This window comes from Kitasatospora sp. NPDC086801 (genome assembly GCF_044745805.1).
GTDB lineage: Bacteria > Actinomycetota > Actinomycetes > Streptomycetales > Streptomycetaceae > Kitasatospora.
The window spans coordinates 56,243-167,721 of record NZ_JBIVAX010000009.1 but is presented as its reverse complement, the minus strand read 5'-3'; the positions used below and the strand labels follow the sequence as shown (position 1 = coordinate 167,721).

Annotated in this window: 103 protein-coding genes, 4 tRNA genes and 2 pseudogenes (1 of these 109 cut by a window edge); 63 read left to right on the top strand and 46 right to left on the bottom strand. The window is 72.5% G+C overall.

All coding sequences use genetic code 11. The annotated features are described in order from the left end of the window. The 3 genes from ACIPLC_RS13885 to ACIPLC_RS13875 all read left to right on the top strand — a co-directional run. Positions 1–587 carry the 3' portion of a helix-turn-helix domain-containing protein gene (locus tag ACIPLC_RS13885; protein WP_400473180.1) on the top strand. It extends 247 nt beyond the left edge of the window, so the window shows 587 of its 834 coding nt (coding positions 248–834); its start codon lies beyond the left edge, outside the window; its stop codon occupies positions 585–587. A 272-nt stretch (positions 588–859) separates the two neighbouring features. After that, positions 860–1,312: an NUDIX domain-containing protein gene (locus ACIPLC_RS13880; protein WP_400473179.1), complete on the top strand. Its 453-nt coding sequence runs from the start codon at positions 860–862 to the stop codon at positions 1,310–1,312. 796 nt (positions 1,313–2,108) lie between these two features. Continuing rightward, positions 2,109–2,561 carry a DUF6879 family protein gene (locus ACIPLC_RS13875; protein WP_400473221.1) on the top strand — a complete coding sequence of 151 codons (453 nt, stop codon included), beginning with the start codon at positions 2,109–2,111 and terminating at the stop codon, positions 2,559–2,561. 35 nt (positions 2,562–2,596) lie between these two features. On the opposite strand, the gene ACIPLC_RS13870 is transcribed toward ACIPLC_RS13875, so the two are convergent. After that, positions 2,597–3,520 (bottom strand): RNA polymerase sigma-70 factor, encoded by a 924-nt coding sequence (locus tag ACIPLC_RS13870; RefSeq protein ID WP_400473178.1) that lies wholly within the window; start codon positions 3,518–3,520, stop codon positions 2,597–2,599. A 143-nt stretch (positions 3,521–3,663) separates the two neighbouring features. On the opposite strand from ACIPLC_RS13870, the gene ACIPLC_RS13865 reads away from it, so the two are divergent. The 20 genes from ACIPLC_RS13865 (at position 3,664) to ACIPLC_RS13770 (ending at position 31,319) form a co-directional block, all read left to right on the top strand. Beyond that, a complete protein-coding gene (locus ACIPLC_RS13865; protein ID WP_400473177.1) occupies positions 3,664–4,137 on the top strand; it encodes a carboxymuconolactone decarboxylase family protein in 474 nt (157 codons plus the stop codon). Positions 4,138–4,372: 235 nt separating this feature from the next. Beyond that, entirely contained in the window at positions 4,373–5,161 is a 789-nt protein-coding gene (locus ACIPLC_RS13860; RefSeq protein WP_400473176.1) for a response regulator transcription factor, read from the top strand. A gap of 12 nt (positions 5,162–5,173) precedes the next feature. Continuing rightward, positions 5,174–6,754, top strand: a complete 1,581-nt coding sequence (locus ACIPLC_RS13855; RefSeq protein ID WP_400473175.1) for a sensor histidine kinase — start codon at positions 5,174–5,176, stop codon at positions 6,752–6,754. 174 nt (positions 6,755–6,928) lie between these two features. Continuing rightward, the gene (locus ACIPLC_RS13850; RefSeq protein WP_400473174.1) at positions 6,929–7,909 is read left to right on the top strand and encodes an LAETG motif-containing sortase-dependent surface protein; all 981 of its coding nucleotides are present in this window, start codon (positions 6,929–6,931) and stop codon (positions 7,907–7,909) included. 205 nt (positions 7,910–8,114) lie between these two features. Next, positions 8,115–8,693 (top strand): Uma2 family endonuclease, encoded by a 579-nt coding sequence (locus ACIPLC_RS13845; protein ID WP_400473173.1) that lies wholly within the window; start codon positions 8,115–8,117, stop codon positions 8,691–8,693. A 16-nt stretch (positions 8,694–8,709) separates the two neighbouring features. Continuing rightward, positions 8,710–10,074 carry an oxygenase MpaB family protein gene (locus ACIPLC_RS13840; protein WP_400473172.1) on the top strand — a complete coding sequence of 455 codons (1,365 nt, stop codon included), beginning with the start codon at positions 8,710–8,712 and terminating at the stop codon, positions 10,072–10,074. A gap of 480 nt (positions 10,075–10,554) precedes the next feature. After that, complete coding sequence (locus ACIPLC_RS13835; protein WP_400473171.1) at positions 10,555–12,099, top strand: cytochrome ubiquinol oxidase subunit I; 1,545 nt, start codon at positions 10,555–10,557, stop codon at positions 12,097–12,099. A 19-nt stretch (positions 12,100–12,118) separates the two neighbouring features. Next, positions 12,119–13,144 carry a cytochrome d ubiquinol oxidase subunit II gene (gene cydB, locus ACIPLC_RS13830; protein WP_400473170.1) on the top strand — a complete coding sequence of 342 codons (1,026 nt, stop codon included), beginning with the start codon at positions 12,119–12,121 and terminating at the stop codon, positions 13,142–13,144. Between the two features lie 4 nt (positions 13,145–13,148). Next, positions 13,149–16,712 carry a thiol reductant ABC exporter subunit CydD gene (gene cydD / locus ACIPLC_RS13825; protein ID WP_400473169.1) on the top strand — a complete coding sequence of 1,188 codons (3,564 nt, stop codon included), beginning with the start codon at positions 13,149–13,151 and terminating at the stop codon, positions 16,710–16,712. 25 nt (positions 16,713–16,737) lie between these two features. Then, positions 16,738–18,543 carry a GAF domain-containing protein gene (locus ACIPLC_RS13820; RefSeq protein WP_400473168.1) on the top strand — a complete coding sequence of 602 codons (1,806 nt, stop codon included), beginning with the start codon at positions 16,738–16,740 and terminating at the stop codon, positions 18,541–18,543. Positions 18,544–18,825: 282 nt separating this feature from the next. Then, positions 18,826–19,230 carry a hypothetical protein gene (locus ACIPLC_RS13815; RefSeq protein WP_400473167.1) on the top strand — a complete coding sequence of 135 codons (405 nt, stop codon included), beginning with the start codon at positions 18,826–18,828 and terminating at the stop codon, positions 19,228–19,230. Beyond that, entirely contained in the window at positions 19,220–19,624 is a 405-nt protein-coding gene (locus ACIPLC_RS13810; RefSeq protein WP_400473166.1) for a hypothetical protein, read from the top strand. Before ACIPLC_RS13815 ends, ACIPLC_RS13810 begins: the two co-directional genes overlap by 11 nt. Positions 19,625–19,945: 321 nt before the next feature. Continuing rightward, on the top strand, positions 19,946–20,986 hold the full coding sequence (locus ACIPLC_RS13805; protein WP_400473165.1) for a PstS family phosphate ABC transporter substrate-binding protein: 1,041 nt from the start codon (positions 19,946–19,948) through the stop codon (positions 20,984–20,986). A gap of 394 nt (positions 20,987–21,380) precedes the next feature. After that, a complete protein-coding gene (locus ACIPLC_RS13800) occupies positions 21,381–21,965 on the top strand; it encodes a hypothetical protein (RefSeq protein ID WP_400473164.1) in 585 nt (194 codons plus the stop codon). Between the two features lie 231 nt (positions 21,966–22,196). Beyond that, a complete protein-coding gene (locus ACIPLC_RS13795; RefSeq protein ID WP_400473163.1) occupies positions 22,197–24,842 on the top strand; it encodes a hypothetical protein in 2,646 nt (881 codons plus the stop codon). A gap of 374 nt (positions 24,843–25,216) precedes the next feature. After that, complete coding sequence (gene pstC, locus ACIPLC_RS13790) at positions 25,217–26,248, top strand: phosphate ABC transporter permease subunit PstC (protein WP_400473162.1); 1,032 nt, start codon at positions 25,217–25,219, stop codon at positions 26,246–26,248. A gap of 43 nt (positions 26,249–26,291) precedes the next feature. Further along, on the top strand, positions 26,292–27,587 hold the full coding sequence (pstA, locus tag ACIPLC_RS13785) for a phosphate ABC transporter permease PstA (RefSeq protein ID WP_400473161.1): 1,296 nt from the start codon (positions 26,292–26,294) through the stop codon (positions 27,585–27,587). 38 nt (positions 27,588–27,625) lie between these two features. Then, positions 27,626–29,482 (top strand): substrate-binding domain-containing protein, encoded by a 1,857-nt coding sequence (locus ACIPLC_RS13780; RefSeq protein WP_400473160.1) that lies wholly within the window; start codon positions 27,626–27,628, stop codon positions 29,480–29,482. Continuing rightward, positions 29,479–30,390: a class E sortase gene (locus ACIPLC_RS13775; RefSeq protein ID WP_400473159.1), complete on the top strand. Its 912-nt coding sequence runs from the start codon at positions 29,479–29,481 to the stop codon at positions 30,388–30,390. Before ACIPLC_RS13780 ends, ACIPLC_RS13775 begins: the two co-directional genes overlap by 4 nt. A gap of 38 nt (positions 30,391–30,428) precedes the next feature. Further along, positions 30,429–31,319 carry a phosphate ABC transporter ATP-binding protein gene (locus tag ACIPLC_RS13770; protein ID WP_400473158.1) on the top strand — a complete coding sequence of 297 codons (891 nt, stop codon included), beginning with the start codon at positions 30,429–30,431 and terminating at the stop codon, positions 31,317–31,319. A 15-nt stretch (positions 31,320–31,334) separates the two neighbouring features. On the opposite strand, the gene ACIPLC_RS13765 is transcribed toward ACIPLC_RS13770, so the two are convergent. Then, entirely contained in the window at positions 31,335–32,216 is an 882-nt protein-coding gene (locus tag ACIPLC_RS13765; protein WP_400473157.1) for an HAD family hydrolase, read from the bottom strand. A gap of 210 nt (positions 32,217–32,426) precedes the next feature. Between ACIPLC_RS13765 and ACIPLC_RS13760 the strand changes: the two genes are divergently transcribed. The 3 genes from ACIPLC_RS13760 (at position 32,427) to ACIPLC_RS13750 (ending at position 35,410) form a co-directional block, all read left to right on the top strand. After that, positions 32,427–32,627 carry a hypothetical protein gene (locus ACIPLC_RS13760; RefSeq protein WP_400473156.1) on the top strand — a complete coding sequence of 67 codons (201 nt, stop codon included), beginning with the start codon at positions 32,427–32,429 and terminating at the stop codon, positions 32,625–32,627. 291 nt (positions 32,628–32,918) lie between these two features. Next, on the top strand, positions 32,919–34,388 hold the full coding sequence (locus ACIPLC_RS13755; protein ID WP_400473155.1) for a phenylacetate--CoA ligase family protein: 1,470 nt from the start codon (positions 32,919–32,921) through the stop codon (positions 34,386–34,388). Continuing rightward, complete coding sequence (locus ACIPLC_RS13750; protein WP_400473154.1) at positions 34,385–35,410, top strand: hypothetical protein; 1,026 nt, start codon at positions 34,385–34,387, stop codon at positions 35,408–35,410. The genes ACIPLC_RS13755 and ACIPLC_RS13750 overlap by 4 nt, the downstream gene beginning before the upstream one ends. Positions 35,411–35,480: 70 nt before the next feature. Here ACIPLC_RS13750 and ACIPLC_RS13745 read toward each other — a convergent pair whose 3' ends face one another. Beyond that, on the bottom strand, positions 35,481–36,695 hold the full coding sequence (locus ACIPLC_RS13745; protein ID WP_400473153.1) for a hypothetical protein: 1,215 nt from the start codon (positions 36,693–36,695) through the stop codon (positions 35,481–35,483). Positions 36,696–37,088: 393 nt separating this feature from the next. Between ACIPLC_RS13745 and ACIPLC_RS13740 the strand changes: the two genes are divergently transcribed. The 5 genes from ACIPLC_RS13740 (at position 37,089) to ACIPLC_RS13720 (ending at position 42,365) form a co-directional block, all read left to right on the top strand. Next, entirely contained in the window at positions 37,089–37,421 is a 333-nt protein-coding gene (locus ACIPLC_RS13740; protein WP_400473152.1) for a transposase, read from the top strand. Between the two features lie 84 nt (positions 37,422–37,505). Continuing rightward, positions 37,506–38,417 carry a hypothetical protein gene (locus ACIPLC_RS13735; protein WP_400473151.1) on the top strand — a complete coding sequence of 304 codons (912 nt, stop codon included), beginning with the start codon at positions 37,506–37,508 and terminating at the stop codon, positions 38,415–38,417. A gap of 470 nt (positions 38,418–38,887) precedes the next feature. Beyond that, positions 38,888–40,393: a peptidoglycan-binding protein gene (locus ACIPLC_RS13730; RefSeq protein ID WP_400473150.1), complete on the top strand. Its 1,506-nt coding sequence runs from the start codon at positions 38,888–38,890 to the stop codon at positions 40,391–40,393. Next, a complete protein-coding gene (locus tag ACIPLC_RS13725) occupies positions 40,390–41,103 on the top strand; it encodes an ABC transporter ATP-binding protein (protein ID WP_400473149.1) in 714 nt (237 codons plus the stop codon). Before ACIPLC_RS13730 ends, ACIPLC_RS13725 begins: the two co-directional genes overlap by 4 nt. Further along, the gene (locus ACIPLC_RS13720) at positions 41,100–42,365 is read left to right on the top strand and encodes an ABC transporter permease (RefSeq protein WP_400473148.1); all 1,266 of its coding nucleotides are present in this window, start codon (positions 41,100–41,102) and stop codon (positions 42,363–42,365) included. Before ACIPLC_RS13725 ends, ACIPLC_RS13720 begins: the two co-directional genes overlap by 4 nt. A 148-nt stretch (positions 42,366–42,513) precedes the next feature. Here ACIPLC_RS13720 and ACIPLC_RS13715 read toward each other — a convergent pair whose 3' ends face one another. Continuing rightward, on the bottom strand, positions 42,514–42,768 hold the full coding sequence (locus ACIPLC_RS13715) for a hypothetical protein (protein ID WP_400473147.1): 255 nt from the start codon (positions 42,766–42,768) through the stop codon (positions 42,514–42,516). Between the two features lie 95 nt (positions 42,769–42,863). Between ACIPLC_RS13715 and ACIPLC_RS13710 the strand changes: the two are divergent. Beyond that, positions 42,864–43,085: pseudogene (locus tag ACIPLC_RS13710) on the top strand (LLM class flavin-dependent oxidoreductase); the annotation flags it as partial. A gap of 59 nt (positions 43,086–43,144) precedes the next feature. Here ACIPLC_RS13710 and ACIPLC_RS13705 read toward each other — a convergent pair. Genes ACIPLC_RS13705 through ACIPLC_RS13690 form a run of 4 tightly spaced genes read right to left on the bottom strand, consistent with a single transcriptional unit; the run spans position 43,145 to position 44,802 of the window. After that, entirely contained in the window at positions 43,145–43,606 is a 462-nt protein-coding gene (locus ACIPLC_RS13705; protein WP_363581496.1) for a DUF5615 family PIN-like protein, read from the bottom strand. After that, the gene (locus tag ACIPLC_RS13700) at positions 43,603–44,250 is read right to left on the bottom strand and encodes a DUF433 domain-containing protein (protein WP_363581498.1); all 648 of its coding nucleotides are present in this window, start codon (positions 44,248–44,250) and stop codon (positions 43,603–43,605) included. The genes ACIPLC_RS13705 and ACIPLC_RS13700 overlap by 4 nt, the downstream gene beginning before the upstream one ends. 59 nt (positions 44,251–44,309) lie before the next feature. Continuing rightward, the gene (locus tag ACIPLC_RS13695) at positions 44,310–44,534 is read right to left on the bottom strand and encodes a hypothetical protein (RefSeq protein WP_363621119.1); all 225 of its coding nucleotides are present in this window, start codon (positions 44,532–44,534) and stop codon (positions 44,310–44,312) included. A 52-nt stretch (positions 44,535–44,586) separates the two neighbouring features. Further along, the gene (locus tag ACIPLC_RS13690; RefSeq protein ID WP_400473146.1) at positions 44,587–44,802 is read right to left on the bottom strand and encodes a hypothetical protein; all 216 of its coding nucleotides are present in this window, start codon (positions 44,800–44,802) and stop codon (positions 44,587–44,589) included. A 184-nt stretch (positions 44,803–44,986) separates the two neighbouring features. Between ACIPLC_RS13690 and ACIPLC_RS13685 the strand changes: the two genes are divergently transcribed. Then, the gene (locus ACIPLC_RS13685) at positions 44,987–45,874 is read left to right on the top strand and encodes an LLM class flavin-dependent oxidoreductase (protein ID WP_400473145.1); all 888 of its coding nucleotides are present in this window, start codon (positions 44,987–44,989) and stop codon (positions 45,872–45,874) included. Between the two features lie 53 nt (positions 45,875–45,927). Here the strand turns inward: ACIPLC_RS13685 and ACIPLC_RS13680 are convergent, their stop codons facing one another. From ACIPLC_RS13680 to ACIPLC_RS13665, 4 genes are read right to left on the bottom strand one after another with little or no spacing between them, the layout of a single operon-like run. Then, positions 45,928–46,446, bottom strand: a complete 519-nt coding sequence (locus ACIPLC_RS13680; protein ID WP_400473144.1) for a hypothetical protein — start codon at positions 46,444–46,446, stop codon at positions 45,928–45,930. Continuing rightward, positions 46,443–46,991, bottom strand: coding sequence for a hypothetical protein (locus ACIPLC_RS13675; RefSeq protein ID WP_400473143.1), 549 nt, complete (start codon positions 46,989–46,991; stop codon positions 46,443–46,445). Before ACIPLC_RS13675 ends, ACIPLC_RS13680 begins: the two co-directional genes overlap by 4 nt. Then, positions 46,988–49,279: a hypothetical protein gene (locus tag ACIPLC_RS13670; RefSeq protein WP_400473142.1), complete on the bottom strand. Its 2,292-nt coding sequence runs from the start codon at positions 49,277–49,279 to the stop codon at positions 46,988–46,990. Before ACIPLC_RS13670 ends, ACIPLC_RS13675 begins: the two co-directional genes overlap by 4 nt. Positions 49,280–49,292: 13 nt before the next feature. After that, complete coding sequence (locus tag ACIPLC_RS13665; protein WP_400473141.1) at positions 49,293–49,727, bottom strand: hypothetical protein; 435 nt, start codon at positions 49,725–49,727, stop codon at positions 49,293–49,295. A 213-nt stretch (positions 49,728–49,940) separates the two neighbouring features. On the opposite strand from ACIPLC_RS13665, the gene ACIPLC_RS13660 reads away from it, so the two are divergent. From ACIPLC_RS13660 to ACIPLC_RS13645, 4 genes are all read left to right on the top strand, one after another. Beyond that, positions 49,941–50,903 carry an ABC transporter ATP-binding protein gene (locus tag ACIPLC_RS13660; protein ID WP_400473140.1) on the top strand — a complete coding sequence of 321 codons (963 nt, stop codon included), beginning with the start codon at positions 49,941–49,943 and terminating at the stop codon, positions 50,901–50,903. Next, positions 50,887–51,789, top strand: coding sequence for an ABC transporter permease (locus ACIPLC_RS13655; protein ID WP_400473139.1), 903 nt, complete (start codon positions 50,887–50,889; stop codon positions 51,787–51,789). Before ACIPLC_RS13660 ends, ACIPLC_RS13655 begins: the two co-directional genes overlap by 17 nt. 26 nt (positions 51,790–51,815) lie before the next feature. Next, a complete protein-coding gene (locus ACIPLC_RS13650) occupies positions 51,816–52,733 on the top strand; it encodes an ABC transporter ATP-binding protein (RefSeq protein WP_400473138.1) in 918 nt (305 codons plus the stop codon). A gap of 112 nt (positions 52,734–52,845) precedes the next feature. Further along, positions 52,846–53,565: an ABC transporter permease gene (locus tag ACIPLC_RS13645; protein ID WP_400473137.1), complete on the top strand. Its 720-nt coding sequence runs from the start codon at positions 52,846–52,848 to the stop codon at positions 53,563–53,565. 29 nt (positions 53,566–53,594) lie between these two features. On the opposite strand, the gene ACIPLC_RS13640 is transcribed toward ACIPLC_RS13645, so the two are convergent. From ACIPLC_RS13640 to ACIPLC_RS13590, 11 genes are all read right to left on the bottom strand, one after another. Next, positions 53,595–54,914 (bottom strand): CynX/NimT family MFS transporter, encoded by a 1,320-nt coding sequence (locus ACIPLC_RS13640; protein ID WP_400473136.1) that lies wholly within the window; start codon positions 54,912–54,914, stop codon positions 53,595–53,597. Between the two features lie 66 nt (positions 54,915–54,980). Beyond that, entirely contained in the window at positions 54,981–55,712 is a 732-nt protein-coding gene (locus ACIPLC_RS13635) for a FadR/GntR family transcriptional regulator (protein ID WP_400473135.1), read from the bottom strand. Positions 55,713–55,852: 140 nt separating this feature from the next. Beyond that, positions 55,853–56,743 (bottom strand): HAD family hydrolase, encoded by an 891-nt coding sequence (locus tag ACIPLC_RS13630; protein ID WP_400473134.1) that lies wholly within the window; start codon positions 56,741–56,743, stop codon positions 55,853–55,855. A 47-nt stretch (positions 56,744–56,790) separates the two neighbouring features. Continuing rightward, positions 56,791–58,065: a serine--tRNA ligase gene (gene serS / locus ACIPLC_RS13625; protein WP_400473133.1), complete on the bottom strand. Its 1,275-nt coding sequence runs from the start codon at positions 58,063–58,065 to the stop codon at positions 56,791–56,793. Positions 58,066–58,623: 558 nt separating this feature from the next. Continuing rightward, positions 58,624–59,559, bottom strand: coding sequence for a prephenate dehydratase (gene pheA, locus ACIPLC_RS13620; RefSeq protein WP_400473132.1), 936 nt, complete (start codon positions 59,557–59,559; stop codon positions 58,624–58,626). 91 nt (positions 59,560–59,650) lie between these two features. Beyond that, the gene (gene efeB / locus ACIPLC_RS13615) at positions 59,651–61,033 is read right to left on the bottom strand and encodes an iron uptake transporter deferrochelatase/peroxidase subunit (protein ID WP_400473131.1); all 1,383 of its coding nucleotides are present in this window, start codon (positions 61,031–61,033) and stop codon (positions 59,651–59,653) included. Between the two features lie 5 nt (positions 61,034–61,038). After that, positions 61,039–63,051 carry a FixH family protein gene (locus ACIPLC_RS13610; RefSeq protein WP_400473130.1) on the bottom strand — a complete coding sequence of 671 codons (2,013 nt, stop codon included), beginning with the start codon at positions 63,049–63,051 and terminating at the stop codon, positions 61,039–61,041. Positions 63,052–63,064: 13 nt separating this feature from the next. Continuing rightward, positions 63,065–63,586: a copper chaperone PCu(A)C gene (locus ACIPLC_RS13605; RefSeq protein WP_400473129.1), complete on the bottom strand. Its 522-nt coding sequence runs from the start codon at positions 63,584–63,586 to the stop codon at positions 63,065–63,067. Beyond that, positions 63,583–64,251, bottom strand: a complete 669-nt coding sequence (locus ACIPLC_RS13600) for an SCO family protein (RefSeq protein WP_400473128.1) — start codon at positions 64,249–64,251, stop codon at positions 63,583–63,585. Before ACIPLC_RS13600 ends, ACIPLC_RS13605 begins: the two co-directional genes overlap by 4 nt. A gap of 78 nt (positions 64,252–64,329) precedes the next feature. Beyond that, entirely contained in the window at positions 64,330–65,079 is a 750-nt protein-coding gene (locus tag ACIPLC_RS13595; protein WP_400473127.1) for a YcnI family protein, read from the bottom strand. A 222-nt stretch (positions 65,080–65,301) separates the two neighbouring features. Continuing rightward, the gene (locus ACIPLC_RS13590) at positions 65,302–66,132 is read right to left on the bottom strand and encodes a hypothetical protein (protein ID WP_400473126.1); all 831 of its coding nucleotides are present in this window, start codon (positions 66,130–66,132) and stop codon (positions 65,302–65,304) included. Between the two features lie 229 nt (positions 66,133–66,361). Here ACIPLC_RS13590 and ACIPLC_RS13585 point away from each other — a divergent pair, with 229 nt between their 5' ends. After that, entirely contained in the window at positions 66,362–67,000 is a 639-nt protein-coding gene (locus tag ACIPLC_RS13585) for an ATP-binding protein (protein WP_400473125.1), read from the top strand. A 74-nt stretch (positions 67,001–67,074) separates the two neighbouring features. Here ACIPLC_RS13585 and ACIPLC_RS13580 read toward each other — a convergent pair whose 3' ends face one another. After that, a complete protein-coding gene (locus tag ACIPLC_RS13580; protein WP_400473124.1) occupies positions 67,075–68,085 on the bottom strand; it encodes an LAETG motif-containing sortase-dependent surface protein in 1,011 nt (336 codons plus the stop codon). Between the two features lie 207 nt (positions 68,086–68,292). Here ACIPLC_RS13580 and ACIPLC_RS13575 point away from each other — a divergent pair, with 207 nt between their 5' ends. Next, a complete protein-coding gene (locus ACIPLC_RS13575) occupies positions 68,293–68,523 on the top strand; it encodes a hypothetical protein (RefSeq protein WP_363368038.1) in 231 nt (76 codons plus the stop codon). A 30-nt stretch (positions 68,524–68,553) separates the two neighbouring features. Then, on the top strand, positions 68,554–69,894 hold the full coding sequence (locus ACIPLC_RS13570; RefSeq protein ID WP_400473123.1) for an amidase: 1,341 nt from the start codon (positions 68,554–68,556) through the stop codon (positions 69,892–69,894). Here ACIPLC_RS13570 and ACIPLC_RS13565 read toward each other — a convergent pair whose 3' ends face one another. Then, positions 69,895–70,548, bottom strand: a complete 654-nt coding sequence (locus tag ACIPLC_RS13565) for a TetR/AcrR family transcriptional regulator (protein ID WP_400473122.1) — start codon at positions 70,546–70,548, stop codon at positions 69,895–69,897. 185 nt (positions 70,549–70,733) lie between these two features. Here ACIPLC_RS13565 and ACIPLC_RS13560 point away from each other — a divergent pair, with 185 nt between their 5' ends. The 3 genes from ACIPLC_RS13560 to ACIPLC_RS13550 all read left to right on the top strand — a co-directional run bounded on the left by ACIPLC_RS13560 (position 70,734) and on the right by ACIPLC_RS13550 (position 73,477). Beyond that, the gene (locus ACIPLC_RS13560; RefSeq protein ID WP_400473121.1) at positions 70,734–71,600 is read left to right on the top strand and encodes an alpha/beta hydrolase; all 867 of its coding nucleotides are present in this window, start codon (positions 70,734–70,736) and stop codon (positions 71,598–71,600) included. Continuing rightward, a complete protein-coding gene (locus tag ACIPLC_RS13555) occupies positions 71,597–72,217 on the top strand; it encodes a TIGR03086 family metal-binding protein (RefSeq protein WP_400473120.1) in 621 nt (206 codons plus the stop codon). The genes ACIPLC_RS13560 and ACIPLC_RS13555 overlap by 4 nt, the downstream gene beginning before the upstream one ends. Before the next feature lie 438 nt (positions 72,218–72,655). Beyond that, a complete protein-coding gene (locus ACIPLC_RS13550) occupies positions 72,656–73,477 on the top strand; it encodes an integrase (RefSeq protein WP_400473119.1) in 822 nt (273 codons plus the stop codon). A 50-nt stretch (positions 73,478–73,527) separates the two neighbouring features. Here the strand turns inward: ACIPLC_RS13550 and ACIPLC_RS13545 are convergent, their stop codons facing one another. Together ACIPLC_RS13545 and ACIPLC_RS13540 are read right to left on the bottom strand one after the other, a co-directional pair. After that, positions 73,528–74,478 (bottom strand): pirin family protein, encoded by a 951-nt coding sequence (locus ACIPLC_RS13545; RefSeq protein WP_400473118.1) that lies wholly within the window; start codon positions 74,476–74,478, stop codon positions 73,528–73,530. 125 nt (positions 74,479–74,603) lie between these two features. After that, a complete protein-coding gene (locus ACIPLC_RS13540) occupies positions 74,604–75,107 on the bottom strand; it encodes an SseB family protein (protein WP_063348360.1) in 504 nt (167 codons plus the stop codon). A gap of 214 nt (positions 75,108–75,321) precedes the next feature. Here ACIPLC_RS13540 and ACIPLC_RS13535 point away from each other — a divergent pair, with 214 nt between their 5' ends. Beyond that, complete coding sequence (locus ACIPLC_RS13535) at positions 75,322–77,151, top strand: acyl-CoA dehydrogenase (RefSeq protein ID WP_400473117.1); 1,830 nt, start codon at positions 75,322–75,324, stop codon at positions 77,149–77,151. Positions 77,152–77,601: 450 nt separating this feature from the next. Further along, on the top strand, positions 77,602–78,912 hold the full coding sequence (locus tag ACIPLC_RS13530) for a M18 family aminopeptidase (protein WP_400473116.1): 1,311 nt from the start codon (positions 77,602–77,604) through the stop codon (positions 78,910–78,912). Positions 78,913–78,992: 80 nt separating this feature from the next. Here ACIPLC_RS13530 and ACIPLC_RS13525 read toward each other — a convergent pair whose 3' ends face one another. After that, complete coding sequence (locus tag ACIPLC_RS13525; RefSeq protein ID WP_400473115.1) at positions 78,993–80,822, bottom strand: NHL domain-containing thioredoxin family protein; 1,830 nt, start codon at positions 80,820–80,822, stop codon at positions 78,993–78,995. A gap of 146 nt (positions 80,823–80,968) precedes the next feature. Here ACIPLC_RS13525 and ACIPLC_RS13520 point away from each other — a divergent pair, with 146 nt between their 5' ends. Then, on the top strand, positions 80,969–81,223 hold the full coding sequence (locus tag ACIPLC_RS13520; RefSeq protein WP_400473114.1) for a hypothetical protein: 255 nt from the start codon (positions 80,969–80,971) through the stop codon (positions 81,221–81,223). A gap of 16 nt (positions 81,224–81,239) precedes the next feature. Here ACIPLC_RS13520 and ACIPLC_RS13515 read toward each other — a convergent pair whose 3' ends face one another. Further along, entirely contained in the window at positions 81,240–81,749 is a 510-nt protein-coding gene (locus tag ACIPLC_RS13515; protein WP_400473113.1) for a GNAT family N-acetyltransferase, read from the bottom strand. 91 nt (positions 81,750–81,840) lie between these two features. Between ACIPLC_RS13515 and ACIPLC_RS13510 the strand changes: the two genes are divergently transcribed. The 3 genes from ACIPLC_RS13510 (at position 81,841) to ACIPLC_RS13500 (ending at position 83,581) form a co-directional block, all read left to right on the top strand. Beyond that, entirely contained in the window at positions 81,841–82,329 is a 489-nt protein-coding gene (locus ACIPLC_RS13510) for an LURP-one-related/scramblase family protein (protein WP_063348353.1), read from the top strand. Between the two features lie 113 nt (positions 82,330–82,442). Further along, the gene (locus ACIPLC_RS13505; RefSeq protein WP_400473112.1) at positions 82,443–82,865 is read left to right on the top strand and encodes a DUF350 domain-containing protein; all 423 of its coding nucleotides are present in this window, start codon (positions 82,443–82,445) and stop codon (positions 82,863–82,865) included. 146 nt (positions 82,866–83,011) lie between these two features. Continuing rightward, entirely contained in the window at positions 83,012–83,581 is a 570-nt protein-coding gene (locus tag ACIPLC_RS13500) for a GNAT family N-acetyltransferase (RefSeq protein WP_400473111.1), read from the top strand. A gap of 44 nt (positions 83,582–83,625) precedes the next feature. Here ACIPLC_RS13500 and ACIPLC_RS13495 read toward each other — a convergent pair whose 3' ends face one another. Then, complete coding sequence (locus ACIPLC_RS13495; protein ID WP_400473110.1) at positions 83,626–84,681, bottom strand: aldo/keto reductase; 1,056 nt, start codon at positions 84,679–84,681, stop codon at positions 83,626–83,628. Between the two features lie 294 nt (positions 84,682–84,975). Here ACIPLC_RS13495 and ACIPLC_RS13490 point away from each other — a divergent pair. Both ACIPLC_RS13490 and ACIPLC_RS13485 read left to right on the top strand, forming a co-directional pair. Beyond that, positions 84,976–85,224 (top strand): annotated as a pseudogene (locus ACIPLC_RS13490) (FAD-binding protein); the annotation flags it as partial. 231 nt (positions 85,225–85,455) lie between these two features. Continuing rightward, entirely contained in the window at positions 85,456–86,358 is a 903-nt protein-coding gene (locus ACIPLC_RS13485) for a class I SAM-dependent methyltransferase (protein WP_400473109.1), read from the top strand. Positions 86,359–86,500: 142 nt separating this feature from the next. On the opposite strand, the gene ACIPLC_RS13480 is transcribed toward ACIPLC_RS13485, so the two are convergent. The 4 genes from ACIPLC_RS13480 to ACIPLC_RS13465 all read right to left on the bottom strand — a co-directional run bounded on the left by ACIPLC_RS13480 (position 86,501) and on the right by ACIPLC_RS13465 (position 90,073). Then, positions 86,501–86,812, bottom strand: a complete 312-nt coding sequence (locus ACIPLC_RS13480; protein WP_400473108.1) for an ArsR/SmtB family transcription factor — start codon at positions 86,810–86,812, stop codon at positions 86,501–86,503. 302 nt (positions 86,813–87,114) lie between these two features. Continuing rightward, positions 87,115–88,848, bottom strand: coding sequence for a methionine--tRNA ligase (metG, locus tag ACIPLC_RS13475; protein WP_400473107.1), 1,734 nt, complete (start codon positions 88,846–88,848; stop codon positions 87,115–87,117). Positions 88,849–89,024: 176 nt separating this feature from the next. After that, the gene (locus ACIPLC_RS13470; protein WP_400473106.1) at positions 89,025–89,225 is read right to left on the bottom strand and encodes a DUF397 domain-containing protein; all 201 of its coding nucleotides are present in this window, start codon (positions 89,223–89,225) and stop codon (positions 89,025–89,027) included. Further along, positions 89,222–90,073: a helix-turn-helix domain-containing protein gene (locus ACIPLC_RS13465; RefSeq protein WP_400473105.1), complete on the bottom strand. Its 852-nt coding sequence runs from the start codon at positions 90,071–90,073 to the stop codon at positions 89,222–89,224. The genes ACIPLC_RS13470 and ACIPLC_RS13465 overlap by 4 nt, the downstream gene beginning before the upstream one ends. A gap of 309 nt (positions 90,074–90,382) precedes the next feature. Between ACIPLC_RS13465 and ACIPLC_RS13460 the strand changes: the two genes are divergently transcribed. Next, positions 90,383–90,541 carry a hypothetical protein gene (locus ACIPLC_RS13460; RefSeq protein WP_400473104.1) on the top strand — a complete coding sequence of 53 codons (159 nt, stop codon included), beginning with the start codon at positions 90,383–90,385 and terminating at the stop codon, positions 90,539–90,541. A 51-nt stretch (positions 90,542–90,592) separates the two neighbouring features. Here the strand turns inward: ACIPLC_RS13460 and ACIPLC_RS13455 are convergent, their stop codons facing one another. The 3 genes from ACIPLC_RS13455 to ACIPLC_RS13445 all read right to left on the bottom strand — a co-directional run bounded on the left by ACIPLC_RS13455 (position 90,593) and on the right by ACIPLC_RS13445 (position 92,893). Beyond that, positions 90,593–90,793: a DUF397 domain-containing protein gene (locus ACIPLC_RS13455; protein ID WP_400473103.1), complete on the bottom strand. Its 201-nt coding sequence runs from the start codon at positions 90,791–90,793 to the stop codon at positions 90,593–90,595. Between the two features lie 60 nt (positions 90,794–90,853). Continuing rightward, positions 90,854–91,483 (bottom strand): GNAT family N-acetyltransferase, encoded by a 630-nt coding sequence (locus tag ACIPLC_RS13450; RefSeq protein ID WP_400473102.1) that lies wholly within the window; start codon positions 91,481–91,483, stop codon positions 90,854–90,856. Between the two features lie 126 nt (positions 91,484–91,609). After that, entirely contained in the window at positions 91,610–92,893 is a 1,284-nt protein-coding gene (locus ACIPLC_RS13445) for an adenylosuccinate synthase (protein WP_400473101.1), read from the bottom strand. Between the two features lie 126 nt (positions 92,894–93,019). Between ACIPLC_RS13445 and ACIPLC_RS13440 the strand changes: the two genes are divergently transcribed. The 3 genes from ACIPLC_RS13440 (at position 93,020) to purM (ending at position 96,865) form a co-directional block, all read left to right on the top strand. Continuing rightward, positions 93,020–93,874 (top strand): diacylglycerol kinase, encoded by an 855-nt coding sequence (locus ACIPLC_RS13440; RefSeq protein ID WP_400473100.1) that lies wholly within the window; start codon positions 93,020–93,022, stop codon positions 93,872–93,874. Between the two features lie 242 nt (positions 93,875–94,116). Then, the gene (gene purF, locus ACIPLC_RS13435) at positions 94,117–95,700 is read left to right on the top strand and encodes an amidophosphoribosyltransferase (RefSeq protein WP_400473099.1); all 1,584 of its coding nucleotides are present in this window, start codon (positions 94,117–94,119) and stop codon (positions 95,698–95,700) included. Positions 95,701–95,779: 79 nt separating this feature from the next. After that, the gene (gene purM / locus ACIPLC_RS13430; RefSeq protein WP_400473098.1) at positions 95,780–96,865 is read left to right on the top strand and encodes a phosphoribosylformylglycinamidine cyclo-ligase; all 1,086 of its coding nucleotides are present in this window, start codon (positions 95,780–95,782) and stop codon (positions 96,863–96,865) included. A gap of 150 nt (positions 96,866–97,015) precedes the next feature. Here the strand turns inward: purM and ACIPLC_RS13425 are convergent, their stop codons facing one another. Beyond that, positions 97,016–97,270 (bottom strand): DUF3073 domain-containing protein, encoded by a 255-nt coding sequence (locus ACIPLC_RS13425; RefSeq protein ID WP_400473097.1) that lies wholly within the window; start codon positions 97,268–97,270, stop codon positions 97,016–97,018. 415 nt (positions 97,271–97,685) lie between these two features. Continuing rightward, entirely contained in the window at positions 97,686–98,843 is a 1,158-nt protein-coding gene (locus ACIPLC_RS13420; protein ID WP_400473096.1) for a Glu/Leu/Phe/Val dehydrogenase dimerization domain-containing protein, read from the bottom strand. 196 nt (positions 98,844–99,039) lie between these two features. Here ACIPLC_RS13420 and ACIPLC_RS13415 point away from each other — a divergent pair, with 196 nt between their 5' ends. Both ACIPLC_RS13415 and bldC read left to right on the top strand, forming a co-directional pair. Further along, positions 99,040–99,936: a hypothetical protein gene (locus tag ACIPLC_RS13415; protein WP_400473095.1), complete on the top strand. Its 897-nt coding sequence runs from the start codon at positions 99,040–99,042 to the stop codon at positions 99,934–99,936. A gap of 486 nt (positions 99,937–100,422) precedes the next feature. Continuing rightward, the gene (gene bldC, locus ACIPLC_RS13410) at positions 100,423–100,629 is read left to right on the top strand and encodes a developmental transcriptional regulator BldC (RefSeq protein WP_014137253.1); all 207 of its coding nucleotides are present in this window, start codon (positions 100,423–100,425) and stop codon (positions 100,627–100,629) included. Positions 100,630–100,976: 347 nt separating this feature from the next. On the opposite strand, the gene ACIPLC_RS13405 is transcribed toward bldC, so the two are convergent. Both ACIPLC_RS13405 and hrpA read right to left on the bottom strand, forming a co-directional pair. Then, positions 100,977–101,050 (bottom strand) — tRNA-Asp (locus tag ACIPLC_RS13405). Between the two features lie 116 nt (positions 101,051–101,166). Continuing rightward, positions 101,167–105,153 (bottom strand): ATP-dependent RNA helicase HrpA, encoded by a 3,987-nt coding sequence (hrpA, locus tag ACIPLC_RS13400; RefSeq protein WP_400473094.1) that lies wholly within the window; start codon positions 105,151–105,153, stop codon positions 101,167–101,169. Between the two features lie 230 nt (positions 105,154–105,383). Here hrpA and ACIPLC_RS13395 point away from each other — a divergent pair, with 230 nt between their 5' ends. Together ACIPLC_RS13395 and ACIPLC_RS13390 are read left to right on the top strand one after the other, a co-directional pair. Further along, positions 105,384–105,914: a SigE family RNA polymerase sigma factor gene (locus ACIPLC_RS13395; RefSeq protein ID WP_400473093.1), complete on the top strand. Its 531-nt coding sequence runs from the start codon at positions 105,384–105,386 to the stop codon at positions 105,912–105,914. Continuing rightward, positions 105,911–106,897, top strand: a complete 987-nt coding sequence (locus ACIPLC_RS13390; protein ID WP_400473092.1) for a hypothetical protein — start codon at positions 105,911–105,913, stop codon at positions 106,895–106,897. Before ACIPLC_RS13395 ends, ACIPLC_RS13390 begins: the two co-directional genes overlap by 4 nt. Positions 106,898–107,044: 147 nt before the next feature. Here ACIPLC_RS13390 and ACIPLC_RS13385 read toward each other — a convergent pair whose 3' ends face one another. Then, complete coding sequence (locus ACIPLC_RS13385) at positions 107,045–108,049, bottom strand: LysR family transcriptional regulator (protein WP_400473091.1); 1,005 nt, start codon at positions 108,047–108,049, stop codon at positions 107,045–107,047. A gap of 176 nt (positions 108,050–108,225) precedes the next feature. Here ACIPLC_RS13385 and ACIPLC_RS13380 point away from each other — a divergent pair, with 176 nt between their 5' ends. Beyond that, a complete protein-coding gene (locus tag ACIPLC_RS13380; RefSeq protein ID WP_400473090.1) occupies positions 108,226–109,146 on the top strand; it encodes a zinc-binding dehydrogenase in 921 nt (306 codons plus the stop codon). 239 nt (positions 109,147–109,385) lie between these two features. On the opposite strand, the gene ACIPLC_RS13375 is transcribed toward ACIPLC_RS13380, so the two are convergent. The 4 genes from ACIPLC_RS13375 to ACIPLC_RS13360 all read right to left on the bottom strand — a co-directional run bounded on the left by ACIPLC_RS13375 (position 109,386) and on the right by ACIPLC_RS13360 (position 110,145). Continuing rightward, positions 109,386–109,459, bottom strand: a tRNA-Phe gene (locus tag ACIPLC_RS13375). 27 nt (positions 109,460–109,486) lie between these two features. Next, positions 109,487–109,560, bottom strand: a tRNA-Asp gene (locus ACIPLC_RS13370). Between the two features lie 55 nt (positions 109,561–109,615). After that, positions 109,616–109,688, bottom strand: a tRNA-Glu gene (locus ACIPLC_RS13365). A 115-nt stretch (positions 109,689–109,803) separates the two neighbouring features. After that, positions 109,804–110,145 carry a metallopeptidase family protein gene (locus ACIPLC_RS13360; RefSeq protein ID WP_400473220.1) on the bottom strand — a complete coding sequence of 114 codons (342 nt, stop codon included), beginning with the start codon at positions 110,143–110,145 and terminating at the stop codon, positions 109,804–109,806. A 70-nt stretch (positions 110,146–110,215) separates the two neighbouring features. Here ACIPLC_RS13360 and crcB (ACIPLC_RS13355) point away from each other — a divergent pair, with 70 nt between their 5' ends. From crcB (ACIPLC_RS13355) to crcB (ACIPLC_RS13345), 3 genes are read left to right on the top strand one after another with little or no spacing between them, the layout of a single operon-like run. Further along, on the top strand, positions 110,216–110,713 hold the full coding sequence (gene crcB / locus ACIPLC_RS13355; RefSeq protein WP_400473089.1) for a fluoride efflux transporter CrcB: 498 nt from the start codon (positions 110,216–110,218) through the stop codon (positions 110,711–110,713). After that, entirely contained in the window at positions 110,710–111,060 is a 351-nt protein-coding gene (locus tag ACIPLC_RS13350) for a DUF190 domain-containing protein (RefSeq protein ID WP_400473088.1), read from the top strand. The genes crcB (ACIPLC_RS13355) and ACIPLC_RS13350 overlap by 4 nt, the downstream gene beginning before the upstream one ends. Next, positions 111,057–111,431 carry a fluoride efflux transporter CrcB gene (crcB, locus tag ACIPLC_RS13345; protein ID WP_400473087.1) on the top strand — a complete coding sequence of 125 codons (375 nt, stop codon included), beginning with the start codon at positions 111,057–111,059 and terminating at the stop codon, positions 111,429–111,431. Before ACIPLC_RS13350 ends, crcB (ACIPLC_RS13345) begins: the two co-directional genes overlap by 4 nt. The last annotated feature ends 48 nt before the right edge of the window (positions 111,432–111,479 follow it).

The window sequence follows — 111,479 nt, the reverse complement described above, 5'->3', positions numbered from 1 at the left end:
TCTACCGTCGGGCCGGCCTGCACAAGCACCAGGAGGAGATCCGGGCGATAGAGGCGAGAACGCAGGTGCTTCGCGTCTTTCAGCACTCCTGCATCCCTGGGCTGCTGCAATCACCGGAGTATGTTCGGGCGGTTCAACAGCATTCTGAGCTCACCGATGATGCGCTGGAGAAGATGATCGGCGCCCGATTGCGCCGTCAGGAGATCCTCTTCGACCCGGCTCGGAAGTTCCACTTTTTGATCACCGAGCCCGTCCTGCGGTGGGAGATCATTTCACTCCCTATGATGGCTGCGCAGCTGGACAAGCTCGTGGCCATGTCGCGCCTGCCCAACATCGCCGTTGGCGTGGTACCCCAGTCGGCTCCGAAGCCTCAGCTTCCGACATGCTCGTTCGTCATGTTTGATGCGCGCTTGGTCATCGTGGAAATTCCGCACGCGGAAATCACTACGAGTGAGCCAAGGGATGTCGAGCAGTATGCATCCAAGTTCCAGGCATTCGAACAGGTGGCTGTAGTGGGGAACGAGATGCGTCGTATGGTCGAAGAAATCCGCGACGAGTTTTTGACGGAACAGGAAACCGTCTCCTAAAGCTCCTCTCCAGCCTATACATTGGCGCTCGCCCGCCGATGAAATCCCTGGGGAGAGCAGCATGACGACGAACGCGCCGTGTGTGGAATTCGTGTGGTTGAGGGAGTAGGAGTGGGCGGCCTACCTGGCTGGGGACTACAGCCGGCAGATGGATGTGCGCCCCGGATTTATCTGACAAATCACGGAGTTGGCGTCGGTGCCGTGCTGTGCGGGACCTTGGGCCGACCGTGCGAGCGGCGCGGGAGTGGCCCGACCGATGAAGGGGCGAACCCATGAAGAAGATCGCTGCGAGGCTCTGGCGGATCATTCGGGGGCCGATGCAGTGGCGGGTGTTGTGGCTGTGGCACTCGAAGTTCATGGTCGGAGTGACGGGCATCGTCCGTGACCAGGACGGTCGGGTGTTGCTGCTGAAGCACCGCATGTGGTCGGAGGGCCGGCAGTGGGGTCTGCCGACCGGCTACGCGAACGCGAAGGAGACCTTCGAGGACACCGTCGTGCGCGAGGTCCGGGAGGAGACCGGGCTGACGGTGAAGGTGGGCGAGCTGGCGCACCTGAAGAGCGGATACAAGCTGCGTGTCGAAGTCGCCTACGAGGCCCTGTACGTCAGCGGCCGGATCGAGGTGGCCTCGTTCGAGATTCTGGAGGCTCGATGGTTCTCACCGGACGACCTTCCCGAGGGACTGCAGGATTCGCACCGGCAACTGATCGGCCGTCAGCGCTTCTGACGCTCGGCCGCTCGCTCACGCCCTCGTGCCTGGGCCCGAACGAGCATCTGGCCGGCGGGGCGGCCGATCGCGCCGAACTGGCGCACCTATTGGCCGCACGGCGGTCGACGGCGGCGCTGGACCAGGCGCATCCGCACATGACGTTCTCGCTGCTGCACTGGGTGCTGGACACTTGGGCCGACGAGGCGGCTCGTGAGGTCTTCCGGCAGGGGGCCGCGCTTCTGGCGGACCGGTACTGGGAGTTGGGTCTGAGCCGGCTGCTGCCGGTCGACCGCGTGTGGGTCGGGGTGCGTTCGACCCGGCCTGCGGCCTTCGGCGGATTCCACCACCCGAACCAGGGCTACCGACATGTCCAGCTCGCGTCGGTGATCACACGCTACGGGCGGCTGAGTGATCTCCGGGTGGCGTTGCCCGAACTGGTTGCGCTCGACCTGCTGCGGTCCTATGCCCATGACTGCCTGCACTTCGGCTCGTTCCGGGAGTACCGGCTTAAGGCGGGGCAGGTGGTTCGCAGTCGGTACGGGATCAACCGGCGTGACACGCAAGGCCAGGCGTACTCGGGGGTGGACAAGGGCAGCGCCGTCTCGACGCGGAATCTCGGCGTCATCATGGAGGGGGCCACCGACCGCGAAGCCCGGGTGATCGCCGCGACGGTGGCCGACCGACTCGGCCTGGCCGAGCGCATCGCACCGCTGGACCATCTGGCGTTCCGCGACACCACAGGACGGTTGAAGCCGACCGACTTCGACCACACCGAGCCTGGTGCAGCCGCGCGCTTCCACCTGGCCATGGCCGGATACGAGCGTGGCGTCGGCGCGCGCTATCAGCGCTTCCTGGCCGAGATGGGCGGGGTCGGCGCTGGCGCGTTGCACGAGCTCATAGTCGCGCATACACGGACGACCTCAAGCGCGTGCGGCGAGAGAGGAAGGCCAAGGGGCGGGTTCACATCGTCACGCGGCCGCTATCGGACTATCTCCGCTACGAGTTCATGTACTACCTGCCGCACGTGCGGGCTGGTGAGGACGTGCGCATCATGGACGTCACGGATCGCCCGAACCCCCTGGCCGGTGTCACCGACTACTGGATGTTCGACCGGAAGGAGGTCGTACTCATGAACTACCTCCCCGACGGAACGCAGATCGACCGCACCGTGTTCGAGGGCGACAACAGCCCGTTCGTCGAGTACCAGCGAATCGCCATTGCTGAATCGGTGCCTTTCGAGGAGTACCTGAAGGGCATGGGCGCTTGATCCGAAACAACCGGACTTCTTGAGGTGGCGGTAGGTCAGCTCGGCTTCACCAGGCCGATGTCGGAGACCGGGCCGAGGTGGGTGAGCTTGTCGGGGTTGGAGACGGCGTGGACGGCCTGGATCGCGCCGTCGGCGATGTGGAGCTCCAGCACGCTGGCGACGCGGCCGGCGGCGTCGTGGAGGACGGCGCCCGGGCGGCCGTTGACGGTGGCGGGCGTCAGCGTGATGCCGAGTTTGCGGTTGCGGTGGAGGCCGCCGATGAGGAGCTGGGCGACGCGGCGCAGGCCGGTGAGGGCCTTGCCGAGGGCGCGGGCCTTGCCGCCGCCGTCGCCGTGGAAGACGACGTCGGGGGCGAGGAGCTGGAGCAGGGCGTCCAGGTCGCCGCCTTCGGTGGCTTCGAAGAACCTGCGGGCGAGTTCGTCGGCCTCCGCCTTGCGCGCCCGGGTGTCGACGGCCTGGGCGGAGGGGGCGAGGTGCTTGCGGGCGCGGGTGAGGATCTGGCGGCAGTTGGCCTCGGACTTGCCGACGGCGTCGGCGATCTCCGGGTAGCCGAAGCCGAAGGCCTCGCGGAGCATGAACACCGCCCGCTCGGTCGGGGAGAGGGCCTCCAGCAGGACGAGGAACGCCATGGACAACTCGTCGGCCAGTTCGGCGTGTTCGGCCGGCCCCGGGCGGTCGGCGGTCACCACGACGGGTTCGGGCAGCCACTCGCCGACGTACGTCTCCCGGCGGACCCGGGCCGACGTCAGGTGGTTGATACCCAGCCTGGTCACCGAGGTGGTCAGGTACGCCTTGAGGTTGGTGATCGTGGTCCCGGACTGGTCGGCCCGGGTCAGGCCGAGGAGGGCGTCCTGGACGATGTCCTCGGCGTCGCCCACGGAGCCCGTCATCCCGTAGGCGATGGAGAACAGCAGCGGCCGGTATCCGGTCGCGTCCGTGGCGATGGCTGATTCCGGCACTGGAACCCCTCCCTCAGTTCGCCGAGCAGGGTATCCAACGGCGCCCCGATGGCAGTGGTGCAGGTCACATCCGCACCTGTCACAGCCCGTGGGGGTGCCCTGTCTCAGAGGGCACCAGCGGACGACGACCAAGGGAGCGCACGATGGAAGCCCGCCTGAACCCCTTCGCCAGCCAGACCATGTCCAAGTTCCTCAAGCACCTCATCGCGGCCAACAAGGTGATCGTGGACTCGACTCTGCCGTTCGCGACGCAGGAGCTGGTGAAGCTGCGCGCCAGCCAGATCAACGGCTGCGGCTTCTGCGTCGACATGCACTTCAAGGACGCCGTGCACGCCGGGGAGGAGGCGACCCGCCTCAACCTGGTCGCGGCCTGGCGGGAGGCGACGGTGTTCACCGACGCCGAGCGCGCCGCCCTGGAGCTGGCGGAGCAGGGCACCCGCCTCGCGGACGCGGTCGGCGGGGTCACGGACGAGGCCTGGGCGAACGCCGCCAAGTACTACGACGAGGAGCAGCTCGCGGCCCTGGTGTCGCTCATCGCGGTCATCAACGCCTTCAACCGCGGCAACGTCATCGCGCGGATGCCCGCCGGCGGCTACCAGCCGGGCCAGCACGCCTGACCGGAGCCCCTTCCGCGGCCGGGGAGCGGTCTCCTCGGCCGCAGGCGTCGGCTGCTCGGCCGTCGGCGCTTCCGGGGCGTCACCGTCCGTGCGCATACCACCCAGCCTGCGCTGGGAGCCTTGTGCTCAAAAAACCGACCGATAAGGTGTTAATCCAACATTCATTGATGCCGCATAGCCTCCGGGGGCTAGCCTCATGCCGAATGCCATCGTCCGACCAGGAGGCGAAAGCCCCGTGCAAGGCACAGTCACCACACCAGGCGGGTCCGCGGTGGCCGGCGGCCCTGGCGAGGCCTTCCTCCTCGTCGTCGACGACGAACCCAACATCCGCGAGCTGCTCGCCGCCTCGCTGCGCTTCTCCGGTTTCCGGGTCGCCTCCGCCGCCAGCGGCACCGAGGCCCTCGACCTGATAGCCGTCGAACGCCCCGACCTCGTCGTCCTCGACGTGATGCTCCCGGACCTCGACGGCTTCACCGTCGTCGAGAAGCTGCGCGAGCGGACCAACCGCGGCCAGATCGCCGGGCCCGCGCACGGCCACCCCGGCGACCACCTCCCGGTGCTCTTCCTCACCGCCAAGGACGGCGTCGGCGACAAGGTCCAGGGCCTCGCCGCAGGCGCCGACGACTACGTCACCAAGCCGTTCAGCCTGGAGGAGCTGATCGCCCGGATCCGCGCCATCCTGCGCCGCTCCGGCGGGCCCGCCGAGGACGGCCGGCTCATCGTCGCCGACCTCAGCCTCGACCCGATCGCCCACGAGGTCACCCGGGCCGGCACCCCCGTCGCGCTCTCCCCGACCGAGTTCAAGCTGCTGCACTACCTGATGGCCAACGTCGGCCGGGTGGTCTCCAAGGCACAGATCCTCGACCACGTCTGGGCCTACGACTTCGGCGGCGACCTCTCCATCGTCGAGTCGTACATCTCCTACCTGCGCCGCAAGCTCGACTCCGGCCCGGCCCACGGCCCCAAGCTGATCCACACCGTGCGCGGCATCGGCTACGCGCTGCGCCGCCCCCCGCAGGGCTGACCGGTCCGTTCCGTGTTCGCTCGGCTCTCCTCCCGGCTGTCGGTGCTCCGGCGGTCGCTCTCCCGGCTGCCCCTGTTCCGGCTGCCGATGTCCGGGCTGTCCCGGCTGTCCCTGCGCGCCCGGCTGCTGGTGCTCGCGCTGGTGCTGGTCACCACCGGGCTGGCGGTCAGCGACACCGTCGTCCTCGGCACCGTCCGGGTACAGCTGGTCGATCAACTCGACGAGCAGCTCCAGCGGTACGGGCTGCCGCTGTCCCACAAGGGCCCGGTACGGGTCGGCACCCCGGAGGCCGGGCGCCCCGCCGTCACCGGCAAGCGCAGCACCCTGCCCAGCCAGTACCTGGTCCAGTACCTCTCCTCGGACGGCAAGGTGCAGGCCGTCATGCGCCAGCCCGTCTCCGACAGCGACCCGGCGCCCCAGCTGGCCGGCCTCGACCCGACCCGCACCGAGCCCGACGTCCCCTTCGACCTGCCCGACCAGCGCGGCCACTACAACTGGCGGGTGCTCGTGCTGCCGATCCAGACCCCCCGGGCCCCGGCCGCCGCCGGCCCCAGCGACTACGCCTCGCCCGCCGTCACCGCGACCTACGTCATGGTGGCCGTCTCCCGCGCGGACATCGACGCCACCGTCGGCAAGCTGCGCAGCTCCTTCTTCGCGATCGGCGGTGCCGTCCTGGTGCTGATCGCCGCGCTCGGCTTCTTCGCCGTCCGGGCCGGACTGCGGCCGCTGCGCCGGATCGAGGCGGGTGCCGCGCGGATCGCCGCAGGCGAACTCTCCCACCGGATGCCGGAACTCTCCCCCGGCAGCGAGGTCGGGCGGCTCTCCATCGCGCTCAACGGCATGCTCACCCAGATCGAGGCCGCCTTCGCCGCCCGCGCCGAATCCGAGGCCCGGATGCGGCGGTTCGTCGCCGACGCCTCGCACGAACTGCGCACCCCGCTCGCCGGGATCCGCGGCTTCACCGAGCTCTACCGGATGGGCGCGCTGCCCACCGACGGGGACGTCAAGCGGACCATGACCCGGATCGAGAGCGAGGCCGTCCGGATGGGCGCCCTGGTCGAGGACCTGCTGGTGCTGGCCCGGCTCGACGAGGAACGCCCGCTCGACCTCGCCCCGATGGACCTGCGCACCCTCGCCGCGGACGCGCTGCACGACCTCACCGCCCTCGACCCGACCCGGCCGGTCTCCCTCACCGGCCCGTCCGGCACCGGCGCCCCCGGCGCGGCCCCCGTCCTCGGCGATGAGGCCCGGCTCCGCCAGGTGGTCACCAACCTGGTCGGCAACGCGGTCAAGCACACCCCGCCCGGCACCCCGGTGCGGATCGGGGTCGGCGGCGCGGGCGGCGTCTGCCTGCTGGAGGTCGCCGACGCCGGGCCGGGGCTCACCGACGGCCAGGCCCAGCGGGTCTTCGACCGCTTCTACCGGGTCGACGCCTCCCGCAGCCGGCACGGCGGCGGCGGCGCCGGACTCGGCCTCGCCATCGCCACCGCGCTCACCCACGCGCACGGCGGCACCCTCACCCTGGACACCGCCCCCGGCGCCGGCGCCACGTTCCGGGTCGAATTGCCCACCAACGGTGACCGGACGTCCTGACGGCATTGTCGACACGTCAATTCTCCTGCTGACCAGGCAATGACGGGCCGTTTTCGCTGCCGGGATTCGGCATGGAGCGTAAAGAATCCGTGTGCCTATGATCAACGCCGTCGGGCCGTCAAGTACGGCCCGGCGAACGGCTTTTGCTTTCTTTCCGACCCGAAAGGGGTCATTGTGAAACTCCGCCGTACGCTGGTCTCGGCCGCCCTCGTCGCTGCCGTGATCTCGCCCGCAGCCATGCTCTCCGCGGCACCCGCCTTCGCGGAGTCGGCTTCGACGGCGCAGACCCGGAGCGACACCGGCTCGATCGCGGAGCTGGAGAAGGCCGCCGCCACCGCGGCCAAGGCCCACCAGGCCGCCGTCGCCGCCGAGGCCGCCGGGCAGGCCGAGACCACGGCCTTCATGAACAACCCGCAGCCCTACCTCGGCAAGCTCCAGGAGGCCCAGGCCGCCGCCAAGACGGCCGCCGCGGCCCACGAGAAGACCTACAACGAAGCAGTGGAGGCCTCGGCCGCGTACCGCTCCGCGAAGCCGGAGGAGCTGGAAGCGGCCAGGGTGCGGATGTTGGCGGCGTTCGACGCCGCCAACGCCGCCACCGACGCGGACACCAAGGCCAAGGCCGCCGTGACCGCCGCCGGTACGGCGCTGGACGACGCCAAGGTCGCGGCGCTGCGCAAGCTCAACGGGCTGCAGGAGGCCACCAAGACCGCGGCCGCCGCCAAGGCCACCGCGGACAAGGCCCTCGCCGACGCCAAGGCCGCCGCCGAGAAGCCGGCCGACAAGCCCGCCGACAAGCCGAGCGAGAAGCCGGTCGAGCAGCCCGCCCCGGCCCCGGCGGAGCAGCCGGCCCAGCAGCCCGCCGCCGTCACCCCGGTCTCGGACACCACCGCGACCACCGCCAACAACGGCACCGGCACCGGCACCGGCACCGGCACCGGCACCGGCACCGGCACCAAGGCGACCACCGCGAGCAGCCAGGCCAAGTCGACGACCGCCGCCCCGGCCAAGGCGACCACCGGTTCGACCACCGAGCTCGCCGAGACCGGTTCCACCCCGGCCACCCCGTACCTGGCGCTGGGTTCCGGCCTGGCCCTCAGCCTGGGTGCCGCCGCGCTCTACGTCTCCCGCCGCAAGCCGGCCCGCTCCTCCTCCTGATCCACCCGGTTCGCGCCCGCTCGGGAGGAGGGCGCGAACCCCACAGCACCCCGAACCGCAGGGCAGGCCCCCTCCCGGCCCGCCCTGCGGGTTCGCGTTTCCGGGCCCGAAACGCCCCGATCGGGTGAACCCCCGCCGTTCACCCGACCGGCCCCCCGGTCCTGTGCGATGGTCCAGGTGCTCACTCACGCACCGGGAGATCGCTGTGGACTCTGATCAGAGGTTATGGAAGGCCTGGAAGAGCATGGCCCTCCCGAAGCACGCACGCGCAGAGATCGACGAAGACAGCATCGCCATTTCGGTCATCGGTGACCTCCGTCATGCAGCGGTGGGAGGCGGCCTCGGGAAGGCACTGACGAAGCACCTGTGCGGGACGGGGTACGAGCCGACGCAAGGCCGGTATGTGGTCGCCGGTTTGAAGGCGATGAAACCTGACCTCGCCGTGGCGCCGGACGACACCAAGGCGATCGAACACCCGGAGGGCGTGGGGCTGTTGGCGTCCGGGGTCCCCCTTGTCGCCGAGGTCGTGTGGCCCGACTGCCACGACCGTCGTGACCAGGAGCTCAAGCCGCGTGCCTACGCGTCGGCAGGCATTCCGGTGTACGTGATCATTGATGACTACGACCACGGCGGTACCGTGACTGTCCTTTCCCGCCCTGACTCCGAACGCCGTGCGTACGCCTCCTCGACCCGGATCCCGTACGGCGAGGAGGCCGTGATCCCCGAGGGCCCCGCCAAGGGGTTCGTGATCGGGCCGGAGATCACCGGTGAGCGCCGTGGCTGATCCTGTGGTTGATCCCGTGGTTGATCCCGGAGTGTCGTTCAAGCGGGACCTGTCCGAGTGGCGGATCGCGCTGGTCGCGTGGCGGCTGCTGGTGCTGCAGGCGGCGGATCCGGTGGTGGGGGCCGGGATGGCGGAGCACTCGACGTACCAGGCGCATCCGTGGCGGCGGGTGGAGCACACGCTGGGGAGCGGGCGGCGGCTGTTCTACCAGGACGGGGAGGCGCTGCGGCGGGAGGTCGCGCGGCTGGACCGGGCGCACAAGCGGATCCGCGGGACGGCGCCGGACGGGCGGGCGTACGACGCCGAGGACGCGGCGACCCGGGCGTGGGTGCTGCTGACGCTGTTCGAGTGCGTGGTCACCATGCGGCGGCTGGGCGGGGATCCGTACGACGCCGGTCAACTGGAGTCGGCGTACCAGGAGTTCACCGAATCGGTGACGGCCTTCGGGCTCCCCGAGAGTGAACTTCCCTCCAGTGCGGCCGAGTTGCCCGCGTACTTCGCCCGGGCGGCGCGCGAGCGGCTGGAGCGCACCGAGGCGGCCCGCTACCTGCTGGAGGACATGCTGCGCGGGGCGCCGCGGCCGCGCCGGCTGTGGTTCCTCGGCGACGCCGGGTGGCGGGTGCTGCGGGTGGTGGTGGCGCGGGCGATCACGGCGCTGACGGTGGCGGATCTGCCGCCGGCGGTGCGGGAGCGGTTCGGGCTGGTGCGGACGCGGCGGGCGGCGCTGCTGTCCTGGCTGCTGCACCGGGGCGCCGGCGCGGTCGTCCCGCGGCTGCCGGACCGGCTGCGCTACCGCTCCCCGGAGCAGGGCGGTGCGCCGTCCCGGTGGCGTCCGCCGCGCCGGGACGCGCGCGGCTCCCGGGTGGACCGGTTCTTCCGCGAGGTGCTGGACCAGACCGGCGACGGCTACCTCACCGTCCACGACCTGCGGGCGATGGCGCACAACGTGTGCTGGCAGCTGGAGTTGGACGAGGCCGCCGAGGCGCGGGTGTACCAGGCCTTCGACGGCTGGTGGGAGCAGCTGCGCGCGGCGATGGACGCGAACGGCGACGGCAAGGTGAGCCGGGAGGAGTTCGTGGCGGCCACCGTCGCGGGCTGCGACCGGGATCCGGCCTATCTGGAGCAGGGGCTGCTGCCCGCGCTGCGGGCCGTGTTCACCGCCGCCGACACCGACGGCAGCGGCTTCCTGGAGGCGGACGAGTACCGGGCGGTGTTCGGTGGACCGCGCGTCCATCCGGCCGAACTCTCGCACGGGTTCCGCCAGTTGGACGTGGACGGGGACGGCCGGATCACCGTGGAGGAGTTCCTGCACGGCTTCACCGAGTTCTTCACCGCCCGCGCCGACTCCACCCCGGGCACTCAGCTCCTCGGCCGGGCTTAGCGGAAGAACTAAGGAAGCGGAAGAACTAAGGAAGCGGAAGAACTAAGGAAGCGGAAGAACAGGGAAAGGGCCAGGGCCCCCTGGCCCAGTCAGGTGCCCACGCCGTCCGCGACGGCGTGGGCGCTGTCGTGTCAAGCGACGGATCGGCCAAGACCGCTCCGCCGGCTGCCCGGCCGTTCGTTGTCAGGGCCGTGGACGGCTCCGCAGACTGTCCCCACCGCCACTGCGTTCACCACTGCACCGCCGCCGCACGGCCACCCACGGCCACGCCCCGCTACGTGCGGCTACACACCGTTCCGAAGGTGTCAACCACACCCCGCCTGCGATTCCTTCGTAAGGATGATGGATACTGCTCCTTGTGAACGTGTTCACGTTCACAAGCGGACAAGCTTGCGTGGTTGGGCAGCGGTCTACAGCTATAGATGAAGTTTGTCCGAAACATGCCCTTCAACAGGGCCGGTCGGTTGGAGAGAGGGCGACGTGGAGCTGGCAATCGCTCACGAGACCATCGCGCGATGGCAATTCGGCATCACCACCGTTTACCACTTCCTCTTCGTCCCGCTCACCATCAGCCTCGCCGCCATCGTGGCCGGGCTGGAGACCGCCTGGGTGAGGACGAACAAGGAGAAGTACTTCCACGCCACCAAGTTCTGGGGGAAGCTCTTCCTGATCAACATCGCGATGGGCGTGGTCACCGGCATCGTCCAGGAATTCCAGTTCGGCATGAACTGGTCCGACTACTCCCGTTTCGTCGGCGACGTCTTCGGCGCCCCGCTCGCGATGGAGGCGCTGATCGCCTTCTTCTTCGAGTCCACCTTCATCGGCCTGTGGATCTTCGGCTGGGACAAGCTGCCGAAGAAGATCCACTGCGCCTGCATGTGGATGGTCGCCCTGGGCACCGTGCTCTCCGCCTACTTCATCCTGGCGGCCAACTCCTGGATGCAGCACCCGGTCGGCTACTCGATCGACCCGGCCACCGGCAAGGCCCAGCTCACCGACATCGCCAAGGTGCTGTTCCAGAACACCACCCTCACCGTGGTGGCGCACACCCTGACCGCCGCCTTCCTCACCGGCGCGGCCTTCATGGTCGGCATCGCCTCCTTCCACCTCTGGAAGGCCAAGCGCCGCCCGGAGAGCGCCGACCCCAAGAAGACCGCCGTGATGCGCACCTCGCTGCGGCTCGGCCTGGTCCTCGCCGTGGTCTTCGGCGCCGGCACCGCGCTCAGCGGCGACTCGCTCGCCAAGGTCATGTTCGAGCAGCAGCCGATGAAGATGGCCGCCGCCGAGGCCCTGTGGGACACCCAGTCGCCAGCGCCGTTCTCGATCTTCGCGGTCGGCGACGTCAGCAAGGGCCACAACTCGGTCGAGCTGGAGATCCCGGGGATACTCTCCTTCCTCGCCCACAGCGACTTCAACTCCTCCGTCCCCGGCATCAACGACACCGCGGCCGCCGAGGCCGCCAAGTACGGCGGCGACCCCAAGGACTACATCCCGAGCATCTTCGTCACCTACTGGGGCTTCCGCCTCATGATCGGTTTCGGGATGACCTCCTTCGTGGCCGGCCTGATCGGACTCTGGACCACCCGGCGCAAGAGGTTCCTGCGCCCCGAGTTCCGCACCGGCGAGACCGAGGTGCCCCGGCTGATGCTCACCCCCGGGCGGGAGATGGGTCCGTTCCTCACCAAGTGGAGCTGGCGGATCGGCATCCTGACCATGGGATTCCCGCTGATCGCCAACAGCTTCGGCTGGATCTTCACCGAGATGGGCCGCCAGCCCTGGGCCGTCTTCGGCCTGATGACCACCGCGAGCGCGGTCTCCCCCAACGTGGGCGTCGGCACCCAGATCGGCGCCCTCACCACCTTCACCCTGCTGTACGCGATCCTCGCCGTCGTCGAGGTCCGGCTGCTGGTCAAGTACGCCAAGGCCGGCCCGGTGGTGACCGAGCAACCCCCCGCCAAGGACCCGACCCTGCGCGGACCGTCCTCGGACGACGACGCCGACAAGCCTCTCGCCTTCGCCTACTGAGGACCACAGGGGATCTGACATGCAACTCCACGACGTCTGGTTCGTACTGATCGCGGTCCTGTGGATCGGCTACTTCTTCCTGGAGGGCTTCGACTTCGGGATCGGCATCCTCACCAAGCCGCTCGCCCGCAACACCGCCGAGCGGCGGGTCCTGATCAACACCATCGGCCCGGTCTGGGACGGCAACGAGGTCTGGCTGCTGACCGCCGGCGGCGCCACCTTCGCGGCCTTCCCGGACTGGTACGCGACCCTGTTCAGCGGCTTCTACATCCCGCTGCTGATCATCCTGGTCTGCCTCATCGTGCGCGGCGTGGCCTTCGAGTACCGGGCCAAGCGCGACGGCGCGCGCTGGCAGCGCAACTGGGAGGAGGCCATCTTCTGGACCTCGCTGCTCCCGGCCTTCCTGTGGGGCGTGGCCTTCGCCAACATCGTGCGCGGCGTCGACATCGACGCGCAGAAGAACTACGTCGGCACCTTCTGGGACCTGCTCAACCCGTACGCGATCCTCGGCGGCCTGGTGACGCTCAGCCTGTTCACCTTCCACGGCGCGGTGTTCGCGGCGCTCAAGACGGTCGGCGGGATCCGTGACCGGGCGCGGGCCACCGCCCTGCGGGTGGGCGTGGTGGCGGCGGTGCTGGCGCTGGCCTTCCTGCTCTGGACGCAGGCCGACAACGGCAACGGCCGCAGCCTGGCCGCCCTGATCATCGCCGTGCTGGCCCTGGTCGGCGCGCTGGTGGCCAACCGGCTCGGCCGCGAGGGCTGGGCGTTCATCCTCTCCGGGGCGACCATCGTGGCCGCCGTCGCGATGCTCTTCCTGGCGCTCTTCCCGAACGTCATGCCCTCCACCCTCAACGACGGCTGGAGCCTGACGGTGACCAACGCGGCCTCCTCGCCGTACACGCTGAAGCTGATGACCATCGTGGCCGCCGTGTTCACCCCGCTCGTGCTGCTCTACCAGGGCTGGACGTACTGGGTGTTCCGCAAGCGCATCGGCGTCCAGCACATCCCCGGGCACGACCCGGCCGCCGCGCTCGACCAGGCCTGACGCCGTGAAGCCGGTCGACCCCCGACTCCTCGGGTACGCCCGCACCACCCGTGCCTTCCTCGCCGGATCCGTGCTCCTCGGCGGGGCGGGCGCGGCCCTGGTGGTCGCCCAGGCGAGTCTGATCGCCGAGATCGTCGTCCGCGCCTTCCAGCGCCATGCGACCCTCGGCGAACTGACCACGCCACTGCTGCTGCTCGCCCTGACGGCCGTCGGGCGCGGGCTGGTCGGCTGGCTCACCGAACTCACCGCGCACCGGTCCGTCGCCCGGGTGAAGTCCACCCTGCGACGCCGGCTGCTCGACCACGCCACCGCGCTCGGCCCGGCCTACCTGGCGGGCCGGCGCACCGGCGAACTCACCACCCTCGCCACCCGCGGCGTCGACGCGCTGGACGACTACTTCGCCCGCTACCTGCCGCAGCTGGCGCTCGCCGTCGTCGTCCCGGTGATCGTGCTGCTGCGGATCGTCGGCGCGGACTTCACCTCGGCCGCGATCATCGCCGGGACGCTGCCGCTGATCCCGCTGTTCATGGTGCTGATCGGGATGGCCACCCAGAGCCGGATGGACCGGCAGTGGAGCACCCTGGCCCGGCTCTCGCACCACTTCCTCGACGTGGTGGCCGGGCTGCCCACCCTCAAGGTGTTCAACCGGGCCCGCGCCCAGGCCGCCACCATCGCCCGGATCACCGCCGACTACCGCCGCGCCACCCTGCGCACCCTGCGGATCGCCTTCATCTCCTCCTTCGCGCTGGAACTGCTCTCCACCCTGTCGGTCGCGCTGGTCGCGGTCACCGTCGGCTTCCGGCTGGTGGACGGCACGCTCGACCTGGAGACCGGGCTGCTGATCCTGATCCTCGCCCCCGAGGTGTACTTCCCGATCCGCCAGGTCGGCGCGCTCTACCACTCCAGCGTGGAGGGCCTGACCGCCGCCGACGAGATCTTCCAGGTGCTGGAGACCCCGCTGCCCGCCGCCGGCACGGTGCCCGCACCCGCCCTCACCGGGGCCGTCGTCGCCGCCTCCGACCTGGTCGTGCGCCACCCCGGCCGGACCGAGCCCGCGCTGGACGGCGCCACGCTGACCCTGCGCCCGGGCGCCACCACCGCCCTCACCGGCCCGAGCGGGGCCGGCAAGTCCACCCTGCTCGCCGTCCTGCTCGGCCTCGTCGCCCCGGACGCCGGCGCCGTCCGGATCACCGCCGCCGACGGGCGGACCCACGACCTGGCCGCACTGGAACCGGCGAGCTGGCGGCGGCAGATCGCCTGGGTGCCGCAGCACCCGCACCTGTTCGCGGGGACGGTCGCCGAGAACCTGCGGCTCTACCGCCCGGAGGCCACCGACGAGCAGCTGTGGACGGCGCTGCGGGCCGCGCACGCACTCGACTTCGTCACTCGGCTGGACGCCCCGCTCGGCGAGGACGGCGCCGGGTTCTCCGCCGGGCAGCGGCAGCGGCTCGCGCTCGCCCGGGTGCTGCTCGCCGACGACCGGCCGCTGGTCCTCCTCGACGAGCCGACCGCCGGCCTGGACGGCGCCTCCGAGGCCGCCGTCGTGGACGCCGTCCGGACGCTCGCCGAGGACCCGGCGCGCACCGTGCTGATCGTCGCCCACCGGCCGGCGCTGCTGGCCGTCGCCGACCAGCGGGTCCGGCTGGCGGGTGCGGCTCCGGCTCCGGCTGCCGCTGCGGCCGAGCGGCCCGCGCACAGCGGGCGGCCGACGCCCGCCCCCGCCGTGGCGGAGGACGAGCCCGAGGCGGCCGCCGCCACCCCCCGGCTGGCGCTGTTCGTCCTGCTCGGCGCGCTCGCCCTCGGCTGCGCCGTCGCCCTGATGGCGACCTCCGGCTATCTGATCTCCCGGGCTTCCCAGATGCCGCCGGTGCTCTACCTGATGATGGCCGTCACCTCGGTACGGGCCTTCGGCATCGGCCGCAGCGTCTTCCGCTACGCCGAGCGGCTGGTCTCGCACGACGCCGTGCTGCGCACCCTCGGCACCCTGCGGGCCGCCGTCTACCGGCGGCTCGCCGCGCTCGCCCCGGCCGGGCTGCCCGCCTTCCGGCGCGGCGACCTGCTCTCCCGGCTGGTCGCCGACGTCGACGCGATCCAGGACCACCACCTGCGCTGGCGGCTGCCGGCCGCCGTGGCGGGCGTGGTCTCGCTGGCCGCTGCGGTCGCGATGGGTGCCTTCCTGCCCGCCGCCGGGGTCGTGCTCGGGCTCGGGCTGCTGCTCGCGGGCGCGGTGGTGCCCGCGCTGGCCGCCCGCTGGTCGGCCGGCGCCGAACGGCGGCAGGCCCCGGAGCGCGGGCGGCTCGCCACCACCGTCGTCGACGCCTTCACCGGCACCGCCGAACTCACCGTGGCCGGCGCGCTGCCCGGCCGACTCGCCGCCGTCCGCAGCGCCGACGCCGCGCTCACCCGGCTGGCCGCCCGCTCGGCGGCCACCACCGCGCTCGGCACCGGGCTGATCGCGCTGCTCACCGGGCTGACCGTGACCGCCGCGGCGGCCGTCGGTGTCCAGGGGGTGCACGGCGGCGCGCTGGCGCCGGTCTGCCTGGCCGTGGTCGTGCTCACACCGCTGGCGGTCTTCGAGGCCGTCACCGGGATGCCGCTGGCCGTCCAGGCGCGCCAGCGCAGCCGGGCCGCCCGGGCCCGGCTGGACGAGGTGCTGGAGGCGTCGGTGCCGGTGGCCGAGCCCGCGGAGCCGGTGGCGCTGCCCGAACAGCCGCTGCCGGTCGCGGTGCGCGGACTGACCGTCCGGCACCCCGGGCAGGCCGTGGACGCGCTCACCGGGGTCGACCTCGACCTCGCCGCCGGCCGCCGGATCGCCGTGGTCGGCCCGTCCGGCTCCGGCAAGACCACCCTGGCCCAGGCACTGCTGCGGTTCCTGGAGCCGAGCGCGGGCGCCGTCACCTTCGCCGGCGGCCGTCCACAGGCTGTGGACAGTCGCGCGCTCGCGGGCGAGGACGTCCGCCGGGTGATCGGACTGTGCGCCCAGGACGCCCACGTCTTCGACAGCTCGCTGCGGGAGAACCTGCGGCTGGCCCGGCCGGGCGCCACCGAGGACGACCTGCGCGCCGCGCTCGCCGCCGCCCGGCTGCTGGACTGGACGCTGACCCTGCCCGACGGCCTGGACACCATGGTCGGCGAGCACGGCGCCCGGCTCTCCGGCGGCCAGCGGCAGCGCCTCGCACTGGCCCGGGCCCTGCTCGCCGACTTCCCGGTGCTCGTCCTGGACGAGCCCGCCGAACACCTCGACCTGCCCACCGCCGACGCGCTCACCGCCGACCTGCTGGCCGCCACCGAGGGCCGCACCACCGTGCTGATCACCCACCGGCTGGCCGGACTGGACGACACCACGGTCGACGAGGTGCTGGTGCTGGACGGCGGCCGGGTCGCCGAGCGCGGCCGCTGGTCGGAGCTGGTCGCGGACCAGGACGGGCGGCTGCACGCGATGTGGCGGCGGGAGCGGGAGGCGGACGGGCTGCTGGAGCCGGTCGGGACGGCCTGCCGGGCGCTGCCGGGGCGTGCCGTCGGAGCGCCGGTCGGAGGCGCTGCTCCAGTCGCGCCGTCCTTCGGCTGAAAACCGTACAAACTAGGCTTTCTGCATGGACCCCACGCCAGACCTCCCCGCCGCCCCCGAGCCGACACCCCACCGGGTGCCGGAGATCGCCTCGCTCGGGCTGGACACCCTGGTCACCGAGGTCGCGGAGCGCCTGCAGTCGGCCGCCGCGGTCACCGACCGGATGCAGCGGCTGCTGGAGGCGGTGGTCTCGATCGGCGCCGGGCTCGACCTGCACGCCACCCTGCACCGGATCGCCACCGGCGCCGCCGAACTCGTCGACGCCCGGTACGCGGCCCTCGGGGTGATCGCCCCCGGCGGCACCGGCCTGGCCGACTTCATCCACGTCGGCATCGACGACGACACCGCCGCCGCGATCGGCGAACTGCCCGCCGGCCGCGGCATCCTCGGCGCGCTCATCGACCGCCCCGAACCGCTGCGGCTCGCCGACCTCGGCACCGACCCGCGCTCCTCCGGATTCCCGCCGCACCACCCGGAGATGAAGACCTTCCTCGGCGAGCCGATCCGGATCCGCGACGAGGTCTTCGGCAACCTCTACCTCACCGAGAAGAAGGGCGGCGGCGCCTTCACCCCCGAGGACGAGCAGGTGGTGCACGCGCTCGCCGCGGCGGCCGGCGTCGCCATCGAGAACTCCCGGCTGTACGAGGAGGGCCGCCGCCGGGAACGCTGGATCGCCGGCGCCTCCGCCGTCACCACGGCGCTGCTCTCCACCGACCAGGCCGAGACCGCGCTCACCGTCGCGGCCGAGCAGGTCCGGGAGCTGGCGGACGCCGCGCTCGGCATGATCCTGCTCCCGACGGAACCGACGGAGGACGGCGACGGGCAGATGCGGGTCGCCCACGCCTCCGGCGAGGCCGCCGAGTTCGTCCGGGGCGAGCTGCTGCCCAGGGAGAGCTTCGCGGCCCAGCTGCTCGCGGGGGAGAGCGTCTACCTGGACGACATGTCCAGCGACCCGACCGTGCTGATCCGGCTCGCCCGCGCCTTCGGCCCGTCCATGGCCGTCCCGATGGTCGCCGCCGGGCGGGTGCTCGGTGGGCTCTGCGTCTGGCGCCCGCGCGGCGCCCTGCCGTTCACCGACACCGAGAAGCAGCTCGCCGAGACCTTCGCCTCGCAGGCCGCGCTGGCCCTGCGGCTCGCCGAGGGCCAGCGCGACCAGCAGCGGCTGGCCGTCTTCCAGGACCGCGACCGGATCGCCCGCGACCTGCACGACCTGGTGATCCAGCGGCTGTTCGCCACCGGGATGATGCTGGAGAGCGCGGCCCGGCGCTCCGTGGTGCCCGAGGTGAAGGTCGGCATCGGCAAGGCGGTGGACGAACTGGACGCCACCATCCAGGAGGTCCGCACCACCATCTACGCCCTCCAGCACGACAACCACGGCGACGCGCCGGACACCCTGCGCACCCGGGTGCTGCGGGAGGCCAGCCAGGCCGCGGCCGCGCTCGGCTTCAAGCCGTCGGTGAGCTTCGTCGGCCCGGTCGAGAGCCTGGTCGAAGAGAAGAACGGCCGCCAACTGCTCGCCGCACTACGGGAGATGCTCTCCAACACGGCCCGGCACGCGCGGGCCTCCCGGGTCGGCGTCGAGATCGACGCGACCGCCCACCTGGACGACTCCGGTCGACCGGTGAGCGGGGACCCGGAGTCGCTGGACCGGGGCGGGCGGCCGGGCGTGCTGCTGACGGTGACCGACGACGGCGTCGGCATCCCGGCGGGCGGCCGGCGCAGCGGCCTGCTCAACCTGACCCGGCGGGCCGAGGCGCTCGGCGGCGCCGCCTGGCACGAGGCCGGGCCGTACGGGAAGGGCACCATGGTCCGCTGGACGGCCCGGCTCTGAGCCCGGCCCCGTTCCCGCTCGCCTTCTCGGCGGCCGGCCGGTGAAAGTTAAACGAGGGAGAACTTCCCGACCAACACCGCAAGTTGTGAACGTTCTGGGCTTTCCGCGGGTCCGTGTGCACACATAGCTTTGCGTCCGGTCTCGGAGGGGTAACCGGACGGGGGAGCAGTGGACGCGTCTGGCCGCGGGAACACCGCAGCAGGAGCAAGTCGGGGCGGGTTCAGGACGGAGCGTGCCCCGGACGGGCGCTACCGCTGGCAGCTGAAGGCGTCGAACGGGCGGGTGGTGGCCATCACGGCCGCCACGTTCGAGACGCCCGGCGAGGCCGAGCGCGGCTTCGACGGATTACGCGTCGGGGCCGCCGAACTCACCGCGCGGATCACCCACGTCCGGGACGGCATCGGCTGGATCTGGGTCGTCCCCGGGTCGCGCAGCCTGCCCGAGGTGCGCTCCAGCCGCGCGTACGAGCGGTACGCGACCTGCCAGAACGCCTTCCGCCGCTTCGTCGTGCTGCTGGCCAAACAGCCCGCGCGGGAGCTGCCCGTCCGCGAACTCCCGGTTCGTGATCTGCCCGCTCGCGAGCGGCCCGTCGGCGAACGGCCTGTCCGTGGCCGGCCCGCTCGCGACCTGCCGGCCCGTGAACTCCCCCGGAACACCGTCTCGTTGAGACGACTCGATGGCCGCTGAGGGGCGCGGCCCCCGCCTGCTGATCGTCCCCGCACCCGAGCGCTGCCTGGGCTGGGCGCTGCGCGCCGCCAACGGGCGGCCGCTCGGCGTGGGCGTGCGCACCTACCGCAGCGAGGAGGAACTCGCCGAGGCGGTCCGGGTGCTGCTGATCGAGCGGGCGGCCCTTCGATGTTCGGTGGCCCAGTCCGAGGGCCGGCAGTGGGTGTGGTCCGCCTACCTGCCGGCGCGCAGCACCCGGCGGATGGCGGCCGAGCCCGCCCCGGTCGCGCGCAGCGCCCGCGGCTACCTGCGGCGCGACCAGTGCCAGGCCGGCGCCGAGGGCTTCCTGTCCGGACTCCAGTGGGTGGGGCAGGAGTTGCGGCGGGGCGGTCGGGACGGCCGCTGGCCGCTGTGAGGCGGCCGGGGCTCACGTGCAGTTCCGGTGAAGCGCAGGTTTCCGGCAACACCCCGAGTCGCCACTTGGAGAAGAACGTCCCAGGCCTGTGACCACCCCCTTTCCCCTCTGTCGCGGGCCCGCTGACCAGTCGCTAAACCTCGTCGAACCGATGAGTCGACAATCCCGACCCGCCCTCGACCTCTCTTCCGGCGGAACCTCCGGGCCGGACAGGATCTGCACTGCCGGAGCGGCCGCAGCGGACGCGGCCACCGGCCCCGGGCTCCCAACCAGAGCACGGGTTCACGCGATGGACGTCTCTCCCACCGGAGGAAGAGAAACATGCGTAAGACCGCTGCCAAGCTGCTCACCGTTGCCGCCCTGGCGACCTCCCTCGCCACCGTCGCCTCGGGCTCGGCCGTCGCCGACCCGGCGGCCGGCGTCACCCCGGCCGCCCAGGACATCGTGGGTGTCGGCTCGGACACCATCCAGGTGCTGCTGAACCAGTTCTCGGCCGACTACAACGCCTCCCTGGGCGCCGGTTCCACCGCGCCGCACCTGTACAGCTGGGACGCGACCGGCACCTCGCCGATCACCACCAAGACCGGTGCCACCTCGATCGCCCGCCCGAACGGCTCCGGCGCCGGCATCAAGGCCCTGGTCGCCAACACCAGCGCGACCGTGGACTTCGCCCGCTCCTCGCGCGGCCCGGCGGCGAGCGACGCCCACGGCCTGGACTTCGTCGCGCTCGCCAAGGACGCCGTCACCTGGTCCGCCCCGAGCGCCGGCAACGCCCCGGCGCAGCTGACCTCGGCGCAGCTGACCGCGATCTACAACTGCACCACCACCAACTGGAACCAGATCAACGCGAGCCTGCCGAACGCCACCATCAAGCCGTTCCTGCCGCAGGCCGACTCCGGCACGCGCTCCTTCTTCCTGGGTGCGATCGGCGTGACCACCCCCGGCGCCTGCGTCACCACCGGCCCGGAGGAGAACGAGGGCACCGACGCCAACCTGACCGACCCGAACGTCGTCTTCCCCTACTCCGTCGCCCACTACCTCGGCCAGACCGTCGGCGGCCACGGCACGGCGACCGACGCCCCCGGCAGCCTGACCCTGCGCAACATCGTGGTCAACGGCGCCACCCTGACCCCGGTTACCAACAACGTGATCAACACCAAGTTCGCCAACTCCTCCTTCGGCCGCGTGGTCTACAACGTGGTCCGCGACACCGAGTGGACGGCGACCGACGCGCACGGCCAGGCGCTCCAGGCGATCTTCGGCTCCAACGGCTGGATCTGCACCGACCCGGTCGCCGCCGCCGACCTGGCGAGCTACGGCTTCCTGGCCACCCCGGCCTGCGGTGTCGCCACCCTCACCTGATCCACCCCGCACCCTCAGCTGATCCACCCCGCACCCTCACCTGATCCACCCCGCACCATCCGGCGGCCACGGGCTTCGCGCCCGTGGCCGCCGGCCCACCGGCAGGGCGTGTCGAAGGGAACGGGCCGGCGATGAACCGGCCGGCCCTCGACCACCACGCCCACCTGCTGCCGACCGCGGCCCTGCGGTGTCGCCACCCTCACCCGAGACCACGGGGCACCCCGCGCCCCACCGTCGCCGCCGACCCGGCGGGACGCGGAACCTCGCGCTGCCCACCTGTGGCTCCGTACCGCACCCCTGAACCACGGGTCCGGCTCCGGTCGGACCCGTCGGCCGGTCCTCGGACCGGTGCTCCACCCCCAGCGCGAAACCTTCCTCTCCCAAGGAGACCAGCATGTCCCGTACCACCGGTCGGTTCCTCGCCGGCGGCGTCGCGGTCGTCCTCGCCGTCACCGCCTTCAGCGGCGTGGCCGCGGCCGACGCCGCTCCCGCCCCCACCGGCAGCGCCGTGGTGACCGAGAACAACACCTTCCTCCAGGCCGCGGCGGGCAACGGCGTGTTCATCGTCCCGCTGCCGAACGCCGGCGTTTCCTACAACACCACCGCGGGCCTGTCGACGAGCCTCCCGGTGACCGGCGGCAGCGTCAATCTGCGCGGCTACTACGGCAACGCGACGCTCGGCGGCAGCCTGCTGTTCGTCGATGTCTTCACCGGTAAGAGCGTGCTCTTCAAGCAGCTCGCGTTCAGCGCCGACGACTGGCGCCTCACCGGTGTGCCGGACGGCGCCACCGACCCGGTCCCGCTGTTCAAGCCGGCCGGCCTTCAGCGGACCGAGCAGAGCGGTACCACGCAGTCCCTGACCGCGTCCGCCCTCACCGTGGACGCCGCGGGTGCGCAGTTCCTCGACGGCAAGCTGAACACCGCCTTCTTCACGAACGGCCAGGCGGTCGGTTCCTTCGCGCTGACCGTCAACGGCTGAGCATCGCCCACCGGTTGGTCCAGGCCCGTGCCGACAGGCGCGGGCCTGTTTTCCCGTGGAGGCGTCAACTCCGCTACCGAGGTGCCGCGTTGTGGTCTCGTACACGCGCGCGACCGGATCCGGCCATCTGTGGCTGGCCGAATGGACGGGTACCGGAATCGTTGGCCGCTCGATGCCTGATCCCCTGCGCCGCGTCTCCCGGCGGCGCGCAATCGCACGGAGGTGCCCGCCATGAGAGTCCGACCGCCCGACCGGAGACCTTTGGGCCGGTGGCGCCGCCGACTGCCCGCTCTCGCGATGGTGTGGTCGTCGGTGGTCGCGATCGGCGTGCTGCCGATCGGCCTGGGGGCTCTGCCGCAGGCCGTGGCGGAGGACTCCGCCGTCACGGTGCCGGGGCCCAAGGTGTGGCAGCCGAACGACGGCGTGTACGGCGCCGAGGGGAGCGTGAGCGTCGCGCAGACCAAGAACCTGGTCAACCAGGTGGTCCACGTCGGCTGGAAGGGGTTCACCCCGACCTCGGACGCCAACGGCGATCCCTGGCTGAACGGGCCGGCACCGCGCAGCGAGCAGCCCTTCTACCAGGTGCGGGTGTACCAGTGCCGGGGCACCGACCCCAAGGTCACCGACTGCTACGACAGCACCCTGTACAACGCCGACGCGGCAGCGGGCTTCCAGCAGAAGACGCCCGCCCCGGGGACGACCTTCCCCGACTACCCGTCGAACATGGTCGTCTCGGTCACGGGCGCGGACGGTTCGGGCTTCGCGGACATCGAGCTCTACACGGCCGACCAGAGCCCCACCCTGGGCTGTGACGACAAGCACCCGTGTTCGCTGGTCATCGAGCCCAACTACGGTGGCGACTCCATCGCTTGGGCGGACAAGACCCGCAAGGGCGTCCTCGGCTGCGACAACCACAGCCTGGACCTGGACTTCGGCATGGCGTCCGACCTGAAGCTCAACGGCACCATCAACCGCTACACGAACATGAAGACGTCCGAGCAGTGCTCCTGGGAGCGCCGCGCGGTGGTGCCGTTGGAGTTCGCCCCCACGGCGGCGGCCTGTCCGGACCAGCACGCGGCCTTCAGGGTGGCCGGACTCGAACCGGCCAAGCGGGCGATGGCGCAGTGGCAGGCCGGGCTGTGCCAGGGCACCGAGCCGATGTCGCTCACGTACGGCTTCGCGAACGGCGACGCGCAGGCCCGCACGGACTTCCTGTCGGGCAACGGCGACATGGCGCTGGCGTCCCGGCCGGACACCCAGGCGCCGCCACCGCGCCCGTACGTGTACGCGCCGATCGCGACCTCGGGAATCTCCGTGGTGTTCGTCGTGGACGACCCGAACACCGGTCGGCAGATCAGGGGCATGAAGCTCAACGCGCGGTTGCTGGCCAAGCTGCTCACGCAGTCCTACGCCTCGCCCGGCGCCGCGATCCCGTCGGTGAAGGGCAACCCGATCTGCATCTTCGACGACCCGGAGTTCCAGAAGCTGAACCCGCTGCCCCCGGACGGCACGGTCTCCTGGCCCACGGGCTGCCTCTCCAACACCACCACCCCGACGGTGTTCGGCGGGACGGCGGACATGACGTACCAGCTGACGTCGTGGATCGCCTCGGACCCCGACGCGGTGCGCTTCCTGGACGGCGAGCCCGACCCGTGGGGCATGCACGTGGACAGCTTCTACCTGCGCCCCGCCTTCTCCGGCTACCCGACCGACTCCCTCGTCCGGCAGGACTCCTCGGGGATCCCGGACGCGAAGGAGGACGCCAAGCGCAACTGGAAGCAGTTCGAGTGGAACCCGATCTCGACCGGGCTGAACGACGTGGTGCGCAAGGTGCTGTGGAACCAGCCCAACTGCGTCAACGGGGACACGAAGTCGGACGGCTCGCACGACCTGTGCCCGCCGCTCAAGATCGGGAAGCGGACGCTGTTCGCGATCATGGACACCGGTGAGGCGAAGGCCTACTCGCTGCCCGAGGCCCAACTGCTCAACCCGGCCGGCGGTTTCGTCGCACCGGACGGCCCGGGCTTCCAGGCGGCCGTCGCCGACATGACCGTCGACCAGGCCACCGGCGTGCAGTCCCTGCCGTACGGCACCTCCGACTCGGCCCTCTCGCGTGACCAGAAGGCCTACCCGCTGACCTCGGTGCAGTACGCGATGCTCCCGACCAAGGACGTCGCGGCCGGCAAGGTGGCCGCGATGACCAAGTTCATGCGCGCGGTGACCACCACCGGTCAGGTCTACGGGTACGAGCCCGGCCACCTCGCCCCCGGCTTCCTCGCCCTGACCGCCGCCCAGCGGACCCAGACCGCGGACGCGATCGGCCACCTGGAGGCGCAGGACGCCAAGCTGCCCGGCAACCAGGCCGCGCCGCCGAACCCGCCCGCGACCGGCGGTGACGGTTCGACGCCGGCCTCCGGCACGGGGGGTGGGCAGGGCGTCGCCCCGGTCACCCAGGTCGGTGAGGGCGGGGCGTCCGGCGGGAGCGGGGCTGCGGCCTCCGGCGGGACCGGGGACCTGGCGTCCGGCGGGTCCGACGGGTCCTCCAGCGGTGGCCTGTCCGGCACCGGTGCGGGCGCCGCGGCCGGTGGAGCGGGGGCGGCGGCCGGCGGAGCGGCGGCGGGTGCCGGTGCGGGTGCCAAGCCCGGTGCGGCGCCCAGCGCGCCCGGCAAGTCGCTGTCCGCCGCACCCGTCGCCGCCGGTACTCCGGCGCCCGACCGCTCCGGCGCCGCGCGGCTGCTGCTGCCCGTCGCGCTGATCGGCGGCCTGGTGCTGCTGGTCGGCGGTCCGGCGGCGCTCTTCCTGGGCGGGACGCCCGCCGGGGCGCGGGCGCTGGCGGAGGTGCGGAAGGGCTGGTCGCGGGTGCGCCGCCGTCCGTGACGGTCTGACGCGGTGACACCACGGAATCACCGAAGAACGACTCGGCGGGCCGCCGTTTCGGCCCCGCCGAGTCGTTTTCGCATGGGTGAAGTCGCTTGGAGTCAACGCGCGTTGCGTCTGGAACGGAATCGGCCAATGGTCCGACCACCCGTGATCGAAGTCAAATACCTTCCACATCAAAGGACTTGGGTGAGAAACCCCAGTACCGACACGTCATCCGCCGGTCCGGTCCGGCCATTCGGAGTTCCCAACTCCGCTACCGAGTTGCCGCGTTGGGCCCTCGTACACACGCGCGACCCGATCCGGCCACCTGCGGCTGGCCGAATGGGTACGCACCGGATCCGTCCCCCGCACCCGAGCACGGAGAGCAGACCATGACATCCGCCGCCGAGCCCGCGGCACCGTACGCCGGGGTGCCAGGCCAACCCGACCACGGGCCCGACCGGGACGTCCCGCGCACCATCACCGCCCCCGCGACCCCGGGCGACCGGTTGTTCCGCGGGGTGCTGCGGGTCGCCGGGCTCTCGGTCTTCGCGATCATGGGGATGATCGCGTTCTTCCTGGTCCTGCGGGGCACGGACGCGCTGCGCGCGGTCGGTTGGTCCTTCCTGACCGAGCAGAAGTGGCAGACCGCCGCGCACAACTTCGGCATCGCGGCCGTCCTGCCGAACGGCCTGCTGATCGCCGTCATCGCCCTGGTGATCGCCGTCCCGGTCGCCCTCTTCACCGCGATCTTCATCTCCGAGTACGCGCCGGTCCGGTTGCGGGCGGCGCTGATCTCGCTGGTCGACCTGATGGCGGCGATCCCCAGCATCATCTACGGCCTGTGGGGGCTGTTCTTCCTCCAGCCGCGCATCATCGGCTTCGTCCGCTGGCTGACCAACCACCTCGGCGACACGATCCCCTTCCTCAAGGTGCGCACCGGCGACATCGGCACCTCCTACACCTCCTCCACCTTCATCGCGGGCGTGGTCGTCGCGCTGATGATCATCCCGATCGTGACCTCGCTCAGCCGGGAGGTGTTCTCCCAGGCCCCGCAGGGCGAGCGGGAGGGCGCGTACGCGCTGGGCTCGACCCGTTGGGGGATGGTGCGCGCGGTGGTCCTGCCGTTCGGCAAGGGCGGGGTGATCGGCGCGATCATGCTGGGCTTCGGCCGGGCGATGGGGGAGACGATCGCGGTCGCGCTGATCGTCTCGCCGAGCTTCAAGACCATCACGCACATCCTGGAGAACGGCGCCAACTCGATCTCGGCGCTCATCGCGCTGCGCTTCGGCGAGTCGGACGCGCTCTCGCTCTCCGCGCTGATGGCAGCCGGCCTGGTGCTGTTCGCGCTGACCCTGCTGGTCAACGTGGCGGCCGGCTTCGTGATCAACCGGTCCCGCTCCGGGGCCTCCACCGCGGACTGAGGCGGCGTACCGACATGACCCACCGCGTCGAAGGGACGACCCGATGACCACGCTCGACCTGCCACCGGTCGCCGCGTCCGAGCCCGGAGGTCCGACGCCCCCCGGCTCCGCCGGGGTGCCTGCCGAGGCCGCGCCACCGCGCCCCCAGACCAAGGTGCGGCTCGGCGGTGTGACCCGCGAGGACGTGTTCACCGTGGCCGGCTCACTGGCCGGCTCGCTGGCGCTGAACTGGCTGCTGTACGAGCGGGTGCTGCCGTTCAGCGGCGCGTTCGGCTTCCTGGTCTGCTGGTACCTCCTGTTCCTGGCGGGCTACTTCGCGCTCGGCCGGCTCCAGTGGGGCAAGCTGATGGTGCGCGACCGGCTGGTGTCGGTGGCCTCCTGGAGCTCCGGGCTGCTGGTGGTCGCGCTGATCGCCGACCAGATCGGCTACGTGGCCAGCCGCGGCTACGAGGCGGCCCAGCACGTCAACTTCTTCACCGAGTCGATGGAGCGGACCGCCGCGCTCTCCCCGATCACCTCCGGCGGCGCGCTCAACGCGATCGTCGGATCGCTCGAACAGCTGGGCCTGGCAACGCTGTTCGCGGTGCCACTGGGCATCGCGGCGGCGATCTTCATGTCCGAGGTCGGCGGCCGGCTGGCGCGCCCGGTGCGGACGCTGGTCGAGGCGATGACCGCGCTGCCCTCCATCGTGGCCGGCCTGTTCATCCTCGGCGTCTTCATCATCACCTTCGGCTTCGAGAAGAGCGGCTTCGCGGCCTCGCTGGCGCTGACCGTGATGATGATGCCGATCGTCACCCGGGCCGCCGAGGTGGTCATCCGGCTGGTGCCCGGCACCCTGCGGGAGGCCTCGTACGCGCTCGGCGGCAGCCAGTGGCGCACGGTGTGGAACGTGGTGCTTCCCACCGCCCGGCCCGGGCTGGTGACGGCGGTGGTGCTCGGCATGGCGCGCGGCGTCGGGGAGACCTCGCCGGTCCTGCTGACCTCGGGCTTCACCTCGCAGTTCAACGCCGACCCGTTCCACGAGCACCAGGTGTCGCTGCCGCTGTACATCTGGAACTACGTCAAGCAGCCCTACCCCGAGATGGTCGCCCGCGCCTTCGCGGCCGGACTGACCCTGATGGTCCTGGTGCTGATCCTCTTCGTCACCGCGCGCGTGCTCGGCGGCCGCAAGCCGGGTGAGCTGACCAGGCGGCAGAAGCGCCGGATCGACCTGGAGGCGCGGCGCGCCGAGGCCGCCGCACGAGCCGCCCGGCCGTCCGACACCGTCCGTCCGGCGCTGGCGCGGACCGCGTCCGCCCATGCGTCGGCCACCGCCGTCCCACTCCCCGGGAACAGCTGATGACCCACCCAACCACCCTCCGTCCCAGAGGAGTCCCCATGTCGTGGGAGGCTGCCGGCCGCCCCGTGGCCCGCGCGCTCGCCCTGCTGATGTCCCTGTTGCTGCTCGCGGCCGCGCCGATGCTGGGGCCGGGCTCCCGGGCCTTCGCGGCGAGCGTCGCGCTGAGCGCGGACGGCTCCAGCTGGGCCGGTCCGGCCATCGACCAGTGGCGCCAGGACGTCGGGTCGCAGGGCATCCAGATCAGCTTCAACCCGGTCGGCTCGGCGGCCGGCCGCAACTCCTGGACCCTCGGGCAGAACGACTTCACCGCCTCCGACGTGCCGTTCCGCACCACGCCCGACGCCGGCGTGAACGACGCGGGCCGCCGCAACGGCCAGGGCAGCGCGGAGCAGCCGACCTACGGCTTCTCGTACGTACCGATCACCGCCGGCGGCACCACCTTCATGTACAACCTGGTGGTCGGCGGCAAGCAGGTCCGCGACCTGCGGCTCTCGCCGCAGACCGTGGTCGACATCTTCACCAACAAGATCACCAACTGGAACGACCCGAAGATCACCGCCGACTACGGCAAGACGCTGCCCAACCTGCCGATCACCCCGGTGGTCCGCTCGGACGGCTCCGGCGCCACCGCGCAGTTCACCCGCTGGATGGAGCACACCCACAAGGACCAGTGGGACGCGTACTGCTCCTCCGTCAACGGCGTTTCCTGCGGTGACTACACCGAGTTCTTCCCGCCGTCCGGCCGGATGGTCGCCCAGAACGGCTCGGACGTCGTCGCCGGCTACATCAAGGCCTCCTCCGGTCTCGGCACCATCGGCTACGACGAGTACGCCTTCGCCAAGCGCAGCAACTGGCCGGTCGTGAAGGTGCTCAACCAGGCCGGCTACTACTCGCTGCCGACCGCCTCCAACGTCGCCGTGGCGCTCACCGCGGCGAAGATCCGCGGCGTCGACGACAACACCCCGGTGTCCGACCCGAACTACCTGCAGCAGAACCTCGACGGCGTCTACACCATGGACGACCCGCGCTCCTACCCGATCTCCAGCTACAGCTACGTGATCGTGCCGCGCTCCGGGGCCGCGCTGCCCCCGCCGCCCCGCTTCAACAACGACAAGGGCAGTGCCCTCAGCCGCTTCCTCGCCTACGTGCTGTGCGAGGGCCAGGGCGAGGCGGACGGCCTCGGCTACTCGCCGATCCCGCGCGGCCTGGTCAAGGGCGGCCTGCTGCAGACCAGGAGCATCCCCGGCAACGCCAGCCCGGTCGATCCGGACTCCCTGTCCAACTGCGCCAACCCGACCTTCAACTCCGCCGGTGAGCTGACCGTCCTCAAGAACGCGCCGATGCCGAGCCCGTGCGACAAGCAGGGCGCTCCGCTGGACTGCACCGTGCAGGACGGCCAGGCGGTCAAGACCGGTTCGGGCGCCGGCGGTTCCAGCAGCGGCGGCAGTGGCGGCGGCGCGGCCGGCGGTACCGGTGGCGCCGGCGGTACGGGTGGTACGGGCGGCGGCAGCGGCGGCGCGGGCCGGACCGGCAGCGGTACGAGCGGTGGTGCGGCCGGCGGCGCCGGCGGTGCGGGTGGAGCCGGCGCCGGCGGTGCCGGGGACGGCGGCGCGGCGGCCGACGGCGGGGCCGGCGCGGACCCGAACGCGGCCGGCGCCGCGTCGGGCGACCCGGGCACCGAGGACGTGGTCGACCCGCAGACCGGCCAGGTGGTCGCCCGCGGCCGCGGCGGCGGCAGCGACGTCGCGGCGAACGTGGTCGAGGTGGCCGGCAAGCCCGAGGACTGGACGCTGAGCACGCTCACCGCCCTCGAACTGCTCGCCGTGGTGCTCGTCCCGCCGCTGCTCGGGCGCCGGCTGCTGCGCCGGCGCAAGTCCTCGGACGGCGCCTCGTGACCGCCCCGGTGCTGGAGAAGCCGGCCGCCCCCGCGCGGCCGGCCACGCCCGCGGGCCCGCCCGCCGCGACCCCCGCGGCCGGGCCCGCCGTCACCCCCGTGCGGCGCCGCTTCCTCCAGGGCGCCTGGGTGGCCAGCCTGCTGGCCGCGCTGGTGCTGGGCTTCGTCGGCTACCTGTTCACGCTCTCGCACGTCCAGGAGCGGCACTTCCAGTCCACCGCGTACAAGACCTTCCGGGACCAGCTCGCCCGGGCCGTCGCCCCCACCGGCGCCGCCGCCGACGGCGCCCCGGTGGCCCTGCTGGACATCCCGGCGATCGGCCTGCACCAGGCCGTCGTGGTCGAGGGCACCACCGGCCGGGACCTCATGCGCGGGCCCGGCCACCGCCGGGACACCGCCCTGCCCGGCCAGGGCGGCGTCGCGGTGGTGTTCGGCCGCGGCGCCACCTTCGGCGCGCCCTTCGCCGAACTGTCCGGGCTCCGGGTCGGCGACAAGATCGAGGCCACCACCGGGCAGGGCAGGTTCACCTACACCGTCAACGTGTACGGCGACGGCGACCACCCGATCGCCGACCCGGCCCGCAACCGGCTCGTTCTGGTCACCGGGGACTCGGACTGGATCCCCGGCTCGACCGTGATGGTCGGCGCCCGGCTGGACGGCGACCCCGAGCAGAACCCCGGCGGCCGGCCCCGGACCGTCCCGTACGACAAGGCGCTGGCCGCCGACAAGGGCGCGCTGGCCACGCTGCAGCTGTGGTCGCTCGGCCTGCTGGGCGCGGTGCTCGGCGCGCTCCTGCTGGCCCGGTACTGGCGGTCGTCGGCGGCCTACCTGAGCCTCGTGCCGGTGGTCGGCGCGCTGCTCTGGGCGGTCTACGAGAACGCCGCCGCCCTGCTGCCCAACCTCTACTGAAGCGCGCCCGGAAGGCCGTACCGATGACGGATGCACCGATGACCGACACCCCGAGCACCGGCCTGGCGACGGCCGACGCCCCGGCGACCGACCCGGCCGCCGACACCCTCACCCTCCCGCCGCTGCCGTCCGCCCCGCACCCCGGCGGCGGGCCGCTGGCCGGGCTGGAGACCCGGGAGGTCTCCGCCTGGTTCGGCGCCCGCAAGGTGCTGGAGCGGGTCTCGCTGGCGATGCCGGCCGGCGAGGTCACCGCGCTGATCGGCCCGTCCGGCTGCGGCAAGTCCACCTACCTGCGGATCCTCAACCGGATGCACGAGATGGTGCGCGGTGCCGCGCTCGCCGGCGAGGTGCTGCTGGAGGGCGACGACGTCTACCGGCCCGGGCGGCGCCCCGCCGAGGTGCGGCGCCGGATCGGCATGGTGTTCCAGCGGCCCAACCCGTTCCCGGCGATGTCCATCCAGGACAACGTCGCCAGCGGGCTGAAGCTGGCCGGGATCAAGGTCTCCAAGGATGAGCGGCGGGACCTGGTGGAGACCAGCCTGCGCCGGGCGGGGCTCTGGGACGAGGTCTCCACCCGGCTGCACACCCCGGGCGGCGCGCTCTCCGGCGGGCAGCAGCAACGCCTGTGCATCGCACGGTCGTTGGCGGTCTCGCCGGACATCCTGCTGATGGACGAGCCGTGCTCCGCACTCGACCCGACCTCCACCCGGCGGGTCGAGGAGACCATCGCCGAACTGCGCGGGCGGCTCACCATCGTGATCGTCACCCACAACATGCAGCAGGCCCAGCGCGTCTCGCAGACCTGCGCCTTCTTCCTGGCCACCCACGACACCCCGGGCCGGATCGTGGAGGCCGGGCCGACCGCTCAGGTCTTCGGCGACCCGCGCGACCAGCGGACCTCCGACTACGTGAACGGCCGCTTCGGCTAGGGCCGCTCCGGGGCCCTAGCCGAAGCGCTGGGGCCGCTCCGGGGCCGGGCCCTGGGGGAGCCGCAGCAGTTCCTCCAGCACCGCCGCGACGCCGTCCTGCTCGTTGCTCACGGTGTGCAGCGGCACCGCCGCCAGCACCTGCGGGTGCGCGTTGGCGACGGCGTACGCGGTGCCGGCCCAGTCCAGCATCTCCAGGTCGTTCGGCATGTCGCCGAAGGCCACCACCTCGCTCCGGTCGATCCCGTGCCCGGCGCACCAGCGGGCCAGCGTGCTGGCCTTGGTGACGCCGGGCGCGCTGATCTCCAGCAGCGGGATCGGCGCCGAGCGGGTGATCTCGGCCAGGTGCCCGGCCGCGTCCCGGGCCTCGCCCAGCAGCTTGTCCGGGTCGAGGTCCGGGTGCTTGGCCAGCAGCTTGAACAGGCCCCGCACCGGTCCGCCCGCCCCCAGCAGCTCCTCCGCCGGGCCGACCGGGTGGTCCTCCTCCTCGCCCCACATCGGCACCTCGTACCCGGGCTCGCGGGCGAACCCGGCCGGGTACTCGAAGGCGAACGCGGTGCCGGGCAGCTTGGCGCGCAGTACCTCGATCACCGCCAGCGCGGTCTCCGCCGGCAGCGGGAACGACTCCAACAGCTCACCGCGCCGCACGTCCACCACCGCGCCGCCGTTCGAGCAGATCGCCACCCCGTGGCCGCCGGTGTGCGCGCTCACCTGCTGCATCCAGCGCGGCGGACGCCCGGTGACGAACACCACCTGCACCCCGGCCGCCTCCGCTGCCGCCAGGGCCGCGGCGGTGCGTTCGCTGACGGTGCCGCCGGCGCACAGCAGGGTGCCGTCCAGGTCGGTGGCGATGAGGCGGGGTGCGGTACGGGCTTCGGTCACCGGTCCATCTTCGCCCATCGGTGCCGCGCCGGTCACTGGCGCGGGCGGGCCGCGTCGCCGACCCGTCGGGGCCGCGTCGCCGACCCGCCGGACTGGGCCGCCGACCCGCCGGACCTCCGGCTTTCGGCCCCCGAGGCGCCGTTTCCGGCCTATTCGCCCGCCACCCGGGGTGTCCCCCCGGCGCGGCGGGCAGGAGTGTGCACGGCCACCCCGTCGGCAGGAAGAGCCATGCCCACTCGCCAGCTCCGAGACGAGCCTCCCCCGACCATCCCGCCCGCCGCCTCCCCGGACGCCTCCCCGGATGCCTCCCCGGATGCCTCCCGCGAGCCGGTCCTGCTCGGCGACGTCCTCTTCCACACCCTCGCCGAGATCGCCCGCCGGGCCCCCGGGCCCCGCCTCCCGGCCCAGCGCACCCGCGCGCACCCGTGACTCCTGGGGCACCGCCCGTGCAGGGCAAGGAATGTGATGCCGTCACACCTCTGGCCGAGGTTTGTTCGATTCCCTAAACTGCACTCCCGGTCCGCCGGGGCCGGAGCACGTCATCGGGCGTGCTCGGCCGCGTCGGCCATCACCCCCACAAGGAGGTCTTGACATGGTCAAGCACTACTTCAAGTACGCCCTGAGCACGCTGACCGCCGCCATGTTCGCGCACATGGCCTGACCGAGTCGTCCCGGCCTGGGCCGGGGTGAGGATCCCCGGCCCAGGTTCCAGGAGGTCTCGTGTTCGGCACAGCGGTGAGTCAACTCCGGTACGGCGCATCAATCCTGCTCAACCGCAGGATCCGGCCCCAGGACCTCGGGCGGATCGCCGACGACATGGTCCGCACGCTCGCCGAGTTCGGCGAACCGGGCGCGGACTCGGCGCTGCTACCGGGGCAGGCCGGCCAGGTCGACCCGGAGATGCGGCGCACGGTCACCCGGCGGAGCCTGCGGGCCACCGCGCGCGCCGCCGCCCGCCACACGGCCTACTACCAGCGGACCTTCGGCGACCTCGGGATCGACCCCGAGACGCTCGACACGGAGACCTGGTCGCGGGTGCCGGTCACCCCGAAGGCGGCCCTGCGCGGCATGCCCGCCGCGTTCGTCTCCGCCGCCGCCGCGCCCGCCCTGATGGCGCTGACCACGGGCACCAGCGGCACCCCGACCGCGGTCTGGTACTCCCGGGCCGAGTTGGAGACGACGATCGCCCTCAGCACCATCTCGGCGGCCCTGACCCTGGGGCTGCGCCCCCGGCACACCGTGGCCTACGCGGGCTGTTCCAGGGCCACGCTGCCGCTGGTCGTCGCCGAGGAGTCCACCACCCGGGTCGGCGCCTCGTTCGTCCAGTTCGGGACGATCGACCCCGCGCTCGCACTGGAACGCCTCGCCGCACCGCTCGGCCTGCCCGGCAAGGCCCCGCAGGTCACCCACCTCACTGCTTCCGCGTCGTACCTCTCCGCGCTCGTGCAGGAGGCCGAACAGGGCGGGTGGCGGTCCGCGGACTTCGGGCTGGAGAGCATCGGGGTGGGCGGCGAGGTGCTGTCGGCCCCCCTGCGGGAGCGGGCCGAAGCGGCGTTCGGCGCGCCGGTGTCCACGTCCTACCTGATGACGGAGACGCTTCCCTCGGGCGGCACGCCGTGTTCCCAGGGGCATCTGCACCACACCACCGAGTTCGGCCACCTGGAGGTGCTCGACCCGCAGACCTGGGAGCCGACCGCGCCGGGGCAGGTCGGGATGCTGGTGCACACCCCCTTCGTGCCCTACCGGGAGTGCACCCTGCTGCTGCGGTACGCCACCGGCGACCTGGTCCGGCTGCCGGCCGCCGAGGCCGGTTGCGAGTGGGCGCACCTGCCGGCCACGTCCGCCGTCCTGGGCCGCTGGTCGGGGCCGCTCAGCGCCTCCGTCCCGACCAGGGACGTCCTCGACCTGGTCGAGGCGGAGCCGGACGTACCGCTGCCGGCCAGGTACACGCTGACCGAGGAGCCGGGTGGGGGCGCGCTGCTGCACCTCCTGGTCCGTGCGCTGCCCGCGGCGGCACTGCACCGCAGGCTGGAACAGCGGGCGTCGGCGGCGGGGCTGCCGCTGGCCGGGATCGTGCTCCACGACGACCGGTCGGGCATGCCGCCGTCCGGGCCGGTCCGCGCGGACCTGCGGGAACACACCTTCGAGTCGGCCCGCCCGGCCGGCGTCCGGGCCGGGAGCGGCGCATGAACGTGATCCCCCTCGTCGGTCTGAGCTGCTGCGTGGCCCTACTGATGGCCGTGGCCGGGGTGTACCTGGTCCGCGTGCGGATGCCCAGGCCCCCGGTGGGCGTCTACACCTCCAGCGACATCGCCGTCCTGTGCGTCGGCGTCGTGCTGGCTCCGCTGCTCTACGTCAACCTGCCGGGCGTGGTCGTCTCGGCGCTGTTCGGCCTGGTGCTCTGCCTGGCGGTGCAGTTCACCCTGGCGCCGGTCCTCTCCGGCCGCTGGGCCTGGGGCCTGGCACTCGTGGCCGCCGGTGTCACGGCGGCGTGCAGCGGCCACCCCGTCGCCGTGCGCGCCGGCACCGACGTGATGCTCGCCGTCGCGGTGGTGGGCGTGGCCAACCTGTGGACGCAGAGCGGCATGCGTTCGGCGCACGCGGCCGCCCTGGCCGCCGTCCTGTCCTGCTACGACCTGGTGGCGACCACACTGACGCAGGTCACCGCGCACTTCGTCACCCAGGTCCAGGGGCGGCCGTTCGCCCCGATGCTCGTCCTGACGGGCGGCAGCCCGCCGGTCGCCGTGGGCCTCGGCGACCTGCTGCTCCTCGTGCTGTACCCGCTGGTGGCCGCCAAGGCGTTCGGACGGACGGCCGCGTTGCTGGCGGCGGCCGCCGGAGTGGTCGTGACCAGCGCGGTCAGTGCGCTGTTCGCCCTGGGAGCGCTGACGGAGGGCTTCCCCCTGCTGACCGCGCTCGGCCCCCTGATCGTGGTGCAGCACGTGGTGTGGTCACGCCGGCTGGGCGGCGAGCGGACGACGGCCCGCTGGCGGGCCGGCACCGAATCCCCGGCCCCGCGCCCCGACCGCCTCCAGCCGGACGCCGCCGTGGCATCGGCCCTCGCCGTCCCCGCGCCCGCCGAACTGGCCGCAGGCACCTGGATCGCGGTCGCCGACGGCCGACTCGTCGGCACCGGCGACTCGCCGGGCCTCGCCCGCCGCGACGCGAGGCAGCGCGGCACGGACACCCTGCCCCTCGTGCGCCAGCTCTGACCGGGTGGCGGCCCTCCGGCGGCGGCCACGGCGTTCGCGGCTACGGCGTTCGCGGCTACGGCGTTCGCGGCTACGGGCGACGGGGTTGACTCGGCACACGCCGCGCCCTGGTGAACTTCTGCTGTCCGGTGCCGGCCGCCAGTTCGACGAGGCGCTCGCCGACCACGGAGACACCGGGGCGGGGCTCCTGCGCGTAGTACCAGGGCTTGCGTCGGCGCAGCAGTGCCTCGCCGTGCTCGCTCCAGGAGAATCCGGGCTTCCGCAGCAGCTTCCGGAACACCGCGTCGACCGTCTCGGGGTGGGCGGCGGCCAGGCGGCGGATCGGCAGCGGCGCGATCGACTCCTCGCGCAGGTATGCGCGCAGCGCGTCCTGGTCATGCCTGCGGCCCGCGAGGGCCGGGTCTGCGAAGAGGTCCCGCAGCATCCCGTAGTCGGCGTAGAAGTTGAGTCCGTCGACCTCGTCGTAGATGACGCCGACCGTGTCCGAGTCCGCGAGCCCTCGCGGCAGTTCGAAGGCCGGGAGGCCGAGGCCCGGAAGCCGCCTGCCCCGGGCCCGTTCAGGCTGCTCGGCGACGGCGGCCTCCTGCCGGTGCCGGTAGTAGGCGTTGAGCCGCTCCTCGGCCTCGGCGGGCGGAAGAACCAGTTCGTCGCCGCCGAAGAACTCGACGAACGCGGCCCGGTCCTCCCGCACCGACTCCCATCCCTGCTCGATCTTCTCGGGGTTGCGGAACACCAGTTCGGGGTGGCTGACGGCCAGTTGGAGAGCGGCCTGCGCGATCTCGGTGGCGCTGGACTTCGGGTAGGACGACATCGTTCCGGAGACCAGCCACACCCCGTCGACCGGGAGGACGGGCACCAGACAGGTGAGCAGGAACCCGCCCTTCGACACGCCGCGGAAAGCCGCCGGCCCGACGTTCGAGTACGTGCGGTACTCCAGGTCGTCGACCAGGTTCAGCAGGACGACGGCGTCCCCGTCCTTGCGCCGGACCTCGAAGACGCCCTCGACCGGGTCACGCCAGCCGAGCAGCATCTCCCGGTCGTCTTCGGTCAAGTCCCGCCGCCCGGCGACGAACCGGTCCACCACCGTCGCACCGTCCGGCAGTCGGAAGCGCAGGATGAAGTGGTCGATGATCCGGACCGCCTCGCCCTCGTCCAGCCGTCGCTCAGGGCCTGCGGCCTCCAGCAGGACGGGAGTCAGCCACCGGTCGAAGCGGTCGCTCCGCGCGAAGGCGACCAACTCCCCCTTCAGTTCGGCACTTCGCTCGATCAGGCGTCGCAACGACACCTCGTCCTCACTCCGTGTGGCGACGACCATGCAAGCCCTCTCGCTCCTGAAGGTTCCAACACTCGGGACACCACGGCAGACCTGACGCTCACTGCGCCCAGTAGTAGCGGTACGCCTCGACCCACTCCGCTCCGTCCGGAGCCGGATCCGGATCCGGAGCCGGAGCCGGCAGCGCGGCGAGCTCTCGCCTGCTCAACGTACCCATGGCGCCACGCTAGCCGACCTGAGCCCGCCGGCTCCCGAGTGGCCCGAAAGTCCTCGGCACGCGCGCGTATCGTCGGTGCATGCGCTTGAGTACCGTTATCCTCCCCATCCACCGGTGGAGCGAGGGTCAGGAGATCTGGCGACGCGGAGTGGGCGGTCGTGCGTGACGCGGTGTCCGTCCTCGCCTGATTGGAAGGGCGGGGTGGGCAGCCGGAGGGCGACTGCCATCGTCAGACGGTTGACGCAGTGCTCTACGTGATACCGGGCGGCATCGCCTGGAGGGCGGTGCCGAAGGACTTTCCCGCGTGGGACCGCGTCCACGCCTTCTTCCGACGGTGGCGGGACTGCGGCCTGGTCGCCGGACCCACCATGACCCGGCCGCGAACCCCGACCTCTACGACGTGCCGCTCCTCACCGTCGGCCCTACCTCTTGAGCCTGCTCAGTCAGGCATGACCTGGCAGGGCTGGCTCCAAGGTGCCCGCGAGGACGACGACGGACGGCACCGGTCGGGGGGAGACTGATCGTGGCCCCGCCTCTCCGGCGGGGCCACGACGGTGCGAGGCTTGCGTCGACAGACGACGTCGGACAGGAAGGTGGCGCGTTGAATGCGGATGAACAGAGCTCAAGTGGTCATCTCTGTAGTGGCTTTGGCGGTGCTCGCCGCAGGTTGCAGCAACGACACGAAGGCGGGCGGTGATTCCGACATCGTGGGCGAGCCCGTGGTCCCGCAGATCGGCGCGGACCCGGCAGACGGCTCGCCGGTAACCCATCCGCTGGACGGCTACTCGGTAGGGGCCGAGGAGTCCGCGCTGATCTTCCGGGCCATGGGCCAGGCCACCCGGACCTGCATGACCGCCAAGGGGTTCGACTACGACCCCGGGCCGGCGTCGACACCTCCCCCGCCGACTCCCATCGACACCTCGCTTCTGGGCCTGCTCTCGGTCTCCGCCGCGCAGCAGACCGGGTACCACCGGCCGCCCAGGCCAGGAGGCAACGGCACCTCCGGTACGGGGAATCCGTCCGGGCAGGGCCCCGAATACCAGAAGGCCCTGACGGGGGATCGCGGGACCAAGGCCGGTGCCGCCGATTCCAAGGCAGACCGGGGCTGCATGGGAGAGTTCGAACGGCGGCTCCAGGCGGAGGGCGTCAAGAACACCGCCTCGGACCTGGTCGGCACCCTCCGTGCCAAGGCGTACGACCACGCCGCCGTCGACAGCCGAGTTCGCGCCTCGCTCGCGGACTGGCAGAGCTGCATGACCAAGCTGGGTTACAACTACGCGAATCCGGTACAGGCGAGTTCGGCGGCCTGGCCGGAGCAGGTGTCACAGGAGGAGCGGGACACGGCGGTCGCCGACATGAACTGCAAAGAGCAGGTGAAACTGCTGGCCACCTGGAATGCCGTGCTGACCGCCTACCAGCAGGTGTACATCGGCAGGAACGAGCAGGCCCTCCAAGCAGACAGGGAAATCTCCCAGCAGCGGATCGCCGCAGCCAAGAAGCTGCTGGGCCAGGCATGACGGCGGTGGCAGGCGGCCGTCGCCGTGGTGGGCTCCTGCTGCTCGTCCTGGCCCTCCTCGCCGTCGTCGGATTCGTTGGCACGTTCGCCGCGAACCGGTCGAGTACCGAGAGCGGTGAGGCATTCACGGGTGAACGACTACGCGTCCAGCAGGACTCCAGTGACTACTGGAGGCGCGGAGCGGAAGAGTTCAGCCCGGCCAATTGACGAACCGTCCGAAACAACCGGCGAGTTACACCTTCGCGCCCAGGGATGGCCGCTGGCTGGTGACACGGAGCGAGGTGCTGTCGGAGTGCTGAAGGCAGACCAGGGGTGGCTCCCGTGATGCTGCGGTACCAACTGGGGTTCGTTGTCGGCCGATCGTCTCCACCCCCCTTACGTCTCAACGACATCCGATAGGTCATGCTCTTCCCAAGGGCACCATCAAGGAGGGGGCACCGTTGACCGCGACGACGATGAGCGCTGACGACGATGAGCGCTGACGACGACATGGCCCAGCCCCTTCCGGCGCCCCCGCCCGCCCGTTCGCGGGCGGTGCGGCGCAGGCGGGTGCTGCTGGGGGTGGCGCTGGCCGCCGCGCTGGTGGCAGTGGGCGGGGTGGGGGCGGCGACGCTGGTGAAGTCCCCGGCGGAGCGGGCCGCGCAGACCGCGCCGCCGCCGAACAGTCTGCTCACCGTGCCGGTTGTCAGCCAGGTGCTGACGCCCTCGATCACGGCCCGCGCGGTGGTGTACCCGCCCGCGCAGTACAACGTCGTCCCTGTCGCCGCCTCGGCGGAGGTCACCCAACTGTTCGTCTCCAAGCTGGCCGTGAAGCTGGGGGACGCCGTCGCGGCCGGGAAGCTGCTCGCCGAGGTGTCCGGGCAGCCGCTGTTCGCCCTGCCCGGGGCGGTGCCCGCGTTCCGTGACCTGAAGCCGGGCAGCACCGGCCCCGACGTGGCCGAACTCCAGGACGCCCTGGCCGGATTGGGACACGGCATCGACGGGGACGACAAGGGGGCGTACGGGCCGGGTACGGCCGCCGCGGTGTCGGCCTTCTACGGCGAGCTCGGCTACCCGGTGCCGGCCACCGGCGCCACCACCCAACAGGCGGTGGACACCGCGCAGAAGGCGGTGGACACGGACAAGCAGACGGTGGACGGCCTCGCGGAGAGGAAGAAGGCGGGCTCCGCCCAGCCGCCGACGGCGACCACTTCGCCGCAGGCCCAGCAGCCGCCCCCGTCCGGCGATCTCGACCGGCAACTCGCCAACGCGAAGAAGCAGTTGGCCACCGACCAGGCCGCCCTCGCCAGGGCCAGGGCCGCCAACGGCCCGATGGTCCCGGCCGCCCACGTGCTGTTCCTGCCCGCCCTCCCCGCGACCGTCACCGCCGTCAACGGCGCGGTCGGCTCGCCGGTCTCGGGCACCCTGCTCTCGCTCACCAGCGGCGGCCTGGCCGCCACCGGGCAGCTCACCCCGTCCCAGGCGGCGGGCGTGCAACCGGGCATGGCCGTCGAACTGCTCGCCGAGGACACCAACCTCACCGTCCCCGGCACCGTCGCCGAGGTCGGCTCCCCTACCAGCACTCCCCCGGCGGGCAGGGTCATCACCCTCGGCGGCGCGGCGGGCGGCGGCAAGGGCGGCCCCGACGGCGGCGGAGCCCCCAACGGCCAGCCCGGCCAGCCCAACGGCCAACCCGGCGGACAGAGCTACGTCCCGGTGACGATCACCCCGAACACCCCGCTGCCCGCCGCGATGAGCGGCAAGAACGTCCGGCTCACCGTCCTGAAGGCCAAGGCGGGCGCCCCCGTCACCGCCGTGCCGATCGCCGCGGTCTCCACCAACGCGGCCGGCCGGACATCCGTCACCACGGTGGACGCGGCCGGGAACCGCACCACCGTCCCGGTGACCACCGGCGTCACCGCGGACGGCCTCGTGGCCGTCACCCCGGCACAGGGCGTGAACCTCAAGGCCGGCGACCAGGTGGTGGTCGGCAAGTGACCGAACCCGCCACCGAGGCCGGCGACAAGCCCGTGATCGCCCTGTACGGCGTCGGCCGCACCCACCTCGGCCGCCCGCCCGTGGTCGCGCTGCGCCCCACCGACCTGACCGTCCGCCGCGGCGAGTACCTGGCCGTCACCGGCCCGTCCGGCTCCGGCAAGTCCACCCTGCTGCACCTGCTCGGCCTGCTCGACACCCCCACCACCGGCCGCTACGAACTGGACGGCATCGACACCGGCGGCCTGCGCGACAAGGACCGCTCGACGCTGCGCGGGCACCGGATCGGCTTCGTCTTCCAGTCCTTCCACCTGCTGTCGCACCGCACCGCCGAGGAGAACGTCGCCCTCGCCCAGGTCTACAACCGCACCCCGCGCCGCGCCCGCGGCGCCGCCGCTGTGGACGCGCTGCGCCTGGTCGGCCTCGGCCACCGGACGGACGCCCTACCCGGCACCATGTCCGGCGGCGAGCGCCAGCGGGTGGCGATCGCCCGCGCCCTGGTGAACCGGCCGAGCCTGCTGCTCTGCGACGAGCCGACCGGCAACCTGGACTCGGCCAACGCCGGGGCGGTGCTCGTCCAGTTCGACGCACTGCACGAGCAGGGCTACACCCTGGTCGTCATCACCCACGACCCTGCCGTGGCCGCCCGCGCCCAGCGCCGGGTGAGCATCCACGACGGCGTGCTCAGCGAGGCGGGAGCACCCGTCCGGTGATCCGCATCCGACGACGCGGCGGAGCCGTGCTCCCCGAGCCACCCTCCCACCTGTGCGCGCGCGACCTGCTCTCCGAGGCCCTGTCCGGCATCCTCCAGCGCCCGGGCCGCTCGGTGCTCACCATGCTCGGCACGGTGCTCGGCATCGGCGCCTTCGTCGCCGTCCTCGGCCTCACCGCAACCGCCACCGGCCAGATCGGCGAGCGGTTCAGCCTCACCAAGGCCACCACTGTCACCGTCACCGACCAGCCGCGCACCGACGGCGTCGCCCCCGGCGCCAACCCGCCGAGCGACTTCCCCGCCGACGTCGACCACCGGATGGCCGCGATCGACGGCGTCCGGGCCGGCGGCGTCTGGTGGCCGGTACCCGGCGCCCCGACGGTCTCCCGCCGCCCGGACGGCCCCGACGAGGGCACGGGCCTGTCCGTCCTCGCGGCCACCCCGGGCGGGGTGGCCGCGATGGAGCCGACCCTGACCGCCGGGGTCACCCTGGACGAGTTCGTCCAGCGGACGGCCCAGCCGGTGGTGCTGCTCAGCGAGGCCGCCGCCAAACGGCTCGGGGTGAGCCGGCTGGACGCCCAGCCGGCCGTCTTCATCGACCGCGTCCCGTACACCGTCGTCGGCGTCTACGCGGACGTCCAGCGCCAGCCGGGCGCCCTGCTCAGCCTGATCATCCCGGCCAGCACGGCGCTGGAGCACTTCGGCAACCCCGCCCCGCAGCCGGACCGCGGCGCCCAGGGGCTGGTCGCCACCAGGGTCGGTGCGGCGCCCGTGGTGGCGGCCCAACTCCCGCTCGCCCTGCGGCCGGACGCCCCGCACGCGTTCACCGTGGTCCCGCCGCCGGACCCGCACAGCCTCCAGGACACGGTGACCTCCGACCTCACCGGACTCTTCCTGGCACTGGCCGGGATCTGCCTGCTGGTCGGCGCCGTCGGGATCGCCAACACCACGCTGGTCGCCGTCCTGGAACGGACCGCGGAGATCGGCCTGCGCCGCTCGCTGGGCGCCCGCACCGGTCACATCGCCGCCCAGTTCCTCACCGAGTCGACGGCCCTCGGCACCCTCGGCGGGCTGATCGGCAGCGGCCTCGGCGTGGTGACGGTGGTCTCCGTCGCCGCCGCCCGCGACTGGACCGCCGTCCTGCAGCCCGCCACCACCCTGCCCGCCCCGCTCATCGGCACCGTCGTCGGCCTCCTGGCCGGCCTCTACCCGGCCCTCCGCGCCGCCCGCACCGACCCACTGAAGGCCCTCAGGAGCACATAGGCGGGGGCGGCGGTGATGTCCCGCGCATGTAGGAAGGACTTGACTCCGTCGACTGGGCCCGGCCGGGGCACAACTACGGGTCGGCTGAGGACACGGTGCTTGCCGGTGTGGGGCTTGCCTGCGTTGGCCCGGTCCGCGAGCGTGCCCTTCAGCCGCCGCGACGTGTCGTCGGACGACCGGCAGGCGTGGGCCACCTCGATGCGGAGGATGAGCGGTCGTCCGGGTCCGAGAGGTTCCGCCGGTTCGCCTCCCCGCGGAGGAGGATCTGGTGCTCGTCGGAGATGGTGAGCAGTTCTTCGAGGTCTCGGGGCTGCCGCATCAGCCGGTCGGGGTGGTGGACGATGATGTGGCGGAACTCCCGCTCGCCCACGCCGACGAGGAGTTCCTGGAGCCACGGTGGCAAGATGGCGCCCCCGCGCCACCCCGGTGACCGTATCGCCCGACCGGCTGTGGAACAGGGATCCGCCCGATCTTCCCGACGGACGTAGGGTCGCCGGTATGCGACTGAGTACCGTGATCCTCCCCATCCACCGGTGGAGCGAGGGGCAGAAGATCTGGCGGCGGGCCGAGGAGCTCGGGTTCCACGCCGCCTACACCTACGACCACCTGAGCTGGCGGTCGTTCCGCGACGAACCGTGGTTCGGCTCGCTCCCGACCCTCACGGCGGCGGCCACGGCCACCGAGCGGATCCGCCTCGGGACGCTCGTGACCTCGGTCAATCCTTCTTCATGCATCACACGCTGACCTGCGATGTTCCGCTGGTTCAGCCCCTGATGCCACTACCCCTGTGAGTCGGCGGGCCAGAACTTGGGCGGGGCGCTGGCAGGATCCACGATCCGCAAGCGGCTCTGCTGGGACGGGTCGACCGCATTCAGCGAGATCAGGCGCTGACTGTCTGCCTGGTCGAGTTCAGCCAAGGCATGGGGCAGGCCGGCGCACACGGTGGCGATAGCTGCACCGAGACCCACCAACCCGCCGTGCTTGTGATTCTGGCGGTACTCGATGCGATGCAGGCCCGACTCGGCGATGGCGACTACCTCGAGTGGACGGCTCAGTTGCTTCGTGTCATTCGTGACAACGATCTGAAAGCCGTCCGCTGCCGCACGCGCATAGAGGTCGACGTCCCTGGTTCCCGCCCACCCGCTGAGTTCGGCCACGTGCTCGACAACGTGGTGCTTCAGGAGCAGCCGCACGATCCGTGCCATGGGAAGCGGCACATTCTCGTCGAGCAGCAGCTTCAAGACGCTGCCTGCCGGATTTCCGCATCCTCGTAACTGTCGACATAGTCGGCGAAGTCCGCTGCGTCGCGCGCTGCCTCTGCTGTGACGCCCGGGTAGTAGTCGCCGATCTGCTCAGGTGGCACGCCGTCCCGTAGGAGAGCAGCAACCTCTGTCGCCGGGATACGTGTCCCCTCGACGACCGGCTCGCCGCCTCGCACAGCAGGGTCAATAGACACGTGCGGCCGGGGTTCAAGGAGGTCCGGGATTCGCCGACCACCACGGTAGAAAGGCGCAAGCACGTCCACCATGTCGTGAATGACGACATTGCCCTTGCTCCGCACAAGGTCCACTGCGTGGTCCGGGTCTGCCAGGTAGATCGTGTCACCGCCCGCGACCAGCCGGTAGGCCGAGAGGTGTTCCCCTTCGTCGAGGCCCTCGCGCAACGTGCTCAGCGCCCGCCTGATCTTCTGGAGGGATGCCTCCTCGCGAAGACGGACACAGACTCGGAGAGCGACCACGTCGCGAAAGGAGTAGAGGATCGGACGAGACGTCGAGATCTCCGGCACCAGGACAGCGCCGCGCTCGCCGGTGGCCCGCCGCCAGTGCGACAGCTGCCGCAGAGTCGCACCGGACAACGCGGCAGCCAGTTTGGGCTCGTACGACATGCGGCACCTCCTTGGCTCCAGACGACAATCCGACGCTACTTCATCGTCCCGTACGGGCATCAGGCTCGCCAGCATTTCACCCGGATGAGGCCGCCGAGACGCGCCGCGCCCTCGTCCAGCCGCCGCTCAGGGCCCGCCGCCTCCAGAAGGGCGGGAGTCAACCACCGATCGAAGCGCGCGCTCTGCGCGAAGGCGACCAACTCCCCCTTCAACTCGGCACTGCGCTCGATGAGATCGGTGAGCGAGCACTCGCCGTGGTCCGTATCCCGAACGGCGATCGCCATGTCCTGCCTTCTCTGCACGTGAGTTCCGAAGTGATGTGTGAGCTGCTTGGCGTCAGCCGGTCCAGTGGCGGTAAGCCTCGATCCACTCGGCGCCGTCCGGGGCAGGTGTCGGCATCGGCAGCTCCAGGATCCCGATCTCCTGTCGAACACGGCCGCGAAAGCACAGTGCGACGATCCGGCCATCCTGAGTGAGGTCGACGCCGCGCACAGTCACCTCCACTCCGAGAACCGTCGTGCCGAACGGCACCGCGAGGTTCTCCTCCAACATGGTGAACAGACCGGTCAGCTGCTCGTCCTCGCCGTAGGCGTCGACGGTGGCCTCATCGCGATCATGGCCTCAAGCTCGGTCCTGCCCAATGCACCCATGGCACTACGCTAGCGGTTACGCATGTGTCGTCACTGCGGGTTGCACGCAACCTCACCTGCCGGAGCACACGCGTAGGGTCGAGGGCATGCGCTTGAGTACCGTGATCCTCCCCATCCACCGGTGGAGCGAGGGGCAGAAGATCTGGCGGCGGGCCGAGGAGCTCGGGTTCCACGCCGCCTACACCTACGACCACCTGAGCTGGCGGTCGTTCCGCGACGAACCGTGGTTCGGCTCGCTCCCGACCCTCACGGCGGCGGCCACGGCCACCGAGCGGATCCGCCTCGGGACGCTCGTGACCTCGCCGAACTTCCGGCACCCGGTGACGCTGGCGAAGGAGCTGATCACGCTGGACGACGTGTCCGGCGGGCGGGTGACGCTGGGGATCGGGGCCGGCGGGACGGGCTTCGACGCGACGGCGATGGGCCAGGAGGCGTGGTCGCCGAAGGAGCGCGCGGACCGGTTCGGCGAGTTCCTGCCGCTGCTGGACGAGCTGCTGCGCACCGACGCCACGACGCGTGAGGGCACCTACTACTCGGCGGTCGAGGCACGGAACATCCCGGGCTGCGTGCAGACCCCGCGGGTGCCGTTCTACGTCGCCGCGACCGGACCGCGCGGGCTGAAGCTGGCCGCCGAGTACGGGCAGGGCTGGGTGACGTACGGCGACCCGCGCGGCCCGGCCGACGTGCCCGTCGAGCAGGCGCCCGAGGTGATCGCCCAGCAGATCGCCAAGCTGGCGGCGGCCTGCGAGGCGAAGGGCCGGGACGTGGCCACGCTGGAGAAGATGCTGCTCCAGGGCTCGACGGCGGAGCAGCCGCTGCAGTCGCTAGACGCCTTCGTCGACTGGGCCGGCCGCTACCAGGAGCTGGGCATCACCGAGCTGGTGATCCACTGGCCGGTCCCGGACTCGATCTTCGCCAACGACCTCGCGGTGTTCGAGCGGATCGCCACCGAGGGCCTCGCCCAACTGGGCTGACCGGCCCGGCGCGGGGCGCGTCCCGCGGAGTGCCGGCTGACGGCCCGGGTCGGTCAGGTCACGGTGATCGACTCGGCGCCGTTGGCGCAGCCGAAGGTCTCGGCGGTCCGCTTGGCGAATCCGGTCGCCAACTCGCCCAGGCGCGCCGGGCCGGGGTCGTCGGCGGGGTGGAGGTCCTTGTCGGCGAGCCTGAGGGAGGCCCGGTAGGGCGCGGCCCTGCCGTTCAGGGTGCAGGTGAACACCACCGCTCCGACGCTGTTGCTGGAGGCGGCGGAGCCGCTCGTCACCGCGGCGAGCAGGACGCGCCCGCGCTCCCCGGTGAGCGTGCAGTCCAGGACGGCCGGGGAGTTCGGTTCCGCCGACCGGTACCGCGTGCTCACGAAGACCCGGGGGGTGTCGCCGAGCAGCTCGGTGACGCCGGGATCGTCGAGGGCGCCCTTGCACTCGCCGTGCGACAGGTCGACGGCCGGCGGCCGGTACTCGGTGCGGTCGAGGTACAGGTGCCAGCCGAGCAGGCCGCCGCCGAGCAGCAGGGCCGTCGCCGCCGCGATCACTGGTCCGGGGTGTTTCACTGGCAGACGTCCTTCTTGCTTCTCTTCAATCCGTCCCGGGCGATCTGCTCCAGGTCGGCCTGCCGGTCGGCGGTGCCGGGCCGCGCCGCTTCGCCGGCGATGACGACCAACTGGGCGTGGCCGGCGGGCCCGCCCTGGCAGTAGTCGGATGCGGTGGCGCCGCCGGGCCAGGAGGCCGCCGCACCGCCCGCGTCGAATCTGCGCGCGTCCGGGTGCTTGGCGGCCTCGGGGGAGAGGGCGACCGCGCCCGTCTGCAGGGCGCTGGAGACGGTGAGCGCGGTGCGCCCGTCCACGCGGATGGAACAGGACACCGGGTCGTCGCCGGAGCGGCCCTCCTCCTTCTCCTCCACGTCCTGTCCGCCGGGCGGCAGCAGCCGTCCGAGCGGAGTGTCGTCACCGGTGCGCAGTCCGCAGAGGTACGCCGCCCGGCCGGGCGGTTCCACGGGGCGGTGGCCCCGCCAGTCCAGGTAGCCGACGGCTCCGGTGGCCGCCACCGCCACCGCGATGGTGACGGGCAGCACCCATCGGCCTCCGATCGCCCTCACGCGTTGCCCTTCGCGATGGTTGCCATCTCGGTGGAGAGGCCGTCGATGAAGCCGTCCTTCGCCCGGTCGTGGGCGCTGTTGGCCAGCCGTTCGATGTCGTCATAGCGCAGGTTGGCGTTGAGGGACGCGTCCTTGACCGCCTGGTAGGCCGCGTCCGTCGCCCCCTTCTTGGCCTCGTCGACGTAGTAGCGGGCCTCTTGTTGGCCGTCTGCGGTGGTGTCGCGCGAGTTGGCCGCGATCACGTTCTCGGCGATGGAGTCGACCAGGATGCCCGAGAGCTCGCCGCCGAGCGGCACCTTGTCCGTCACCATGCCGATGGTGCTGTTGAAGGCGTCCTTGGCGTAGCCCACGTTCTTCTCCAGCGCGTCGTTGAACTCCTTGTCGGAGACGGCGTGCTGGGTGTGGACCTCGTCGATGCGGGCCTCGCCGAGGAGGCCGTTGACCACCCCGCCGGCCCGGGCGACGTGGTCGATGTCCGCCTGGAGCCGGGCGAAGTCGGTCTGCCCGCTGTCCATGTGGCCGCGGACGAGGGCGGTGGTGTACGCCTGGCTGGCGTTGGTCACCGCGCCGTACGACTCCGGGTCGCGCCCGAGCGCGTCCAGCAGGCCCTGCACCGCAGGTCCGTTGAGGCCGGCCGGGGAGCCGTTGACCGGTAGGTCGTTCGCGTCGGACAGCGCCCGTTGGACGTCCCCGATGTACTCGGCGCTCATGTGCCCGAGGCTGGTCCGCATCGGGGCGAGCTTGCCGTCGCCCTTGATGTCGTCGAGGGCCCCGTGGTCGCCGTGGGTGCCGAAGGTGTCCACGACCTTCCGCATCAGCCCGGCCTGCTCGGGGGTGTGCTTGGCCGGTGGCACGGCGGCCGGTTCGTCGTACGGGTGGCCGGTGGTGGCGGCTTCCAGGGCGTGGCCGAGGGCGGCGGGGCCGCCCTGCTTGGTCGTGTTCGCGGCGTCCGGGTCCCGGAGGGAGGTGGTGTCCGGGATCCAGTCCTTGTCGTGGACGTAGTAGTTGAAGTAGTCGGCCGGCTTGGGCTTGCCGCCGGGGTTGACGGTGCCGTCCTGGTTGTACGCGGTCGGCGCTTCGGTGAAGAACGTGTTGGCCGCCTCGGGGCTGTGTCCGAGGGCCTCCAGGATCGCGGTGGTCGGCCGGAAGCCGGCGCCGGCCTCCGGGCCGCCGAGCAGGTTGAAGCCGTGCACCCGGTCGGCGACGGAGGGCGGCGGGGCCGGCCAGTACTTGTCCTGGGTGTCGAGCTGGGTGATGTGTTCGGCGATGGGGTTGAGGAAGTGCGGGTCGTAGTTCCCGGTCATGAGGATGCCGGAGAGCACCTGGTAGCCGTACGGCTGGTAGTCCAGGCCGGACGCCCGGTACGGCTTGTCCCACACCTGCTGGGCGCCGGCCCTGCGTAGGGCGGCGGCCCAGTCGTCGGACAGGTGCGGCTCGTTGGTGGTGCGGGTGGCGGTGGCGAGGTTGAGCCCGAGGTTCTTCTGCAGCTCCTGGTACGCCTTCCAGCGCGGGTCCTTGGGGTCGCGGTAGTGCGTCGGGTCGCCGACCATGCTGTTCCAGGACTTGATCAGGCCGTCGGGGCCGAGGTCCTGGTAGAACTTGGTGGCGAACTTCGGGTCGCCGGAGTGCGCGGCCAGCAGTGAGTTGAGCTCGGTGAGTTCGGGGTCGCTGATGTCGCCGCCCCTGGCGGCGAGTTGGGCGGCGCGCTTGCCGTCCGCCTCGGGGCCGCCGCCGATGGCCGCGCCGTTGAAGGACTTCTGCGGGTCGGTCCCGGTGTCGGAGCGCAGGGCGTAGGCGATCCGCTCGTCGGCGGCGGTGGCCTCCTGGACGGCCGCGTCGATGGCCTTGCGGGCGGTCTCCGCCTTGCCTTGGTGCTCGGCCCGGTACTCCCGGTAGCCGTCGGGGTCGTGCCGGGTGGCCGCGTCCGGTGGCGGCCAGCTGACGGTGCCGTCGGAGCCGACGGTGAGTCCGGCGGCCTTGGCGTCGGCGACGGCCTTGTCCAGTTTGGACTTGGCGGCCTGGAACTCGCCCGCGGCGTCCTTGAACAGGGAGGCGAGCGCGTTGGCCTCGGTGACGGCGGCGGTGAGCTGCTGGTTGGTGCGCTGCAGTCCGGGTCTGGCCTGGTCGGCCGAGGGGCCGCTCCAGCAGGCGGAGTCGACCTTGGCGATCACCGTGCTGTTCCAGTCGTCGTCCATCCCCTTGAGCTTCTGGGCGACGGTGGTCCAGGCGGTCGCGGCGGTCTCCAGGACGTCGAACTTGGCGTTGTCGAGCTCGTGGAAGTCAACCATGGTCGTCGTCCTCTCAGGTGCCGAGGCCGTGCTGGACGGCCGACTCGTTCTGCCGGTAGTTGGCGGAGCTGCTGCGCAGTGCCTGGGCGGTCTGGCCGACGGTGGTGCCGAGGGCGGCGACCTGCTGGTCCCAGGTGGCGGCGGCGGCCTGGGCGGCCTTGCCGGTGCTCCAGTTGGCCAGCGAGGTGGCGATCTTGGCGGTGGCGTCGTCGGCGCCCCGGCCGTCGGTGTTGAGCCGGGCGTGGATCTGGTCCGCGTTGGTGCCGGCGGTGGCGAGCGCGTCGGGGGCGACGCTGAAGCCGCCGCCGTCACCGCCGCCGGGCGCCTGCGCCGAGTTGAGCTGGGTCCGGGCGGTCTCCTGCGTCCGGGCCTGCGCGGTCAGGTTGCCGTCCGCGTCGTAGGCCCAGGGGTTCATCATCCGGTCGAACGCCGTGGCGCGATCCGACATCTCGCTCGTTCCCCTCCGTGCCGGCGCAGCGCTCCGGCACCCCCGTTGGTAAAGAGTTCGACAAGGGTACAAGCGGGCTCCGGATTTGCCGACCCTTACGAGGAGATCCTCCGACCCTTAGGGGAGATCCTGCGCGGCGTCATACCGCAGCAGCAGACGAGCTCGTCATTCCAGCTCATAGCCCTTGCCCCGTAAGCCCGTTACGTTGAGCAGGTGTCCACTGCTGTCATCAAGACGGACGGCCTCACCAAGAGGTTCCCCCGGGTCACCGCCCTCGACCAGCTCACCGTCGAGGTGCGGCCCGGGGTGGTCGGGCTGGTCGGGGCCAACGGGGCGGGCAAGTCCACCCTCATCAAGATCCTGCTCGGTCTCGCCCCGGCGACGTCCGGCCGCGGCGAGGTCCTCGGCCTGGACGTCGCCACCCGGGGCCCGGAGATCCGTGAACGGGTCGGCTACATGCCCGAGCACGACTGCCTGCCGCCGGACGTCTCGGCGACCGAGTTCGTGGTGCACATGGCGCGGATGGCGGGACTGCCCGCCACCGCCGCCCGTGAACGCACCGCGGACACCCTGCGGCACGTCGGCCTGTACGAGGAGCGGTACCGGCCGATGGGCGGGTACTCGACCGGCATGAAGCAGCGGGTCAAGCTCGCCCAGGCGCTGGTGCACGACCCGAAGCTGGTGCTGCTGGACGAGCCGACCAACGGCCTCGACCCGGCCGGCCGGGACGAGATGCTGAGCCTGATCCGCCGGGTGCACACCGACTTCGGGATCTCGGTGCTGGTCACCACCCACCTGCTCGGCGAGCTGGAGCGCACCTGCGACCACCTGGTCGTCATCGACGGCGGCAAGCTGCTGCGCTCCTCCTCCACCGCCTCCTTCACCGAGGCGACGGCCGTCCTCGCGGTCGAGGTGACCGACCACCCGGAGGACGCCGTCCCGGAGCCGGGCGACGCCGTCCGCGAACGGCTGGCCGCCGCCGGGCTGTCCGTCCAGCCGGAGGGCTCGCACCTGCTGCTGGTCCGGCTGGCGGGCGACGACACCTACGACACCATCCGCGACACCGTCGCCGGCCTGGGCCTCGGCCTGGTCCGGCTGGAGCAGCGCCGCCACCGGGTCGCCGAACTCTTCACCGACGAGAGCAGGGGAGGGACGGACGATGTCGCTGCCTCCTGACACCAGGTCCGCCGACACCGGCGTCATCCACGACATCGGCTACCGCGGCTACACCGGGCCCCGGCTCGGCCGGGCCTACGCCACCCGCTCGCTGTTCACCCAGAGCCTGCGCGCCGCGTACGGGCTCGGGCGCTCCGGCAAGTCCAAGGTGCTGCCGATGCTGGTGCTCGGCGTGGTCACGATGCCGGCCGTGGTCATGGTGGCGATCGCGCTCGCCACCAGCGCGAAGGAGCTGCCGCTGGACTACCCGCGGTACCTGTCCTCGTTCGTGCTGGTCGTGTCGATCTTCCTGGCCTCGCAGGCGCCGGTGCTGTTCTCCCGGGACCTCCGGCACCACACCGTCCCGCTGTACTTCTCCCGCCCGATCACCCGCGCCGACTACGTCCGGGCCAAGTTCGCCGCCATGGTCAGCGCCCAGTTCCTGCTGATGGCGGCGCCGTTGCTGGTCCTCTACATCGGGGCGCTGCTCGGCGGGCTGGACTTCGGGCACAACACCGGGCACTTCCTGGCCGGCCTGGTCGCCGCCCTGCTGTACTCCCTGGTGCCGACCTCGGTGGCGCTGGTGGTCGCCGCCGCCACCCCGCGCCGCGGCTTCGGGGTGGCCGGGATCATGGGTTACCTGGCGATCAGCACGGCCGTGGTGGCGATCCTGACCCGGATCGGCACCGCCACCGAGCTCACCGTCCCGGACTCCGCCCAGTGGATCGCGCTGCTGTCGCCGAACGACCTGGTGGAGAGCCTGACCAACCAGCTCCTCGACGTCGGCGGTGTGAACGGCCGGATGCACGCGCCCGGCGGGCTCGGCGTGGTCGTCTTCACCGCCGCCGTCCTCGTGATGGTGTCCGGCTCGTACGGGCTGCTGCTGCGCCGCTACCGCAGCGTCTGATGAACCGAGGAGTTTGAGAGGGCGTCATGGCCACCATCACCATCGACAAGGTCTCCCGCTGGTTCGGGAACGTGGTCGCCGTCAACGACATCAGTATGACGATCGGCCCAGGTATCACCGGTCTGCTCGGTCCGAACGGCGCGGGCAAGTCGACCCTCATCCACATGATGAGCGGCTTCCTCGCGCCCTCCAGCGGGTCGGTCACCCTGGACGGCGCGCCGATCTGGCGCAACCAGCAGGTGTACCGGCAGATCGGTCTGGTCCCGGAACGGGAGTCGATGTACGACTACCTGACCGGCTGGGAGTTCGTGCTCGCCAACGCCGAACTGCACGGCCTCGCCCAGCCGGGCGCCGCCGCCCGGCGCGCCCTGGACCTGGTGGAGATGGCGTACGCCAAGGACCGCCGCACCGGGACGTACTCCAAGGGCATGAAGCAGCGGGTCAAGATGGCCTCCGCACTGGTCCACGACCCGGCCGTGCTGCTGCTCGACGAGCCGTTCAACGGCATGGACCCGCGCCAGCGGCTCCAGCTGATGGAGCTGCTGCGCCGGTTCGGCGCGGACGGCCGGACGGTGCTGTTCTCCTCCCACATCCTGGAGGAGGTCGAGCAACTGGCCCGGCACATCGAGGTCGTGGTGGCCGGCCGGCACGCCGCCTCGGGCGACTTCAGGAAGATCCGCCGACTGATGACCGACCGGCCGCACCGCTACCTGGTCCGCTCCAGCGACGACCGCCGGCTGGCCGCCGCGCTGATCGCCGACGGCTCCACGACCGGCGTCGAGGTGGACGCGCGGGAACGGGCGCTGCGGATCGAGGCGGTGAACTTCCAGGGCTTCACCACCCTGCTGCCCCGGGTCGCCCGGGAGGCGGACATCCGGCTGTACACCGTCTCGCCGGCGGACGAGTCGCTGGAGAGCGTCTTCTCCTACCTGGTGTCCGCGTGAGGCCGGGCATCCGCGTGAGGCCCGGCGTCCGCGTGAGGCCCGGCGTCCGAGCGAGGCCCGGCGTCCGAGCCACCGAACTCCCGTACCGGACCCAGGAAAGGGCCGACCGACCATGAACCCGACCGTCGCCCGGTTGACCCTGCGCGGCCTGCTGGGCCGCCGCCGCGGCCTCCTGCTGCTGGTGGTCCCCGCCCTGCTGCTGGTCATCTCGGCCGTCGCGAGCGGCACCGCCAGCGGGAACGAGCACGACCTGACCGTCAAGATCCTCGGCCAGCTCGGCCTCGGCACCCTGGTGCCGATCCTCGGCCTGGTCGTCGGCACCGGCGTGATCGCCACCGAGATCGACGACGGCTCGATCGTCTACCTGCTGGCCAAGCCGCTGCCGCGGTGGAAGATCGTCACCACCAAGCTGGTCGTCGCGATCGGCACCACCTGGGTGTTCGCCGCCGTTCCGACGCTGCTCTCCGGCCTGCTGCTGATCGGCACCAGGGACGGCATCGCGCTCGGCTACACGGTGGCCGTGCTGGTCGCCGGGGCGGCGTACAGCGCGCTGTTCCTGCTGCTCGGCGTGGTCACCCGGCACGCGGTGGTGGCCGGGCTGGGGTACGCGCTGATCTGGGAGTCGCTGATCGGCAACTTCGTGTCCGGCGCCCGGACGCTGAGCGTCCAGCAGTGGGGCCGGTCGGTGGCCGAGGCGGTCGCCGGGGACGCCGCGATCGGCGCCGACGTCTCGTTCGGGGTGGCCGTCCCGCTGCTGCTGGTGGTCACCGTCGCGGCGACGGTGCTGGCCTCGGTGAAGCTGGCCGGGCTCACCCTGGCCGCCGAGGAGTAGCCGGCCCGGGCCTTGCCCGCGGACACGCCCTAGCCGAGCGTCCGGTTGCGGCCCGCGCCCCAGCCGGCCGCGCCGACCACGGTGGCCAGTACCAGCATCAGCACCAGGGTGGCCGTCCAGCCGCCGGTGAGCTGGTGCAGCGCGCCGGCGCCGACCGGGCCCGCCGCCGCGACCAGGTAGCCGACCGCCTGCGACATCCCGCCCAGCTGGGCGGCGCCGGCCGCGCTGCTGGTGCGCAGCACGATGAAGGCCAGGCCCAGGCCCAGCGAACCGCCCTGGGCGACGCCCAGGATGGTCGCCGACACCCAGGCGCCGGAGACCGGCGCGATCAGCAGCAGGGCGATGCCGAGGCCGTTCAGCCCGGCCATGGCCACCGCCAGCCCGCGCTGGCGGGTCATCCGGCCGGCCAGCAGCGGCACCAGGAAGGCGCCCGCGACCTGCACCAGGTTGGAGAAGGCGAAGACCAGACCGGCCTCGCCGCGGTCCATGCCGTGGTCGGCCAGGATGGTCGGCATCCAGGCGACCAGGGTGTACACCAGCAGCGACGAGATGCCCATGAAGAGGCTGATCTGCCAGGCCATCGGCGAGCGCCAGATGCCCTCGATCGGCTTCTCGGCCACACGACCGGCCGCAGGACCGGCCGCACGACCGGCCGCACGACCGGCCGCAGGACCGGCAGGGACCGCTGCCCCGGACGCCGCCGCCCCGGACGCCGCCGCCCGCTCCTGCCGGGCGCGCAGCACCTGCGGCAGCCAGGCCACCGCGGCGATCAGCGCGAGCAGCGACCAGGTGCCCAGCGAGGCCTGCCAGCCGCCGCCGAGGGCGTGCTCCAGCGGCACCGAGAGGCCGGCCGCCAGGGTCGCGCCGACCAGCATGGTGGTCGAGTAGACGCCGGTCATCGTCGCCGCCCGGTCCGGGAACTCCCGCTTCACCAGGCCCGGCATCGACACGTTCAGCACCGCGATGGCCACGCCGATCACCACGCAGCCGGCGTACAGCGCAGCCACCGAGGGCAGCACCCGCAGCAGCACGCCCGCGCCCAGCACCAGGACCGCTCCCAGCACCACCCGCTCGGTGCCGAACCGCCGGGTCAGCCGGGGGGTGAGCGGGGCGCCGACGCCCTGGAACAGCACCGGCACGGTGGTGATCAGTCCGCTCGCGGTGGCGGAGAGGCCGAAGGTCCGCTGGATCTCGCCGACCATCGGCGACACCGCGGCCAGGCAGGCGCGCATGTTCAGCGCGACCAGCACGATGCCGGTCAGCAGCAGTGCGGGGTGGGCCAGCCGGGTGCGGACGGGAAGCGGGAGGGAAGCGGTGGCAACCGGCTGCTGGGCACGGGTGACGGCCATGGGTGTGCTGTTCTTTCGTGAATGTGCGAGAGGGCGCGGACGACGGAGGGCAGGCGGGTGCCTACGTCACTTCCGGGCCGCGATGGCCGCGAGGAGCTGCTCGACGGCCGCGGTCGGCTCGGCGAGCAGCGCACGACACGCGGCCTCCGCGCGGTCCGGGTCGCCGCTCTCGATCGCGTCGACCAGCGCCGCGTGGGTGGCCACGGCCACCTCGGGCATGTCGTGGTCGCCGAAGGCCGAGGTCATCGACTCGCGCACGGAGGCGCCGAAGTAGCGGTAGACCTCGGTGAGCGCCGGGTTGTGCGCGGCCTCGACGATGGCGGTGTGGAACTCCAGGTCGTGCTCGACGGTGGCCTCGCGGTCGGTCCGCTCGGCGTGCGAGGCGATCACCTCGGCCTCGCGGGCCAGTGCGGCCCGCATCCGCTCGACGTCCTCGCGGGTGTGCCGCAGCGCGGCCAGTCGGGCGGCCTCGGTCTCCAGCGCGGCCCGGACCTCCAGGACGTCCCGGATGCCCGAGCGCTGGACGCCGCGCAGGACGGCCGCCGGGTCGCTGGTGGAGCGGACGAACGTCCCCTCGCCCTGCCGGGAGACCAGCATGCCGGCGTGCACCAGCACCCGGATCGCCTCCCGGACGGTGTTCCGGCCGACCCGCAGCCGCTCGGCGAGCTCGTGTTCGGTGGGGATCTGCGATCCCACCGGCCAGGCACCGCCGGCCAGTTGCTCGCGCAGCTGGTCGATCGCGGTGTCCACCAGGGAGCGCCGCCCGGCCGCCTGGAGGCTGCTGCCGTCGTTGGCCATGCCGGTACTCCCTTCGTCGCTGGTCGCCGCGTCGCTGGTCAGCGCCGGTCGTCGGTCATCCTACAACCACTTGCCCGGTCATCCTACAACTGGAGGTGAACCCCCACCGAACACCACGGCGAGGTGGGGAGGAGAAGGGCCTAGACGCCCGGGTAGAGCTGTTCCAGGACGACGGCGACGCCGTCCTCGTCGTTGCTCGCGGTGACCTCGTCGGCGACGGCGAGCAGTTCCTCGTGGGCGTTGGCCATCGCCACGCCGCGGGCCGCCCAGCCGAACATCGGTACGTCGTTGGGCATGTCGCCGAAGGCGATGGTGTCGGCCCCGCGGACGCCCAGGCGGCGGGCGGCGACGGCCAGCCCGGTGGCCTTGGACAGGCCGAGCGGCAGCAGTTCGACCACGCCGGCGCCGGCCATCACGACGCCGACCAGGTCCCCGGCGACCTGGCGGGCGGCCCCGGCGAGCGCGTCGTCGGTCAGGCCGGGGTGCTGGATGTAGAGCTTGCTGACCGGGGCGTCGAGCAACTGCTCGCGGTCGACCCGGACGACCGGGAGGTCGGAGCCGATCAGCAGCTCGTAGCCGGGGCCGGCCAGCACCTGGCCGTCCAGGCCGTCCTGGTTGGCGGCGACGGCCAGCGGGCCGGTCTCGGCCTCGATCTTGGCGATGGCGAGCGCGGCGAGCCGGCGGTCCAGGGTGAGCGAGGTGAGCAGCCGGTGCGCGCCGGCGTCGTACACCTGGGCGCCCTGGCCGCAGACGGCTATCCCGGTGTAGCCGATCTCGTCGAAGACCGGGCGGGCCCAGGCGGCGGAGCGGCCGGTCACGACGATGTGCAGCGCGCCCGCACCGGTGGCCGTGGCCAGGGCGGCGCGGGTGCGCTCGGAGACGGTCTCCGTGCTGGTCAGCAGGGTGCCGTCGAGGTCGGTGGCGACCAGCCGGAAGGGCAGGTCGCCACCGCTCGGGCGCTCACCGCTCGGGCGCTCACCGCTCGGGCGCTCACCGTTGGGGGAGACGGGGCTGGGGCTGGTGGTGCTCATGGGCCGTACGTCTCCCGGGAGTTGCGGGTGGTGCGGGTGGTGCGGTGCTACTTGACGGGTTCGAGGACGGTCCGCCCGCCGAGGAACGGCCGCAGCGCCTCGGGCACGACCACCGAGCCGTCGGCCTGCTGGTGGTTCTCCAGGATCGCCACGATGGTGCGCGGGACGGCGACCAGGGTGCCGTTCAGGGTGGCCAGCGGGCGGGTCTTGCCCTCCTCGCGCATCCGGATGGCGAGCCGGCGGGCCTGGTACTCGGTGGTGTTGGAGGTCGAGGTGACCTCGCGGTACTTGCCCTGGGTCGGGATCCAGGCCTCGATGTCGAACTTGCGCGCGGCCGAGGCGCCGAGGTCGCCGGAGGCGACGTCGATCACCCGGTAGGGCAGCTCCAGCGCGTTGAGGAAGTCCTTCTCCCACTGGAGCAGGCGGCGGTGCTCGTTCTCGGCGTCCTCGGGAGTGGTGTAGACGAACATCTCCACCTTCTCGAACTGGTGGACGCGGATGATGCCGCGGGTGTCCTTGCCGTAGGTGCCGGCCTCGCGGCGGAAGCAGGACGAGTAGCCGGCGTAGCGCAGCGGCAGCTTCTCGGCGTCGAGGATCTCGTCCATGTGGTACGCGGCGAGCGGGACCTCGCTGGTGCCGACCAGGTACCGGTCGTCCTCGGCGAGGTGGTACACGTTCTCGGCGGCCTGGCCGAGGAAGCCGGTGCCGTCCATGGCGGCGGGCCGGACCAGGGTCGGGGTGATCATCGGGATGAAGCCGGCCGCGGTGGCCTGGGCGATGGCCATGTTGACCAGGGCGAGCTCCAGCAGCGCGCCGACGCCGGTCAGGTAGTAGGAGCGGGCGCCGGCGACCTTGGCACCGCGCTCGGTGTCGATCGCGCCCAGGATCTGGCCGAGCTCGACGTGGTCGCGCGGCTCGAAGCCCTCGGCGGCGAAGTCGCGCGGGGTGCCGATCTCCTCCAGGGTGACGAAGTCCTCCTCGCCACCGACCGGGGCGGCCGGGTCGATGAGGTTCGCCAGCGAGCGGAGCAGGCGCTCGGCCTCCTCCTTGGCCGCGCCCTGCTCGGCGTCCGCGGCCTTGACCTCGGCGGCCAGCTCCTTGGTGCGCTGCAGCAGGGCGGCCTTCTCCTCGCCCTTGGCCTGGGCGACCTGCTTGCCGAGCGTCCGCTGCTCGCTGCGCAGTTCGTCGAAGCGACTGCCCGAGGACCGGCGCCGTTCGTCGGCGGAGAGGAGGGCGTCGACCAGGTCGACGTCCTCGCCACGGACGCGCTGCGAGGCGCGCACTCGGTCAGGGTCCTCACGAAGCAGGCGAAGGTCAATCACAGGCCCAAGCGTACCGGGCGGAGGCTCGTCCACCGGTACGGGTTTTCCCCTGGGGATAACCGCCCGGATCCTGTGGATAACTTCTGTGGGGAACGTCCGGGGCCGGGGTTATCCACAGGATGGGGGCAGTGCCTGTGGATCGAAGGGGAAGTCGGCCTTCCGATCACCGAAACCAGGGAATTGAGGTTTCAAACCTCATTTGACCTTCTCGGGTGAGGGAATTGAAGCACTCAGACGGGTGATTTGCTGGCACACGGGTGACTCTGGTCCGATTAGTCATCTCTGCGCCGCTACCGAATGATCCGACCGAAACCTGCAGTGGCTATACCGGTTTGTCGACTCATCCCCAGGCCTGTGGATAACTTTCGGCTGTGGATAGTCCCCGCCCCTGTGGACGGCGGGTTCCGGCGCTACGGGCCCCTGTGGACGACGGGTGCGGTCACCCGCCCCCTTCCGTCCGGCGGGTGGAAAACGATCGGAAAAGGCCGGAAAGACAAAGGGTGTCGATCAGATGTCGTCGCGTGGATCAGTCGTCCCGTGGATCAGAGGTCCCGTGGATCAGATGTCGCCGCGCCCGTCGAGGCACCGGGAGAGCCAGTCGGCGGCGGCCGTGAAATCGGCGTCCGAGGTCCCCGGCCGCCGGTGCGTGGACACCTGCCGGTCGGCGCGCGGATAGGAGCCGAGGAACCGCACCTGCGGGCAGATCCGCTTCAGCCCCATCACGGCCTCCGCCACCCGGCGATCGGACAGGTGCCCCTCGCAGTCGATCAGGAAGCAGTAGTTGCCGATGCCCTCGCCGGTCGGCCGCGACTCGATCCGCATCAGGTTGACCCCGCGCACCGCGAACTCCTGGAGCAGCTCCAGCAGCGCGCCCGGGTGGTCGTCCGGCAGCCAGACCACCATCGAGGTCTTGTCCGCGCCGGTCGGCGAGGAGACCCGGCCCGGGCGGCCGACCAGGACGAACCGGGTGGTCGCGGTCTGCGCGTCCGCGATGTCCTTGACCAGCGGGTCCAGCCCGTAGATCGGCGCCGCGAACTCGCCCGCGAACGCCCCGTCGTACCGGCCCTCGGCGACCAGCCGGGCGCCGTCCGCGTTGGAGGCGGCCGACTCCCACTGCGCGTCCGGCAGGTTGGCCGCCAGCCAGCGGCGCACCTGCGCCTGGGCCACCGGGTGGCTGGTCACCGTCTTGACCCCCGCCAGGTCGGTGCCCGGCCGCACCAGCAGCGCGAAGGAGATCGGCAGCAGCACCTCACGGTAGATCATCAGCGGTGCGCCGGCGGCCAGTTCGTCATTGGTCGCGGTGACGGCGCCCTCGACCGAGTTCTCGATCGGGACGAACGCCCCGGAGGCGTCCCCGCCGCGCACCGCGTCCAGCACCAGCGGCACCGAGGCCAGCGGCACCAGCTCCCTGGTCGCCGCCTCGGGCAGGGTGCGCAGCGCGGCCTCGGTGAAGGTGCCGGCCGGACCGAGGTAGGTGTAGCGGGTGGCCGACATGACGCCTCCGTGGGGAACAGGGGGGAACCGGAGCAGGGGTGTTGCCGAAGAAGTCACCATAACGACTCCGCCCGCCCGCTAGGAAAGCGTTTCAGTGGCCGGGACCGGAGCCGGTCGGGACGCCCTGATCGAACAGCTGCTGGCCGAGGTAGCCGCCCGCCGGGACGCCGGGCGGCACCGCGTACAGGCCGCTGGCCTCGTGCCGCAGGAAGCGGGAGAGGCCGTCCCCCCGGGCCAGCTTGCGCTGCACCGGGGTGAAGCCCTTGCGCGGGTCGGCCTGGTAGGCGAGGAAGAGCAGCCCGGCGTCCGGCGAGCCGTCCGGCAGCAGGCCGTCGTGGTACGAGAATCCGCGCCGCAGCATCGCGGCCCCGCCGTTGGCGGCCGGGGCGGCCACCCGGATGTGCGCGTCGGCGGGGATCGCCAGCGCGCCGTCCGGGCCCTGTGCGGCCAGGTCGACGGGGGTGCGCTCGCCGGCCCCGGCGGGCGCACCGAGCGGCGCGCCGTCCGACTTGCGCCGCCCGATCACCCGCTCCTGCCGGTCGGGCGGCAGCGCCTCCCAGTTGTCCAGCAGCATCCGGATCCGCCGGAACACCAGGTACGAGCCGCCGGCCAGCCAGGCCGACTGGTCCGGCCCGGCGGTGCAGAACACCTTGGCGGCGAAGCCGTCCTCGCCCGGCCGGGGGTTGTTGGTGCCGTCGATCTGGCCCATCAGGTTGCGGCCGGTCATCGGGCGTGCGGTGGCGCCGGGCGTCCGGGCGAAGCCGGCCGACTGCCAGCGCAGCGCCGCCGTGCCGGCCGCCTGGCGTTGCAGCACCCGCAGCGCGTGCACGGCCACCAGGGCGTCGTCGGCGCCGATCTGGACGAACAGGTCGCCGTCGCCGCGCGCCGGGTCGAGCGCGTCGGCGGGGAAGGACGGCAGCGGTTCGAGCGCCTGCGGACGGCGGTCGGCCAGCCCGGCCTTGTCGAACAGGGTGGCGCCGAAGCCGACAGTGAGGGTGAGCGAGCAGGGGCCGGCGTCCAGCGCCACCTGGCCGTCGGCCTCCTCGGCCGGCTCCCCGGCGGTCAGCCGTTCGGCGCTCTTCGTCCAGCGCTGGAGCAGGGTGCGCAGCCCGTCCCGGCCGACGCCCTCGGCCAGGTCGAAGGCGGCCAGCTGGACCCGGGCCTGCTGGGGTTCGAGGATGCCGGCCTGGTGCTCGCCGTGGAACGGCACCCGGGCCGCGCCGAGCGCGCCGCCCGGCGAAGCGTCGGAGGCCCCGCCGGGGCGGCGGTCCAGGGCGACCGCCCCGGCGACGCCGGCCCCGGCGCCGACCAGCAGTCCGGCGCCGGCGGTGCCGAGCAGGGCCCGCCGCGTGAAGCCGGTGCGGTCCGTCGAAGGACGGTCCGCCGTGGCGCGGTCCGTTCCAGTGCGGTCCGTTCCAGTGCGGTCCGCTGCGGCCCGGTCCGCCGTGGCCCGGTCCGTCGAGGTGCGTTCCATCGCGGTCAGCCGATCTTGAACTGCTGGGTCGGGGTGGTCTGGTCGATGTCGGAGGAGCGGATCTGCACCGACACCACCCAGGTGCCGGCCAGCGGCAGCTGCGCGGTGCCGCTCCAGCGGCCGGTGCCCTCCGGGGTGAGCGCCACCGGCAGCGGGCCGAGGTCGCGGTCCGGCAGGGTGAAGGCGAGCTGCACCTCGGGGACGTCCACCGGCTGCCCGTCCGCGCCGGTCAGCGCGAGGTGCACCTCGTTCGGGCCGGTCCGGGCCGGGTTGAGGGTGACGGTCGCGGTGCCCTTGGCGTTCGGAGTGCGGCCCTTGGTGTCGTACGGGAGCTTGAGCTCCACGGTGCGGCCCGGTTCGGTCTGCGGGGCGGGCGCGCCTCCGGCGGCCGGTCCGGCGGCGGGCGCGGCGGCGCCGGCCTTGACCTCGCTCGCCACCCGCCCGGGCGGGGAGTTGGTGAGCATCGTGGTGACCACCAGCACCGCCACCGCGACCAGCGCCTCGACCAGCACCGAGCGGCGCAGCCCGGCCCGGGTCGGGGTCAGTCCGCGCTCGCGCCCGGCGCTCTCCCGGGCCGCCTGCTGGCGGGCCAGCTGGGCCTGCCGGAGCGGGTCCTCGGAGCCCGCGGCGACGCCGACCGGCTCCGGCACCGCGGCCCGCTCGACCTCCGCCGCCTCGGCCGGGGCCGCGCGCAGCCGGGCCAGCCAGGTGCGGGAGAACCAGGCGACGCCGAGCATCACGGCCACGCAGCCGGTCTTCACCAGCAGCAGCCGCCCGTACTCGGTGCCGGTCAGTGCGCCCCAACTGCCGAGGCCGCGCCAGGACTGGTAGACGCCGGTGGCGGCCAGCACCGCGACCGAGCCGAAGGCGATCTTCGAGAAGCGGTCGACGACCTGCGCGCCGACGCCCTCGCGCAGCGCGACCAGCAGCGCGGCCAGGCCGCCCAGCCAGAGCGCCATCGCGATCAGGTGCAGCATGCCGAGCGGCAGCGACAGCCAGACCTGGATGCCCACCGAGGCGTGGTCGGCGCCGACCCAGGTCGCCGCCAGGGCGATCGAGAGCACCAGCCCGGCGACGCCGAGGCCCAGCCGGGTCTCGCGCTGCGGCCGCTCGGCGGCGCGCTGCTCCAACTCCCGCAGCTCGGCCTCCTCGGCGTCCTCATCGCCCGTGCTTCCGGCGCTTCCGGCGCTCCCGGTACCGCCGGGCTGCGCCGCCGGCCGGGCCGGCTGCCCCAACTGGCCGACCAGCAGCGACAGGAACACCCCGCTCGCCGCGAGCAGCAGCAGCCGGGCGGCCAGCGCGGTGCCGATCCGCTCGTCCAGGGTGGCGCGCACCAGCGACAGGTCGAGGGCCTTGCCGATCCCCGAGCCGCGCTCGTACGGGCCGCGCAGCATCAGCACCGCGACGGTGGAGGCCAGCAGCGCCGTCCAGCCGGTCATCAGCAGCCGCTGCATCCGGCGCCGGGTGGCGCCGTCCGGCCAGCAGATCAGCACGAACGCGGCGACACCGGCGAGCAGCGCGAACGCCGCGTACGCGACGGTGCGCCCGGTGCCGTAGAGGGCGGAGACCAGGCCGTCGGCCTTGGCGCCCTGGAGCGCGGTGGCGGACACCGAGGTGTCCGAGGGCGCGCCGATGGAGAAGGTGAACGCGCCGCCGATCGGGTGCGAGTCCTCCGAGACGGCCCGCCAGGCGACGGTGTACGTGCCGTTGGCGAGCCCGCCGTTCAGCCCGACCCGGGCGGTGTCCGCCCTGCCGTCGGCGTGCCCCGGGTTGCCGGTGTCCACCGCCTTGCCGGCCGGGTCGAGCACCCGCACCGAGTCGCTGGACAGCGACACGGACTCGCTGAAGGTCAGGGTGACCGCCTGCGGGGCGGTGGCGACCACCGAGTTCTGGTGCGGGTCGGTGGACTCCAGGGTGGCGTGCGCGGCGGCCGGTCCGGCGCCGGCGAGCATCAGCGCGAGCAGCGCGCCGAGGGTCCCGAGCAGTCCGGCGATCCGGCGGTGGGCGGCCTTCTCCATGGTGGCGGTCCCCTTAACTCTGGCCGGGCCGGTAGGTGAGCTCCTTGACCGGCACCTTGACCGAGAGGGTGCCGGACTTGGCGAAGGTCAGGTCGAGCTCCAGCTCGTCGCCGAGGGCGGGGGCCTTCTGCCACCCCATGATCATCAGGTGGGTGCCGCCGCGGGCGAACTCCAACGCGCCGTGCGCGGGCACATCCAGGCTCGGGACCTGCTCCATGCTCGACGGGGTCGAGCGGTGCATGGTGACCGACTCGGCGCCCGGGCTGCTCACCTTGACCAACTGGTCCTGCCCGCCGTCGTTGCGGACGGTCAGGTAGCCGGCGGCCATCCCGCCGGCCGGGGGCAGCGGGATGTAGGAGTCGGCGACGCTCAGCTTCGCCGGTCCGCCGCCGGCACCGCCCTGGTCGCCTGCCCCGCAGGCGACCAGGATGGCGCCGCCGCCCAGTGCCGTCGCCAGTACCGCGCCCGTGAGCGCCGTCCGCCGGAAGCCGAGCGTCGTGCGGCCGGTCGGGGCGTGGCCGGTCCGGACCTTCATGCCGCGACCCCCTTGGCGAGCAGCGGCAGGTCGTGCTCGTAGGTCTTCTCCTCGGTGCCGCTCAGGTAGAGCACGTGCGCCTTGTCGTCCGAGGGGAGGAAGGCCAGCACCTGCGCGCCGTGGGTCGAGGTGACGGTGCCGTCCGCGTTGACCACCGGGTCCTCGATCATGATGCCGAGCGACCTCGCGGCCGTCTTCACCTTGGCCAGGTCGCCGGTCAGGCCTATGAAGTCGCTGCCCATCGAGTCCAGCCAGGTGCGCAGCACCTTGGGGGTGTCGCGCTGCGGGTCGGTGGAGACGAAGACGACGTTGACCTTCTGCCGCTCCTCGGCCGGGAGGGCCTTCATCGCGACGCCGATGTCGCCCATGGTGGTCGGGCAGACGTCCGGGCAGCTGGTGTAGCCGAAGAACAGCAGCGTGGTCTTGCCGTTGGTCTGCTGCCGCAGGTCGTACGGCTGGCCGGAGGTGTCGGTCAGCTGGAGGTCGGGCTTCTCGAAGTTCTTGGTGAGCACCGTGCCCTGGTACGGCGAGTCGGCCTTCTGCTGGGTGACCTTGGCGGCGGTCGAGCCGCCCCCGGAGGAGCCGCAAGCGGTCAGCGTCAGGGCGGCGGCGAGCGCGACGGCGGCCGCGCCGGCCAGGCGGGTGGTGCGGGTGGTGCGGGGCATGGGAGATCCGATCGTGCGCGGTGGGACCGCCGGCGGGGCCGTACCCGGGGCGTGGGTACGGCCCGCCGGCGGGGTGGGTCAGGAGGCGGAGCCGCTGCTCTTGCGGCGCAGGCCGAGCACGCCGACGGCGGTGCCGATCACGCCGACCACGATGCCGACCACGCCGAGCACCCGGGCGGTGGAGTCGCTGGCCTTGGCGCCGCCCGAGGCCTGGTCGGAGCTGTCGCCGTGGGCGCCCGCGGCGGGGGAGGCGGTGACGCCGCCGTGGGCGTCCTCACCGGCGGCGGCCTTGGTCAGCTTCAGGACGGGGGCCGGGTGGGCCGGCTCGGGCTGGCCGTCCTTGGACTCGTCGATCCAGCGGACGATGTCGCCGTTGTCGTAGCTCTGCAGGGTCTTGAAGACCATGCTGTCGGCGTCGGACGGCAGCGGGCCGATCGAGACCCGGAACTCCTGGAACTGACCGGGGGCGATCTTGGTGCCGGCGTCGGCGGTCCACGTGATCTTGGAGGCGGCCTCGTTGACGTCGCTGCCGTGCACCTTGATCGGCTTGTCGAGCTTCGCCTTCTCGACGGTCGCGGTCCAGCCCGGCAGCGGCAGGGTCCGGACGGAGGCCAGCGGGTGGTCCAGCGGGAGGTTGACCTCCAGCTTCACCGTGCCGGCGGTGTCGCTCTCGTTCGGCACCCGGAAGTCGACGGCCGTGTAGCCGCCCTGGGCGGCCGCACCCGGGTTCACGGTGACGTGCGCGAACGCGGGACCGGCCAGCGCCACCACGGAGGCGGCGGCGGTGAGGGCGACGGCGGCGAGACGGCGGGTGGGAAGGGAACGCATGATGCGGTGTCTCCGATCGGAGCTCGGCGGACCGGCCCGCGCCCGGGCGACGGAAGACCGTGCCTCGGCGGGGCCGCGCGTGGGGACGTGTTGGGGGGACGTGTTGGGGGGACGTGCGTGGGGGCGGAACCGAGGGCCGTCGGCGTGTCGGGGACACGCGGGACCGGCCCGGACGCTGCGCCCGACCGGGGCCCGGCACGAGAAAGGGGTGCCGGGAACGGATCAGTACGCGAGGGCCCCGCACGGCGGACCGCGCCGCACCACGCTGTGCCGCAGCGCGGCACCCGCCGGAAGCGGACTCTCCCCGCCCCGGACCCCGAACCGGCGGGCCGGACCGGCCACGCCGAACAGGCCGCGCAGCAGCGCCGCCACCAGCACCAGCGCCGACCGCAGCGGCGCCGCCCAGTGCTCCCGGGCCGCCGACGCGGCCACCCGCACCAGCTGCCACAGCGCCGCCTCACCGCGTCGCAGCCACCAGCCCGCCACCAGCGCGGCGGCCAGGTGCCCGGCCAGCATCGACGGCGTCATCCCGAACACGCCGCCCTGCCACCACGGCGCGACGGCGTACGCGTTGGGGTCCAGGCCCGCCGAGGAGACCAGCTGCTCGGCGGTCGGGCTGCCGGGCAGGCCGACCAGCGTGCCGGGGCGCGCCTCGTTGCAGATCAGCCGGCCCGCCACCGTCGGCAGGGTCAGCGGACCGGAACCGCCGTGGTGCATGCCGGCCATGCCGCCGATCGCGGCGTGGCCGTTGAAGCTGTGGAACAGGCAGTGCAGCCCGAGTTGACCCGCGCCCAGCGCACCGGCGATGGCCGTCAGCGAACGCTCCCGCCCGCCACAGGCCACCGCGAGCACCAGCACCGCGGCGAAGCCCGTCGCCAACGCGGCCGGCGGCACGTTCCCGCCACCCGCCAGGGCGTGCCCGGCGGCCGCTATCAGCGTGCACACCAGCGCGAACGGGACGGCCCGGGCAAGCCGCAGGTCCCAGGCGGCGGCCCCCACCGGCGCAGCCGGTGCGAGGGCGCCCGGGAGCGGGGCGGCGGGGAGGGCAGTCATGGCCGGGCCATCATCTCACCGCCTACCTCGCCCGCGTGGGCAGGGTGGGAAATCCCTACGAATGCCCCGTTCGGCAGCGGCGTGCAGACCGGAGAGTGCGCCACTCGGCACAATCCACGGCCTCAGTCCATCCGCCGAACGGGCGGCAGCGGGCCCCGGGCACGGTTCACCGCCGAATCGCCCGGAGATACCTAGTTGTATGTGGAGCCGCAGCCAGGAGGGACCTCCCGTGGACATCTGGTGGACTCTGCACCTCAAGCGCGACCCGGCCAGCGTTCCGCTGGCCCGGCGCATCCTGCTCGGCGCCATGGCGACGGCGGGCGTCGACCCGCAGATCGCCCACGACCTCGGCGTCGCCCTCAGCGAGGCCTGCGCCAACGCCGTCGAGCACGGCGCCGGCGGGCGGCCCGACGACGGCTTCCAGGTCACCGCCTCGATCAGCGGCGACCGCCTGCGGATCGAGGTCACCGACTCCGGCCCCGGCCTGCCAGGCCCCGTCGGTGCCCCCGCCCCGCAGCTGCGCCGCCGCCCCGTCCCCCCGCCGCCGCCCCGCCCGGCCGCGCACCGCCGCCCCCGCCGGGGCCGCGCCACCGTCCCGGCCCGCGTCCTCACCGCCCACCAGCCCCGGCGCGACGGCCACCCCTACGACACCCACGTCCTCCCCGCCCGCCCCGCGGCCCCCACGCTGCGCCCCGTGGACCTCGACACCCTCCCCGACCTCACCGCCGAATCCGGCCGCGGCCTCTTCCTCATCCACGCCCTCACCGACCACGTCCAGCTCCGCAACCACCCGCTCCGCGGCGCCATCGTGAGCTTCGACAAGATCCTCAAGTGGCAGGACGGCGCGCTGCTGCGGGCGGCGTCCTGATCCGACTCCCGGGACGACGAACGCCGGGGGCGCGGACCGTGGTCCGCGCCCCCGGCGTTCACCCGGGTGCAGGGTCAGCTGTGCGCGCCGGCCTTGCGGCGGCGCAGGACGAACAGGGTGCCGGCGCCGGCCACCAGGACGGCGGCGCCGCCGAGGGCGATCGGCAGGGTGTTGGAGTCGGCGCCGGTCTCCGCCAGGTGCGGGCCCGCCGACGGCGAGGCGGAGGCCGAGCCGTGGCCGGCGGCCGCGGGGGTACCGGTGGCCGCGGGGGTACCGGTGGCCGGCGTGCCGGCCGACGCGTCGGCCACCTTGAACAGGTCGTCGACCCGGTAGCTGCCGTCGTACCGGAGGCAGCTGTCGGTGGCGGGGGCGCCCGGTACGTCCTTGCTCTCGAACTGCTCGGAGTAGCCGCTCAGCTGGGCGAAGTAGCGGGCGGTGACCGCCTTGTCGGTGGCCGCGAGACGCACCTGGAAGGTGATCTTCTGCCCCTTGGCGATCTTGTACTGGCCGAGGTCCACCTGGAGGTAGGACATGTTGCCCTTGACGCTGCTCGCGTCGGGGGTCTTCCAGTCCCCGCCGGGCAGCTTGACCTGGATGGTGAACGACTCCTTGCCCCAGGTGGCCGGGTTGGTCACCGGTTCCACCTCGCTCACGTCGGTGAAGAAGAAGTCGGCGTCGACCTTCTTGAGGTCGACCGGGCCCGTGTTCTCGAAGGTCACCGTGGCCTCCTGCGCCGGGCCGCCCTTGACCAGGGTGGTCTTCGCGAGGCCGGTGCCGGTGACCTTGAGGTCCTGGTGCAGGTAGCCGCGGCAGGGGCCGCCGCTGGGCGTCGGCATCGGCGGGGTCGGCAGGTTGGTCGGCTTGGCGGTCGCGGTCGCGGTCGCGGTCGGGGTCGCGGTGGCGGTCGGGGCGGGGGTGCTCGGTGCGGGGGTGCTCGGAGTCGCCGTGGCGGGGGCGCTCGGGGTGGCCGTGGTGGGGGGCGGAGAGGAGGGGACTCCGACCGCACTCGCGCTGACGGCGCCGACCGTGGTGCCGAAGGAGAGGGCCATCAGCGCGGACGCGGCCAGAAGGCGAGAAGAGCGCACGTTGAGAAGCTCCAGGTTGGGGTAAATGGGGTTGATTTCGGGCGACTTGAGGCCTTCGGCAGGGCCGTCGGCGCGGGTCGCGCCCGCGAACCCTACCGGTTGCGGGTGGCTGGTTTCGATCGGATTTGGCGCTAAGTGATCGACGCTGCCCAGGTGCCCGTCCGGCCACCGGTTGCCGGGGTGGCCGGGGGGCCGGACGATGGCCGCATGAAGCACCAGATGCGAGCCGAGTACGGGGCCGGGGGTGCGACCGGCGGGGTGCGGTTGTGGCACATGGTCCGGGGGGTGGAGAGCGTGGCGATGTGCGGCCGGGAGCTCGACCCGGGCGCGCAGGTGCGGGAGCCGGTGGACTGGGGCAAGACACCGGAGCTGTGCTGCCACACCTGCGGGGCGTACTACCTGCGCGAGACGCCGTACCTGTCCGCCGAACACCAGTAGTGCGCCAACGGGTGGTCTACCGTGATCGGCATGGAGCAACCCCTCGCCCCGCCACGGTCGTTGACTCGTGAGGCCTCCGGGCTGCGGTCCGGCGTACCGGGCCTGTCCGAGCACGTCGACCGGTTCTGCGCGCTGGTCGAGCGGGTGGATCCGCTGATCCACGCGTTCGTCCCCGAGCCGGGGCGGCACGACCGGCTGCGTGCGCAGGCGCGGGCGCTGGCCGCGCGGTACCCCGAGTCGGCCGGGCGGCCGCCGCTGTACGGGGTGGCGGTGGGGGTCAAGGACATCGTGCACGTGGACGGGCTGCCCACGCACGGCGGTTCGGCGCTGCCGCCGGGGGTCCTGGCGGGGCCGCAGGCCGTGGTGGTGGACCGGCTGCGGGCGGCCGGGGCGCTGGTCGCGGGCAAGACGGTGACCGCCGAGTTCGCGGCGAGCGCGCCGGGCCCGACCCGCAACCCGCACCATCCCGGGCACACTCCGGGCGGTTCCAGCAGCGGGTCGGCGGCGGCGGTCGCGGCGGGCCTGGTGCCGCTGGCGGTCGGCACCCAGACGGTGGGGTCGGTGATCCGGCCGGCCGCGTACTGCGGGGTGGTGGGCTTCCGGCCCACGTACGGGCGGATCCCGACGGACGGCGTGATCCCGAACGCGCCGAGCTTCGACACCCTGGGGGTGTTCACGGCCGACCTGGCCGGGGCGGCCCTGGCGGCCTCACTGCTCTGCGACGACTGGCGGGACGAGGACAGGGGCGACGACGGGCGGGAAGAGGCGGCCGGGGGCCGGCCGGTGCTCGGGGTCCCGGACGGGGCGTACCTGGAACGGGCCGAGCCGGCGGCGCTGCGCGCCTTCGAGGAGAGCCTGGAGCGCCTGGCACAGGCCGGTCTGACGGTGCGCCGGGTTCCGCTGTTCCCCGATTTCGCGGAGATCACCCGGCAGTTGCAGACGATCAACCGCTTCGAGCTGGCCCGCAGCCACGCCGACTGGTTCGCCCGGTTCGGCGGCCTGTACCGGGCGGAGACGGTGGCGAGCATCCGGGTCGGCCAGGGCATCGCTGCCGAGGACCGGGCGGCCGCGCTCCAGGCCCGGGAGCGGTTGCGCGAGCGGGTCGCCGGGGCGACCGCCGGGGCCGGGGTGGACCTGTGGCTGGCGCCGTCGGCGACCGGCGGGGCGCCGGAGGGTCTGCACAGCACCGGGGACGCGGTGATGTCACTGCCGTGGAGCTACCTGGGCCTGCCCGCGCTGAGCCTGCCGGCCGGGCGGACGGCGGAGGGGCTGCCGCTGGGCCTCCAGGTGGTCGGCGCGGCGGGTGGCGACGAACGGCTGCTGGCCCGGGCGGCTCTCCTCGACGAGGTGCTGGGCCAGGAAGAGCCCTAGCTAGGCCAGGACCTGGGCGAGCGCCGGGTCGGCCGGGTCGGTGGCCTCGGCGCGCAGCAGGCGCAGCAGGAGGCGGCCGGCCCGCTGGTAGGGGGTGTCCTCGTCGTGCAGCACGGCCTGGGAGTTGGCCGTCTCCAGGAGGGCGACCAGGGCGAAGGCGAGGTCGTCGAGGTCGGTGTCGGGTCGCAGGCCGCCGGTGGCGAGGGCGTCGGCGAGGGCGTCGGCGATCACCTGGTGCCACTCGCGGGCGCAGTCGGCGAGGGCGTCCCGGACGGCGCCGGGGCGGGCGTCGAACTCGGCGGTGACCTCGTAGAAGAAGCAGCCGCCGGGGAAGATCCGGGCCCGGGAGTAGGCGAGCCAGCTCTCGCAGAGGGCGCGGGCCCGGGCGAGGCCGGGCGGGGTGTCGGCGACCGGGGCGACGACGGCGTCGGCGAAGATGCGGCGGGCGGCGCGGACGGTGGCGAGTTGGAGCTCCTCCTTGGAGCCGAAGCCGGCGAACACGCCGCTCTTGCTGAGCCCGAGGTCGGTGGCGAGGCGGCCGATGGAGAGCGCGCCGAGGCCTTCGACGGAGGCGATCGCGACGGCGCGGCGCAGTACCGCCCGGCGGGTCTCCTCGCCGCGCAGGACCCGTCCGTCCGTGGTCGATCCGGCCATCGGCCACCTCAGTTCTCGTGGTCGGTTCTCGTCGCCGTCGGCGTCGTGATGTGTGCCGCCAGGGTAGCCCGGGGTGGTCGGGAGGATCTCGCGTCCATAAAACTGCACGAACGGTCGTGCTAATATTCGGATCGAGCACGGCCCCCGCACCCCGGCACACCCGTCCGCACCGACAGGGAGACCGCATGGACCCGGCCCTCGCACTGGTTCGCACCACCCTCAACACCGCCTCGCACCTGGCACCCCGGCTGGCCGGCCGCGCCGCGTACGAGCTGTTCCAGCGCCCGCTGCGGCGCAGCGCCGTCCGCCCCGCCGAGCGGGAGACCCACCGGCAGGCCGCCGTCGAGCGGATCACCGTGAACGGCAAGGAGGTCGTCGTCTACCGCTGGGGCGACGGCACCCGGCCGGTGCTGCTGATGCACGGCTGGCGCTCCCGCGCCTCGCGCTTCGCCCCCTACGTGCCCCGGCTGCGCGCGCTCGGGCTGAGTCCGGTCGCCTTCGACGCCCCGGGCCACGGCGACTCCGGCGGCCGGGCCACCACGGTGCTGGAGTACCGCGCCATCGCCGGGCGACTCCAGGACGGCTACGGCGGGTTCGAGGCGATCGTGGCGCACTCGCTGGGCGTGGCCGGGGCGTTCCTGGCACTGCGCGAGGGCGTCCGGGCCGGGCGGCTGGTCGCCCTCGCCGGGGTCAGCGAATTCGCCTACCTGCCGGGCGCGTTCTGCGCCGGCCTCGGCCTCAACCCGGTGATCGAGCGGGGCCTGCGGCACCGGATCGAGTACGAGCTGTTCGCCGGCACCGAGGACCCGTGGCGGCGCTTCGACGCCGCACACCGGCCCGAGGAGGTGACGCCGCCGATCCTGGTGGCGCACGACGAGGGCGACGACGTGGTCGGAATATCGCACGCACGGCGCTTGAAAGCCGCGTACGGCGACCGGCTGGAGCTACTGGTCACCCGGGGGCTCGGCCACCGCCGGATCGTCGCCGAGCCCACCGTCATCGACAACGCGATCGGCTTCCTGTCGGCCGGTCAGGAGGTCGGCGCCGCATGAGCCGTGCCGGAGAACTCGTCGAACTGCACGCCCGATCGCTGGAGTTGGCAGCAGGCGTGGTGGGCGGCCTGCGGCCGGACCAGTTGGAGCTGCCGAGCCCGTGCGCGGGCTGGACGCTGCGCCGGCTGATGGAGCACATCGTCGGCCAGCACCAGGGCTTCGCCGCGGCCGCCCGCGGCGCCGGGCCCGACCTCGCGCTCTGGGCCGACGCCCCGGTCGGCGACGACCCGGCGGGCGCCTTCCGCCGCACGGGCACCGAGCTCACCGCGGCGTTCCACGAGGCCGTGGCGGCCGGGCGCGAGCTCTGGCTGCCGGAGATCCGGCACGGCGGCCCCTTCCCGCTGGCGCACGCGGTCGGCTTCCACCTGCTCGACACCCTGGTGCACGGCTGGGACGTCGCGGCCGCCCTCGGTGTCCAGGCCCCGTTCGCCGCCGTCGTGGACGGCGACGAGGAACTGGTGGCGACCCTGCTGGCGGTCGCCGAGGCCGTCCCGGCCGCACCGGAGAACCGGGTGCCGGGCATGGCGTTCGCCCCGCGTCTCGAACCGGGTGCGGCGGGCGGCCGGTTCGACCGCGCGCTGGCCCTGCTCGGGCGGGACCCGGCCTGGAAGGCCTAGGCGCGTGGGTCCGGAGGGCTTGGCCGCGCCGGTCCGGAGGGCCTGGGCAACGTCGGCCTGGAACGCCTGGAGCGCTTGGATCGCCTGGAGCGCCTGGCCGCGTCGGCCTGGAGGGCTAGGCGTGCCGTCCGCCGCGCTGTTCGTCGGGGAAGCGCGGCCCGCCGATCAGGAAGAGCAGCGCGGCGGTCGGAAAGCCGGTCGAGGCGGCCAGTAGCACGATGAACTGCCAGAACATCTCCTGCTCCTCGTCAGTCCCGGGCTGCCCGGGCACCCGAAGGTGATCCCAAACCTGACAGGCCCTGATTGGCCGAATTGTCCAGTCGCTATTCGACGGTATGGCCGGATTGCCCCGGCTGCCACCGGACGGCGGGGACCGGCCCGCGCCACACCGGCGCAGGGGTCTGGGCGCGGGCCGGGGGCGGCGGCCACACTGTCGGGATGCAGCTACAGCTCGCAGGGGAAGCACGGCGGCCGGACCGCGAGAGCGAGGACTTCGCGGCGGCCTCGCCGGAGGCGCTGGTACTGCTGGACGGCGCGAGTTCGCCGGCCGGCCTGGAGTCCGGGTGCCGGCACGGAACCGCCTGGTACGTCCGCCGGTTGGGCGTGCACCTGCTCGCCCGGCTCACCGACCGGGTGGACCGCTCGATCGCCGAGTGCCTGGCCGACGCCATCGTGGAGACGGCCGCGCTGCACGGCGGCCGCTGCGACCTGGGCCACCCCAACACCCCCGCGGCCATGGTGGTGGCGGCCCGCCGGCACGGCGAGTCGCTGGAGTACCTGGTGCTCGGCGACTCGCTGCTGGTGCTGGAGTACAAGGACGGCCCGCCGAAGGTGATCGGGGACAACCAGCGCTTCCCCGGCGGGGAGGGGCTGCGCCAGCAGGTCTGGGCGACCGTCCCCGGCTCGGCCGAGCGGGCGGCGCTGCACCTGGAGTACGCGCTGGCCGTCCGGGCCGCCCGCAACCGGGGCAGCGGCCCGTGGATCGCCGCGGCCAGCCCGAAGGCGGCCGGGCACGCGGAGACCGGCTTCGTCCGGCTGGAGCGGCTGCACGCGTTGGCCGCCCTCACCGACGGTGCCTCGCGCTACACCGAGCGCTTCGGGCTGGGGAGTTGGGCGGACGTGCTGCGACTGCTCGCCGAGTCCGGCCCGGGCGAGCTGATCGCGCAGGTCCGCGAGGTCGAGCGGGCGGACGCCGCCTGCGAGCGCTGGCCGCGGGGCAAGGCGCACGACGACGCCTCGGCGGTCTACGCGCTGCTGTAGCGCGCGGACGGCCGAGGCGCCGGGGGGGTGCCGTCACCGGGGTGGTGCCGTCAGTCGATCGGGTGGCCGAACCGGCCGGACTGGAAGTCCCGCATGGCCTGCTCCAGTTCGCGGTGGCTGTTCATCACGAACGGGCCGTAGTGGGCGACCGGCTCGCGGATCGGCTGCCCGCCGAGCAGGATCACGTCCAGGTTGGGGTGGCGGGAGTCCTGCTTGGTGTCGGCGGTGATGGTGATGGTGTCGCCCTCGCCGAACACGGCCGCCTGCCCGGTGCGGATCGGGCGGCCCTCGGCGCCGACGGTGCCGTCGCCGTTGAGGACGTAGGCGAGCGCGTTGAAGTCCGGCCGCCACGGCAGGGTGACCTGCGCGCCCGGGGTGATGCTGGCGTGCAGCAGCGCTATCGGGGTGTGGGTGACGCCCGGGCCCTGGTGGCCGTCCAGCTCGCCCGCGATCAGCCGCAGGATCGCGCCGCCGTCCGGGGTGGAGAGCAGCTTGACGTGGCCGCCGTGGATGTCCTGGTAGCGCGGGGCGGTCATCTTGTCGGAGGCCGGGAGGTTGACCCACAGCTGGATGCCGTGGAACAGGCCGCCGGTCGCCACCAGCGACTCCGGTGGGGTCTCGATGTGCAGGATGCCCGAGCCGGCCGTCATCCACTGGGTGTCGCCGCCGCCGAGGTGGCCGCCGCCGCCGTGCGAGTCCTTGTGGATGAACTCGCCGTCGATCAGGTAGGTGACCGTCTCGAAGCCGCGGTGCGGGTGCCAGGGCGTGCCCTTGGGCTCGCCGGCGGCGTACTCCACCTCGCCCATCTGGTCCATCATGATGAACGGGTCGAGGTACTTGGTGTTGATCTTGGCGAAGGCGCGGCGGACCGGGAAGCCCTCGCCTTCGAAGCCCTCGGGCGCGGTCGCCACGGTGAGGACCGGCCGGGCACTCGTGGCGGCGGGGTCGGGGGTGGCGACGCGCGGCAGGGTCAGCGGGTTGTCGACGGTCACGGCGGGCATGTCGGCCTCCTTCGGGGGTTCCTCTGGCCTACGTGCACGAGGTTAGTTCAATTCTCAACAACAAGCAAGTTGAAAGTTGAACCATATGGTGACGAAGGAGCGCGGGGCTCCTCCTCCAGGATGGGTCAGCCGTACATCCGGCGCATGGTGAAGTCGACCATCTGCTCGACCGCCTTGGCGTCGAACACCATCCGGTGCTCGCCCTCCATGTCCAGCGCGAAGCCGTAGCCGGTCGGCAGCAGGTCCAGGACCTCGGCGCCGGTGACGGTGAAGTGCTTGGAGTCCTTGCCGGCGTAGCGGCGCAGCTCCTTCAGCGAGCTGAACATCGGGATCACCGGCGTCGGCGTGTTGTGCAGCGCCAGGAAGCCGGGCCGCTCGCCGCGCGGGCAGTGCACCTTCGAGGTGATGAAGATGGCCTGGAAGTCCTCGACCGCCATCGAGCCGGTGGTGAACGCCCGGACGGCGTCCGCCAGCGACGGCGGGGAGGGCTCGGGGTAGAGGGACTGCTGGGAGGCCTGCGACTGCGCGCCGTAGGCGTCGGGGCCGGGCATGCCGTTCATGCCCGGCTGCGGACCCGCCTGCTGCTGGTAGGGGTCGCCCGGGTATGCGTTCTGGTCATATCCGTACACACGGACAGGCTATCGGGAGCGCACCCGCCCGTGTGGGCGTCGATCCTGACAAGGAGTGGTCGTCCCGGCTTGTGGGACGTGACCACGTTCATAGCGGATTCACCGCCAGGGGCTTGCCCAAGTTACCGCTGGGTAGCATCATGATGCCTACTGGTGGGTACGGGGCGCCCGAACGCGGCGGTCTCCCGGAAGCGACGAACCGGAGAAAACGGCCATGGGTCACTACAAGTCCAACCTGCGGGACGTGGAGTTCAACCTCTTCGAGGTGTTCGGTCGCGAGCAGGTCTACGGCGCCGGACCGTTCGCGGACATGGACGTCGAGACCGCGAAGAACATCCTGAGCGAGATCTCGCGCCTCGCCGAGAACGACCTCGCCGCGTCCTTCACCGACACCGACCGCAACCCGCCGGTCTTCGACCCCGAGACCAACACCGCGCCGGTCCCGGCCACCTTCAAGAAGAGCTACCAGACCTACATGGACGCCGAGTGGTGGCGGCTGGGCATCCCGGAGGCGATCGGCGGCCAGGTCACCCCGTCCTCCCTCATCTGGGCCTACGCCGAGCAGGTCCTGGGCTCCAACCCGGCCATCTGGATGTACTCCTCCGGCCCCGCCTTCGCCGGCGTCGTCCACGACGAGGGCACCGAGGAGCAGAAGAAGGTCGCCCAGCGGATGACCGACCGCCTCTGGGGCGCCACCATGGTCCTCACCGAGCCCGACGCGGGCTCGGACGTGGGCGCCGGCCGCACCAAGGCGATCAAGCAGGAGGACGGCTCCTGGCACATCGAGGGTGTGAAGCGCTTCATCACCTCGGGCGAGCACGACATGTCCGAGAACATCATCCACCTGGTGCTGGCCCGCCCCGAGGGCGGCAAGCCCGGCACCAAGGGCCTCGGCCTGTACATCGTCCCCAAGTTCGACTTCGACTGGGAGACCGGCGAGCTGGGCGAGCGCAACGGCGCCTACGCCACCAACGTCGAGCACAAGATGGGCCTCAAGGCCTCGAACACCTGCGAGATGACCTTCGGCGCCAAGCACCCGGCCAAGGGCTGGCTGCTCGGCGAGAAGGTCGACGGCATCCGCCAGATGTTCAAGATCATCGAGTTCGCCCGGATGATGGTCGGCACGAAGGCCATCGCCACCCTCTCCACCGGCTACCTGAACGCCCTGGAGTACGCCAAGGAGCGCGTGCAGGGCGCCGACATCTCGCAGTTCCTGGACAAGACCGCCCCGCGCGTCACCATCACCCACCACCCGGACGTGCGCCGCTCGCTGCTCACCCAGAAGGCCTACGCCGAGGGCATGCGCGCGCTGGTCCTGTTCACCGCGTCCGTCCAGGACGACATGGTGGCCGCCGGCCTGCGCGGCGAGCGCGACGAGGCCGCCGAGCGCCTCAACGACCTGCTGCTGCCGATCGTCAAGGGCTACGGCTCCGAGAAGTCCTACGAGCAGCTCGCCCAGTCCCTGCAGACCTTCGGCGGCTCCGGCTACCTGCAGGAGTACCCGATCGAGCAGTACATCCGGGACGCCAAGATCGACACCCTCTACGAGGGCACCACCGCGATCCAGGGCCAGGACTTCTTCTTCCGCAAGATCGTCAAGGACGGCGGCCAGGCGCTCACCGCGCTGTCCGAGCAGATCCAGAAGTTCCTCGGCGCGGCCGAGGGCGGCGACGCCCTGGCCGCCGAGCGCGAGCTGCTCGCCAAGGCCGTCGGCGACCTGGACGCCATCGTGGGCAAGCTGCTGGCCGACCTCACCTCGGTCGAGCAGGACGTCAAGAACATGTACAAGGTGGGCCTCAACACCACCCGCCTGCTGCTCGTCTCCGGTGACGTCGTCGTCGGCTGGCTGCTGCTGCGTCAGGCCGCGGTGGCCCTGGCCAAGCTGGAGGCCGGCGCCTCGGAGAAGGACGTCCCGTTCTACCAGGGCAAGGTCGCGGCGGCCCGCTTCTTCGCCAAGAACGTCCTGCCGACCGTCGCCCCGCAGCGGCTGATCGCCGAGGGCATCGACAACGAGATCATGGACCTGGCGGAGGAGGCCTTCTAAGGCCCCGCCCCACCCGTCACGCCGCCGCCGGCGCGCCCCCCCCGGTGCCGCGCCGGGCGTGACACCTCTCGGACCGCCTGACACCACCCTCACGTCGAAGGGCCCGGTTCCCGCCGGGCCCTTCGGCGTTGCCGCCCGTTCGCCCGTTCGCCCGTTCGCCCGTTCGCCCGTTCGCCCGTCCGCCCGTCCGCCCTTTGTCCGGCCGTCCTTTGCCGGTCCCGCACCGGCTGCGCGGGCGGCCGGCGGCACGGGGCCGGGTGCTGCGATGACCGTCCGCGATCGGGGTGGATCTCTGGGTGCACGGAGTTCGGCACGGCGTCACTTCACGGTTGTGTCCTCGTTCTGCATCCGTTGGGAGGTTCCGAATTCCCTGTCCGTGTACGGGCATATGCTCAAGGTGCGAAGCCGACTCCCCATCCGGCTTCGGCCCTCCCTCGACTCAGGAGCAGTATGTCGACCGCCGCCGCCCGCCAGGCATTCTTCGACCGGACGCACAGCGACGATCTGATCGCGTTCCTCGGCACCTCGCCGTCCCCGTACCACGCGGTCGCGAGCGCCGCCGAGCGGCTGGAGAAGGCAGGCTTCCGGCAGGTCGCCGAGACCGACGCCTGGGACGGCGCCGCAGGCGGCCGCTACCTGATCCGGGGCGGCGCCCTGATCGCCTGGTACCTGCCGGAGAGCGCCCGCCCCGAGACCCCGTTCCGGGTGGTCGGTACCCACACCGACTCGCCGAACCTGCGGGTCAAGCCGGTGCCGGACACCGGCGCGGCCGGCTGGCGCCAGGTCGCCGTGGAGATTTACGGCGGTGTCCCGCTGAACACCTGGCTGGACCGCGACCTCGGGCTCTCCGGCCGCCTCGCGCTGAAGGACGGCAGTTCGCGGCTCGTCCAGCTGGACGAGCCGCTGCTGCGGGTGCCGCAGCTCGCGATCCACCTGGACCGCCAGGTCAACGACGGCATGAAGCTCGACAAGCAGCGCCACCTCACCCCGATCTGGGGCCTCGGCCCGGTCGACGAGGGCTCGCTGATCGCCTACGTCGCCGAGCGCGCGGGCGTGGACGCGGCCGACGTGGCGGGCTGGGACCTCATGACGCACGACGTCCAGCCAGCCGCCTACCTGGGCCGCGACCGCGAACTGCTGGCCGGCCCGCGCCTGGACAACCTGCTGTCCGTCCACGCCGCCACCGCCGCGCTGGCCGCCGTCGCCTCCGCCGAGGACGCCGCCGACCTGCCGTACATCCCGGTGCTGGCCGCCTTCGACCACGAGGAGACCGGCAGCGAGTCGGACACCGGCGCGCAGAGCCCGCTGCTCGGCAACGTCCTCGACCGCACCGTGTACGCGCGCGGCGGCACCCCGGAGGACCGCGCCCGGGCGCTCGCCGGGACGGTCTGCCTCTCCTCGGACATGGGCCACGCCGTGCACCCGAACTACGCCGAGCGGCACGAGCCGGGCCACCACCCGCTGCCGAACGGCGGGCCGATCCTCAAGGTCAACGTCAACAACCGCTACGCGACCGACGGCGTCGGCCGGGCGGTGTTCGCGGCCGCCTGCGAGAAGGCCGGCGTGCCGTGGCAGTCCTTCGTGTCCAACAACGCGATGCCCTGCGGCACCACCATCGGCCCGATCACCGCGGCGCGCCTGGGCATCAAGACGGTGGACTGCGGCATCGCGGCGCTGTCCATGCACTCGGCGCGCGAGCTGTGCGGCGCCGAGGACCCGTACCTGCTGGCCAGCGCGATCAAGGCCTTCCTGGAGGGCTGATCCCCCGTCAACGGGGAAGGGGCCCGGCGGAGTACGTTCCGCCGGGCCCCTTCCGCGCTGGACGGCCGCTCTTCAGGTGGCTACTCCAGGCCGGCGAGCACCAGCGGCAGCCGGCGCGCGCCGTCGGCGACCAGCTTCACCGGTACGCCCCAGTCCTGCTGGTGCACGTGGCAGGCCGGGAACTCGATCTCCGGGTCGTCGTCGCAGGACGCGGCCATCGCCGAGACGTGCAGCACGCCCTCGGCGACCTCCTCGGAGAGGACCAGCTCGCGCGACAGGTCGCTGTCCGCGCCCGCGCCGGAGACCAGCAGCTCGGGCGGGGTCGCGCTGACCAGCAGCCGGGTGGACGGGCCGTACCGCTCGTCCAGCTTCTGGCCGTTCGGCGCCGAGAACACCACGTCCAGCCGGAACGCGCCCGGCGCGACCTCGGTGGCCGCCCGCTGGGTGCGGTGCGCGACCGACTCGACCCGCACCGCCTCGTCCGGCAGCCGCAGCCTGGTCAGCCGGTGCCGGGCCGACTCGACCACCACGATGTCCCCGTCCACCAGGACCGCGCCGGACGGCTCGCGCAGGTCGGTGGCCAGCGTGGTGACCTCGCCGCTCGCCGGGTCGAAGCGGCGCAGCGCGTGGTTGTAGGTGTCGCTGACCGCCACCGAGCCGTCCGGCAGCACGGTCACGCCCAGCGGGTGCTGGAGCAGCGCCTGCGCGGCCGCGCCGTCCCGGTGGCCGAAGTCGAAGAGGCCGGTGCCGACGGCGGTGTGGACCGTCCCGGCTTCACGTGCCCCCTCCGATCGACTGATCCAGCGGATCGCCGAGGTCTCCGAGTCGGCCACCCACAGCCTCTCGCCGTCCGCCGAGACCGCCAGACCGGACGGCTGGGCGAACCAGGCCTCGCCGACGGGCCCGTCCACCAGGCCCTCGTTGGTGGTGCCGGCCGCGACGCGGACCGTGCCGGCGGCCGGGTCGTACGCCCACAGCTGGTGCACGCCGGCCATCGCGATCCACACCCGGCCGTCGAACCAGGCGACGTCCCACGGCGAGGAGAGGTCCACCTCGCGGGCCGGGCCCTCGGTCGCCGAACCCTGCCACCACTGGCGGCCGGTGCCCGCCAGCGTGGTCACCGAGCCGTCCGCCAGCCGCACCCCGCGCAGCGCGTGGTTGACGGTGTCGGCCACGATCACGTCGTAGTCCGAGCCCTCCGGCAGCAGCGTCAGCCCCTGCGGCTCGCTGAACCGGGGGCTGGTGCCGTCCACCAGGCCGCGCTGCCCGTCGCCGATCCGGCGGACCACCGTCTCGCCGTCCTCGGCCAGCTCCACCAGCGAGTGGTGGCCGGAGTCGGCGACCAGGAAGTGCCCGTCGGGCAGCCGGATCGCCTTGCCCGGGAACTTGAGATCCCCCGCGGTCGGCTCCGGCGCCACGTACGGGCCGTCGCCGCGGCGCAGCGTGCCCTTCGCCGCGTGCTCGGCCTCCAACTCTCCCACCAGCCGCGCGATCGCGTGCGCGTGGCCCTCGCCCGCGTGCTGGGCGACCACGTACCCCTCCGGGTCGATCACCACCAGCGTCGGCCAGGCCCGCACCGCGTACTGCTTCCACGTCGCCAGCGCCGGATCGTCCAGCACCGGGTGGTGCACCTCGTACCGGGCGACCGCGTCCACCACGGCCCGGTGGTCCGCCTCGTGCACGAACTTCGGCGAGTGCACCCCGACGATCACCACGGTGTCCCGGTGCTTCTCCTCCAACTCCCGCAGCTCGTCGAGGACGTGCAGACAGTTGATGCAGCAGAACGTCCAGAAGTCCAGGATGGTGATCTTGCCCCGGAAGTCGGCGAGCGCCAGCTCCTTGCCGCCGGTGTTCAGCCAACCGCCTGCCCCGACCAGCTCGGGGGCGCGTACACGTGCACGAGATGCCATGCCTGTATCCAACCGCATCGTGGTCGGGCAGCATTCCAGGGCGGCATTCCGGGGCGGCGTTCCCGGTCGGGGGGCGGGGCGCGGGCAGGGGGCGGCGGGCGTGTCGGTGGGGTGGGGGGAGCGGGGTTCGTGCTGTCGTTGTCCGCATGATCACCTCACCCCTGCTGCGGTCGGTCCTGACGGTCGCGACCGCTGTCCTGCTCGCCACCGGCGCCGGCGCCGCCTCGGCGGCGGCCGCCGGGCCCGCTCCGCGTGACGTCACCGCGGAGCAGTGCGAGGACGCCGGGGGGTGGGTGGAGGGCTCCGGGTACTGCGTGGGGGCCGTCGGCGACGACGACTGGGGGCAGCCGATCGAGGGGCAGGCCATCAACCCGCACCCGGCGCCCGGCGAGGAGGACTGAGAACGTCGGGGCCGGGTCAGGGCCGGGGGAGCTCTGCCTGCCAGCGGGTCTCGCCGTCCTGCTGCTCGTCGGTGGGGGTGAGGCCGAGGGCGCGGGCGACGGCGGCGGAGGCGTGGTGGTCGGGGTGGATGTGGGCGGTGACGGTGCCGACGCCGACGGCGGCGAGGTGGGCGAGCAGGGCGCGGGCGGCCTCGGTGGCCAGGCCGCGGCCCTGCCAGGGGGTGCCGACCACCCAGGCGAGTTCGGCGGCCCCGGGGCGGACGGTGGTCTGGACGTAGCCGGTGAGGCGGCCGTCGGCGCGCAGCCGTAGAGCCCAGTTGCCCCAGGTCTCGGCGGGGTCGGGGGAGCCGGCGGCGAGCCGGGCGTAGCGGGTGCGCAGGTCGTCGGCGGTGGCCGGGGAGCCGCCGGTGAAGGCGTGCAGGGCGGGGTCGGCGAGGGCGGCGGCCAACTCCTCGGCGTGCTCGGGGCCGATCGGGAGGAGGTCGAGGCGCTCGCTGCGCAGCGGGGCGGTGGGGTCGGGACGCATGCCGCCATTGAACGCCCGTGTGTGGCGGTGCTTCCCGGCGGGTGGGGGGATCGGGTCGAATGGGGGTCACGTCGACACGGAGGAGGCCGCTGTGCGGTACCTGGTCAGGGAGAAGCTGTTCGCAGTCGGAGACGACTACTGGATCGAGGACGACCGGGGCCACAAGGCGTACCTGGTGGACGGCAAGGTGCTGCGGCTGCGGCACACCTTCGAGCTGAAGGACGCGCACGGGCGGGTGGTCGCGGTGGTGAAGGAGAAGGCGTTCACCGTCCGCGACGCGATGAAGATCGAGGACGCCGACGGTGAGGTGATCGCGACCGTCCGGGAGAAGCTGTTCACCCCGTTCCGCGACAAGTACCTGGTGGAGCTGGCCTCCGGCGGCGAGCTGAAGATCCACGGCGACCTGATCGACAAGGACTACCGGATCGAGAACCACCACGGCGACGACCTCGCCCGGATCTCCCGCAAGTGGTTCCGGATCCGGGACACCTACGGCGTGGAGATCGCCGACGGCGCCGACACCGGGCTGCTGCTCGCGATCGCCGCCTGCGTCGACCACCTGGTGCACGAGGAGCACTGACCGCCGAGGGGTTTCCGCTTCCCGGCCCGCCGCCGGCCCCGGTGGGGTATCTTTTGCCAACCCTTGACCAGACCGGTCGGGGGTCGGCGGGCGGACCGGGGGCTGGGACCACGATGAACGACATCCTGCACGGGCTCGGCGCGGCAGCCGCCTACGGAGCCCTCGGGGTGGTGCTGCTGCTCCTCGGCGTCGGCCTGGTGGACCTGCTGACGCCCGGCAGGCTCGGCCACCAGATCTGGGTCGAGCGCAACCGCAACGCCGCCGTGCTGCTCAGCTCCGCGCTGCTCGGCATCGGTGGCATCGTCTTCACCGCGATCATGTACACCTACGCGGACTTCGCCAAGGGCCTGATCTCGACCGCCTGCTACGGCCTGCTCGGGCTGGTGCTGATGACCGTCGCCTTCTGGGCGGTGGACCTGCTGACGCCCGGCAGGCTCGGCGCGATCCTGGTCGAGCCGGAGCCGCACCCGGCGGTCTGGGTCTCGGCCAGCTGCAACATCGCGGTCGCGGCGGTGGTGTCGGCCGCGATCGCCTGAGGGCCCGGCTGCCGGTTCGACGCGGAACTGCTCGCTCCGTACTTCCGGCTGATGGGGCGTCGATCGGCGGTCGGCGGCGGCGAGGAGGACCTGGCCGGGGTGGTCGACCTGCTGCGGCGGTGAGGCCCGGCCGGTAACGTACCGGCATGGCTGACCTTGAAGAACGCGCCGACGACGTCGCGTCCGGCTCGTGGCAGGCCGGGGCAGGGGCGTCCGTCCGACGGCGCCGCGTCACCGACCTCGCCGACTGCGTCCGGGTGCTCGGCGACGTCCACGCCACCGACGGCTACCCCGCCGACTGGCCCGACCGCCCCGCCGCCTGGCTCACCCCGGAGGGCCTGCTCGCCGCCTGGGTCGCCGAGTCGGACGGCCGCCCGGCCGGCCACGTCGGCCTCTCCCGCAGTTCCCCCGGCGACGTCGCCCCCGGCCTGTGGAGCCGCCGCACCGGCGGCCGCCCGGAACTCACCGCCGTGATCGGCCGGCTCTACGTCGCCCCCACGGCGCGCGGCCACCGGATCGGCGCCCGGCTGATGGCGGCCGCCGTGGCGCACGCGCGGGCGCTCGGCCTCCATCCCGTCCTCGACGTCCTTGCCACCGACACCCCCGCGACCGCTTTCTACCGGCGCCTCGGCTGGACCTGGCTCGGCAGCGGCGAACAGCAGTGGGCCGCGGACCGCACGGTCGTGGTCCACTGCTTCGCCGCACCGAGGGAGTAGCCCGCCGCCCGGGAGCGGTCGGTGGTGGCGGGCGGTCGGTCCGGCTACCCCGCCGAGCGGTCCGCGGTGGGGCGGCGGCGAAGGGCGGGGGTGGTGACGGACGGGGGCTGCCAGGCGCCGTCGGGGTGGTAGACGTCGGTGCCGGGCGGGACGATGGCGTCGATGCGGTCCAGGGCGGCGTCGTCGAGCACCAGGTCGGCGCCCTTGAGGGCCGCCTCCAACTGGTCGTGGGTGCGCGGGCCGAGGATCACCGAGGTGACGGCGGGGTGGGCCAGCGGGAAGGCCACGGCCAGCTCGGGGAGGGTGCGGCCGAGGTCCCCGGCGAGGGCGGTGAAGGCCTCGACGGCCTCCAGCTTGGCCGCCGTGGTGGGCAGCGCCGGGTCGAAGCGGCCCGGGTTGAGGGCCGGGCGGCCGGTGGTCAGGTCGGCCGGGCGGTCCTTGCGGTAGCGGCCGGTGAGGAAGCCGGAGGCGAGCGGGCCCCAGGTCATCGCGCCCATGCCGAGCCGCTGGACGACGGGCAGCACGTCGCGCTCCACGCCGCGGGCGAGCAGCGAGTACGGCGGCTGCTCGGTGCGGAAGCGCGGCAGGGCGCGGCGTTCGGCGACGTGGTGCGCGTCGACGATCTGCTCGGCGGGGAAGGTGGAGCAGCCGAAGGCGCGGATCTTGCCGGCCCGGACGAGGTCGCCGAGGACGGACAGGGTCTCCTCGACGTCGGTGGTGTGGTCCGGCCGGTGGATCTGGTAGAGGTCGATCCAGTCGGTGCGCAGCCGGCGCAGGCTGTCCTCGACCGCCCGGAGGATCCAGCGCCGCGAGTTGCCGCCGTGGCCTCGGCCCTCGCCCATCGGGAAGTGCCCCTTGGTGGCCAGCACGATCTCGTCGCGGTCGCCGCGGGCGGCCAGCGTCCTGCCGACGATCTCCTCGGACTCGCCGGCCGAGTACATGTCGGCGGTGTCCACGAAGTTGACGCCCCGGTCGAGGGCGGTGTTGATGATCCGGGCGCAGTCGTCGTGGTCGGGGTTGCCGACGCTGCCGAGCATCATCGTGCCGAGGCAGTGGGCGCTCACTTCGATGCCGGTGCCGCCGAGGACGCGGTAGCGCATGGTGCTGCTCCCCCTGGTGGTGGGTCGATGGTGCGTCAGAGGTTAGGAGTTGGAGTGCACTCCAAGGCAAGGGGCGGCCCGGATCCCCTGCCGGGGGAGGCGGTGGGGGCGGCCGCGTTCGCCGGGTGCGGGGTGGCGCTGGCGGTGGCCGCCCGCTCGCACCGGCGGCGGACCGGGGGGCTGGGAGCCCGAGGGCGTGTCGGGCGCGGTGTTTGCGGAAACGGCAACAAAGCTTGCCGATGTGGGCGGTCCGGTCGCAGCCTGGCGGTGGAGGTGAGCGCCATGGGCGACACGATGAGGACGACAGGGCCGACGGCCCCCCGGGACGGCTACGACGCGGTCGTGGTCGGCGCGGGCGCGGCCGGGCTGAACGCCGCACTGGTGCTGGGCCGGGCCCGCCGCCGGGTGGCGGTGGTGGACGCGGGCCGGCCGCGCAACGCCCCCGCCGCCCACCTGCGCGGCTACCTGAGCCGGGACGGCATGCCCCCGGCGGCGCTGCTGGAGGTCGGCCGGGCGGAGGTCGCCGGCTACGGGGTCGACCTCGGCCTCGACCACGACCTCGTCGCGGAGGAGATCGGACGGGCGGTCGCCGAACACCGCGCGTCCGGCGCTGCCGTTCCCGCCTGAGCGGGGGAAGCTCCCCCTCCGGCACCTTCGCCCGGCACTCCGCCCGGACCGCCCTTCTGCCCGGCACTCCGCCCGGACCGCCCTTCTGCCCGGCACCGCCCTTCCGCCCGCAGCACCCTTCCGTCACCCACGATCGGAGACACCACGATGTCCGAACACCAGCACCAGCACGGCCAGGGGCACCGGCCCGGACACCACCACGGGCACGTCCCCGCCGCCGACTTCGACTGGGACGCCCTCGCCGCCCACCTGGAGCAGGAGGCCGAACTGCGCGCCCCCGCCATCACCGGGGCCGCACAGTGGCTGCGGTCCCTGCACGGCGAGGCCGGCGGGGTGCGGCGGGTCCTCGACGTCGGCAGCGGGCCCGGGGTGATCGCCGGACTGCTCGCGGACGCCTTCCCCGAGGCCGAGACGGTCGCCGTCGACCAGTCGGCCGCCCTGCTGGAGCGCGCCCGGACCCGCTCCGGCGGCCGCCTGAGCACCCAGCAGGCCGACCTGCCCGCCGAGTTCGGCAAGCTCGGCGAGGCCGACCTGATCTGGTCCGGCAACGCGATCCACCACCTCGGCGACCAGCAGGCCGCCCTCACCTCCCTCGCCGCGACACTCCGGCCCGGTGGCCTGCTGGCCGTGGCCGAACGCGGCCTGCCGCTGCGCTACCTGCCGCGCGACTTCGGCCTCGGCCGGCCCGGCTTCCAGGCCAGGCTCGACGCGGTGCACGAGGACGGCTTCAGCACCATGCGCGCCGAACTGCCCGGTGCCACCGAGGAGGTGGAGGACTGGCCGGCCATGCTCACCCGTGCCGGCCTGACCCCCAACGGCACCCGTACCTTCCTGATCGACCACCCGGCCCCGCTCGCCCGCCCCGCCCGCGAGCACCTCCACACCCAACTCGCCCGCCTGCGCGACCAGCTCGCCGACAACCTCGCCCCCGAGGACCGCACCACCCTCGACACCCTCCTCGCCGAGGACACCCCCACCGGCATCCTGCACCGCCCGGACGCCTTCTTCCTCTCGGCGATGACCGTCCACACCGCCCGCAAGGCCGCCTGACGGCCGCCGCCCGCACGGGGCCGCCCGGCCCGCCGGGTGGCCCGAAGGGCCCGGCGGCGTAGGGGCAGCACTGCTCCCGGTGGTGCCCCCGGGGTGCTCGGCGGCATCCCGGCGGGCCGCTGGCGCCCGGGCGCCAGCGGGCCTACAGCGTGTGGCCGAGGGCGGTGATGAGAGCGGCGATGCGGGCCTCGTCGCGGCGGTAGTGGGTCCATTTGCCGATCCGGGTGGCGCGGACGAGCCCGGCGCGCTGGAGTTCGGCGAGGTAGGCGGAGACGGTGGACTGGGCGAGGCCGGCCTTGGCCTGGATGTGGCTGACGCAGACGCCGACCTCGTGCGGGTCGGCGACCGCCTCTTCCAGGGGGAAGTGGCGTTCGGGGTCGCGCAACCATGCCAGCAGTTGCAGGCGGGTCGGGTTGGCGATCGCCCGCAGGGCGGCGACCAGGTCGGCATCCATGGCTGGAAGCGTACCGGCGGTGTTACAGCAGGGCCTCGGCGATCCGACGCCAGCAGGGCCTCGGCGATCCGACGCCAGTGGGGCAGTGCGGTGCCGCCCGGCGGGGCGCCGATGACCTGGACGGCGACGTGGTCGGCGCCGGCCTCGTGGTGGCCGGTGGAGTCTGCGGGCGATGGCGTCGAGGTCGCCCGAGAAGACGAGGTCGTCGACCAGCCGGTCGCTGCCGCCGCCGGCCAGTTCTTCCTCCCGGTGGCCGAGGCCCCGACCGGGCGAACGGTCGGGGCCCGGGCCGTCCGTCGGGTTCAGGCCTCCTGGCCGCCGAAGCGGGTGGTCCAGGCCGCCAGGTCCTCGTCGGTGATCTTGGCGAACAGCACCGGCGGCACGGTGAACGCCGTCCCGGCCGGCACCAGGTCCAGTGCCCGCGCCTCCTCCGGGCCGACCCAGGACAGGCCGGTCGCCGGAGCGTCCGCGGGCAGGGCGAAGGCGCCGCGCATCGCCGTCGCGGCGGCCGGGATGAACGGCTCGGAGACCACCGCGTACAGCTGGATCAGGTTCATCGCGGTGCGCAGGGTCAGCGCCGCCGCGTCCGGGTCGGTCTTCACCTGGAGCCAGGGCGCCTTCTCGTCCAGGTACGCGTTGCCCGCGCTCCACAGCGCGCGCAGGCCCTGTGCGGCCTTGCGGAAGTTGAGCCCGTCCAGCTGGGCCTCGTACTCGGCCAGCAGGTCGGCGATCTGCTCGCCGAGGCGCTGCTCGGCCTCGCCGGGCGCGTGGCCAGCCGGGACGGCGTCGCCGAAGCGCTTGCGGCTGAAGGTGAGCACCCGGTTGACGAAGTTGCCGAGGGTGTCGGCGAGGTCCTTGTTGACGACCGAGGCGAAGAGGTCCCAGGTGAAGCTGGAGTCGTCCGATTCGGGGGCGTGCGCCATCAGGAAGTAGCGCCAGTAGTCGGCCGGCAGCAGTTCCAGGGCGACGTCGGTGAAGATGCCGCGCTTCTGGCTGGTGGAGAACTTCCCCCCGTAGTACGTCAGCCAGTTGAAGGCCTTGACGTAGTCGACCTTCTTCCACGGGCGGCGCGAGCCGAGGATCGTCGCCGGGAACATCACGGTGTGGAACGGGACGTTGTCCTTGGCCATGAACTCGGTGTAGCGGACGGTCCGGTCGGCCTCGTACCACCAGGACTTCCAGTCCCGGGCCCGCCCGGCCGGGGCCGCGTCCGCCCACTCCTTGGTGGCGCCGATGTACTCGATCGGGGCGTCGAACCAGACGTAGAACACCTTGCCCTCGGCCGCCAGTTCCGGCCAGACGTCGGCCGGCACCGGGACGCCCCACTCCAGGTCGCGGGTGATCGCGCGGTCCTGGAGCCCCTCGGTGAGCCACTTGCGGGCGATCGAGGAGGCCAGCACCGGCCAGTCGTCGCCGTTGGCGGCGATCCACTGCTCCACCTCGTCGGTCAGCTCCGACTGGAGCAGGAACAGGTGCCTGGTCTCCCGGACCTCCAGGTCGGAGCTGCCGCTGATGGCCGAACGCGGCTCCAGCAGGTCGGTCGGGTCCAGCACCCGGGTGCAGTTCTCGCACTGGTCGCCGCGCGCCTTGTCGTAGCCGCAGTGCGGGCAGGTGCCGACGATGTAGCGGTCCGGCAGGAAGCGGCCGTCGGCGTTGGAGTACACCTGGCGGATCGCGCGCTCCTCGATGAAGCCGTTGCGCTGGAGTTCGCGGGCGATCTCCTGGGTGATCTCGCGGTTCTGCGGGGAGGAGCTGCGGCCGAAGTGGTCGAAGGACAGCCCGAAGCCGTCGTACACCGCCTTCTGCGCGTCGTGCGCCCGGGCGCAGAACTCGGCGACGGGCAGTCCGGCCTCCTGCGCGGCCAGTTCGGCGGGCGTGCCGTGCTCGTCGGTCGCGCAGATGTAGAGCACCTCGTGGCCGCGTTGGCGCAGGTAGCGGGAGTAGACGTCCGCCGGGAGCATCGACCCGACCATGTTGCCCAGGTGCTTGATCCCGTTGATGTACGGAAGGGCGCTGGTGATCAGGTGCCGAGCCATCCTCGGATGCTCCGATTTCTCCCGCACGCGCACCCCACCCGGAGTGCTGTGCCAGGCGCAGGGGTCCACTGTGGGCTGCCAAGCCTACCGCCGCCGGGCCGGGCGGTGCGGCTCAAGGGCGGTGTGGCTCAAGGGCGGTGCGGCTCAAGGGCGGTATGACTCAAGGGCGGTGCGGCTCAGGGCCCGACGGAGTCGCTGTACCGGTCGAACTCCCCGGCCTTCACCCCGCGGACGAACGCGGCCCACTTGCGCGGCGTGGTCCGGACGACGACCTCGGGGCGGTCCGACTCGCGGATCTCGACCAGGCCGTCGGCGGCTCTGATCTCGACGCACTCGTTGCTCTCGCCGCTGGACGAGGACTTCCGCCACTCAGTCATGAGAAGTCTTTCAGTAAGGCCCGGATGAAGTCCCGGGACTCGGCCGGCCCGAGGGCGACCGCGGCGGTCTCCTCCTTGATCTGTCGGTACGTCTGCAACTCGGTGTCGGTGTGCACGAACTTCGGCCCGTTCGAGAGGTCGATCTGCACGGTGTCGAGCTCGGGAACGGGCCCGCGGGCGAGGTACAGGCTCTCCCCGGACCCGGGAAAGGTGTCGACGCTGAACGGGATGGTCCGGATCTCCACCCCGGGCCGCTCGGAATCCTCCAGCACGCTGAGCAACTGGTCGCGCAGCACCACCGCCCCGCCGAACTGCATGCGCAGCGCGGATTCGTGGATGTACGCGGCGTACGGCTTCGGGCGTTCGGTGAACAGCCGCTGGCGCTGGATCCGGAATGCGGTGCGGGCGTCGGCGTCCGGCTGGGGCATCGGCGGCCGGACCCGGGCGAACACCGCGGAGGCGTACGCCGAGGTCTGCAGCAGTCCGGGGATGAAGGTGGTGTGCAGGATGGCCAGCGACTCGGCGTGGTGCTCCATCTCCGCGATGTCGATGAGCCCGCCGGGCAGCCGGCCGCGGTAGCCGTCCCACCAGTACTTGCGCCGGTCCTGCGTCATCGCGAGCAGCGCGTCGAGGTAGGGGCCGTCGGCGCAGTGGCAGGTGCGGGCCCAGAGCCGGAGCCGTTCGGCGCTGATGCCGGACTTCCCGTTCTCCATCTGCGAGATCTTGGGCAGGTCGGTGCCCAAGGTGGCGGCCAGGTTCTTGGGCGTCACGCCCACGCGTTCGCGCATCTTGCGCAGCTCGATGCCAAGGCGCTGCTGACGCACGGTCGGCGACAAGCGGGGTGGCATGACTCTCTTCTCCGGATCGCGGCTCGGGTCGATGCTTCCGGTGAAGTGTGCCGTGCTTACCCGGCCCTAGCTACTGAAATGGGGGATACCCCACGATGGAGTGAACGTTCTCCCGCTCGGTAGCAAGTCTTGTACCTCGACCCTATGGTCGTTGCCGCGTCAGTCACTGACTCGTTGTCGCCTAAACAGCCGCCAATCAGCCGTAAATACACACCAGATGCATGGTCGGCACGCTCGACATCACCGACCGGAGACTGTCATGCCGCTTCCGCTGCTTCTCACCCCTGTCCACCGCATTCCCGCTACCCGGTGAACGGCCTGCTCGTCGCCGGTCTGTCCGCCCTCCTGCTCGCCGTCCTATTCGTCGGCTGGCTGGTCTGGCTGGTCAACACCCAACCCCGCGAGCCGCGTTCCGTGAAACGCGAGTTCGCCGTCCGCCATTCCTCCGCCGCCGTCGAGAAGAAATAGCGCGCGGCAGTGGTGGCCCCCCGCCGGCCGGGGGGCCACCGGAGGGTGCGGTCAGCCGTCGCCGAAGTGGTCGAATTCGCCGCGCTTGACGCCCTCGATCCAGAGCGCGAACTTCTGCGGGGTGGTGACGATGATCGCGTCGGGGCTCTCGGATTCGCGGACCTCGATCAGCCCCCGTTCGTTGACGGACACCTCCACGGAGTCGCCGTCGTCCCGGGCGCTGCTGGTGGACTTCTGCCACTGCTGGGTCATCGGTTGCCTTCTCCCATCGCGGTTCCTGCCTGGTGCCCTGGACAACTCCCGGGGGGCCGTTCAGGAACGGGGGCGCACGGAGGGCTCGGCACCGCGCGAAAGGCGCTCGGCGAGGCGGATCCGGGCGGCGGGCCACTCGTCGGCGAGCATCGAGAAGTAGGCGGTGTCGCGCCACACGCCGCTGGCGCGCCGCTTCTCGCGGCGGTGGACGCCCTCGTACTGGGCACCGAGGCGCAGGATCGCGTTGCGGGAGCGCTCGTTGAGCGCGTCCGTCTTCCAGTACACCCGGCCCATGCCCAGGTCGTCGAAGGCGTGGGAGAGCAGCAGCAGCTTGGCCTCGGTGTTGACGGGCGTGCGCCAGACCGAGCGGGCGTACCAGGTGCCGCCGATCTCGACGACCTCGTCGACGGCCCTGACGTCGTAGTAGCCGGTGATGCCGACGGCCCGGTCGCTGGGGAGGTCGATCACGGCGAACTTCACCGCCGACCCGGCCGCCACCTCGGCGAGCCGGGCGTCGAGGATCGCGCCCAGCTCCTCCTCGGTCGTGGGCGGGTGGGAGGGGATCCAGCGCCACACCTCCGGGTCGGGGCCGACGGCGGCCCACAGGTCGGACAGGTGGTGGCGGCCGAGGGGCTCCAGGCGGACGTGGCGGCCGGTGAGGGTGACGGGCGTGGGCGGCTGTGCGGTCATGACCGGAAAGGTAGCGCCACTCTGCACTAGATGCAATGAAATTCTGTGCTAGTGCAAAAGGGGTGGAGTGGGCGAAGCGAAGGGCCCTGCGGGACGTGTCCCACAGGGCCCTCGACCGGATCAGGCTCAGATGAACGAGTTGATCTGGATCGTCTCGTCGCGGCCCGGGCCGACGCCGATGGCGGAGATCGGCGCGCCGGACATCTCCTCCAGCGCCTTCACGTACGCCTGCGCGTTCTTCGGCAGCTCGGCGAAGGTCTTGGCCTTGCTGATGTCCTCGGTCCAGCCCGGCAGCGTCTCGTAGATCGGCTTGGCGTGGTGGAAGTCGGACTGGTTGTAGGGGAGTTCCTCGACCCGCTTGCCGTCGATCTCGTACGCGACGCAGACCGGGATCTGCTCCCAGCCGGTGAGCACGTCGAGCTTGGTGAGGAAGAAGTCGGTGAGGCCGTTGACCCGGGTCGCGTAGCGCGCGATGACCGCGTCGAACCAGCCGCAGCGGCGGTCACGGCCGGTGGTGACACCGCGCTCGCCGCCGATCCGGCGCAGCGCCTCGCCGTCCTCGTCCAGCAGCTCGGTCGGGAACGGGCCGGAGCCGACGCGGGTGGTGTAGGCCTTGAGGATGCCGATGACCCGGTCGATCTTGGTCGGGCCGATGCCGGCGCCGGTGCAGGCGCCGCCCGAGGTCGGGTTCGACGAGGTCACGAAGGGGTACGTGCCGTGGTCGACGTCGAGCAGGGTGCCCTGGCCGCCCTCCAGCAGGACGACCTTGTTCGCCTTGAGCGCCTGGTCCAGGACGAGGGTGGTGTCGGCGAGGAAGGGCCGGATCTTGTCCGCGTAGCCGAGGTACTCCTCGACGACCAGCTCGGCCGGGATGGCGCGGCGGTTGTACAGCTTGACCAGGATCTGGTTCTTGTCGTGCAGCGCCGCCTCGATCTTCTGGCGCAGGATCGACTCGTCGAACAGGTCCTGGACCCGGATGCCGACGCGGTTGATCTTGTCCGCGTAGGTCGGGCCGATGCCGCGGCCGGTGGTGCCGATCCGGCGCTTGCCGAGGAAGCGCTCGGTGACCTTGTCCAGGGTGCGGTGGTACGGCGTGATCAGGTGGGCGTTGCCCGAGACCAGCAGCTTCGAGGTGTCGATGCCACGGTCGTTCAGCCCGGCGAGCTCGGAGAGCAGCACGCCCGGGTCGATGACGACGCCGTTGCCGATCACCGGCGTCACGTTAGGGCTGAGGATGCCGGAGGGGAGCAGGTGCAGGGCGTACTTCTGGTCGCCGATGACCACCGTGTGACCGGCGTTGTTGCCGCCCTGGTAGCGGACGACGTAGTCGACGGAGCCGCCGAGGAGGTCGGTGGCCTTCCCCTTGCCCTCGTCCCCCCACTGAGCGCCAACGAGCACGAGTGCCGGCACAGGCGTACACCCCTTCCGGTTGGGGCATCCTGCGTAGGCCGCAGTCTGCCCCGAGATAGACGAAGCCCCTGGCGCAGTAGCGCAAGGGGCTCTTGCACCGAGAGATTACCTGAGGAAGGACCGGTCGTGTCGTCCCTGTCCACGCCCGCAACCGGCGGCCCCGAGCCGCTCCTGCTGCTCCTCGACCCGGCGGCCCGGCTGACCGACGGCGAGTCGGTGCGGATCGCGAAGGACGTGCTCTGCGGAGGCGCGGACGTCAAGGTGGTCTACCCGGAGAGCCCGTCCGAACTCGACCGGGTGCTTTCGCACCGGGGCCGGCGGCGTCCGGTGGTGATCGGTTCCGATCTGGCGTTGCAGCGGGTGCTCCAAGCCCTGTACCGCCAGCGTGAGCTGGGCGCGGATCCGGTGGGCATGGTTCCGGTCGGCCGGTCGGAGGAGCTGGCGGCGGCCCGTGCGCTCGGGGTGCCGGGCGAGCCGGTGCGGGCCGCCCGGGCGGTGCTGTCGGGTGCGGCGCGCAAGCTCGACCTGCTGGTGGACGACGGCGGCGGGGTGGCGCTGGGCGGGGTGCGGATCACCGGCGCCGGGACGCGTCGCACGGGCGGCCGTACGGGTGGTTGGCGTTCGCTATGGGCGAAACTGGCTGCGGCCGAGCAGGCGAACGCACTCACGGCGGACGGCCGGCCCTCGGCCGAGCACAACCCCCGGGTCCGGGTCGAGGCGGACGGCCGGCTGCTCGCCGACGTGCACCGGCCGGTCCGGCTGGTCCAGGTGACCCTGCCGGGTGTCGCGGCGGACGGCGCCGGCGTGCTGGAGGTGGTGGTCCGCGCGCCCGGCGCCCTGGTGCGCGCCCGGGCGGAGAGCGTCTCGGTGGTCGGGCGCGGCTTCGGCTACGAGGCGGACGGCCACCCCGTCGGCCCGGTCCGCGCCCGCACCTGGACGGTCCACCCGGGCGCCTGGGGCCTGTTGCTGCCCGCCGCGTGACGCCGGGGTGAACCCCGGGTGAGCAGGCTCACTTTCTCCGCCGCCCGGACTCCCGGCACTCCGCACACGGAACGCCCCAACAGGCGCGAACCGCAAGGCCACCCGCCCTTGGCCGGAATTCCCCCCACCCGAAATCCCCGCCCGGTAAGGGGTTTTGTCTACGCGCGTTACCGCCCGATCACCAGCCAATCCCGGCCGCCCGGGTTCCGGAAGCCCGTGCCCGCTGCCCTAGACTCGAAGGCGTGCCACGTGGTGACGGAAGACTCAACCACGATCTTCTTCCCGGTGAGAAAGGCCCCCAGGACGCTTGCGGCGTCTTCGGTGTCTGGGCTCCCGGCGAGGAGGTCGCCAAGCTCACGTTCTTCGGCCTTTACGCCCTGCAGCACCGCGGTCAGGAATCCGCGGGCATCGCAGTGAGCAACGGCTCCCAGATTCTCGTCTTCAAGGACATGGGGCTCGTGTCCCAGGTCTTCGACGAGGCCTCCCTGGGGTCGTTGCACGGGCATATCGCCGTCGGACACGCCCGCTACTCGACCACCGGTTCCTCGGTCTGGGAGAACGCCCAGCCGACCTTCCGCGCGACCGTGCACGGTTCGCTGGCCCTCGGGCACAACGGAAACCTGGTGAACACCGCCGAACTGGCGGCCATGGTCGCCGAACTGCCCGGGGAGGAGCACGTCTCCCGCTCCGGGCGGACCGCCGCGACCAACGACACCGACCTGGTGACCGCGCTGCTCGCCGGCCACCCGGACCTCTCCATCGAGGAGACGGCCAAGGTCGTGCTGCCCAAGGTCAAGGGCGCCTTCTCGCTCGTCTTCATGGACGAGCACACCCTCTACGCCGCCCGCGACCCGCAGGGCATCCGCCCGCTGGTGCTCGGTCGGCTGGAGCGCGGCTGGGTGGTCGCCTCCGAGACGGCGGCGCTCGACATCTGCGGCGCCTCGTTCATCCGTGAGGTCGAGCCCGGCGAGCTGATCGCCATCGACGAGAACGGCATGCGCAGCTCCCGCTTCGCCGAGGCGAAGCCCAAGGGCTGCGTGTTCGAGTACGTCTACCTGGCCCGCCCCGACACCAGCATCGCCGGGCGCAACGTGCACCTCTCCCGCGTGGAGATGGGCCGCCGCCTGGCGAAGGAGGCGCCCGTCGAGGCCGACCTGGTGATAGCGACGCCGGAGTCCGGCACCCCCGCCGCGATCGGCTACGCCGAGGCCAGCGGCATCCCGTACGGCTCCGGCCTGGTGAAGAACGCCTACGTGGGCCGCACCTTCATCCAGCCCAGCCAGACCATCCGCCAGCTCGGCATCCGGCTCAAGCTCAACCCGCTGCGCGAGGTCATCGCGGGCAAGCGCCTGGTGGTCGTCGACGACTCGATCGTCCGCGGCAACACCCAGCGCGCGCTGGTGAAGATGCTGCGCGAGGCCGGCGCCGCCGAGGTGCACATCCGGATCTCCTCGCCGCCGGTGAAGTGGCCGTGCTTCTTCGGCATTGACTTCGCCACCCGCGCGGAGCTGATCGCCAACGGCATGACCATCGAGGAGATCGGCCGCACGCTCGGCGCGGACTCGCTCTGCTACATCTCGATCGACGGCATGATCGAGGCCACCAAGCAGCCCAAGGAGAGGCTCTGCCGGGCCTGCTTCGACGGCGAGTACCCGATGGAGCTGCCGGACCCGGCGCTGCTCGGCAAGCTCCTGCTGGAGGCCGAGATCAAGGGCGGCCAGCAGCCGCCGGCCGTGCGCGGCAAGCCGACCAGCGGCAGCGACCTGGACGGCGTCCAGTCGCTGCTCGGCGGGGCGGGCGCGGCCGACGCGCTGCGCCGCCCGTAACGAACCCACGGTGGGGTCCCGCGAACCGGGGCCCCACCGCTGTTCCGACCCCCACCAGACCCGAGAGGGCCGCACCGCAGTGACCACGAACCAGAACGGCGCCACCTACGCCGCAGCCGGCGTCGACATCGAGGCGGGCGACCGCGCCGTCGAGCTCATGAAGCAGTGGGTGAAGAAGGCGAACCGCCCCGAGGTGGTCGGCGGTCTCGGCGGCTTCGCCGGGCTCTTCGACGCGTCCGCCTTCAAGCGCTACGAGCGGCCGCTGCTGGCTTCGGCCACCGACGGCGTGGGGACGAAGGTGGCCATCGCGGCCGCCATGGACAAGCACGACACCATCGGCCACGACCTGGTCGGCATGGTCGTCGACGACCTGGTGGTGTGCGGCGCCGAGCCGCTGTTCATGACCGACTACATCTGCGTCGGCAAGGTCGTGCCGGAGCGGGTCGCCGCGATCGTCAAGGGCATCGCCGAGGGCTGCGCGCTGGCCGGCTGCGCCCTGGTCGGCGGCGAGACCGCCGAGCACCCGGGCCTGCTCGGCCCGGACGAGTACGACGTCGCGGGCGCCGGCACCGGCGTGGTCGAGGCGGACGCGCTGCTCGGCGCCGACCGCGTGCGGGCCGGCGACGTGGTCATCGCGATGGCGGCCTCGGGCCTGCACTCCAACGGCTACTCGCTGGTGCGCCACGTGCTGCTGAACGAGGCCGGCTGGAAGCTGGACCGCAAGGTCGAGGAGTTCGGCCGCACCCTCGGCGAGGAACTGCTGGAGCCGACCCGGATCTACTCGCTGGACTGCCTGGCGCTCACCCGCGCCACCGAGATCCACGCCTTCTCGCACGTCACCGGCGGCGGCCTGGCGGCCAACCTGGCCCGGGTCGTCCCGGACGGCCTGCACGCCCGCCTGGACCGCGGCACCTGGACCCCGCTGCCGGTCTTCCGGACCGTCGCCGAGGTCGGCAAGGTGGCCACCCTGGAGATCGAGAAGACGCTCAACATGGGCGTCGGCATGGTCGCGGTCGTCCCGCCGTCCTCGGTGGACGCCGTGCTGGCGATCCTGGAGGACCGCGGCGTCGAGGCCTGGCTGCTCGGCGACATCGTCGAGCGCACCGGCGAGCACGAGGCCGGCGCGGCGCTCTACAACGCCTACGAGGGCTTCACCGCGGGCTGAGCCCGGCGGACGGACGAGAGGGCCCCTCCGGCGCACCGGAGGGGCCCTCCCGCATCCTGCCACCCGGGGGTGGCGGCACCACCGGTACGCGGGAACGCCGAAAACCGGCCTGACGCTCTGGGCGTCCGGACCGGTCGGCGAAACTACTGGCTACGAGCGGCGAGAGGCCTGCGACGGCCCGGTGCCCGGCCCGGTGTCGTCCTCGTCGTCGAGGTCGGCGTAGCGGGCGGCGTACTCCGCATACGGGTCGTCGTCCTCCTCCTCGATCGGCTCTGGCTCGATCGGAGCGGTGGACGGCGATGCGCCCAGCTCGTTGGACAGACGGTTAGCGTCAAACCCGCCGCTGTTGTACTTCAGCTCGCGGGCGACCTTCGTCTGCTTGGCCTTGGCCCGGCCGCGCCCCATGGGTCGACCCCCTCAACGATGGGGCTCACGGCCCCGAGTCTGACACGTGTTCATGATCAGGACCGGCCTGCCCGAATGGGAGGACCGTCCCTTGGAGCATTAACGGTACCTGTTTCCGCCGCTGGACGGTACGTCGTCGGTGTGACGTGGCGCGCACCGACTGCACCCGAGACCAGGTCTTCCCAGGTCAGGGGAGGTTTTGCGGCGTTTTGCGCGCTGTCCGGAGGTGTCTGAGGTCCGTCGTTCCAGGACCGATTATCCCCCCAAGGGGGACCTCGGATCACCCGATCGGGCGCAGAAGTGAGAATCCGGTTCCACATCGTGATGCGCGGGGGACGGCTGGGTCCCTCCCGCCCGGGGGCGGGCCGGAGGGGAGCGGCCGCCCCCCGCGCATCCGGGGCCCGGGGGCGCCGGATCAGGCCCGGCGGGCGCCCGGCAGCAGGACCGCGCGCAGCGCGCTGATCTCGCGCATCCGCTTCTCGGCCAGGCGGTCGGCGGCGACCGCCGGCGGGACGCCGTCGGAGGCGGCCCGGGTGAAGATCTCCAGGGTGGTGTCGAAGATCCTGGTGGCCTTGTTCTTGGCCCGGTCGAAGTTGAAGCCCTCGATCTCGTCGGCGACCTGGATCACGCCGCCGGAGTTCACCAGGTAGTCCGGCGCGTAGAGGATGCCGCGGTCGGCGAGGTCCTTCTCGACGCCCGGGTGGGCCAGCTGGTTGTTGGCCGCGCCGCAGACGATCGCGGTGCCGGACTCGCCGAGCGCGGCCACCGTGTCGTCGGTCAGCGCGCCGCCCAGGGCGCAGGGGGCGTAGACGTCCAGCCGGGCCTGCAGCAGGGCGGCGGTGTCGGCGACGACCTCCACCTCCGGGTGGGCCGCGCGGACGCGGTTCACGGCGGTCTCGGAGACGTCGGTGATGACGACGGTGGCGCCGTCCGCGACGAGGTGGCCGACCAGGTAGTGGCCGACCTTGCCGACGCCCGCGACGCCGACCCGCTTGCCGCGCAGGGTCGGCTGGCCCCAGCGGGCCTGGGCGGTGGCGCGCATGCCCTGGAAGACGCCGAAGGCGGTCAGGATGGACGAGTCGCCGGCGCCGCCGTGCTCGGGCGAGCGGCCGGTCACGAACTGCGTCTCGCGCGCGATGACGTCCATGTCCTGCACGTAGGTGCCCACGTCGCAGGCGGTGATGTAGCGGCCGCGCAGGGACTCCACGAAGCGGCCGTAGGCGCGGAGCATCGCCTCGTTCTTGTCCTTGTTGGGGTCGCCGATGATGACGGCCTTGCCGCCGCCGAGGTCGAGCCCGGCCAGCGCGTTCTTGTAGGACATGCCGCGGGACAGGTTGAGCGCGTCCTCCAGGGCCGCCTCCTCGGAGGCGTACGGGAAGAAGCGGGTGCCGCCGAGGGCCGGGCCCAGCGCGGTGGAGTGGATGGCGATGATCGCCTTGAGCCCGGAGCTGCGGTCGTGGCAGAGGACGACCTGCTCGTGGCCGTCGCCGGGGGCGCCGTCCTGCTCGGTACGGAAGATCCTGCTGAGCACTCCGGGTGCGGGGTGCGTGGCGGATGTCTGTACGTCGGTCACTGTGGTGACTCCAGTATCGAAGGCCCGCCTGCTGTGGTGCGGGCGCCTAGGGCGAAGCGTAGTCGCGGGGGCGTCGCCGATCCGCCCTCTTGTCCGAGCTTGTACCGGCCGTCCGAGGAGTGAGACGGCGGGGGCGCGGTGCGGGCGCGAACGGTTCGGGAGCGCGCTCTCCCGGGGCCGGGCGGCGCGTGCGACCATGCAGGACGTGACCGTCGTACGCACCTCGGTACTGCCGCCCTACGCCGCCCACCTGCGGGTCTACGAGCCGCTGGCCGCCTACTCGGAGCCCGAGCGGGCACGCTGGCAGGGCTACGCGGCGGAGCACGGCCCGGACGCCGTCGAGGCGGCGCAGCCGGTGGCCGCGGCCGTCCTGGAGGAGCAGCGGGAGGCGCTGGCGGAGCTGGCCGCCCGGACGCCCCGGGCGCTGCCCGAGCGGGAGAGCGAGCGGGCCTACGTGCGGGTGGTGGACGGCGTGCTGTACGTCTGCCCGTGGGCGACCAGGCTGCGCAGCTGGCAGGCGCTGGAGGAGCTGCGGGCGGGCGCGCCGGTGGCGCTGCTGGACACCGCGGTGCCGCCGGCGGCCCGGGCGGCGGCCGAGGCGGACCGGGAGCGCTGGCGGGCCGGCCATCCGGACGCCAGGCCGTGGATCCTGACCAGCCGGTGGGAGGTGCCGGTGCGCTGGTTCCTGCCGTTCGGGGACGAGGACCGCTGCTTCGTGCCGGTGCCGGAGCGGGGCAAGCCGGGGCGGGCGGCGGCGCTGTTCTACCTGGTGCCGATGGCGCAGGCGCGCCGCCGGGTGGCGCGGGCCTTCCGGGTGCTGCGTGAAGAGGTGCCGGACGGGGAACTGGTTCGGGGGGCGGAGCGGATCGGGCGGTGGCTGGAGGAGTTCCACCCGCGTTCGCTGGTGGAGCTGGACTACGGGGGGCTGGTGCATCTGCTGGGGCCGGAGCGGCTGTTGGCGGACCGTTCGGCGGGGGAACTGGAGGAGGGGCTGCGCGCGCTGCGGGCGGGGGACACCGCGGAGGCGCTGCGCGCGTACGGGGAACTGACGGCGCGCTGGCGGAGGGTGCTGGCGCTGCGGTACGCGAACTGACGTCCGACCGCCCGTGTATGACTGGTAAGAGTCCTAGGGCCCGAGTCGCATGACCAAGGTCCTGGTTCGGGTCAATAGCTGTCGAACGTGACACTACTCACCGTTGACGCGAACTTACCCCTATGTGCAAAAATGGGACAACCAGCCCAACTTCACGTGAGCGTGCCCACTTTTGGGTGGTTCTGGAGTCGATGCGCGCTTTGCGGGGAAACGGATGGTCTGACCCCATCGTAACCGGGCGTCACGGCCGAGTGACTGCCCGTTATGGGGTGGTCCATCGCCATCCGTCGCTCTTGAACCCGTGAGGGGTCAATTTTGGCGGTTTGGTCGATAGGGCTGGACGGATGGTGTAGTTGTAGACACCAGGACAAGCCGTTCGTCCTATAACCGACTCGGCCCGTCTATGCCATTTCGGGCATCGCGGGCCAAGGTGCAGAATTTGAAGGATAGAACCGCCCTGGTTCGGTTCTCCCGAGGAGGCCGCTCATGACCGCTCGTACCCCTGATGCTGAGCCCCTGCTGACGCCGGCAGAGGTTGCCACCATGTTCCGCGTGGACCCGAAGACGGTCACTCGCTGGGCCAAGGCGGGCAAGCTGACGTCCATTCGCACGCTCGGCGGTCACCGCCGTTACCGCGAGGCGGAGGTGCGCGCTCTGCTGGCCGGGATTCCCGCTCAGCGCACTGAGGCCTGATAGGCCAAAGGCTCTTTAAAGGGGCCGCTTACCGGACTCCGCCGGGTCCGGTAAGCGGCCCCTTTGTCATGCCCGGGCACTCGCCCCCCAACGTACGGAATGTTGAACTCCGGATAACGATTTGATGCGCATGATGCGGGGGGGATTTACAGTGAATGGCTGTACAATTTTACATATTAAATTAGCGAGGCCCTGGTGAGGGTGGTGCAGGGGTGCTCTCAGGAAAAGATAAGTGACGACGGTCACACCGTCCGTCACTTGTGGTCCGGACCTGGTCCGGGGTAGAAGCCGGACGCTCAAAAGCGAGAGGCCCGGAACCTGACGGTTCCGGGCCTCTCGCACTGCGGCGATCCCGACGGGACTTGAACCCGCGACCTCCACCTTGACAGGGTGGCGAGCTAACCAACTGCTCCACGGGACCAGAGTTTTCTGATCTCGTTCACTCGCTTGCCGCGCTGCGAACAAGACAGATCGTAGCCCATGATGGGCCCCCAGGTCGAACTGGCACCTGAGGGCCCCTGAGAGAGGCCGCCCAGCTCAGAGCGTGGCCCTGGCCGCCTCCATCGCCTTCGTGATCCGCTTCTCCGACACCGGGCTCGGCGTGCCCAGCGACTGGGCGAAGAAACTGACCCGCAGCTCCTCGATCATCCAGCGGATCGCCCGCACCTCCGCGGACGGCTGCCGCCCGGCCGGCACCGCCGCCAGCAGCTCCCCGTACTCCCGCTGCACCTGCTGGACCTTCAGCAGCTGCTGGGCGTCCCGCTGCGGGTGGTTGGGCAGCGCCTCCAGCCGGCGGTCCACCGCCAGCAGGTAGCGCTTGAGGTCCGGCAGCCGCTGCCAGCCGGTGTCCGTGACGAAGCCCGGGTGCACCAGGGAGGCCAGGTGCAGCCGGACGTCGTTCACCGCGTTCAGCAGCACCGGGCTGCTCACCGTCTTCAGCCGGGTCGAGGCCTTGTGGAAGGCGATCAGCGCGGTGGCCGTCTTCAGCGTGGTGTCCGCGGACAGGTCGTACAGGTCCGTCCGCACCTTGTCGTGCAGCGTGCCGAAGGCCGCCTCGTCCCAGGCCGGTCCGCCGGCCAGGGTCATCAGCCGGTCCGTCGCACAGGCCACCACGTCCTCGAACAGGGCGTTCACCGAGCCGTGCGGGTTGTGCGAGAGCGCCAGCTTCGCCTGGTTGCCCAGCCGGCCCTGGATGGACTTGGCCGGGGAGGTGGTGGTCAGCATCAGCAGCCGGCGGGTGCCCTCCCACATCGACTGCGCCTGTGCCTGCGGGGTGTCGAACAGCTTCACGCCGACCGACTCCCCCTCGTCCACCAGGCCCGGGTAGGCGCGCAGCGAGTGGCCGCGCGAGCGCTGCTCGAAGGTGCGCTGGAGGACGGGCAGGCCGCCCGGCCAGGCGGTCAGCCCGCTCTGCTCGATGCCCTGGCCGGAGGCCGCCGAGGACAGCGTCTCCTTGAGCTTCGGCTTGAGCCGCAGCCGCAGCTCCTCCAGGTCCTTGGACTCGGCGAGCTTGCGGCGGCCGTCCACCACCCGGAAGGTCACCTTGAGGTGGTCCGGCACCCGCTCGTCGTCCCAGGCCTCCGGCGGCACGGTGACGGCCGTCAGGCGCTTGAGGACGCGCTCCAGGGACGGCAGCAGTGGTTCCTGGCGGTCCTTCACCTCGCGCAGCGCCGCCTTCGCGAAGTCCGGTGCCGGGACGAAGTTGCGCCGGATCGCCTTCGGCAGCGACTTGATGTACGCGGTGACCAGCTCCGCCCGCAGGCCCGGGATCTGCCAGTCGAAGCCCTCCGCGGTGACCTGGTTGAGCACCGGCAGCGGGATGTGGACGGTCACGCCGTCCGCGTCGCTGCCCGGCTCGAACTGGTAGGTCAGCTGGAAGCGCAGCTTGCCCTGCTGCCAGTGGTCCGGGTAGTCGGCCTCCGTGACGCCGCCCGCGGCGTCGTTGATCAGCATCGACTTCTCGAAGTTGAGCAGGTCCGGCTGCTCGTGCCGGGCCTTCTTCCACCAGGAGTCGAAGTGCCGGGTGGAGACCACGTCCTCCGGCAGCCGGGCGTCGTAGAACTCGAACAGGGTCTGGTCGTCGACCAGGATGTCCCGGCGCCGGGCCCGGTTCTCCAGCTCCTCGACCTCGCCGAGCAGCGTGCGGTTCTCGGCGAAGAACCGGTGGTGGGTCTCCCAGTCGCCCTCGACCAGCGCGTTGCGGATGAACAGCTCGCGGCACAGCTCCCGGTCGATCCGGCCGTAGTTGACCTTGCGCTGGGCGACGACCGGCATCCCGTAGAGCGTCACCCGCTCGTACGCCAGGACGGCGCCGGCCTTCTTCTCCCAGTGCGGCTCGCTGTACGTCCGCTTGATCAGGTGGCCGGCCAGCGGCTCCACCCACTCCGGCTCGATCTTGGCGTTGATCCGCGCCCACAGCCGGGACGTCTCCACCAGCTCGGCCGACATCACCCAGCGCGGCGGCTTCTTGAACAGGCCCGAGCCCGGGAACACCGCGAACCGGGCGCCGCGCGCGCCGCCGTACTCGCGCTTCTCCACGTCGAACAGACCGATGTGGGAGAGCAGGCCGGCCAGCAGCGACTGGTGGATCCGGTCGGCGTCCGGCTCGGCGTCCTCGTGCGGCTCCTCGATGGTGACGCCCAACTGCTTGGCGACCGTGCGCAGCTGGGTGTAGACGTCCTGCCACTCCCGTATCCGCAGGTAGTTGAGGAACTCCGCCTTGCACATCCGGCGGAAGGCCGAGGAGGACAGCTCGCGCTGCTGCTCCCGGACGTAGCGCCACATCGCCAGGTAGGAGAGGAAGTCGGAGGTCTCCGAGTTGAACCGGCGGTGCCGCTCGTCGGCGGCCTGGCGCTTCTCGGCGGGGCGCTCGCGCGGGTCCTGGATGGAGAGCGCGGCGGCGATCACCATCACGTCGCGCACGCAGCCGTTCTTGTCGGCCTCCAGCACCATCCGGGCCATCCGCGGGTCCACCGGGAGCTGGGCCAGCTGGCGGCCGAGCGCGGTGAGGCGCTTGCGCGGGTCCTTCTCGTCCGGGTCCAGCGCGCCCAGCTCGTGCAGCAGGTGCACGCCGTCCTTGATGTTGCGGGAGTCCGGCGGGTCCAGGAACGGGAAGGCGGCGATGTCGCCGAGGCCCGCCGCCGTCATCTGCAGGATCACCGAGGCCAGGTTGGTGCGCAGGATCTCGGCGTCGGTGAACTCGGGGCGGGAGAGGAAGTCCTCCTCCGAGTACAGCCGGATGCAGATGCCGTCGGAGGTGCGGCCGCAGCGGCCCTTGCGCTGGTTGGCGCTGGCCTGGCTGATCGCCTCGATCGGCAGCCGCTGCACCTTGGTGCGGTGGCTGTAGCGGGAGATCCGGGCGGTGCCCGGGTCGATCACGTACTTGATGCCGGGGACGGTGAGGCTGGTCTCGGCGACGTTGGTGGCGAGGACGATCCGGCGGCTGCCGGAGCGCTGGAACACCCGGTGCTGCTCGGCCGAGCTCAGCCGGGCGTACAGCGGCAGGACCTCGGTGGACTTGAGCTTCAGCTTGTCCAGGGCGTCGGCGGTGTCGCGGATCTCGCGCTCGCCGGAGAGGAAGACCAGGATGTCGCCCGGGCCCTCGGCCTGGAGTTCCTTGGCCGCGTCGCAGATCGCCTGGATCTGGTCCCGGTCGCGGTCGGCGTCCGTCGCGTCGTCGTCCTCGTCCAGGTCGTCGACGAGCGGGCGGTACCGGACCTCCACCGGGTAGGTGCGGCCGGAGACCTCGATGATCGGGGCGTCGTTGAAGTGCCGGGCGAAGCGCTCCGGGTCGATGGTCGCGGAGGTGATCACGACCTTGAGGTCCGGGCGGCGGGGGAGCAGCTGCTTGACGTAGCCGAGGATGAAGTCGATGTTGAGGCTGCGTTCGTGCGCCTCGTCGATGATCAGGGTGTCGTACTGGAGCAGTTCGCGGTCGGTCTGGATCTCCGCGAGCAGGATGCCGTCCGTCATCAGCTTGACCAGGGTGTCCTGGCCGACCTGGTCGGTGAACCGGACCTTCCAGCCGACCGCCTCGCCCAACGGGCTGCGCAGCTCCTCCGCGACCCGCTCGGCGACCGTACGGGCGGCGATCCGGCGCGGCTGGGTGTGGCCGACCAGACCGCGCACGCCGCGGCCCAGTTCCAGACAGATCTTCGGGATCTGGGTGGTCTTGCCGGAGCCGGTCTCACCCGCGACGATCACCACCTGGTGGTCCCGGATGGCAGCCAGGATCTCGTCCTTCTTCTGGCTGACCGGCAGCTCGGCGGGATAGGTGATCGGGGGGACGGCGCCGCGGCGCTGCTCGACCAGCAGCTCGGCGCGGTCGATGTCGGCGGCGATCTGGGCGGCGACCTTCTGCCGGGCCTCGGGCTTGCGGACCCGACGGGCGCCCTCCAGCCGGCGCCCGATCCGCACCTGGTCGCGCAGGGTCAGCTCGGGCAGGCGGGCGGCCAGCTCACCGATACCGGGACCCTCGGCGGGTGCGGGGGCGGACTGGACTACGGGAGAACTCACTGCGGGCATCCCTCTAGGTTCGCAAGGAGGCACGGTGACGCGCACCTCGGTTTTCGAGCCCCTCCAGTGTCACAGCCCCCGGCGGCCCAGCGCGAACGGCGGGTCCGGGCACGGTGGCACTGCGCGGGACGGCTTCGGCGGGGGTCGCTCCGGTGGGGGAGCTTCGGGCCGGGCGGCTGCGGGCGGGGCCAGGCAACGGTTCGGGGCGGTTTCGGGCTCTGGGGGTTGAGGGGGTGCTCATGGGAGCCCAGAAGACCGTGCGGGACGAGGAGTTCCGCGCGTTCACCGGCAGCGCGTGGACCCGGCTGCTCAGGACGGCGTACCTGCTCGCGGGGGACGGGCACACCGCCGAGGACCTGGTCCAGCAGGCCCTGGAGCGGGCGTACGTCGCCTGGGGCCGGGTCCGGGCGGCCGACGACCCGCACGCCTACGTCCGCCGGATCCTGGTCAACGAGCACGCCCGGCGGTTCCGTCGCAGAGCGGCCGAGGAACTGGTCACCGCCGTCCCCGACCGGGCCGCACCCGAGGGCCCCGACGGCTACGCGCGGCTGGACGAACGGGCGGCGCTGCTCACCGCCCTCGGCACGCTGCCGCCCCGGCAGCGGCAGGCCGTCGTGCTGCGGTACTGGGAGGACCTCACCGAGACCCAGACCGCCGCGGCGATGGGCTGCTCGGTCGGGACGGTGAAGAGCCAGGCGGCCAGGGGCCTGGCCAAGCTGCGGGAGGCCTCCTCACTCAACGGGCTGACGAGCATCGGAGGCGGAAGATGACCAACGAGGGCAACGAGGGCAACGAGGGCGGCGTGGGTGGCGAGGGTGGCGAGGACCTGGCCGGGGCGGGGTTCGGTGGCGGTGGCGAGGCTGCGGCTGCGGCTGCGGCGCGCGTCCTGAGCGAGCTGGCCGGAAGCGTCGAGATCGGGGTGGTCCCGTACGACCGGCTGGTCGCCGGGGGGCGGCGCCGGCTGCGGCGCCGTCGGCTGCTGACCAGCGGGGCGGTGGCGGTGCTGGTCGCGGCGGCCGTCGTCGGGGGAACGGCACTCGGCGGGCTCGGACGGGGGCCGGGCGACGCGGCGGACGCGGGGGCGGTGGTGGCGACCGCCCCGACCGCCACCGTGGCTGCGGGCGCCGGGGGCGCCGCCGCGCCGCCGACCGCCCCCGTACGGGATCCGTTCACCCCGGCCCGGGTCGTGGTCGGCCAGGGCACCGCGAACGGCCGGCAGTGGCAGGCGTGGGCCGCGTTCTGGCCGGCGGCCACCACCAAGGAGGACGCCCTCCGGCAGGCCCAGCTGATCTGGGCGGACCGGCACGCGGCCGGCCCGCAACTGCCGAGGACCACCCGGGCGGACATCGACCGCAGCTGGCGCCCCGACGTGGACCTGGTGAACCTCTACGCGACCGTGGACGGGCAGCGCCAGGTCGACGACTCGATGCACGACACCCCCGCTCCGGGGGCGCCGGACGGGGCGATCATCGACCGGGCCACCTCCGGAGGAGGGACGATGCTCGGGCTCAAGGGCGGGGAACTCGGCGCCTCACCGGTCGTGATCGCCGGCGTCCGGCCCCGGGTCGCGAAGGTCGTGGTCACCTGGGACACCGGCGGCGTCAGCGAGTCGGTGCCGGTCGCCCTCGGGGACTCCCCGACGCGCTGGTACGCGATCGCCAAGAAGCCGGGCGCCCAGGCCCGCACGTTCACGTACTACGCGGCGGACGGATCCGTGCTGGGCACCGACGCCAGCTGGTTCCGCTCCTACTGAACCCGGTCCACGGGTCCCCGGCCCTCCGCCGGATCGCCGGTGCCGTGCGCCGCAGCGGATGTGACGGCCCGTCGGCAGCCCGGGCGGCGGTGGCCGATGAGCCGCGTCGCGACGCCGGCCCGGCGGGCGGTGGCGTCGTGAGGCGGCTCACGGGCCGAGCGCGGCCTGGTCGGCGTCCGGCAGCCAGTCGCGGGCCGGGTCGTACTCCAGCCAGCGGCTGCGGCGGGCCTCCTCGGCGAACGCCCGCAGCAGCGGCTCCAGCCGGGGGTGGGGACCGTCCCCGCTCCCGGTGGCGGGCCAGCCGGCGGGCCCGTCCGCGCGCCAGACCAGGGACCAGGCGTAGAGCGGCGTCGGATCGGCCAGCGGCACCGTCCGCACCCCCGGGCGGCCCGGGCCGGAAGGGACCTCCGGCAGCGGGAGGTCGGCGGGCACGAGCGAGAAGCACGTCGGATCGGTGCGGACCCGCTCGACGAAGTGCTCCAGCCCCAGGTTTGTCGAACCGACCCGCTCGGTCACCCCGAACCGGTCCGCGAAGCGGGTCAGGAAGTCCAGCCGGTCCACCGCCGCGGGGAAGCGCAGCACACTGCCGCGCAGTTCCGCCGGGCTCAGCACGTCCCGGCCGGCCAGCGGATGGTCGGTGCTCAGCAGCGCGTCCACCGGCTCCAGCCGCACCAGCCGGTGCGTCAACCCGGCATCACCGCCGTCCGCCGGCGGATGCACCCGGCCGAACCCGGCATCCGACTCCCCCCGCAGCAGTGCCGCCGCGACCGACGGCAGATCCCGGCCCGGCACCGGCTCCACCTCCAGCCCCGGCACCCCGCCGACCGCCTGCGCGACCGTCCGCATCGGCGCGTACAGGTGCCCCCAGACGTCGACCCGCAGCGGCCGCCCGGCACCCCCCACCGCCGCCACCGCCAGCTCCCCCTGCTCCAGCACCCGCCGCGCCGGCCCCAGGAACCGCAGCCCCGCCCCGGCCAGCCCCACCCCCCGCGCGTCCCGCTCCAGCAACCGCACCCCGAGCACCCCCTCCAACCGGGCCACCCGCTTCGACAGCGCCTGCTGGCTGATCCCCAACCGCCCCGCCGCCCGGCCGAAGTGCAACTCCTCCGCGGCCACCACGAACGCCCGCACCTGCGCGAGATCAAGATCCATGGCCGCTCAGCCTAGTTGGGCCTCGTGGATCTTGCCGGGCCCCTCCGCCCGTCCTTCCACAACCACCGGTTGTCGCCGCCGCGCCACGGTTGTTGGACCGGGCTCGGGGCCGCGCGGTGAGGTGGGGGTGCGCCGGGGCCGGAGCGGCCGGGCGGCGTCGAAGGAGGCGAGCGGGGATGAAGGCGCTGGTGGGGACGGGGTTGGCGGACACGCCGGTCGGGTTCGCCGAGGTCGAGCAGCCGCGGCCGGGGCCGGGGGAGGCCCTGGTGAAGGTCGAGGCGTTCTCGGTGAACCGGGGCGAGACCTTCCAACTGGAGGCGCCCCGGCCCGGCTGGCGGCCGGGCAAGGACGTCGCCGGGCTGGTCGTCCAGGCCGCCGCCGACGGCTCGGGGCCGGCCGTCTGTCGGCGGGTGGTCGGCCACCCGCCGGCCGGGGGCTGGGCCGAGTACGTCGCCGTGCCCACCTCCTCGCTCGCCGAACTGCCCGACACCCTGGACGCCGTCCGCGCCGCCGCCCTCCCGCTCGCGGGCCTCACGGCGCTGCGCCTGCTCCGTACCGCGGGCGCGCTGGCCGGCCGCCGGGTGCTGCTGACCGGCGCCTCCGGCGGCGTCGGGCACTACGTCACCGAACTGGCCGCCGCCGCCGGCGCCGAGCTGACCGCCGTCACCGCCTCACCGGAACGCGGCCGCCGGCTCACCGAACTGGGCGCCGCCGAGGTGGTCCACGAGGTCGGCGCGGCGCGCGGCCCGTACGACCTGGTGCTGGAGTCCACCGGCGGCGCCGCCCTGCCGCTGGCACTCGCCCGGCTCGCCCGGCGCGGCACCCTGATCTGGTTCGGACAGGCCTCCCGGACGCCCGCCACCCTCGACTTCTTCGACTTCTTCGCCGGCCCCGAGTCCGCCACCCTGCGGCACTTCCACTACGCCGACTCCGACCTGCCGGACGGCGCCGACCTCGCCACCCTGGTGCGCCTGGCCGCGCAGGGCCGATTGACCCCGGAACTCGGCCGGGTCGCGCCCTGGAGCGAGACCGCCACCGTCCTCACCGACCTGCGCGAGCGCCGGATCCGCGGCAAGGCCGTGCTGACCGTCGCCTGACCGCGGTCCGGCTGGCTGCAGCCCGTCGCCTGACCGTCCCGAGACCCGCCGTCCGAAGAGGAGAAGGGAACCCGTGATGCCCGACACCCCCGACCTGAGCCTCCTCGACACCCCCGGTCTGAGCCTCCTCGACACCCCCGGTCTGCTGGCCGGCTTCGTCGAGGAGAACCGCCCGCGCGCCCACGGCCCCCGGAACGGCGGAAGCCCCGCAGCGAGATCGCTGCGGGGCTTCCGGTTTGTGGCCAGGGCCGGGGTCGAACCGGCGACCTTCCGCTTTTCAGGCGGACGCTCGTACCAACTGAGCTACCTGGCCGTACTACACCGTCTCTTGCGAGACGAGCGATCCCGACGGGACTTGAACCCGCGACCTCCACCTTGACAGGGTGGCGAGCTAACCAACTGCTCCACGGGACCTTGTAGTGGTTTCCCACTAAGGTCTTGCGGCACTGCTTTTTACTACGGTACTGCGTGCCCCCAACGGGATTCGAACCCGTGCTACCGCCTTGAAAGGGCGGCGTCCTGGGCCACTAGACGATGAGGGCTTGCGGCCTGTCCCGCTGTTTCCAGCGTTCGGGGACGTCGAGAAGCATATGGGATGTAGGGCGGATCGCCAAAACGGGTTTCGGCCGGGTGGGTGGAGGCCGCTCGGGGAGGGGGTCAGGACCAGCCGAGTTCGTCGAGTTCGTGGTCGTCGAAGCCGAAGTGGTGGGCGACCTCGTGGATGACCGTGGTGCGGACCTCGTCGACGACCTGGTCGTGGGTCTCGCAGTGCCGGAGGGTGGGGCCGAGGTAGATGATGATCCGGTCGGGCAGGACGCCCGCGTACCACTCGCCGCGTTCGGTGAGCGGGGTGCCCTCGTAGAGGCCGAGGAGTTCCGGGTCGGCGGGGTCGGGCTCGTCCTCGACGAAGACGGCGACGTTGTCCATCATGGCCGCGAGCTGCGGGGGAATCTGGTCGAGGGCGTCGCTGACCAGCGTCTCGAACTCTTCCCGGGTCATCTCCACCGGTTCATTGTCGGGTCTGGAGTGACGGTGTGCCAGGCAGCGGGAGCCGGTGTTTGATGGGGTTATGGCGACCTCGGACGGCACGGTGGACGGCCCGGCGCGGACCCGGCCGGTGGATGACGGTGCGGTCGCCCGGAGGCGGCCGCCGGTGTGGCGCGGGCAGGGGCCGGCCGTGGCGGTGATCGCGCTGGGCGGGGCGATCGGGGCGGTGGCGCGGTACGGCGCCGGGCTGGCCTGGGCGAACGGGCCGGCGGCGTTCCCGTGGACGACGCTGCTGATCAACGTGGTCGGGTGCACGGTGATCGGGGTGTTCCTGGTGGTGATCACCGAGGGGCGTCCGGCGCACCCGCTGCTGCGGCCGTTCTTCGGCACCGGGGTGCTGGGCGGCTTCACCACCTTCTCGACGTACGCGGTCGACGTCCGGCGGCTGGTGGAGGAGGGGCGGCTCGGGCTCGGGCTGGCGTACCTGGGGCTGACGCTGCTGGGCGCGCTCGGCGCGGTGTGGGTGGCGGCCGGGTTGACGCGCCGTTTGATCGCCCGTGCGGACGGGGGCGTGCGGTGAGCAGGTTGAGCGGGCCGGCGCTGCGGCTGACCGTGCTGGTGGGGGAGAACGACCGCTGGCACCACCGGCCGCTGTACAGCGAGATCGTGCACCGGGCGCGGGCGGCGGGGCTGGCCGGGGCGAGCGTGTTCCGGGGGATCGAGGGGTTCGGGGCGTCGTCGCTGGTGCACACGGCGCGGCTGCTGTCGCTGAGCGAGGACCTGCCGGTGGCGGTGGTGATCGTGGACGAGGAGGAGCGGGTGCGGGCGTTCCTGCCGCAGCTGGACGGGCTGGTGGCGGAGGGCCTGGTGCTGCTGGACCACTGCGAGGTGGTCAGGTACGTGGGGCGGGAAGGGGCTTCGGGGTGAACTGGCTGTTGGTGGTGGCGGGTGCGGTGGTCGGCGCGCCGCTGCGGTACCTGACCGACCGGGCGGTGCAGGCCCGGCACGACTCGGTGTTCCCGTGGGGGACGTTCGCGGTGAACGTGGTCGGCTGCCTGGTGCTCGGCCTGGTGACCGGGGCGGTGGCGGCGGGGGCCGCGTCCCCGCAGGTCCAGGTGCTGCTGGGGACGGGGCTGTGCGGGGCGCTGACCACGTACTCGACCTTCTCGTACGAGACGCTGCGGCTGGTCGAGACCGGGGCGGGGCGGTACGCGCTGGCGAACGTGGCGGGCAGTGTGGTGGCGGGGCTGGTCGCGGTGTACGCGGGGGCGGAGCTGGCCTCGGCGCTCTGGGGCTGAGCGGCGGCCGGTCGGCCGGCGCGGCGGGTTGCCGGGCTGCCGGTTCGG

Bases quoted from the DNA above. Each gene is read 5' to 3' on its own strand.
- ACIPLC_RS13765 (WP_400473157.1), bottom strand. From the start codon at position 32,216: ATGGGCGAAGATGGACCGGTGACCGAAGCCCGTACCGCACCCCGCCTC.
- ACIPLC_RS13800 (WP_400473164.1), top strand. From the start codon at position 21,381: ATGTCCCGTACCACCGGTCGGTTCCTCGCCGGCGGCGTCGCGGTCGTC.
- ACIPLC_RS13730 (WP_400473150.1), top strand. From the start codon at position 38,888: ATGAGCGCTGACGACGACATGGCCCAGCCCCTTCCGGCGCCCCCGCCC.
- ACIPLC_RS13385 (WP_400473091.1), bottom strand. From the start codon at position 108,049: ATGGATCTTGATCTCGCGCAGGTGCGGGCGTTCGTGGTGGCCGCGGAG.
- ACIPLC_RS13880 (WP_400473179.1), top strand. From the start codon at position 860: ATGAAGAAGATCGCTGCGAGGCTCTGGCGGATCATTCGGGGGCCGATG.
- ACIPLC_RS13635 (WP_400473135.1), bottom strand. From the start codon at position 55,712: ATGGCCAACGACGGCAGCAGCCTCCAGGCGGCCGGGCGGCGCTCCCTG.
- ACIPLC_RS13665 (WP_400473141.1), bottom strand. From the start codon at position 49,727: ATGTCGGATCGCGCCACGGCGTTCGACCGGATGATGAACCCCTGGGCC.
- ACIPLC_RS13545 (WP_400473118.1), bottom strand. From the start codon at position 74,478: ATGCCCGCCGTGACCGTCGACAACCCGCTGACCCTGCCGCGCGTCGCC.
- ACIPLC_RS13500 (WP_400473111.1), top strand. From the start codon at position 83,012: ATGGCTGACCTTGAAGAACGCGCCGACGACGTCGCGTCCGGCTCGTGG.
- ACIPLC_RS13760 (WP_400473156.1), top strand. From the start codon at position 32,427: ATGCCCACTCGCCAGCTCCGAGACGAGCCTCCCCCGACCATCCCGCCC.
- pstA (WP_400473161.1), top strand. From the start codon at position 26,292: ATGACCACGCTCGACCTGCCACCGGTCGCCGCGTCCGAGCCCGGAGGT.
- ACIPLC_RS13535 (WP_400473117.1), top strand. From the start codon at position 75,322: ATGGGTCACTACAAGTCCAACCTGCGGGACGTGGAGTTCAACCTCTTC.
- pheA (WP_400473132.1), bottom strand. From the start codon at position 59,559: ATGTCGGCCACCCGCTACACCTACCTCGGTCCGGCCGGCACCTTCACC.
- ACIPLC_RS13395 (WP_400473093.1), top strand. From the start codon at position 105,384: ATGGGAGCCCAGAAGACCGTGCGGGACGAGGAGTTCCGCGCGTTCACC.
- ACIPLC_RS13805 (WP_400473165.1), top strand. From the start codon at position 19,946: ATGCGTAAGACCGCTGCCAAGCTGCTCACCGTTGCCGCCCTGGCGACC.
- cydB (WP_400473170.1), top strand. From the start codon at position 12,119: ATGCAACTCCACGACGTCTGGTTCGTACTGATCGCGGTCCTGTGGATC.
- ACIPLC_RS13560 (WP_400473121.1), top strand. From the start codon at position 70,734: ATGGACCCGGCCCTCGCACTGGTTCGCACCACCCTCAACACCGCCTCG.
- ACIPLC_RS13820 (WP_400473168.1), top strand. From the start codon at position 16,738: ATGGACCCCACGCCAGACCTCCCCGCCGCCCCCGAGCCGACACCCCAC.
- ACIPLC_RS13450 (WP_400473102.1), bottom strand. From the start codon at position 91,483: ATGACCGCACAGCCGCCCACGCCCGTCACCCTCACCGGCCGCCACGTC.
- ACIPLC_RS13610 (WP_400473130.1), bottom strand. From the start codon at position 63,051: ATGGAGAAGGCCGCCCACCGCCGGATCGCCGGACTGCTCGGGACCCTC.
- efeB (WP_400473131.1), bottom strand. From the start codon at position 61,033: ATGGAACGCACCTCGACGGACCGGGCCACGGCGGACCGGGCCGCAGCG.
- ACIPLC_RS13645 (WP_400473137.1), top strand. From the start codon at position 52,846: ATGAACCCGACCGTCGCCCGGTTGACCCTGCGCGGCCTGCTGGGCCGC.
- ACIPLC_RS13685 (WP_400473145.1), top strand. From the start codon at position 44,987: ATGCGCTTGAGTACCGTGATCCTCCCCATCCACCGGTGGAGCGAGGGG.
- ACIPLC_RS13505 (WP_400473112.1), top strand. From the start codon at position 82,443: ATGAACGACATCCTGCACGGGCTCGGCGCGGCAGCCGCCTACGGAGCC.
- ACIPLC_RS13695 (WP_363621119.1), bottom strand. From the start codon at position 44,534: ATGGCGATCGCCGTTCGGGATACGGACCACGGCGAGTGCTCGCTCACC.
- ACIPLC_RS13455 (WP_400473103.1), bottom strand. From the start codon at position 90,793: ATGACCCAGCAGTGGCAGAAGTCCACCAGCAGCGCCCGGGACGACGGC.
- ACIPLC_RS13550 (WP_400473119.1), top strand. From the start codon at position 72,656: ATGCAGCTACAGCTCGCAGGGGAAGCACGGCGGCCGGACCGCGAGAGC.
- ACIPLC_RS13655 (WP_400473139.1), top strand. From the start codon at position 50,887: ATGTCGCTGCCTCCTGACACCAGGTCCGCCGACACCGGCGTCATCCAC.
- ACIPLC_RS13515 (WP_400473113.1), bottom strand. From the start codon at position 81,749: ATGCGTCCCGACCCCACCGCCCCGCTGCGCAGCGAGCGCCTCGACCTC.
- ACIPLC_RS13360 (WP_400473220.1), bottom strand. From the start codon at position 110,145: ATGACCCGGGAAGAGTTCGAGACGCTGGTCAGCGACGCCCTCGACCAG.
- ACIPLC_RS13470 (WP_400473106.1), bottom strand. From the start codon at position 89,225: ATGACTGAGTGGCGGAAGTCCTCGTCCAGCGGCGAGAGCAACGAGTGC.
- ACIPLC_RS13520 (WP_400473114.1), top strand. From the start codon at position 80,969: ATGATCACCTCACCCCTGCTGCGGTCGGTCCTGACGGTCGCGACCGCT.
- ACIPLC_RS13810 (WP_400473166.1), top strand. From the start codon at position 19,220: ATGGCCGCTGAGGGGCGCGGCCCCCGCCTGCTGATCGTCCCCGCACCC.
- ACIPLC_RS13575 (WP_363368038.1), top strand. From the start codon at position 68,293: ATGAAGCACCAGATGCGAGCCGAGTACGGGGCCGGGGGTGCGACCGGC.
- ACIPLC_RS13415 (WP_400473095.1), top strand. From the start codon at position 99,040: ATGCAGGACGTGACCGTCGTACGCACCTCGGTACTGCCGCCCTACGCC.
- ACIPLC_RS13495 (WP_400473110.1), bottom strand. From the start codon at position 84,681: ATGCGCTACCGCGTCCTCGGCGGCACCGGCATCGAAGTGAGCGCCCAC.
- ACIPLC_RS13780 (WP_400473160.1), top strand. From the start codon at position 27,626: ATGTCGTGGGAGGCTGCCGGCCGCCCCGTGGCCCGCGCGCTCGCCCTG.
- ACIPLC_RS13700 (WP_363581498.1), bottom strand. From the start codon at position 44,250: ATGTCGTACGAGCCCAAACTGGCTGCCGCGTTGTCCGGTGCGACTCTG.
- ACIPLC_RS13650 (WP_400473138.1), top strand. From the start codon at position 51,816: ATGGCCACCATCACCATCGACAAGGTCTCCCGCTGGTTCGGGAACGTG.
- bldC (WP_014137253.1), top strand. From the start codon at position 100,423: ATGACCGCTCGTACCCCTGATGCTGAGCCCCTGCTGACGCCGGCAGAG.
- ACIPLC_RS13690 (WP_400473146.1), bottom strand. From the start codon at position 44,802: ATGTTGGAGGAGAACCTCGCGGTGCCGTTCGGCACGACGGTTCTCGGA.
- pstC (WP_400473162.1), top strand. From the start codon at position 25,217: ATGACATCCGCCGCCGAGCCCGCGGCACCGTACGCCGGGGTGCCAGGC.
- ACIPLC_RS13525 (WP_400473115.1), bottom strand. From the start codon at position 80,822: ATGGCATCTCGTGCACGTGTACGCGCCCCCGAGCTGGTCGGGGCAGGC.
- ACIPLC_RS13530 (WP_400473116.1), top strand. From the start codon at position 77,602: ATGTCGACCGCCGCCGCCCGCCAGGCATTCTTCGACCGGACGCACAGC.
- ACIPLC_RS13640 (WP_400473136.1), bottom strand. From the start codon at position 54,914: ATGGCCGTCACCCGTGCCCAGCAGCCGGTTGCCACCGCTTCCCTCCCG.
- ACIPLC_RS13630 (WP_400473134.1), bottom strand. From the start codon at position 56,743: ATGAGCACCACCAGCCCCAGCCCCGTCTCCCCCAACGGTGAGCGCCCG.
- ACIPLC_RS13485 (WP_400473109.1), top strand. From the start codon at position 85,456: ATGTCCGAACACCAGCACCAGCACGGCCAGGGGCACCGGCCCGGACAC.
- ACIPLC_RS13465 (WP_400473105.1), bottom strand. From the start codon at position 90,073: ATGCCACCCCGCTTGTCGCCGACCGTGCGTCAGCAGCGCCTTGGCATC.
- ACIPLC_RS13570 (WP_400473123.1), top strand. From the start codon at position 68,554: ATGGAGCAACCCCTCGCCCCGCCACGGTCGTTGACTCGTGAGGCCTCC.
- hrpA (WP_400473094.1), bottom strand. From the start codon at position 105,153: ATGCCCGCAGTGAGTTCTCCCGTAGTCCAGTCCGCCCCCGCACCCGCC.
- ACIPLC_RS13390 (WP_400473092.1), top strand. From the start codon at position 105,911: ATGACCAACGAGGGCAACGAGGGCAACGAGGGCGGCGTGGGTGGCGAG.
- ACIPLC_RS13735 (WP_400473151.1), top strand. From the start codon at position 37,506: ATGCGGATGAACAGAGCTCAAGTGGTCATCTCTGTAGTGGCTTTGGCG.
- ACIPLC_RS13480 (WP_400473108.1), bottom strand. From the start codon at position 86,812: ATGGATGCCGACCTGGTCGCCGCCCTGCGGGCGATCGCCAACCCGACC.
- ACIPLC_RS13795 (WP_400473163.1), top strand. From the start codon at position 22,197: ATGAGAGTCCGACCGCCCGACCGGAGACCTTTGGGCCGGTGGCGCCGC.
- ACIPLC_RS13380 (WP_400473090.1), top strand. From the start codon at position 108,226: ATGAAGGCGCTGGTGGGGACGGGGTTGGCGGACACGCCGGTCGGGTTC.
- ACIPLC_RS13670 (WP_400473142.1), bottom strand. From the start codon at position 49,279: ATGGTTGACTTCCACGAGCTCGACAACGCCAAGTTCGACGTCCTGGAG.
- ACIPLC_RS13600 (WP_400473128.1), bottom strand. From the start codon at position 64,251: ATGCCCCGCACCACCCGCACCACCCGCCTGGCCGGCGCGGCCGCCGTC.
- ACIPLC_RS13590 (WP_400473126.1), bottom strand. From the start codon at position 66,132: ATGACTGCCCTCCCCGCCGCCCCGCTCCCGGGCGCCCTCGCACCGGCT.
- ACIPLC_RS13425 (WP_400473097.1), bottom strand. From the start codon at position 97,270: ATGGGGCGCGGCCGGGCCAAGGCCAAGCAGACGAAGGTCGCCCGCGAG.
- ACIPLC_RS13565 (WP_400473122.1), bottom strand. From the start codon at position 70,548: ATGGCCGGATCGACCACGGACGGACGGGTCCTGCGCGGCGAGGAGACC.
- crcB (WP_400473089.1), top strand. From the start codon at position 110,216: ATGGCGACCTCGGACGGCACGGTGGACGGCCCGGCGCGGACCCGGCCG.
- ACIPLC_RS13770 (WP_400473158.1), top strand. From the start codon at position 30,429: ATGACCGACACCCCGAGCACCGGCCTGGCGACGGCCGACGCCCCGGCG.
- ACIPLC_RS13605 (WP_400473129.1), bottom strand. From the start codon at position 63,586: ATGAAGGTCCGGACCGGCCACGCCCCGACCGGCCGCACGACGCTCGGC.
- metG (WP_400473107.1), bottom strand. From the start codon at position 88,848: ATGGCTCGGCACCTGATCACCAGCGCCCTTCCGTACATCAACGGGATC.
- ACIPLC_RS13750 (WP_400473154.1), top strand. From the start codon at position 34,385: ATGAACGTGATCCCCCTCGTCGGTCTGAGCTGCTGCGTGGCCCTACTG.
- ACIPLC_RS13555 (WP_400473120.1), top strand. From the start codon at position 71,597: ATGAGCCGTGCCGGAGAACTCGTCGAACTGCACGCCCGATCGCTGGAG.
- ACIPLC_RS13865 (WP_400473177.1), top strand. From the start codon at position 3,664: ATGGAAGCCCGCCTGAACCCCTTCGCCAGCCAGACCATGTCCAAGTTC.
- ACIPLC_RS13595 (WP_400473127.1), bottom strand. From the start codon at position 65,079: ATGCGTTCCCTTCCCACCCGCCGTCTCGCCGCCGTCGCCCTCACCGCC.